General features: G+C 67.4%; 109 protein-coding genes, 4 tRNA genes and 1 riboswitch (2 of these 114 cut by a window edge). Of the genes, 78 read left to right on the forward strand and 35 right to left on the reverse strand.

Features of this window, described 5'->3' with window-relative positions:
- Positions 1-371: the 5' portion of a GNAT family N-acetyltransferase gene (locus ACZ50J_RS03350; RefSeq protein ID WP_464299872.1), read on the reverse strand. The gene continues 265 nt to the left of window position 1, outside the view; the window shows 371 of its 636 coding nt (coding positions 1-371); its start codon is at positions 369-371; its stop codon lies beyond the left edge, outside the window.
- A gap of 154 nt (positions 372-525) precedes the next feature.
- Here ACZ50J_RS03350 and ACZ50J_RS03355 point away from each other — a divergent pair, with 154 nt between their 5' ends.
- The 4 genes from ACZ50J_RS03355 to ACZ50J_RS03370 all read left to right on the forward strand — a co-directional run bounded on the left by ACZ50J_RS03355 (position 526) and on the right by ACZ50J_RS03370 (position 4,818).
- Positions 526-2,256 (forward strand): HNH endonuclease signature motif containing protein, encoded by a 1,731-nt coding sequence (locus ACZ50J_RS03355; protein WP_464299873.1) that lies wholly within the window; start codon positions 526-528, stop codon positions 2,254-2,256.
- Between the two features lie 107 nt (positions 2,257-2,363).
- Positions 2,364-2,819 carry a carboxymuconolactone decarboxylase family protein gene (locus ACZ50J_RS03360; protein WP_464299874.1) on the forward strand — a complete coding sequence of 152 codons (456 nt, stop codon included), beginning with the start codon at positions 2,364-2,366 and terminating at the stop codon, positions 2,817-2,819.
- A 64-nt stretch (positions 2,820-2,883) separates the two neighbouring features.
- Positions 2,884-3,960, forward strand: coding sequence for a DNA polymerase IV (locus ACZ50J_RS03365; RefSeq protein ID WP_464299875.1), 1,077 nt, complete (start codon positions 2,884-2,886; stop codon positions 3,958-3,960).
- Positions 3,961-4,020: 60 nt separating this feature from the next.
- Positions 4,021-4,818 carry an isocitrate lyase/PEP mutase family protein gene (locus tag ACZ50J_RS03370; RefSeq protein ID WP_464299876.1) on the forward strand — a complete coding sequence of 266 codons (798 nt, stop codon included), beginning with the start codon at positions 4,021-4,023 and terminating at the stop codon, positions 4,816-4,818.
- 46 nt (positions 4,819-4,864) lie between these two features.
- On the opposite strand, the gene ACZ50J_RS03375 is transcribed toward ACZ50J_RS03370, so the two are convergent.
- Genes ACZ50J_RS03375 through ACZ50J_RS03385 form a run of 3 tightly spaced genes read right to left on the reverse strand, consistent with a single transcriptional unit; the run spans position 4,865 to position 7,532 of the window.
- Positions 4,865-5,527, reverse strand: a complete 663-nt coding sequence (locus ACZ50J_RS03375) for a methionine ABC transporter permease (protein WP_464299877.1) — start codon at positions 5,525-5,527, stop codon at positions 4,865-4,867.
- A complete protein-coding gene (locus ACZ50J_RS03380; protein ID WP_464299878.1) occupies positions 5,524-6,564 on the reverse strand; it encodes a methionine ABC transporter ATP-binding protein in 1,041 nt (346 codons plus the stop codon). The genes ACZ50J_RS03375 and ACZ50J_RS03380 overlap by 4 nt, the downstream gene beginning before the upstream one ends.
- Complete coding sequence (locus tag ACZ50J_RS03385) at positions 6,561-7,532, reverse strand: MetQ/NlpA family ABC transporter substrate-binding protein (RefSeq protein ID WP_464299879.1); 972 nt, start codon at positions 7,530-7,532, stop codon at positions 6,561-6,563. The genes ACZ50J_RS03380 and ACZ50J_RS03385 overlap by 4 nt, the downstream gene beginning before the upstream one ends.
- A gap of 99 nt (positions 7,533-7,631) precedes the next feature.
- Positions 7,632-7,761: riboswitch (SAM riboswitch) on the reverse strand.
- Between the two features lie 128 nt (positions 7,762-7,889).
- Between ACZ50J_RS03385 and ACZ50J_RS03390 the strand changes: the two genes are divergently transcribed.
- From ACZ50J_RS03390 to ACZ50J_RS03460, 15 genes are read left to right on the forward strand one after another with little or no spacing between them, the layout of a single operon-like run.
- Positions 7,890-8,306, forward strand: a complete 417-nt coding sequence (locus ACZ50J_RS03390; protein ID WP_464299880.1) for an NUDIX hydrolase — start codon at positions 7,890-7,892, stop codon at positions 8,304-8,306.
- A gap of 60 nt (positions 8,307-8,366) precedes the next feature.
- Positions 8,367-8,831 (forward strand): NADH-quinone oxidoreductase subunit A, encoded by a 465-nt coding sequence (locus ACZ50J_RS03395; protein ID WP_464299881.1) that lies wholly within the window; start codon positions 8,367-8,369, stop codon positions 8,829-8,831.
- A 7-nt stretch (positions 8,832-8,838) separates the two neighbouring features.
- A complete protein-coding gene (locus ACZ50J_RS03400; RefSeq protein ID WP_464301303.1) occupies positions 8,839-9,411 on the forward strand; it encodes an NADH-quinone oxidoreductase subunit B in 573 nt (190 codons plus the stop codon).
- Entirely contained in the window at positions 9,408-9,947 is a 540-nt protein-coding gene (locus ACZ50J_RS03405; RefSeq protein ID WP_464299882.1) for an NADH-quinone oxidoreductase subunit C, read from the forward strand. The genes ACZ50J_RS03400 and ACZ50J_RS03405 overlap by 4 nt, the downstream gene beginning before the upstream one ends.
- The gene (nuoH, locus tag ACZ50J_RS03410) at positions 9,948-10,913 is read left to right on the forward strand and encodes an NADH-quinone oxidoreductase subunit NuoH (RefSeq protein WP_464299883.1); all 966 of its coding nucleotides are present in this window, start codon (positions 9,948-9,950) and stop codon (positions 10,911-10,913) included.
- A gap of 29 nt (positions 10,914-10,942) precedes the next feature.
- On the forward strand, positions 10,943-11,461 hold the full coding sequence (locus ACZ50J_RS03415; protein ID WP_464301304.1) for a 4Fe-4S binding protein: 519 nt from the start codon (positions 10,943-10,945) through the stop codon (positions 11,459-11,461).
- On the forward strand, positions 11,458-12,009 hold the full coding sequence (locus ACZ50J_RS03420; protein ID WP_464299884.1) for an NADH-quinone oxidoreductase subunit J family protein: 552 nt from the start codon (positions 11,458-11,460) through the stop codon (positions 12,007-12,009). The genes ACZ50J_RS03415 and ACZ50J_RS03420 overlap by 4 nt, the downstream gene beginning before the upstream one ends.
- Positions 12,006-12,311 carry an NADH-quinone oxidoreductase subunit NuoK gene (gene nuoK / locus ACZ50J_RS03425; RefSeq protein ID WP_464299885.1) on the forward strand — a complete coding sequence of 102 codons (306 nt, stop codon included), beginning with the start codon at positions 12,006-12,008 and terminating at the stop codon, positions 12,309-12,311. Before ACZ50J_RS03420 ends, nuoK begins: the two co-directional genes overlap by 4 nt.
- Positions 12,308-14,353 carry an NADH-quinone oxidoreductase subunit 5 family protein gene (locus tag ACZ50J_RS03430; protein ID WP_464299886.1) on the forward strand — a complete coding sequence of 682 codons (2,046 nt, stop codon included), beginning with the start codon at positions 12,308-12,310 and terminating at the stop codon, positions 14,351-14,353. The genes nuoK and ACZ50J_RS03430 overlap by 4 nt, the downstream gene beginning before the upstream one ends.
- Positions 14,347-15,849, forward strand: a complete 1,503-nt coding sequence (locus ACZ50J_RS03435; RefSeq protein ID WP_464299887.1) for a complex I subunit 4 family protein — start codon at positions 14,347-14,349, stop codon at positions 15,847-15,849. Before ACZ50J_RS03430 ends, ACZ50J_RS03435 begins: the two co-directional genes overlap by 7 nt.
- Positions 15,846-17,294: an NADH-quinone oxidoreductase subunit N gene (locus tag ACZ50J_RS03440; RefSeq protein WP_464299888.1), complete on the forward strand. Its 1,449-nt coding sequence runs from the start codon at positions 15,846-15,848 to the stop codon at positions 17,292-17,294. The genes ACZ50J_RS03435 and ACZ50J_RS03440 overlap by 4 nt, the downstream gene beginning before the upstream one ends.
- A 39-nt stretch (positions 17,295-17,333) precedes the next feature.
- Positions 17,334-18,215 carry a zinc metalloprotease HtpX gene (gene htpX, locus ACZ50J_RS03445; RefSeq protein ID WP_464299889.1) on the forward strand — a complete coding sequence of 294 codons (882 nt, stop codon included), beginning with the start codon at positions 17,334-17,336 and terminating at the stop codon, positions 18,213-18,215.
- An 18-nt stretch (positions 18,216-18,233) separates the two neighbouring features.
- Positions 18,234-20,771 carry an aminopeptidase N gene (pepN, locus tag ACZ50J_RS03450; protein ID WP_464299890.1) on the forward strand — a complete coding sequence of 846 codons (2,538 nt, stop codon included), beginning with the start codon at positions 18,234-18,236 and terminating at the stop codon, positions 20,769-20,771.
- A 5-nt stretch (positions 20,772-20,776) separates the two neighbouring features.
- Complete coding sequence (pepN, locus tag ACZ50J_RS03455) at positions 20,777-23,269, forward strand: aminopeptidase N (RefSeq protein ID WP_464301305.1); 2,493 nt, start codon at positions 20,777-20,779, stop codon at positions 23,267-23,269.
- A gap of 2 nt (positions 23,270-23,271) precedes the next feature.
- Entirely contained in the window at positions 23,272-24,075 is an 804-nt protein-coding gene (locus ACZ50J_RS03460; protein ID WP_464299891.1) for a serine hydrolase, read from the forward strand.
- Here ACZ50J_RS03460 and ACZ50J_RS03465 read toward each other — a convergent pair.
- The 5 genes from ACZ50J_RS03465 to ACZ50J_RS03485 all read right to left on the reverse strand — a co-directional run bounded on the left by ACZ50J_RS03465 (position 24,072) and on the right by ACZ50J_RS03485 (position 29,919).
- On the reverse strand, positions 24,072-26,948 hold the full coding sequence (locus ACZ50J_RS03465; RefSeq protein WP_464299892.1) for a helix-turn-helix transcriptional regulator: 2,877 nt from the start codon (positions 26,946-26,948) through the stop codon (positions 24,072-24,074). The genes ACZ50J_RS03460 and ACZ50J_RS03465 overlap by 4 nt on opposite strands.
- A 59-nt stretch (positions 26,949-27,007) precedes the next feature.
- Positions 27,008-27,211: a hypothetical protein gene (locus tag ACZ50J_RS03470; RefSeq protein ID WP_464299893.1), complete on the reverse strand. Its 204-nt coding sequence runs from the start codon at positions 27,209-27,211 to the stop codon at positions 27,008-27,010.
- A 128-nt stretch (positions 27,212-27,339) separates the two neighbouring features.
- Positions 27,340-28,095: a 3-oxoacyl-ACP reductase FabG gene (gene fabG, locus ACZ50J_RS03475; protein ID WP_464299894.1), complete on the reverse strand. Its 756-nt coding sequence runs from the start codon at positions 28,093-28,095 to the stop codon at positions 27,340-27,342.
- Positions 28,096-28,120: 25 nt separating this feature from the next.
- Positions 28,121-29,119 (reverse strand): NADPH:quinone oxidoreductase family protein, encoded by a 999-nt coding sequence (locus tag ACZ50J_RS03480; protein ID WP_464299895.1) that lies wholly within the window; start codon positions 29,117-29,119, stop codon positions 28,121-28,123.
- Positions 29,116-29,919 carry an SDR family oxidoreductase gene (locus tag ACZ50J_RS03485; RefSeq protein ID WP_464299896.1) on the reverse strand — a complete coding sequence of 268 codons (804 nt, stop codon included), beginning with the start codon at positions 29,917-29,919 and terminating at the stop codon, positions 29,116-29,118. The genes ACZ50J_RS03480 and ACZ50J_RS03485 overlap by 4 nt, the downstream gene beginning before the upstream one ends.
- A gap of 227 nt (positions 29,920-30,146) precedes the next feature.
- On the opposite strand from ACZ50J_RS03485, the gene ACZ50J_RS03490 reads away from it, so the two are divergent.
- Entirely contained in the window at positions 30,147-30,740 is a 594-nt protein-coding gene (locus ACZ50J_RS03490) for a TetR/AcrR family transcriptional regulator (protein WP_464299897.1), read from the forward strand.
- Between the two features lie 5 nt (positions 30,741-30,745).
- On the opposite strand, the gene ACZ50J_RS03495 is transcribed toward ACZ50J_RS03490, so the two are convergent.
- On the reverse strand, positions 30,746-31,138 hold the full coding sequence (locus ACZ50J_RS03495; RefSeq protein WP_464299898.1) for a VOC family protein: 393 nt from the start codon (positions 31,136-31,138) through the stop codon (positions 30,746-30,748).
- A 221-nt stretch (positions 31,139-31,359) separates the two neighbouring features.
- On the opposite strand from ACZ50J_RS03495, the gene ACZ50J_RS03500 reads away from it, so the two are divergent.
- Both ACZ50J_RS03500 and ACZ50J_RS03505 read left to right on the forward strand, forming a co-directional pair.
- Positions 31,360-31,821, forward strand: a complete 462-nt coding sequence (locus ACZ50J_RS03500) for an SRPBCC family protein (protein ID WP_464299899.1) — start codon at positions 31,360-31,362, stop codon at positions 31,819-31,821.
- Positions 31,822-31,850: 29 nt separating this feature from the next.
- Positions 31,851-32,636 (forward strand): SRPBCC domain-containing protein, encoded by a 786-nt coding sequence (locus tag ACZ50J_RS03505; RefSeq protein ID WP_464299900.1) that lies wholly within the window; start codon positions 31,851-31,853, stop codon positions 32,634-32,636.
- Here ACZ50J_RS03505 and ACZ50J_RS03510 read toward each other — a convergent pair.
- Positions 32,620-33,117 carry a YajQ family cyclic di-GMP-binding protein gene (locus ACZ50J_RS03510; protein WP_464299901.1) on the reverse strand — a complete coding sequence of 166 codons (498 nt, stop codon included), beginning with the start codon at positions 33,115-33,117 and terminating at the stop codon, positions 32,620-32,622. The genes ACZ50J_RS03505 and ACZ50J_RS03510 overlap by 17 nt on opposite strands.
- A 126-nt stretch (positions 33,118-33,243) precedes the next feature.
- On the opposite strand from ACZ50J_RS03510, the gene ACZ50J_RS03515 reads away from it, so the two are divergent.
- A tRNA-Tyr gene (locus tag ACZ50J_RS03515) sits at positions 33,244-33,327 on the forward strand.
- Positions 33,328-33,378: 51 nt separating this feature from the next.
- Here the strand turns inward: ACZ50J_RS03515 and ACZ50J_RS03520 are convergent.
- Positions 33,379-34,251, reverse strand: a complete 873-nt coding sequence (locus ACZ50J_RS03520) for an EamA family transporter (protein ID WP_464299902.1) — start codon at positions 34,249-34,251, stop codon at positions 33,379-33,381.
- Between the two features lie 77 nt (positions 34,252-34,328).
- Here ACZ50J_RS03520 and ACZ50J_RS03525 point away from each other — a divergent pair, with 77 nt between their 5' ends.
- From ACZ50J_RS03525 to ACZ50J_RS03560, 8 genes are all read left to right on the forward strand, one after another.
- Positions 34,329-35,759: a DHA2 family efflux MFS transporter permease subunit gene (locus tag ACZ50J_RS03525; protein ID WP_464299903.1), complete on the forward strand. Its 1,431-nt coding sequence runs from the start codon at positions 34,329-34,331 to the stop codon at positions 35,757-35,759.
- Positions 35,760-35,949: 190 nt separating this feature from the next.
- Entirely contained in the window at positions 35,950-36,153 is a 204-nt protein-coding gene (locus tag ACZ50J_RS03530) for a cold-shock protein (RefSeq protein ID WP_464299904.1), read from the forward strand.
- Positions 36,154-36,287: 134 nt separating this feature from the next.
- Positions 36,288-36,770, forward strand: a complete 483-nt coding sequence (locus ACZ50J_RS03535) for a hypothetical protein (protein WP_464299905.1) — start codon at positions 36,288-36,290, stop codon at positions 36,768-36,770.
- A 45-nt stretch (positions 36,771-36,815) separates the two neighbouring features.
- A complete protein-coding gene (locus tag ACZ50J_RS03540) occupies positions 36,816-37,316 on the forward strand; it encodes an RNA polymerase sigma factor (protein WP_464299906.1) in 501 nt (166 codons plus the stop codon).
- Complete coding sequence (locus ACZ50J_RS03545) at positions 37,313-37,927, forward strand: methylated-DNA--[protein]-cysteine S-methyltransferase (protein ID WP_464299907.1); 615 nt, start codon at positions 37,313-37,315, stop codon at positions 37,925-37,927. Before ACZ50J_RS03540 ends, ACZ50J_RS03545 begins: the two co-directional genes overlap by 4 nt.
- 2 nt (positions 37,928-37,929) lie before the next feature.
- Positions 37,930-38,640, forward strand: coding sequence for a 2OG-Fe(II) oxygenase (locus ACZ50J_RS03550; RefSeq protein WP_464299908.1), 711 nt, complete (start codon positions 37,930-37,932; stop codon positions 38,638-38,640).
- Positions 38,630-38,965, forward strand: coding sequence for an Ada metal-binding domain-containing protein (locus tag ACZ50J_RS03555; protein ID WP_464299909.1), 336 nt, complete (start codon positions 38,630-38,632; stop codon positions 38,963-38,965). The genes ACZ50J_RS03550 and ACZ50J_RS03555 overlap by 11 nt, the downstream gene beginning before the upstream one ends.
- Positions 38,966-39,025: 60 nt before the next feature.
- Positions 39,026-40,501 (forward strand): MFS transporter, encoded by a 1,476-nt coding sequence (locus ACZ50J_RS03560; RefSeq protein WP_464299910.1) that lies wholly within the window; start codon positions 39,026-39,028, stop codon positions 40,499-40,501.
- A gap of 13 nt (positions 40,502-40,514) precedes the next feature.
- Here the strand turns inward: ACZ50J_RS03560 and ACZ50J_RS03565 are convergent, their stop codons facing one another.
- Positions 40,515-41,264, reverse strand: a complete 750-nt coding sequence (locus ACZ50J_RS03565; protein WP_464299911.1) for a class I SAM-dependent methyltransferase — start codon at positions 41,262-41,264, stop codon at positions 40,515-40,517.
- Positions 41,265-41,439: 175 nt separating this feature from the next.
- On the opposite strand from ACZ50J_RS03565, the gene ACZ50J_RS03570 reads away from it, so the two are divergent.
- From ACZ50J_RS03570 to ACZ50J_RS03590, 5 genes are all read left to right on the forward strand, one after another.
- A complete protein-coding gene (locus tag ACZ50J_RS03570) occupies positions 41,440-42,453 on the forward strand; it encodes a LacI family DNA-binding transcriptional regulator (RefSeq protein WP_464299912.1) in 1,014 nt (337 codons plus the stop codon).
- A 161-nt stretch (positions 42,454-42,614) separates the two neighbouring features.
- Positions 42,615-44,309 (forward strand): glycoside hydrolase family 13 protein, encoded by a 1,695-nt coding sequence (locus ACZ50J_RS03575; protein ID WP_464301306.1) that lies wholly within the window; start codon positions 42,615-42,617, stop codon positions 44,307-44,309.
- 2 nt (positions 44,310-44,311) lie between these two features.
- Entirely contained in the window at positions 44,312-45,730 is a 1,419-nt protein-coding gene (locus ACZ50J_RS03580) for an ABC transporter substrate-binding protein (RefSeq protein WP_464299913.1), read from the forward strand.
- A 116-nt stretch (positions 45,731-45,846) separates the two neighbouring features.
- Complete coding sequence (locus ACZ50J_RS03585; protein ID WP_464301307.1) at positions 45,847-46,722, forward strand: carbohydrate ABC transporter permease; 876 nt, start codon at positions 45,847-45,849, stop codon at positions 46,720-46,722.
- Entirely contained in the window at positions 46,719-47,600 is an 882-nt protein-coding gene (locus ACZ50J_RS03590; protein WP_464299914.1) for a carbohydrate ABC transporter permease, read from the forward strand. Before ACZ50J_RS03585 ends, ACZ50J_RS03590 begins: the two co-directional genes overlap by 4 nt.
- A 6-nt stretch (positions 47,601-47,606) precedes the next feature.
- Here ACZ50J_RS03590 and ACZ50J_RS03595 read toward each other — a convergent pair whose 3' ends face one another.
- Together ACZ50J_RS03595 and ACZ50J_RS03600 are read right to left on the reverse strand one after the other, a co-directional pair.
- A complete protein-coding gene (locus ACZ50J_RS03595; protein ID WP_464299915.1) occupies positions 47,607-49,508 on the reverse strand; it encodes an acyl-CoA dehydrogenase family protein in 1,902 nt (633 codons plus the stop codon).
- A gap of 4 nt (positions 49,509-49,512) precedes the next feature.
- Positions 49,513-50,214: a TetR/AcrR family transcriptional regulator gene (locus ACZ50J_RS03600; protein WP_464299916.1), complete on the reverse strand. Its 702-nt coding sequence runs from the start codon at positions 50,212-50,214 to the stop codon at positions 49,513-49,515.
- Positions 50,215-50,297: 83 nt separating this feature from the next.
- Here ACZ50J_RS03600 and ACZ50J_RS03605 point away from each other — a divergent pair, with 83 nt between their 5' ends.
- The 9 genes from ACZ50J_RS03605 to ACZ50J_RS03645 all read left to right on the forward strand — a co-directional run bounded on the left by ACZ50J_RS03605 (position 50,298) and on the right by ACZ50J_RS03645 (position 56,470).
- Complete coding sequence (locus tag ACZ50J_RS03605; protein WP_464299917.1) at positions 50,298-51,575, forward strand: acetyl-CoA C-acetyltransferase; 1,278 nt, start codon at positions 50,298-50,300, stop codon at positions 51,573-51,575.
- Between the two features lie 70 nt (positions 51,576-51,645).
- Positions 51,646-53,013 carry a 3-oxoacyl-ACP reductase gene (locus tag ACZ50J_RS03610; RefSeq protein ID WP_464299918.1) on the forward strand — a complete coding sequence of 456 codons (1,368 nt, stop codon included), beginning with the start codon at positions 51,646-51,648 and terminating at the stop codon, positions 53,011-53,013.
- A 7-nt stretch (positions 53,014-53,020) separates the two neighbouring features.
- Positions 53,021-53,881 carry a MaoC family dehydratase gene (locus tag ACZ50J_RS03615; RefSeq protein WP_464299919.1) on the forward strand — a complete coding sequence of 287 codons (861 nt, stop codon included), beginning with the start codon at positions 53,021-53,023 and terminating at the stop codon, positions 53,879-53,881.
- 75 nt (positions 53,882-53,956) lie between these two features.
- Positions 53,957-54,029, forward strand: a tRNA-Thr gene (locus ACZ50J_RS03620).
- A gap of 28 nt (positions 54,030-54,057) precedes the next feature.
- Positions 54,058-54,131, forward strand: a tRNA-Met gene (locus ACZ50J_RS03625).
- 53 nt (positions 54,132-54,184) lie between these two features.
- On the forward strand, positions 54,185-54,355 hold the full coding sequence (gene rpmG, locus ACZ50J_RS03630; RefSeq protein WP_325550922.1) for a 50S ribosomal protein L33: 171 nt from the start codon (positions 54,185-54,187) through the stop codon (positions 54,353-54,355).
- 86 nt (positions 54,356-54,441) lie between these two features.
- Complete coding sequence (locus tag ACZ50J_RS03635; protein WP_464299920.1) at positions 54,442-54,894, forward strand: FAS1-like dehydratase domain-containing protein; 453 nt, start codon at positions 54,442-54,444, stop codon at positions 54,892-54,894.
- 74 nt (positions 54,895-54,968) lie between these two features.
- Positions 54,969-55,382: a MaoC family dehydratase gene (locus ACZ50J_RS03640; RefSeq protein ID WP_464299921.1), complete on the forward strand. Its 414-nt coding sequence runs from the start codon at positions 54,969-54,971 to the stop codon at positions 55,380-55,382.
- Entirely contained in the window at positions 55,382-56,470 is a 1,089-nt protein-coding gene (locus tag ACZ50J_RS03645; protein ID WP_464299922.1) for a UDP-N-acetylmuramate dehydrogenase, read from the forward strand. Before ACZ50J_RS03640 ends, ACZ50J_RS03645 begins: the two co-directional genes overlap by 1 nt.
- Here the strand turns inward: ACZ50J_RS03645 and ACZ50J_RS03650 are convergent.
- Positions 56,436-57,038 carry a MarR family winged helix-turn-helix transcriptional regulator gene (locus tag ACZ50J_RS03650; protein ID WP_464299923.1) on the reverse strand — a complete coding sequence of 201 codons (603 nt, stop codon included), beginning with the start codon at positions 57,036-57,038 and terminating at the stop codon, positions 56,436-56,438. The genes ACZ50J_RS03645 and ACZ50J_RS03650 overlap by 35 nt on opposite strands.
- 63 nt (positions 57,039-57,101) lie before the next feature.
- Here ACZ50J_RS03650 and ACZ50J_RS03655 point away from each other — a divergent pair, with 63 nt between their 5' ends.
- The 3 genes from ACZ50J_RS03655 to ACZ50J_RS03665 all read left to right on the forward strand — a co-directional run bounded on the left by ACZ50J_RS03655 (position 57,102) and on the right by ACZ50J_RS03665 (position 59,297).
- On the forward strand, positions 57,102-58,388 hold the full coding sequence (locus ACZ50J_RS03655) for an MFS transporter (RefSeq protein WP_464299924.1): 1,287 nt from the start codon (positions 57,102-57,104) through the stop codon (positions 58,386-58,388).
- 68 nt (positions 58,389-58,456) lie between these two features.
- Complete coding sequence (locus ACZ50J_RS03660) at positions 58,457-58,828, forward strand: hypothetical protein (RefSeq protein ID WP_464299925.1); 372 nt, start codon at positions 58,457-58,459, stop codon at positions 58,826-58,828.
- A 37-nt stretch (positions 58,829-58,865) separates the two neighbouring features.
- On the forward strand, positions 58,866-59,297 hold the full coding sequence (locus tag ACZ50J_RS03665; protein WP_464299926.1) for an NUDIX domain-containing protein: 432 nt from the start codon (positions 58,866-58,868) through the stop codon (positions 59,295-59,297).
- 248 nt (positions 59,298-59,545) lie between these two features.
- On the opposite strand, the gene ACZ50J_RS03670 is transcribed toward ACZ50J_RS03665, so the two are convergent.
- The 3 genes from ACZ50J_RS03670 to ACZ50J_RS03680 form a co-directional block, all read right to left on the reverse strand.
- On the reverse strand, positions 59,546-59,794 hold the full coding sequence (locus tag ACZ50J_RS03670) for a hypothetical protein (RefSeq protein WP_464299927.1): 249 nt from the start codon (positions 59,792-59,794) through the stop codon (positions 59,546-59,548).
- Between the two features lie 758 nt (positions 59,795-60,552).
- Positions 60,553-61,065 carry a hypothetical protein gene (locus ACZ50J_RS03675; protein ID WP_464299928.1) on the reverse strand — a complete coding sequence of 171 codons (513 nt, stop codon included), beginning with the start codon at positions 61,063-61,065 and terminating at the stop codon, positions 60,553-60,555.
- A 261-nt stretch (positions 61,066-61,326) separates the two neighbouring features.
- Positions 61,327-61,680 (reverse strand): hypothetical protein, encoded by a 354-nt coding sequence (locus ACZ50J_RS03680; protein ID WP_464299929.1) that lies wholly within the window; start codon positions 61,678-61,680, stop codon positions 61,327-61,329.
- A gap of 225 nt (positions 61,681-61,905) precedes the next feature.
- Between ACZ50J_RS03680 and ACZ50J_RS03685 the strand changes: the two genes are divergently transcribed.
- Entirely contained in the window at positions 61,906-62,157 is a 252-nt protein-coding gene (locus ACZ50J_RS03685; RefSeq protein ID WP_464299930.1) for a hypothetical protein, read from the forward strand.
- A 303-nt stretch (positions 62,158-62,460) separates the two neighbouring features.
- On the opposite strand, the gene ACZ50J_RS03690 is transcribed toward ACZ50J_RS03685, so the two are convergent.
- Both ACZ50J_RS03690 and ACZ50J_RS03695 read right to left on the reverse strand, forming a co-directional pair.
- Positions 62,461-62,838, reverse strand: coding sequence for a carboxymuconolactone decarboxylase family protein (locus ACZ50J_RS03690; RefSeq protein ID WP_464299931.1), 378 nt, complete (start codon positions 62,836-62,838; stop codon positions 62,461-62,463).
- A gap of 31 nt (positions 62,839-62,869) precedes the next feature.
- Entirely contained in the window at positions 62,870-65,038 is a 2,169-nt protein-coding gene (locus ACZ50J_RS03695) for an MMPL family transporter (RefSeq protein WP_464299932.1), read from the reverse strand.
- Positions 65,039-65,130: 92 nt separating this feature from the next.
- Here ACZ50J_RS03695 and ACZ50J_RS03700 point away from each other — a divergent pair, with 92 nt between their 5' ends.
- Complete coding sequence (locus ACZ50J_RS03700) at positions 65,131-65,547, forward strand: DUF302 domain-containing protein (RefSeq protein ID WP_464299933.1); 417 nt, start codon at positions 65,131-65,133, stop codon at positions 65,545-65,547.
- Positions 65,531-65,791 (forward strand): metal-sensitive transcriptional regulator, encoded by a 261-nt coding sequence (locus ACZ50J_RS03705; RefSeq protein WP_464299934.1) that lies wholly within the window; start codon positions 65,531-65,533, stop codon positions 65,789-65,791. The genes ACZ50J_RS03700 and ACZ50J_RS03705 overlap by 17 nt, the downstream gene beginning before the upstream one ends.
- Before the next feature lie 196 nt (positions 65,792-65,987).
- On the opposite strand, the gene ACZ50J_RS03710 is transcribed toward ACZ50J_RS03705, so the two are convergent.
- The gene (locus ACZ50J_RS03710; RefSeq protein WP_464299935.1) at positions 65,988-67,097 is read right to left on the reverse strand and encodes an adenosine deaminase; all 1,110 of its coding nucleotides are present in this window, start codon (positions 67,095-67,097) and stop codon (positions 65,988-65,990) included.
- 25 nt (positions 67,098-67,122) lie between these two features.
- Entirely contained in the window at positions 67,123-68,901 is a 1,779-nt protein-coding gene (locus tag ACZ50J_RS03715) for an RICIN domain-containing protein (RefSeq protein WP_464299936.1), read from the reverse strand.
- Between the two features lie 172 nt (positions 68,902-69,073).
- Here ACZ50J_RS03715 and ACZ50J_RS03720 point away from each other — a divergent pair, with 172 nt between their 5' ends.
- From ACZ50J_RS03720 to rplA, 6 genes are all read left to right on the forward strand, one after another.
- Entirely contained in the window at positions 69,074-69,919 is an 846-nt protein-coding gene (locus ACZ50J_RS03720; protein WP_464299937.1) for a hypothetical protein, read from the forward strand.
- Between the two features lie 155 nt (positions 69,920-70,074).
- Positions 70,075-70,147 (forward strand) — tRNA-Trp (locus ACZ50J_RS03725).
- A gap of 39 nt (positions 70,148-70,186) precedes the next feature.
- Entirely contained in the window at positions 70,187-70,432 is a 246-nt protein-coding gene (gene secE, locus ACZ50J_RS03730; protein WP_464299938.1) for a preprotein translocase subunit SecE, read from the forward strand.
- 340 nt (positions 70,433-70,772) lie between these two features.
- The gene (gene nusG, locus ACZ50J_RS03735) at positions 70,773-71,705 is read left to right on the forward strand and encodes a transcription termination/antitermination protein NusG (RefSeq protein ID WP_464301308.1); all 933 of its coding nucleotides are present in this window, start codon (positions 70,773-70,775) and stop codon (positions 71,703-71,705) included.
- 92 nt (positions 71,706-71,797) lie between these two features.
- A complete protein-coding gene (gene rplK, locus ACZ50J_RS03740) occupies positions 71,798-72,226 on the forward strand; it encodes a 50S ribosomal protein L11 (protein ID WP_464299939.1) in 429 nt (142 codons plus the stop codon).
- A gap of 84 nt (positions 72,227-72,310) precedes the next feature.
- Positions 72,311-73,027 (forward strand): 50S ribosomal protein L1, encoded by a 717-nt coding sequence (rplA, locus tag ACZ50J_RS03745; RefSeq protein WP_464299940.1) that lies wholly within the window; start codon positions 72,311-72,313, stop codon positions 73,025-73,027.
- A 77-nt stretch (positions 73,028-73,104) separates the two neighbouring features.
- Here rplA and ACZ50J_RS03750 read toward each other — a convergent pair whose 3' ends face one another.
- The 6 genes from ACZ50J_RS03750 to ACZ50J_RS03775 all read right to left on the reverse strand — a co-directional run bounded on the left by ACZ50J_RS03750 (position 73,105) and on the right by ACZ50J_RS03775 (position 79,858).
- The gene (locus ACZ50J_RS03750) at positions 73,105-74,289 is read right to left on the reverse strand and encodes a GNAT family N-acetyltransferase (RefSeq protein WP_464299941.1); all 1,185 of its coding nucleotides are present in this window, start codon (positions 74,287-74,289) and stop codon (positions 73,105-73,107) included.
- Positions 74,290-74,389: 100 nt separating this feature from the next.
- On the reverse strand, positions 74,390-75,205 hold the full coding sequence (locus ACZ50J_RS03755) for an ATP-binding cassette domain-containing protein (RefSeq protein WP_464299942.1): 816 nt from the start codon (positions 75,203-75,205) through the stop codon (positions 74,390-74,392).
- The gene (locus tag ACZ50J_RS03760) at positions 75,198-76,262 is read right to left on the reverse strand and encodes an ABC transporter ATP-binding protein (RefSeq protein ID WP_464299943.1); all 1,065 of its coding nucleotides are present in this window, start codon (positions 76,260-76,262) and stop codon (positions 75,198-75,200) included. The genes ACZ50J_RS03755 and ACZ50J_RS03760 overlap by 8 nt, the downstream gene beginning before the upstream one ends.
- Positions 76,255-77,241 (reverse strand): ABC transporter permease, encoded by a 987-nt coding sequence (locus tag ACZ50J_RS03765; RefSeq protein WP_464299944.1) that lies wholly within the window; start codon positions 77,239-77,241, stop codon positions 76,255-76,257. The genes ACZ50J_RS03760 and ACZ50J_RS03765 overlap by 8 nt, the downstream gene beginning before the upstream one ends.
- Positions 77,238-78,170, reverse strand: a complete 933-nt coding sequence (locus tag ACZ50J_RS03770; protein ID WP_464299945.1) for an ABC transporter permease — start codon at positions 78,168-78,170, stop codon at positions 77,238-77,240. Before ACZ50J_RS03770 ends, ACZ50J_RS03765 begins: the two co-directional genes overlap by 4 nt.
- Positions 78,167-79,858, reverse strand: a complete 1,692-nt coding sequence (locus ACZ50J_RS03775) for an ABC transporter substrate-binding protein (RefSeq protein ID WP_464299946.1) — start codon at positions 79,856-79,858, stop codon at positions 78,167-78,169. The genes ACZ50J_RS03770 and ACZ50J_RS03775 overlap by 4 nt, the downstream gene beginning before the upstream one ends.
- Positions 79,859-80,009: 151 nt before the next feature.
- Here ACZ50J_RS03775 and ACZ50J_RS03780 point away from each other — a divergent pair, with 151 nt between their 5' ends.
- From ACZ50J_RS03780 to ACZ50J_RS03805, 6 genes are all read left to right on the forward strand, one after another.
- Positions 80,010-80,819 carry a metallophosphoesterase gene (locus ACZ50J_RS03780; protein WP_464299947.1) on the forward strand — a complete coding sequence of 270 codons (810 nt, stop codon included), beginning with the start codon at positions 80,010-80,012 and terminating at the stop codon, positions 80,817-80,819.
- A 300-nt stretch (positions 80,820-81,119) separates the two neighbouring features.
- A complete protein-coding gene (gene rplJ, locus ACZ50J_RS03785) occupies positions 81,120-81,743 on the forward strand; it encodes a 50S ribosomal protein L10 (RefSeq protein ID WP_464299948.1) in 624 nt (207 codons plus the stop codon).
- Positions 81,744-81,838: 95 nt separating this feature from the next.
- The gene (rplL, locus tag ACZ50J_RS03790; protein ID WP_464299949.1) at positions 81,839-82,225 is read left to right on the forward strand and encodes a 50S ribosomal protein L7/L12; all 387 of its coding nucleotides are present in this window, start codon (positions 81,839-81,841) and stop codon (positions 82,223-82,225) included.
- Between the two features lie 89 nt (positions 82,226-82,314).
- The gene (locus tag ACZ50J_RS03795) at positions 82,315-82,440 is read left to right on the forward strand and encodes a hypothetical protein (protein ID WP_464299950.1); all 126 of its coding nucleotides are present in this window, start codon (positions 82,315-82,317) and stop codon (positions 82,438-82,440) included.
- 79 nt (positions 82,441-82,519) lie between these two features.
- Positions 82,520-83,557 carry a glycosyltransferase gene (locus tag ACZ50J_RS03800; protein WP_464299951.1) on the forward strand — a complete coding sequence of 346 codons (1,038 nt, stop codon included), beginning with the start codon at positions 82,520-82,522 and terminating at the stop codon, positions 83,555-83,557.
- On the forward strand, positions 83,554-85,746 hold the full coding sequence (locus ACZ50J_RS03805) for a DUF6020 family protein (protein ID WP_464299952.1): 2,193 nt from the start codon (positions 83,554-83,556) through the stop codon (positions 85,744-85,746). The genes ACZ50J_RS03800 and ACZ50J_RS03805 overlap by 4 nt, the downstream gene beginning before the upstream one ends.
- Here the strand turns inward: ACZ50J_RS03805 and ACZ50J_RS03810 are convergent.
- A complete protein-coding gene (locus tag ACZ50J_RS03810) occupies positions 85,733-86,158 on the reverse strand; it encodes a cupin domain-containing protein (RefSeq protein WP_464299953.1) in 426 nt (141 codons plus the stop codon). The two genes, ACZ50J_RS03805 and ACZ50J_RS03810, sit on opposite strands and share 14 nt — an antisense overlap.
- 221 nt (positions 86,159-86,379) lie before the next feature.
- On the opposite strand from ACZ50J_RS03810, the gene ACZ50J_RS03815 reads away from it, so the two are divergent.
- The 7 genes from ACZ50J_RS03815 to ACZ50J_RS03845 all read left to right on the forward strand — a co-directional run bounded on the left by ACZ50J_RS03815 (position 86,380) and on the right by ACZ50J_RS03845 (position 99,186).
- Complete coding sequence (locus ACZ50J_RS03815; RefSeq protein ID WP_464299954.1) at positions 86,380-87,561, forward strand: acyl-CoA dehydrogenase family protein; 1,182 nt, start codon at positions 86,380-86,382, stop codon at positions 87,559-87,561.
- A gap of 6 nt (positions 87,562-87,567) precedes the next feature.
- A complete protein-coding gene (locus ACZ50J_RS03820; RefSeq protein ID WP_464299955.1) occupies positions 87,568-88,662 on the forward strand; it encodes an acyl-CoA dehydrogenase family protein in 1,095 nt (364 codons plus the stop codon).
- Between the two features lie 198 nt (positions 88,663-88,860).
- Entirely contained in the window at positions 88,861-89,574 is a 714-nt protein-coding gene (locus ACZ50J_RS03825; RefSeq protein ID WP_464299956.1) for a S1 family peptidase, read from the forward strand.
- Between the two features lie 217 nt (positions 89,575-89,791).
- Entirely contained in the window at positions 89,792-90,349 is a 558-nt protein-coding gene (locus tag ACZ50J_RS03830; protein ID WP_464299957.1) for an anthrone oxygenase family protein, read from the forward strand.
- Positions 90,350-90,398: 49 nt separating this feature from the next.
- Positions 90,399-91,331: an AraC family transcriptional regulator gene (locus tag ACZ50J_RS03835; protein WP_464299958.1), complete on the forward strand. Its 933-nt coding sequence runs from the start codon at positions 90,399-90,401 to the stop codon at positions 91,329-91,331.
- Positions 91,332-91,692: 361 nt separating this feature from the next.
- Positions 91,693-95,178, forward strand: a complete 3,486-nt coding sequence (gene rpoB / locus ACZ50J_RS03840; RefSeq protein ID WP_464299959.1) for a DNA-directed RNA polymerase subunit beta — start codon at positions 91,693-91,695, stop codon at positions 95,176-95,178.
- Positions 95,179-95,286: 108 nt separating this feature from the next.
- The gene (locus ACZ50J_RS03845) at positions 95,287-99,186 is read left to right on the forward strand and encodes a DNA-directed RNA polymerase subunit beta' (RefSeq protein ID WP_464299960.1); all 3,900 of its coding nucleotides are present in this window, start codon (positions 95,287-95,289) and stop codon (positions 99,184-99,186) included.
- 159 nt (positions 99,187-99,345) lie between these two features.
- Here ACZ50J_RS03845 and ACZ50J_RS03850 read toward each other — a convergent pair whose 3' ends face one another.
- Positions 99,346-100,338: a glycosyltransferase family 2 protein gene (locus tag ACZ50J_RS03850; protein ID WP_464299961.1), complete on the reverse strand. Its 993-nt coding sequence runs from the start codon at positions 100,336-100,338 to the stop codon at positions 99,346-99,348.
- A 413-nt stretch (positions 100,339-100,751) separates the two neighbouring features.
- Between ACZ50J_RS03850 and rpsL the strand changes: the two genes are divergently transcribed.
- The 4 genes from rpsL (at position 100,752) to tuf (ending at position 105,142) form a co-directional block, all read left to right on the forward strand.
- On the forward strand, positions 100,752-101,126 hold the full coding sequence (gene rpsL, locus ACZ50J_RS03855) for a 30S ribosomal protein S12 (protein WP_325550883.1): 375 nt from the start codon (positions 100,752-100,754) through the stop codon (positions 101,124-101,126).
- On the forward strand, positions 101,126-101,596 hold the full coding sequence (gene rpsG, locus ACZ50J_RS03860) for a 30S ribosomal protein S7 (RefSeq protein WP_325550882.1): 471 nt from the start codon (positions 101,126-101,128) through the stop codon (positions 101,594-101,596). Before rpsL ends, rpsG begins: the two co-directional genes overlap by 1 nt.
- Positions 101,597-101,695: 99 nt before the next feature.
- Entirely contained in the window at positions 101,696-103,810 is a 2,115-nt protein-coding gene (fusA, locus tag ACZ50J_RS03865; RefSeq protein WP_464299962.1) for an elongation factor G, read from the forward strand.
- A 138-nt stretch (positions 103,811-103,948) separates the two neighbouring features.
- Positions 103,949-105,142 carry an elongation factor Tu gene (tuf, locus tag ACZ50J_RS03870; RefSeq protein ID WP_464299963.1) on the forward strand — a complete coding sequence of 398 codons (1,194 nt, stop codon included), beginning with the start codon at positions 103,949-103,951 and terminating at the stop codon, positions 105,140-105,142.
- Between the two features lie 151 nt (positions 105,143-105,293).
- Here tuf and ACZ50J_RS03875 read toward each other — a convergent pair whose 3' ends face one another.
- Positions 105,294-106,580 (reverse strand): peptidoglycan-binding domain-containing protein, encoded by a 1,287-nt coding sequence (locus ACZ50J_RS03875; protein ID WP_464299964.1) that lies wholly within the window; start codon positions 106,578-106,580, stop codon positions 105,294-105,296.
- A 162-nt stretch (positions 106,581-106,742) separates the two neighbouring features.
- Positions 106,743-107,519, reverse strand: a complete 777-nt coding sequence (locus ACZ50J_RS03880; RefSeq protein ID WP_464299965.1) for a C39 family peptidase — start codon at positions 107,517-107,519, stop codon at positions 106,743-106,745.
- Positions 107,520-107,660: 141 nt separating this feature from the next.
- Between ACZ50J_RS03880 and ACZ50J_RS03885 the strand changes: the two genes are divergently transcribed.
- From ACZ50J_RS03885 to ACZ50J_RS03895, 3 genes are all read left to right on the forward strand, one after another.
- Positions 107,661-108,305: a helix-turn-helix domain-containing protein gene (locus ACZ50J_RS03885; protein WP_464299966.1), complete on the forward strand. Its 645-nt coding sequence runs from the start codon at positions 107,661-107,663 to the stop codon at positions 108,303-108,305.
- On the forward strand, positions 108,302-109,534 hold the full coding sequence (locus tag ACZ50J_RS03890; RefSeq protein WP_464299967.1) for an MFS transporter: 1,233 nt from the start codon (positions 108,302-108,304) through the stop codon (positions 109,532-109,534). Before ACZ50J_RS03885 ends, ACZ50J_RS03890 begins: the two co-directional genes overlap by 4 nt.
- A 64-nt stretch (positions 109,535-109,598) precedes the next feature.
- Complete coding sequence (locus tag ACZ50J_RS03895; RefSeq protein WP_464299968.1) at positions 109,599-110,603, forward strand: methyltransferase domain-containing protein; 1,005 nt, start codon at positions 109,599-109,601, stop codon at positions 110,601-110,603.
- Positions 110,604-110,628: 25 nt separating this feature from the next.
- Here ACZ50J_RS03895 and ACZ50J_RS03900 read toward each other — a convergent pair whose 3' ends face one another.
- Both ACZ50J_RS03900 and ACZ50J_RS03905 read right to left on the reverse strand, forming a co-directional pair.
- A complete protein-coding gene (locus ACZ50J_RS03900; protein ID WP_464299969.1) occupies positions 110,629-111,417 on the reverse strand; it encodes a DUF2785 domain-containing protein in 789 nt (262 codons plus the stop codon).
- A 39-nt stretch (positions 111,418-111,456) separates the two neighbouring features.
- On the reverse strand, positions 111,457-112,188 hold the full coding sequence (locus ACZ50J_RS03905) for a class I SAM-dependent methyltransferase (RefSeq protein WP_464299970.1): 732 nt from the start codon (positions 112,186-112,188) through the stop codon (positions 111,457-111,459).
- Positions 112,189-112,403: 215 nt separating this feature from the next.
- On the opposite strand from ACZ50J_RS03905, the gene ACZ50J_RS03910 reads away from it, so the two are divergent.
- Positions 112,404-112,638: the start of a glycosyltransferase family 2 protein gene (locus ACZ50J_RS03910; protein WP_464299971.1), read on the forward strand. The gene runs 743 nt beyond the window's last position; the window shows 235 of its 978 coding nt (coding positions 1-235); the start codon lies at positions 112,404-112,406; its stop codon lies beyond the right edge, outside the window.

Consider the following 112,638-nt stretch of genomic DNA (forward strand, 5'->3'; position numbering starts at 1 on the left):
GCTTGGATGCCGAATCCCTTGCCGCGAAAGGGTTTTGCGATCCAGGACGCACTGTCGACGGTGCGCTGCTGGGTGAACCGCGTGCCCTCCAAGGTCTGTATGCCGAGCGGTTCGCCGCCTCGCCATACGCCGAAGTCGAGCACCCAGTCGTCGATCGACCAGAGTCCGCGGTGTCGCCAGATGCTCTGCACCAGCCGGCGCTCGCGGTCGACCGCGAGCGGCATCCCGGGCAGTGGCGGGTATGCCGGGTCCAGGTCGAAATCATCCGGAAAGATCGCCACGAGGTCGCCGATGTCCGCATCACGCACCGGGCGCAGCGTGAGGTTCGAGTCGGAGACGGCGAAGTCGTCGAACGGCCACGAGGAACGCATTGCAGCACTCTTTCAGAGGGAGTGCCGTCGGTCATCCCGTATATGTTTGTGGCAGTGCTGCATGAGATGACCTATTGCTCAAAACTGTTGTCACATCTGAAGATTGCCGCATTTATCTCTTGTTTGAGAATTCGAACATGCGTATGATCAGGGTATGTCCAAGCAGTCGTCGCTGATCCCCGGTGAGAGCATCGCACGGGCATCCGTCGACGCACTGTTGGCGACCGCGCAGACACTCCTGCGAGAGGCCGCGGACCGGGTGCGTGAAGGGACGGTTGAGGTCTCGCGCGACGAGCTGATCGACCAGGTCGTGGCCTGTCAGCGAGTCCAGAACACCGCGTGGGCGGCGCAGTCCGTGCGCCTCGCGCAGGTTGCCGCGATCGAGGAGGTCGTGTCGCCCGGTGCGACGCCACGAGAGGTCCGGCATGCGATCGGCACGTATGCCGACGAATGGTTGCCCCAGGAGATCGGCGCGCGGCTGGGGTGGTCCGACCGGCAGACCACCAACCGCCTCGGCGATGCCGTCGACGCGATTCGTTGCACGCCAACGCTGTTCGAGCTGACTGCCGCCGGCACGCTCGACCCTCGCAAACTCGATGTCGTCGCTGAGACCCTGCGGGAGGCGTCGCCCAGGGTTGCCCGAAGGGTCGAGTCCGAGCTGCTCGCCGCGATCGACGATGCAACGGCGCCGCAGAGCGACGACTCGCCACCCGCGGACGATGCCGGCGAGCCTGTGCCGCTGACGTCGACCAAGCTGGTGCGGCGCACCCGGCGACTGCTCGCCGAGCTGTCGCCCGCCGACGCCGCCGCTTCGGCCCGAAAGCAACGCGCCGAGGCCATCTGCGTCCAGGCATTCCCGCATCACCAACCCGGGCTGAGCACCGTGCAAGCGATCCTGCCCACCGAGGACGCCATGCGGGTGCTGGCTGCCGTCAACGAGTTGGCCAGGCAACTCCACCAGGACACGATCACCGGCAAGAGCCTCGACGAGTGCCGGGTCGACGCCTTCCTCGACCTGCTGCTTGGGAACGTTTCGATCAGCACCACGTGCGTGGTCCAGGTTCCCGTTCGGTCGGTGGACGAGCATGTCGAGGCGGCCAGGGCGACCGGACTCCGGTCTGATGAAAGGGACGAGTCAACGTCGTCCCTCGTCGAGGCGCACGTGGAGGAGTTGTTGCGCTGCAGCGCACGCGACAGCCTCGATGAGCTGATCCGGCTCGACACACCGACCACGTCGCTCCTGGAGCGCAGGCCGTGCACGGTGGAAGCACTTCTCGACCCGAACTCCGGCGGCCGCATCGTGCCACGGGTCCGAGTCGTCCTCGGTGCCGAGAACACCGATCAGCTGCACGCGCGGCCCGACAGGGACCGACCACCGGAACGCCCACCCGGAAATCACCCGACAGACGATCACCCGGCCCAACGAACGCGCGCATCAACACACTCTCCGCATACCGCCCCGCGTTTCCGCATCGGCGACGTCCTCGTCGAGGGCCTCGGCATCATACCCGCGGCGGTGTTGACCGAGCTGTGCCAGAGGCTGGGCACCAGACTGACCCGCGCACTGGTCGACGCGAGAACCGGTGCGACAGTGGAGACTTCGGACGTCACCTACCGTCCCGGCGCCCGGCTCCGACGATTCGTCGTCACCCGTGATCAGCACTGCCGATTCCCCGGCTGCATCCGACCGGCACGGCTCGACGACGTCGACCACGTCGTGCGCTGGCCCGACGGGACGACGACCGCCGCCAACCTGCAATGTCTCTGCCGGCACCACCACCGCGCGAAGCACGAAGGCGGCTGGGCCGTGTCGATGACGGCTCAGGGCGTCTGCACCTGGACCAGCCCGTCCGGCCGGCGCTACATCACGCGTCCCGCTGATTGAGCCTGCCGATCAACAGCTCGCGCATTGATTCTCGCCTGCATGTCACATTCCGTCGGCGCCGTACGTCTCGTGTGGTGAACCAACCACCCTCTGCACAAGGAGCACCCATGGAACCGCGTATGACGAACCCCGCCGGCCTGCTCGACCCGTCCGCGACGAAGGGCATCCTCGCCCTCGCCGCGGCGGTGCGTGGCCAGGGCGTGCCCGATTCGACTCTCGAGCTGGTGCACCTGCGGGTCAGCCAGATCAACGGCTGCTCGTGGTGTTTGCAATACGGCCTGGAGAACGCCAAGAAGGCGGGGGAGAGCGACGAGCGACTCATCTCGATCGCCGGCTGGCGCGACGCGCCCTACTTCACCGACGACGAACGCGCGGCGCTCCTGCTCGCCGAGCACATGACCCGGATCGCCGACAGCCTCGACCCGGTTCCGGACGCCGTGTGGGACGAGGTCGCCGACCGGTATGACGAGAAGGCACTTGCCGCGCTGGTCGCCTGGGTCGCCACGACCAATCTCTTCAACCGCATCAACGTCACCACCCGCCAGGTCGCCGGCACACGCTGATCGCCCGGAGGGCCGCCCACGGTCACCGCACCATGGCAGGCTTGCGCCGAGCGAGGTGAGCGGTATGACGTCCTGGGTCCTGCACGTCGACATGGATCAGTTCCTTGCTGCCGTCGAGATCCAGCGTCATCCCGAACTCGCCGGCAAGCCGGTCGTGGTCGGCGGGCGCGGCGACCCCACCGAGCGGGCCGTCGTCTCGACCGCGTCCTACGAGGCGCGCGAGTTCGGCATCCGTTCGGGTATGGCGCTCAAGATCGCGGTGAAACGATGCCCGGACGCCGTCTTCCTACCGGTGGACTTCCCTGTCTACGAAGCTGTTTCGGCTCGAGTGATGCAAGCGCTCCGAGACTTCCCGGGCACCGTCGTCGAAGTGCTCGGTTGGGACGAGGCCTTCGTCGGCGTCGACACCGACGATCCCATCGCCACCGCGCACGCAGTCCGCGCTGCTGTCCTCGACGCGACCGGACTGCACTGCAGCGTCGGTGTCGGCGACACGAAGGTACGCGCGAAGGTCGCCACCGACCTCGGCAAGCCGCGGGGCGTCTTCCAACTGACCCGCGACAACTGGCTGGACGTGATGGGTGACCGACCCGTCCAGGCTCTCTGGGGCATCGGAAGTCAGACCTCGAAACGACTGGGAACACACGGGATCCGGAATGTGCGCGATCTGGCAGCCGCCGCCGACGAGACCCTCGCCGCCGAGTTCGGTCCCAACACCGGTCCGCACATCGGTCGCCTCGGACGCGGAGCCGGCAGCGCGGTCGTCGACGACACGCCGTGGGTCGCGCGGGCCCACGGGCACGAGACCACCTACCAGCAGGACCTCACGACACCGGACGAGATCCGTTCCGCCCTGGGCGAACTCGCCACACTGGTCGAGCAGGACATGCGCCAGGAGGAGCGCCCGTGCCAGCGGGTGCATCTGAAGATCAGGTTCGCGCCGTTCTTCACCTTCACCCGGGTCCGCAAGCTGCCGGAGCCGACATACGACCCGGCGGTGATCGCGGACACGGCGTTCGCGCTCTACACCAAACTCGCCGACGAACGACCGGTCCGACTCCTCGGCATACGCGGCGAGATGGTCCCTCCCGAGGGTGGGTATGACGCACCGCGCACCCACGGGCGTCGCGGCAATCCGTGACCACCGTCCACGTCGGAAACTCGCCAGTCTTCGTGACGGAACATGTCTAGCGTGGAGCCCATGACACAGACCGAACGCGCCGCCACCTTCCACGCACTGCACGACGACCTCGTCGTGCTCCCGAACTGCTGGGACGCGGCGTCGGCCGCTGTCATCGAGCACGCGGGGGCGAAGGCGCTGGCGACGTCGAGTGCCGCGGTCGCCTGGTCGCTCGGCACGCAGGACGGGAACATGCTCGACCGCGAGCTCATGCTGGACCACTTGCGCCGGATCTGCGCGGTCGCGACCGTCCCCGTCTCGTGCGACATCGAAGGCGGATTCGGTGACAGCACAGCGGATCTCGCCGAGACCACCCGCCTGGTGATCGAGGCCGGCGCCGTTGGCGTGAACATCGAGGACGCGCTCGCCGGCGCACTGCGTCCGGTGGACGAGGCCGCCGATCGCGTCCGGGTCGTGCGCGAGGCGGCCGACGCCGCCGGAGTGGAACTGTTCGTCAACGGCCGGACCGACAGCTACCTCCTGGGCTCGGCCGACTTCGACGACACGGTGGCGCGAGCCGCGGCATACCTCGAGGCGGGCGCCAATGGCATCTTCGTGCCCGGTGTGACCGACGTCGATGTCGTGCAACGGCTGACCGCCGCGATCGATGCACCCGTCAACATCCTCACGGGTCCCGGTGCCCCGGCCGTTGCGGACCTGAAGAAGGCCGGGGCGCGCCGGGTGTCCGCAGGATCCTCCCTCGCCGGAGCGATCTTCGGCCACATCGAGCGAGCCGCGCGCGAACTCCTCGACGCGGGCACGTATGACGAACTGGCCGCCCCGAAGACCTGGGGCGAGATGAACGCGCTGTTCACGTAGCCGGTCTCGATACGCGCCTCGTCCCTCGGCGCTACTCGACCCGCAATTAACGGCGAAGTGCCTTCCGGGCCAACGCATTGCCGCCGAACTGCGCCAGCTGGACCAGGACGACGATCACGGCCACTGCGATCCAGGTCACGCCCCAGTCGAAGCGGTGGTAGCCGTAGGTGATCGCGAAGTCCCCGAGCCCACCACCGCCGACCGCGCCGGCGATCGCCGTCATGTCCACCACCGCGACGAAGATGAACGTGTAGCCGAGGATCAACGGGCCGAGTGCCTCGGGCACCAGCACCGAGCGGACGATCTGCCACGGTCCGGCACCCATCGCCTCGGCGGCCTCGATGACACCGGGATCGACTGACACCAAGGACTGTTCGACGATCCGGGACACGCCGAAGGTCGCAGCGATCACCAGCGGGAAGAGCACGGCCCGGGTGCCGATGGTCGAACCCATCGCGTGCAGGGTCAGTGGCGCGATCGCGGTGACGAAGATGATGAACGGGATGGGCCGGACGATGTTGACCAGCACGTTCAGGACGGTGTTGATCGCGCGGTTCTCGATCAGGCCGCCACCGCGGGTGGTGAAGAGCGCGACGCCGAGAAGCAGCCCCAGGACGCCGCCGATGAGGATCGTCACGACCGCCATCAGCAGGGTCTGCCAGATCGCCGTCTGGAAGGTCGGCCACAGCGTTGACCAATCAGTCGTCATCGCAGCGCTCCTTCCACCGTGCCGGCTGTGTGCAAGGCGTCGACGGTCGCGCGCACCCCGGCCTCCGGTCCGCGCAGGGCGAGCGTGAAGGAGCCCAGCGACTCGTGCTTGAGGTCGGTGATGCCGCCGTGGACGATCTCGAAGTCGACGTCGTGCTCCCGCGCAGCGCCACTCAGGATCGAGCCGAAGGCACGCTCGTCGGTCACGGCGACCGTGACGAGCGTGTCGTCATACTTCTGCCGAAGTTGTTGCAAACGCTGCGAATCCGGACGGTTTCCGACGGTCGCGGCGACGAACCGTCGCGTCGTCTCCGCCTGCGGTGCCCCGAGTATGTCGCGCACCGCCCCCACCTCGACGACGCGCCCCGAGTTCAGCACGGCCACCCGGTCGGCGATCGCGCGCACGACGTCCATCTCGTGCGTGATGACCACGATGGTGATCCCGAGCTCTTCATTGACCCGTCGCAGCAAGGCGAGGACGTCGCGCGTCGTCTCCGGGTCCAGAGCCGACGTCGACTCGTCGGCGAGCAGCAGGTCCGGGTCGGATGCCAGCGCCCGGGCGATCCCGACCCGCTGCTTCTGCCCACCGGACAGCTCCTCGGGGTGGGCCCATGCCTTGTCGAGCAGACCGACGAACGACAGCAGCTCGGCGACCCGATCCTCCTGCTCGGCCCGACCCAGGCCGGCGAGCTGCAGCGGGTATGCGACGTTGCCGAACACGGTGCGTGATCGCATCAGATTGAACTGCTGGAAGACCATCCCGGTGCGACGACGTATGGCGCGCAACGGTTTTCCCTGCAGGCGCGTGATGTCGACCCCGTCGACGACGACCGAGCCGGAACTGGCCTGTTCGAGTCCGTTGAGGAGCCGGACCAACGTGCTCTTGCCCGCACCCGAGTAGCCGATGACCGCGAAGATCTCGCCGCGGTGGATCTCGAGATCCACGCCGTCCAGTGCCCGGTGTGCCTCGTCGCCCTTCCCGAATACCTTCGACACCGCGTCGAGTCGAACCACCGGATCCGGTGGAGTCGTTGTCATTTCGAGCTCACCGTCTTCTCGTAGCCGGTCAGCAGGCGCCGCAGCTCGGCGGCCGGCCGGGTGACCGGGACACTGGTGTTCTTGGACTCGGCGACGACGAGCCGCTGCACGCGTGGGTCGTGGTAGAGCTTCACGATCTCGGCATACGTCGGGTTGTCCTTGTCCGCCGCCCGGGAGACGATCACGTTGATGTAGGGCTGCGCGGTGGCCGACTTCGGGTTGTCGGAATAGAGCGCCTTGCTCGGGTCGAGGTGGCCGTCGAGCGCGAAGTTGTTGTTGACGACGGCTCCGTCGACCGAGGACAGCGAGGTCACCGTCTGGGAGGCGTCGACCGGGGTGACCTTCACCTTGGAGGCGGCCTTGTCGATGTCGGCCGGTGTGGACACGATGCTCCCGCCGCCCTTGAGCTTCACCAGACCGGCCTTCTGCAGCACGAGCAGGGCCCGCGCCTGGTTGGTGGCGTCGTTCGGGATCGCGATGCTCGCGCCCTTCGGGATCTGTGCCAGCGAGGTGTGCTTCTTCGAATAGAGGCCCAGCGGCACGACATACGTGGATCCGATGGGCGTCAGGTCCTCGTGTGCCTGCTTGTTGTATCCGGCCAGGAAGACGAGGTGCTGGAACAGGTTGAGGTCCAGTTGTCCTTGTGCGACAGCGGGATTCGCCTGGGTGTAGTCGGAGAAGTTGACCGTCCGGAGGTCGATGCCGTGCTGCCGCGCGAGCTTCTTCAGCACCGGCCAGTAGTCCTGGTCGGCGTCGGTCACGCCGATCTTCACCGTGGTCAGCCGCGTGCCGGACGACCCGCTCGCGGTGGCGCGTCCGGTGGCGAATCCGCCGCCGGCGCCGATCACCAGGGCAATGGCGGCCGCACTGAGCCAGGTGCGTCGCGGGTGGCCCGGTCGCGGCGGCAGTTTCGGCCGGTCCGGCAGCGGCGGGACGCTCGACGGGTCGGTGGGTGTGTTGGCTGACATGCTGTCCTCGGGGTCGCGGGTATGTCGCTGGTATGACGGGGCGCCCGGCCGTGCTCGAACTCGCCCGCACGCGATCGGCATACGGACGGGACAGGGGAACTGCCGTGCTTGCCGCACCGCGCGATCGATGGATCACGCACTGCGGCCTAGTCATTCACCTGGGGCACCCCGCCACGTGCGTGAGGGTTGCCGCCCAGCAAGCCAGGGCTTGTCGCTGGGTCTCGTGACTGCGTCAAACATAAGCAAGCGTTACCGAATAAGTCAAAAGCAGTAGCGTTGCTACCTGGTTGTGATGTGCCTCACAGGCGCGTCGCGGCGCCTCGGCGGGTCGGGCTGGCGCCTCGTTACGCTCGAGGCATGCCAGCCCCGGAGATCGTCGTCAGCGCCGTGGTGTTTCGGGACCCGGGCGGCAAGGTGCTCACCGTCCGCAAGGCCGGCACCGCGAAGTTCATGTTCCCCGGCGGCAAGCTCGAGCCGGGGGAGAGTGCCATCGACGCGGCGGTGCGCGAGGTCGGCGAAGAACTCGACATACGCGTGCGCGCGGCCGACCTGCGCCCGGTGGGGACGTTCACCTCGGCTGCCGCCAACGAGCCCGGGCACTCGGTGACGGCCACGGTCTTCGAGCACCCGTACGTCCCGGTCGATGCGCCGGCAGCCGAGATCGCCGAGCTGCGCTGGGACGACCTGTCCGCCGATGCGCCCGACGATCTGGCGCCGCTCCTCGCGGACCGGGTTTTCCCGGAGTTGCGGGAGACCGGCGGATCCGACGCCTGAACCGTCCCAAACCGGGAGCGCCTCACCCACAAGACAGCACCCGCTGGTTAGGCTGCCCGGGTGTCCTCGGGAGTGACCGGTTACTTGGTGCTGCTCGGCGTCGGTGTCGCCGGAGCGGTGCTTTTCGTTGCCGCGATGCTCTCCAGGCGCCTACTCGCGCCGCGTGCGCCGAGCCTGGCGAAGCTCACGACCTACGAATCGGGCGTCGATCCGGCGACCGGCGGATGGGCGCAGACCCACTTCCGCTACATCACCTATGCGCTGCTGTATGTCGTCTTCGCGGTCGACGCCGTCTACCTCTTCCCGTGGGCGCTGGTGCTGCGTGACCACGACCTCGGCGTCGCCAGCCTGGTGGAGATGGCGATCTTCATTGCCGTCGTCCTGGTCGGCCTGCTGCATGCCGCCCGCCGAGGTCTGCTGACCTGGACCTCACCCCACGAAGTTCTCCCCCGCTCCGCTCCTCCGATACTTCGCGGGGACCCCGAGTCCGAAACCAGTGATGCCAGGGGACAACGTGACCACTGACCTGCCCATGCCCCGGGTCGGCGTCGGCCAGGCCGCTGCGCCCAAGCCGATGCGACTCGTCCTCAACTGGGGCCGGCGCTATTCCCTGTGGGTCTTCAACTTCGGGTTGGCCTGCTGTGCTATCGAATTCATCGCCGCATCGATGGCACGCCACGACTTCATCCGACTCGGCGTCATCCCCTTCGCGCCCGGCCCTCGTCAGGCCGACCTGATGGTCGTGTCCGGCACGGTCACCGACAAGATGGCGCCCGCGGTCCGCCGGCTCTACGACCAGATGCCCGAACCCAAGTACGTCATCAGCTTCGGCGCCTGCAGCAACTCCGGCGGTCCCTACTGGGACTCCTACTGCGTCACCAAGGGTGTCGACCAGCTGATCCCCGTCGACGTCTACGTGCCGGGTTGCCCGCCGCGTCCCGAGGCGTTGTTGCACGGCATACAGGTGCTGCAGCAGCAGATCGCCGACGAGAAGCTGCAGACCAAGGGACTGCGCGCCAAGCTCGGCGGGTATGCCGGGCGCAAGGCCTCCGCCGCCGAGGTGAGCCGGCCGCTGGTCGCACCTCCGACGGGGGAGCAGCAGTGACCGACACGACCTACGAAATCCCCTCCGTCACCTGCGAACCCGACGCATGGACCGCCACGTTGGAGCGGGTCCGCGGCGAAGGATTCGACTTCTTCGATTTCCTGACCGCCGTCGACCAGACCGACGCCGAGGAGGCACCCGGTTTCGATGTCGTCGTGCACCTCTACGACATCACCCCCGGCGCGTTGCGCGAGACCCTCGTGCAGACCCGGCTCGCCGACGGCGGGTCACTGCCCAGCTGCACGCCGTTGTGGGCAGGCGCCGCCTGGCACGAGCGCGAGACCCACGAGATGTTCGGGATCGGCTTCGACGGCTACACCGACGCGAGCCACGGCAAGCTACGAAAACTGTTGCTGCCGGACGGTTTCGACGGTCACCCCCTGCGCAAGTCGTTCGTGCTGGTCTCCCGTGCGAGCAAGCCATGGCCCGGCGCCAAGGAGCCCGGCGGTGGCGGCACGGACGGCAAGCCGGCGCGTGCGCCGCGCCGTCGCATGCAGCCGCCCGGCGTTCCCGACGAGTCCTGGGGACCCAGGTAAATGGGGTCCGACATTCTTGAAATCGTCCTGCGCTCGGTGTGCATCCTGGCGGCGTTCCTCGTGCTGCCGCTGCTGGTCGGGCAGACCGAGCACAAGGTCATGGCGCACATGCAGGGTCGGCTCGGACCCATGGAGGCCGGCGGATTCCACGGCTGGGCGCAGCTGATCGCCGACGGCGTGAAGTTCGCCCAGAAGGAGGACATCGTCCCGCTGGCCGCGGACAAGAGCGTCTTCCGGATGGCGCCGGCCCTCGGCATCGTCTCCTACCTGCTCGCGCTCGCGGTGATCCCCTTCGGACCGGACTTCTTCGGTGCGGATGTGCCGGGCGGCCTGGTCTGGGTGCTCGCGGTCAGCGGCATCGGCACGGTCGGCACGCTGATGGCCGGTTGGTCCAGCGGCAACAAGTACTCCCTGCTCGGTGGCATGCGCACCGCGGCGCAGCTGGTGTCCTACGAACTGCCACTGATTCTGGTGAGCGCGTCCTTCGCCATCGCCGCCGGCTCGCTGTCGCTGGTCGGGATCGCGCACGCCTGGAACCCGTGGTGGCTCATCTGGCAGTTGCCGGGTGCGCTGGTCTTCCTCGTTGCGGCCACCGCCGAGCTGCAGCGGCCGCCGTTCGACATGCCGGTCGCCGACTCCGAGCTGGTCATGGGGCCATACACCGAATACACCGGCCTGCGTTTCGCGCTCTTCCTGCTCGCCGAATACGCCGGCATCGTCGTCATGTCGTTCCTGCTGGCGACGCTCTGGCTGGGCGGCTGGACCGGACCCTTCGACCACGCCCTCGGCTGGCTGTGGATGCTCATCAAGGGCGGCATCTTCGCGTTCCTGATCATCTGGATCCGCGTCGCCTGGCCACGGCTGCGCGAGGACCAACTGCAGCGGGTCGCCTGGCTAGGTCTCGTCCCGATCGCGTTGCTGCAGCTCGCAATAACGGCAGTCGGAGTGGTGGTGACCTCGCAGTGAGCAAATTCCTGAGCGGCCTGGCGAAGGGTATGGCGACCACCGGTCGCACGATGACCAAGCACGCGCACACGCAGCAGTATCCGCATGTGCACCCGGACCTGCCGGAGCGCAGCCGCGGTGTCATCGCGTTGCTGGAGGAGAACTGCACCTCCTGCATGCTCTGCGCCCGCGAGTGCCCCGACTGGTGCATCTACATCGACTCGCACAAGGAGACGACGCCGCCGGAGACCGAGGGCGGTCGCGCCCGGCAGCACAACGTCCTCGACCGTTTCGCGATCGACTTCAGCCTGTGCATGTACTGCGGGATCTGCATCGACGTCTGCCCGTTCGACGCGCTCTTCTGGAGCCCGGAGTTCGAGTACGCCGAGGGCGACATACGAAACCTGTTGCACGAGAAGGAAAAGCTCGGCGAATGGATGCCGAGCGTCCCGCCGCCGGCGCACATTGACGAGGCAGAGAACCCTGAACGTGGATCCGGGGTCCCCGCGAAGTATCGGGGGAGCGCAGCGGAGGAGAACTTCGTGGGGCGGGGTGAGGTGCCTCGATGACGACCTATGACGTGCTGTTCACCATCGCCGGGGCGATCAGCGTCGCCTCCGGCCTGCTCGCGGTGAGCACCAAGCACCTCGTGCATGCCGCGCTCTGGTTGATCGTCAGCCTGGCCGCGCTGTCGGGCTGTTACCTGGTGCTCGGCGCCGAATTCGTAGCGTTGGTGCAGCTTCTCGTCTATGTCGGCGCTGTCGTCATACTCGTGCTCTTCGCCCTCATGCTGACCCGTGCGCCGATCGGGCGCAGTCACGAGCACGACACCCCGCTGATGCAACGCGCGGCGGCGCTCGTCGTCGGTGCCGCCACGGCGGCCCTGCTGGCGACCGTCCTGATCAGCGCCTTCGGCAACGACAGGACGCGCATCGACGGCGGGACCACGCACGCGTTGTCGGCCCGACTCTTCAGCAGCTGGGTGTGGCCCTTCGAGTTGCTGTCCGTGTTGCTGCTGGTGGCGCTCATCGCCGCGCTCGCGCTCGCCCGGCTCCCGATCGGGCGCGACCACGGTCACGACACCGCCCACGACGTCGTGAAGGGAGCCGCGAAGTGATCCACGCCGCGTTGCCGATGATCGTCGTCGGGTTGCTCTTCGGCATCGGCCTGTATGGCGTACTCGCCCGCCGCAACGCGGTCCTCGTGCTGATCGGTGTCGAGCTGATGCTCGCCGCGGCCGGCCTGCTCTTCGTCAGTGTGGGGTCGCTGACGTCCGACGCGATGCGCGCCGGTCAGGTGATGACGATCTTCGTCATCACCATCGCCGCCGCCGAGATCGCCGTCGCGCTCGGCGTGATCCTGGCGGTCTTCCGCGCCCGGGGGAACGTGGACATGGCGCAGCCGGGGGAGTCCGAATGATGCTTGCCGACGGCCGATTCGACTCCACCACGCTCGCGGTCGACTTCCCGATCCAACCCAGCCACCTGGCCATCCTGCTGCAGGTCGCGATCCCGGTGCTGGTCATCCTGTGCACCCGGCGCAGCTCGCACGCGTTCGCGATCGCCGGCGCCTTCAGCTTCCTCGGCCTCGTCTCGGCAATCGCACTGCTCGTGCAGCAGACCCGCGGCGGAGCGGTCACCGGCCCGGAGAGCATCGGCAGCCTGCCGCTCGGACCCGGCTTCGATGTGCCGTTGCACCTGCAGGTCGACCGGTTGTCGGTGCTCGTCGCGGTCGCGGTCGGCCTGGTGTCCTGGGTCGTCCAGCTCTTCACCCGCTGGTACCTCTACAGCGATCCCCGATACCGCCAGTTCGCTTCTGCGGTGGGCCTGTTCACCGCAGCCATGCAGCTGGTCGTGTTGTCCGGTGACGTGCTGTTGATCCTCGTCGGCTGGGAGCTGATGGGCTGGTGCTCCTACTTGCTCATCGGTCACGAGTCCGAGCGGGAGAAGGCGCGCCGGGCGTCATACAAGGCATTCATGGTGACGCGCATCGCCGACGCACCGCTGGTGATCGGTCTGGCGATCCTGTCGCTCGGCGCACACAGCACGGGCATCGACGACATCGTCCGGCACTGGTCGGCAGCAGCCGACACCAACGGCGGCGCGCTGACGGCCGCGCTGCTCTGTCTGATCTGCGCGGTGGCCGGCAAGTCGGCCCAGGTGCCGTTCCAGGACTGGCTGCCGGATGCGATGGAGGGCCCCACTCCGGCGTCGGCGCTCATCCACGCGGCGACGATGGTCGCCGCCGGAACGGTCGTGCTCGGCAAGCTGATCACCCTGTTGGAACTCTCCGACACCGCGCGCGTGGTCCTCGCGCTCGTCGCGTCCGTCTCGATGGTCGGTGCCGGCATCCTCGCCTTCTGCCAGCACGACCTCAAACGGCTGCTCGCCTGGTCGACCGTCTCCCAGGTCGGCCTGATGCTGCTCGGACTCGCCGTCGTCGCCACGGACGGCACCGCCGACCTCGGGATCGCCCACCTGCTCTCGCACGCCATGTTCAAGGCGTTGCTGTTCCTCATGATCGGCTGGCTGTCGGTGCTGGTCAGCGGTACGACGGTCGAGCGCCTCTCCGGTGCGTTGAGCAAGTACCCCGAGGCCCGCCGGATGGTCGGCATCGGCCTCCTCGCCCTGGCCGCGGTGCCACCGTTCGCGGGCTTCGCGTCCAAGGACCTGATCATCGACGAGGCCGCCCGGCGGGGCATCGACGGAGACCTCACCGCGCGCATCGCGTTCGCCGCGCTGGTCTGCATCGTGCTGCTCACCGCGGCATACACGATGCGCATGTGGCTCATCCTGATCCACCGCACCGGCAGCCAGCGGGTGCAGGTGCGCGAATGGGTCGAGGACAGCTACGACGTGCAGGACGTCGGCATCGTCGAGATGCTCACCGACCTGCCGCAGGTCGACCAGCACGGGCGACCGGCCGAGCACCAGGTGCTGATCGAACAGCCGCTGGAGGAAGACGAGCCGCCGCTGTCCGAGCAGCAGCCCGGCGGTGGAGCGCGCTTCGGCCTGCAGCTTCTCGCGTTCCTCTCCGTCGTCGGCGGCCTGCTGGTCTTCTCCCCGATGCTCGACGTGGACTGGAAGCATCCCAATGTCTGGCTGATCGGCGCGTCGCTGCTGCTGATGGTCGCTTCGGCGCTGCTGGTCCGCATGATGTCGATCGGCACCGTCTACGGCGACGCCGCGGCACGGATCCCGACCTTCGTGCGCGCGCCCGCGTCCCGCGGGTTCGACGTCGACGGGCTGTATGTCGCGTTGACCCGCCCGGTCCTGCGGCTGGCGCACCTGGTCGCCCGCACGGACGGCCGGCTGGACGCCGGCGTGCAGCGGCTGCCCGCACTGTCCGCCCGCCTGATCCAGCGCATCGACCGCGTGCACACGCACCGGCCGACGAGCGGCCTGGTCGCGGTGTCCGTCGGGCTCGTCGTGGTCGGTCTGATGGGGGTCATCCTGTGGTAGCAACGCTCTTCGTCGCTCCGCTGGCTCCCGTCGTCGCGGGGCTCGCACTCGTGGTCGGTGACCGCAGCTTCCGGTCGGTGAGCCGGCACACGGCATACATCGTGTCGCTGGTCGCGACGCTCGCCTCGCTCGTCGCCACCATCCTCATCGCGAAACAGCGCCCGGTGCTCGACCGGCAATGGGTGCCGGAGATCGGGATGCGCCTGCATCTCGCGGTCGACGGCATCAGCGTGCCGCTGCTGCTGATGACCGCTGCCGTCGGCGTGCTCGTGGTGCTGCACGCCCGCCACGAGCAGCCCGCGGGAGGCACGCCCGCAACGTTCTACGGCTGCCTGCTGCTGGTCATCGGTGGCGGCATCGCGACCTTCCTGGTCCAGGACGCGATCAGCTTCTTCCTCGCCTTCGAGGTCGTCCTGGTGCCGATGTGGGTGCTCATCGGCCGCTTCGGCGATCGCCGGGACGCTCGCGAACGCGCCCGCGCCGCAAACACTTTCGTGCTCTACACGGTGCTGGGTTCGACCCTGATGCTCGTCGGGATCCTCACGATGTCGTTCGCCGCCGGCACCACCGACCTGGCCGGCATCGCCGCCAACCAGATGTCGCCGGGCAAGCAGACCGCGGTCGCGCTCATCCTGCTGATCGGCCTCGGCATCAAGGTGCCGATGTGGCCGCTGCACTCCTGGCTGCCCCGGGCACACACCGTCGCGCCGACCGCCGGCTCGATGCTGCTCGCCGCGGTGCTGCTCAAGATGGGCACGTATGGCGTCGTGCGGCTCGTCGTCGCACCGCTGCCGCAAGGTGTGGAGAAGCTCGCGCCATACATCGGGACGTGTGCGGTCATCGGCATCGTCTGGGGTGGGCTGGTCTGCCTCGTCGAGCGCAACCTCAAGCGGCTGGTCGCCTGGTCGTCGGTCGCGCACATGGGATTCGTGCTGCTCGGTCTGATGAGTGGCACCACGATCGGAGTGCAGGCCGCACTCTTCGCGAACATCGCCCACGGTGCGATCTCCGCCCTGCTCTTCGCCGTCGTCGGTGGGCTCAAACACCGGTGGGGCGGCGACGACCTGGAAGTCGCGCGCCGGTCGCTGCGTGACGTGTCGCCACGGCTGAGCCTCGCGCTCGTCATCGGGTTCGCCGCATCGATGGGGTTGCCCGGTCTGGCCGGCTTCTGGGGCGAGGTGCTGGCGATCTTCGGAGCCTGGACCCCCGGCGGGGACCGGCCGCTCGGCTGGTTCCGCGTGCTGGCGGCGTTCGCATCGATCGGCGCGGTGCTCGCCGCGGCCTATGCATTGCGGGTGCTGCGGGTCGTCTGGCAGGGCTCGGCACAGGGCGGTCTGCCGCCCGAACCCGACCCGGCGACGGATGCGCGCGGCAACGAATTGCTGGTCACCGGTGTGCTCGGCGGCGCCGTGGTCGTGCTCGGCGTCATACCGCTGATCCTGCTGAACACCACGTCCGGGGCGGTCGATCAACTGATGGCGGTGATCGGCCGATGAAGCTGACCTACGACTGGTGGCTGCTCGCTCCCGTGCTGGTCCCTGCCGTCGGCGCGATCCTGCTGCTGGTGCTGGACGCCGTCGCACCGCGCCTCGGCCGAGTGCACTGGGCGATCGCGGCCGTGCTGCTGCTCGCGGGTGCCGCGGCGGCAGTGCCGGGTGCGTTGCCGTCCGCCGACGATCCGCGACGCACGCTCTGCCTGCCGCACGGCACCTGCCTGTATGTCGTCGACCACGTCGGTGTCGGCCTGCAGCTGACCGCACTGGTCAGTGCAGCCGTGGTCGCCCTGCTGGCCTTCCCGATCCGGGTGCCCGCCGAGCGCGCCGCCGTGCAAGCGACCCTCGTGCTGGCCGCGACCGCCGGTGCCACCGGAGTCGTCGCGGCACGCGACCTCGGGTCGTGGCTCGTCATGCTCGAGTTGGCCACGCTGCCGGCCATCGCACTCGTCGCGCTGCGCGCCCGCCGGGCCGCGGTCGACGGTGCGCTCGCATTGCTGACGACATCGCTGGTGAGCTTCGCGATCACCGTCATGGGCGCGGCGCTGTGGTTCGCCGCGACCGGGTCCGCGCTGTTCTCCGGCGACGCGGTGCTGCAGGCGTCCCAGGACCCCGACTCGCGCCGGATCCTCGTGCTGGCAGTGGTCTTCATCGTCGCGGGCCTCGCGTTCAAGCTGTCCCTGGTGCCGTTCCACGCCTGGACGCCGGAGGCATTCGGCGGCGCATCGGTGCCGATCGGCGCCTTCCTCGCGGTGACCTCCAAGGTTGCCGCGCTCGCGGCTCTGCTGGTCATCTTCCGCGGTGTGACCGTCCTCGGGACCTCGGCACTGGCCGCGGTCGGTGTGCTGTCCGCACTGTCCATGACCCTCGGCAACCTGATGGCGCTGCGGGAGAAGAGCACGCTGCGGTTCCTCGCCTGGTCCACGGTCTCGCAGGCCGGTTGGGTGGTCCTGCCACTCGCCACCGTGTCCTCACGCGCGGTGCGCTCCGCCGCGGCATACCTGATCGTCTACGCGGTGGCGACGCTGGTCGCCTTCGTCGTGGTCACCGCACTCGCCCATGCGGACGGCCGCGAGGACGCGAGGCGCCTGTCGTCATACGGGGGACTGCTGCAGCGCCGCCCGCTGCTCGCGGTCACGCTCGCTCTCGCCCTGCTGACCCTGATGGGCCTGCCGCCGGCCGTGATCGGGCTCGTCGCCAAGGTCGCCGCGATCGGCCCGGTCGCCGGTGGTCGGCTGTGGGTGCTGGCGATCATCGCCGCCGTCAACGCCATGCTCGGCGTCGCGGTCTACCTGCGCTGGCTGCGGATCCTCTTCGGCAAGCGCAAGGACCCGGAGAACCCCGAGGCACTGCATCCCGTGCACAACGTCCTGGTGATCGTCGGCGCGCTCGCCCTCGTGGTGACCAGCATCGCGCCGCACTCCCTGCTGCAGCTGGTGGGCCGGTAGTCCCGGAACAAACCGATCGGTCATGCACGTTTCCCCGGTATGCACCGTCACTTCAACGGCCTGAAGACAGCCGCGCTCTTCGGCGGCATCTGGGTCGTGCTGCTCGCCATCGGCGGGCTCGTCGCCGGCGGCCGTTACATCTGGATCTTCGCGTTGATCGGTGTGGCGACCACCGCCTACAGCTACTGGAACTCCGACAAGCTGGCCATCAAGGCGATGCGTGCCTACCCGGTCAGCGAGATCGAAGCCCCGGCCATGTACCGCATCGTCCGCGAGCTGTCGACCAAGGCCGGCAAGCCGATGCCGAAGCTCTACATCTCACCGACCGACGCCCCCAACGCATTCGCGACCGGCCGTAACCCCTCACATGCTGCCGTCTGCTGCACCCAGGGCATCCTCGACCTGCTCGACGAGCGCGAGCTGCGCGGTGTGCTCGGCCACGAGCTGATGCACGTCTACAACCGCGACATCCTCACCTCCTCCATCGCCGCCGCACTCGCGGGCATCATCACCTCCATCGCCCAGATGATGATGTGGTTCGGCATGTTCGGCGGAGGCGGCAGCAACGACGACGACCGCCCGAACCCGCTCGCGATGCTGGCCATGGCGTTCCTGGCACCCATCGCCGCGAGCATGATCCAGCTGGCGATCAGCCGGACCCGCGAGTACGACGCCGACGAGGACGGCTCACAGCTCACCGGCGACCCGCTGGCGCTGGCCTCGGCGCTGCGCAAGCTCGAGGTCGGCACCGCCCAGCGGCCCCTCGCACCCGAGCCCAAGGTCGTCAACGCGAGCCACATGATGATCGCCAATCCCTTCCGGGCACAGGACGTTTCGCGGCTGATGTCGACACACCCGCCCACCGAGCAACGCATCAAGCGGCTGGAGGATCAGGCGTACGGCCGACAGATCCGCGGGTGACGTGAAAGGCTCGATCTCATGGGTTCCTTGCTGCGCACCGAGGCACAGGCACGTGCCGCTCTCATCGACGTCACCTCCTACGACCTCACCCTCGACCTGGACCGGGGTGAGGAGGAGTTCGGCTCCGAGACCACGATCCGCTTCACCTGCTCCGAGCCGGGTGCGTCGACCTTCCTGGACCTGGACGCCGCCTCGGTCGCGTCGATCACGCTGAACGACAAGGAGATCGACCCGGCGTCGATCACGGACTCGCGCGTGACGCTGGCGGAGCTGGCTGCCGACAACACCGTCCACGTGGTGGCGACCATGCGCTACCGGCACGACGGGGAAGGCCTGCACCGCGCCGTCGACCCCGCCGACGGGCAGCACTACGTCTACGGCATGTCGTTCCTCGACGCCGGGCCGTCGATCTTCGCGTGCTTCGACCAGCCCGACCTGAAGGCTCCGTACGACGTGCGGGTGCGCGCACCGCAGGACTGGCTCGTCGCCGGCAACGGTGCGGCCGAGCAGACCACACCGGGCGAATGGACCCTGGCGACGACACCGCCGCTGTCGACCTACTTCGTGACGGTCTGCGCCGGCCCGTATGCCGTCGAGACCGACGAGCACGACGGCATCCCGCTCGGCATCTATGTGCGTGCCTCGCTCGCGGCGCAGCTCGCCGAGCAGCGGGACGACATCTTCGAGGTGACCAAACAGTCCTTCGACTACTACCACCGGCTCTTCGGAATCCGTTACCCCTGGGGCAAATACGACCAGTTCTTCGTTCCCGAGTTCAACGCCGGCGCGATGGAGAACCCGGGCTGCATCACCCTGCGCGACCAGTTCATCTTCCGCGGAGCGCACACACGCTCCCAATTGCTCACCCGGGCCAACACGATCAGCCACGAGATGGCGCACCAATGGTTCGGTGATCTGGTCACCATGCGGTGGTGGGACGACCTGTGGCTCAACGAGTCGTTCGCCGAATACATGGCGCACCGCACGCTGGTCGAGGGCACGAGGTATGACGAAGCGTGGGTCGACTTCGGCATCGCCCGCAAGACTTGGGGGTATGGCGTCGACCGCAGTCCGGCGACCCACCCGGTGGCCGGTGCGGACGCACCCGACGCCGGGTCGGCGCTGACCAACTTCGACGGGATCTCCTATGCCAAGGGCGCTTCCGCTCTGCGTCAGCTGTCGGCATACGTCGGAGACGACGCCTTCATCGCCGGCGTGCGAAAGCATCTGACGGACAACAGTTTCGGCAACGCCACGATGAACGACTTCCTCGCCGCGGTCGAGCACGAGAGTGGCAAATCGCTGGACGCCTGGACCAAGGCATGGCTGCTCAGTTCGGGTGTGGACGAGATCCGGCTGGACGTTCAGGAGCAGGACGGCGTCATCGAACGCGCCGACCTCGTTGTCACGCCACCGGAGGGCCGCAGCGGTGGCCGGCCGCACGTTCTCGAGATCGGCGCCTTGACCGACGGCCGAGAGGTGCAGCGCATCCGCGTGCAGACCGACGCAGCGACCACCGAGCTGGCGGAGCTGGCCGGGACGACGCGTGCCAACCTGTTGCTGCCGAACGTCTCCGACCTCACCTGGGCGACCACCATCCTCGACACGGCCTCACTCGAAGCTGTCGACACCGAGCTCGCTGCCGGGCAGGACCCGCTGGTCCGGCTCTCGCTGTGGGCAGCATTGCTCGGCGGCGCGGACATCGGACAGATCGATCCGCGCATCGTCGTGCGGACGTTCGCCGCGACCTGGCCGACCGAGACGGTGGCCCCGCTGGGCGACAATCTCGCGCGACTGATCGACACGTTCTATCCGTATCGCTTGGTGCCGCAGGCAGATTCGGCTGCCGCCAAGGCAGCGCTCGCCCGGGCCGGCACACGTCGACTCGAGCTGGTGGACCCGGCGTCCCCCGCGGCCCTGACCGGCGCCCGCCTCGTGGCGGCCACGAGCAATGACGCGGCCCTGTTGTCGGCATGGGCGGCGGACCACGACCGACCCGCGGCCGCGGCCGGGGACCAGGACTTCGGCTGGATCTGCGTCGCCCGCCTGGCCGAGCTGGGTCAGATCGACCACGCCGGCATCGAGCAGGCAGCGGGCAAGGACGACAGCCTCAATGGCCGACTCGCCGCTCTCCGGTCGCGCGCCGCGCTGCCGACCGAGGACGCCAAGGTCTGGGCGTGGGACCAGCTGTATGGCGAGGGCAACCACTTGTCCAACTACGAAGGCATGGCGATCGCGGCAGGTGTCTTCGCCGGTTACGGCGAGAACGACGCGACCGCGCTGCTGCGCCCCTACGCAGACCGCTTTTTCACCGAATTGCATTCTGTGCCGAAGAAGTTCGGCGACATGTCCGCGGAGCAGTTCGTGTCGGCCGCCTACCCTCATCCCGTGGTGGAGCAGGACATCGCGGATGCCGCCCGCGCCGCGATCGGCGACAGCGCCAACACCGCCGGAGTCCGGCGCGCACTGGTCGACGAGTTGGACCGCACCGATCGCGCGTTGGTCGCCCACGAGCGGTTCTCGCACATCCCGCAAGACCAGACCGTGGAGGGTTGATCACTGTGCCGTCGCTGTTGCGCACCGAGGCCGAGGAACGTGCAGCGCTCGTCGACGTCCGGTCCTACGACGTCTCGCTGGACTTCACGAAGGGTGATGAGTTCTTCGGCTCGGCGACCACCATCCGGTTCGGCTGCGCCACCGACCACGCGTCGACGTTCGTGGAGTTCAGCCCGCACGAGGTGCACGCAATCACGTTGAACGGCACTGCGATCGACGTCTCGGAGGCAAGAGACGGTCGGTTGTGGCTGGACGATCTGGCGACGGACAACGAGTTGACCGTCGACGCGACGATGGCCTACGTGCGGGACGGTGAAGGCATGCATCGCGCCGTCGACCCGCAGGACGGCAATGCCTATCTCTACGGCAGTCCCGCCTCGTCGACGGCCGGCAAGATCTACGCATGCTTCGAGCAGCCGGACCTGAAGGCGCCATACAGTGTGCGGGCGAAGGCCCCGCAGGGCTGGACGGTCATCGCCAATGGTGCGGCCAGTGACGGAACGGACGACACCGCGACTGACGGGTGGCACACGTTCGAGACCACCCGCCCGATCGCGACCTACTTCTTCACTGTCTGTGCCGGACCCTTCGCATCCCGGCGGTCCGAGCACGACGGGATTCCGCTCGGCATCCACGTCCGCGAGACCCTCGCGACCCAGCTTGCGGAGCAGGCCGACGAGATCTTCACCGTGACCCGGCAGGGCTTCGACTACTACCACCGCGTCTACGGCATCAGGTATCCCTGGGGGAAGTACGACCAGGTCTTCGTGCCCGAATTCAACATGGGCGCAATGGAAAACCCCGGGTGCGTGACTCTGCGCGACGAGTTCGTCTTCCAGGGCCGGGCCTCGCGCGCCGAGCATCTGTTGCGAGCCGTGGTGGTCATCCACGAGATGGCGCACATGTGGTTCGGCGATCTGGTGACGATGAAGTGGTGGGACGACCTCTGGCTCAACGAGTCGTTCGCGGAGTTCCTCGCGCAGCGGGGGACCGCCGAGGCGACCGAGTTCACCGAGGCGTGGATCGACTTCTCCGCCACTCGCAAGAACTGGGGGTATGCCGCCGACCGCGCACCGTCCACCCACCCGATCGCCGGGACGCCGGCACCCGACGCGAACGCCGCGCTGGAGAACCTCGACGGCATCACCTACCCGAAGGGTGCGTCCGCGCTGCGTCAGCTCGCGGCATACCTGGGGGAGGAGATGTTCCTCGCCGGAGTGCGGAAATACCTGCAAACACACGAGTTCGGCAACGCCAGTCTGCAGGACTTCCTCCACGCGATGAGCGAGGAGAGCGGCCGCGACCTGGAGGCATGGGCCGAGGCGTGGCTGCTGACCCCCGGCACCGACGTGCTCGAGGTGTCCACCGAGGACGACATGGTGGTGATCAACCGGTCGACGCCGGAGCAGTTCCCGGCACAGCGCCCGCACGTGACCGAGATCGCTGCCTATCGGCGGGGGGTTCAGGTCGCCACAGCCGACGTGCGCATCGATGCCGACCGCACCGAAGTCGTCGGTCGGAAGCTCGCGGAGCCGTCAAATCTCTTGATTCCCAACGCAACCGACCGCACGTGGGCGATCGTTGCCCTGGACGACGCGACCCAGGCGAAGCTGCCGGACGAGCTGCCATTGATCGACGACGCGGCCGCACGCGGGGTGGTCTGGTCGTCACTGCTCAACGGCCTCGCGCTCGGGACGGTCGACCCCGCTGTGGTGCTCGACTCCTTCGTCGCGGCCTGGCCGGTCGAGGACGTCGACCCGTTGCTCGAGGCGGTCGCGAACACGGTCACCAGCCTGCTCCCGGGCAAGTTCCTGGCTGTCACCCGGACCCCCGCGGCACTGGATCGCCTTGCGGCCACGGGCTATCGAGTGTTCGAAGCAACCGGTGCCAGCGACTCGCGCCGGCTGACGGCTGCTCGTCTGGTGACGGCGACCTCCGCACACACTGACCTGCTGCGGGAGTGGCTCGCCGGTAAGGGTCTGCCACCGTTCCTCGCCAGTGACGACCAGTTCCGCTGGTCGGTCATCGGGCGGCTGGCGGCGCTCGGTGACATGGACACGGTGGAGATCGACGAATGGCGGAGCAAGGACCCCTCGGTCAGCGGAGTGGTGCGCTCGCTGTCGGCACGCACCCGTATTCCGACCATCGAGGCGAAGGACTGGGCGTGGTCGCAGCTGACCGCTCCGGACGGTGCCAGCAGTCACGAGCTCAGCGCGGTGGCGGTGTCCTTCTTCGGTGCGACGGACCAGGAGATCACCCGGCCGTTCGTCGCCCGGTTTTTCGACGAACTTCCCACTCTGTCAAGCAAGCTCGGTGACATGGTGTTGCATCTACTTGCAGCGGACGGCTATCCGGCGACCGTCGTGGAGCAGCGCACCGTGGACCTGGCCGAGCAGGCGCTGGGACGAGACCTGCCGGCAGGTGTGCGGCGGTCGTTCGTCGATGGCACCAGCAGACTGCGGGAGCAATTGCGCTCCCAGGAGAGGTTCGGAGCATAGGTATGGCGATTCAGTGGAGTGTCCTTGCGACCCGGCTCGACGACCCGGACGCAGCACCGTGGCTCGAGCAGTCCTCCGACTTGGTGCTCAAGACCGCATCGGTCGGCAAGCTGCTGGTGCTCGGCGAGGTCGCGCGACGGCTCGACAACGGCGAGTTGGCCGCGGACCACCGGGTCAGCAGGACCGGTTCGCGCTTCGTCCGCGACTCCGGTCTCTGGCACGTCCTCGACCAGGAAGAGCTGACGGTCGTGGACGTCTGCCGTCTCGTCGGTGCGGTCAGCGACAACCTGGCGACCAACGTCCTGATCGATCTGGTCGGGCTGGATGCCGTTGCGGCATACGGGGATTCGCTCGGTGCCAAGCCGATGGAAATGCTCGACTACGTCAGCGGGGAAGCACGTGACCTGTCGATCCCCGGGACCCCGCCGACGTTGTCGCGCGCCAGTGCGGCATCCCTCGTGCACTACCTCCGCAGCCTGTATGACGGCACCGTCTCGCCGCGGGTGGCGGAATGGATGTCGCTCAGCACCGACCTGTCGATGGTTGCTTCCGCATTCGGCGCGGATCCGTTGGCGCACAACGCGATCGGGGAGTCGGAGGAGGCGCGGCTGATCAACAAGACCGGCACCGACGACGGCATTCGCGCGGACGTCGGACTGGTGCGGGACGGTGACCGCGCGGTCGGTTACGCGGTGATCGCCAACTGGCCGACCGACGAGTCGGCCCCCGGGCTCGCGTCGGTCATGGCGCGGATGCGTCGGATCGGCGACGACATCCGCGATCGCCTCGCGCAGGAGAGCAGCTAGTCCAGGAGCGCACGCTGGCGGGCCACGTCGACGGCCTCGGTGCGTGTGGCGGCACCGAGCTTGCCGAGGATGTTCGAGACGTGGACGCTGGCCGTCTTGGTGCTGATGAACAGCCGGGAGGCGACCTGGCCGTTCGTCATACCCTCCGCGACCAGGCGCAGCACATCCAGCTCTCGCGGTGTCAGGGCGCCGTCCCGTGACTTCTCCCCACGCGGCTGGCCGCGCAGTTGGGCGATCAGTTGTGTCGCACCGATCCGCCGCGCTGTCGCGAGCACGTGTTCGGAGAGTTCACGCGCCTCGCTCGACGCGCCTGTCGACTGCAGTGCCCGCGACAGCAGGAGCTGTGCGACGGCCTGCTCATAGACGAACCCGGCGTTGTCGAACTGCTTGACGGATTCACGGTATTCGTCCAACGCCAGCTCGTCGTCACCGGACAGTCGGGCGAGCTCGGCACGTGCTCGGGCGAACCACGCGCGGGACTCCTCACCGAGCGACTCGCGCCACCCGCGGACCGACAGGATCTCGTCGAGCGTCGCGGACAGCTCCTCGATCCGCGGCGACCACTCGGCGGTCGCTCGCGGCTTCCCTGCGACGGCATCGGCGATGTGGGTCAGCAGCAGCGCGGTCATCCGGATCTCGGCGTCGAAGATCGACAACCGCCATACGCGACGGACCGTCCCGACCGCGTCGTCGTAGATCTCGACCGCTCCGGCCAGATCACCGGACGAACCGAGCACGTCGATCATCGCCGGGGCGCCGTTGGCCAGGATGAACATGTCCTGCGACCAGTGCGGACGCAGCTCCTCGTGCGCGGCACGTGCCTGGTCGAACCGACCGCGTGCGACGTCGACCGTCATCCGCACCGCAGCCGCGGACGCGGTGGTCAACGGCGGCAGGTCGTCCGTCGCGGCGAGCAGTTCGTCGACGCGTTCCCAGTCGGCCTGCTTGGCGGCCAGGGTCGCCGCGAAGATCAGCGCGTCCATGCCGTACATCTCGGTCCGGGCGTGCGCCTCTGCGGCGCGACGGATCGCCTGGTCGTAGATGGCGGCTGCCTTGGCGTGCTGATCGGCCCGCGCGTGCAGCCCGGCGAGTTGGTGCAGGGCACGCAGCTCGGCCCGGATGTCGCCGTCGGCGGCAGCCTGCCGGCGCACGTGTTCCAGCGTCGACAGCGCCGAGGTCATGTCGCCGGCGAGTCCGTCGAGCTTGGCCTGGGTGGTCATCGCATCGCTGATGATCATCGGCTCGTCGACGGCTCGCCCGATCGCCAGCGCCTCCACGGCGGCAACGGCCGACTCGTCGTGGCGTTCGTAGGACAGCAGGTAGCGCGCCTTGAGGGCGAGCAGCTGCCCGAGCAGGGCGTTCTCGTCCAGCTCACGCGCCCAGCCGATCGCCGTGTCGAGCAGTTCGTCCGCCTGATCGGGCAGGCCCTCGATGCCGAGTTTGGTGCTCATGGTCGGCAGGTCGGTGAGCAGCAGCGCGGACAGGTAGAGGCGCACCAAACGCGCCCGATCCACCAGCGACCCCTTGTGGGACAGCAGCGCGTCCCGGATGAGTTCGGCCGCCCGGTGCGGGTCCCCGGCGGCGAGCAGTGCACGAGCCGCGCGCTGTGGCAGGTCGGTCGGGACATCGGTGAGGTTCGGGTGCCCGGCGGCCAGCGAGATGGCCTCCTCGAAGTGCCGCGCCGCGTTGGACGGCGCGGCGCCCTCGAGCGCTTCGTCGCCCGCCCGGACCCGCGCGTGCAGCGCGGTCTCGAAACGGCCGGCCTGTTCGGCGTGCTTGGCGATCAGCGCCGCGGTCTCGGGCTCGTCCCGCGCCAGGAGTATGTCGGTGAGCGTCTCGTGCAGCCGGACGCGTTCGCCGGGCAGCAGGTCGTCATACACGGCTTCGGAGAGCAGCGCATGCCGGAAGGAGTAGGACCCGTCACGAGTGGTGACGAGCAGATGCGCGTCGATCGCGGAGCGCAGGGCGGTGTGCAACCGATCCGGCGGCAGGCCGACCAGGCCCTGCAACGTCGTGTCGGACGCGCTGGACCCGGCGACCGAGACCGCGCGCAGCACACGACGGGCGTCGTCCTCGAGCGAGTCGGCGCGCACGAGCAGCAGGTCCGCGAGGTCACTGGGCAGGGAAGGTCCGCTCATGTCGCGCGGTTGCATGGACGCAGCGACGAGTTCCTCTGTGAAGAAAGGGTTTCCGCCGGATCGACGGATGATGTCGCCGGCAGCGGGGTCGGCGAGTCCGGGGCGCAGGTGGTCGACGAGCGCTCGTGCGGGGTCGGCCGCGAGGGGTTCGAGCAGCACACGGCGGACGGCCGGCAGACGGGACCACTCGGCGAGTGCGGGGCGTAGCGGATGCCTGCGGTGCAGGTCATCGGTCCGGTAGGTGGCGACGACGTGGACCCCCGGTCGCACGTCACGCGTGAATTGATAGGTCAGCAGCTCCCGGGTTGCCCGGTCGGCCCAGTGCACGTCCTCCAGGACCACGAGAGCGGGTGCCAGCCCGCTGAGTTCGTCCAGCATGGTCGCGACGGTCTCGAAATATTCGACCGGTCGCACACCGTCCTTGGCGACGAGACATTCGGTGGAGACGACACCGTCCGCGGCGGGGACCTCACGCAGCGAGCGGGCGATGTCGGTGATCGGCAGGTATGGCGCGGCGCTGTCGCCGAGGTCGAGGCAGCGCCCGATGAGGACGACACCGTCGGCCTGCCGGCAGGCCGACGCGAACTCCGCCACGAGGCGGGTCTTCCCGATGCCGGCGTCTCCGCCCAGCAGGGTGATCGACGACTTCGCCGGATCGCGTAGCAATCGGGCGAAGTCGTCGATCTCCTGGGCTCGACCGAAGATCGGTCCGTCGGGTGCGGAGTCGAAGGTCACCCCGCCATTGTTCCCTGTCCCGGGCTCCAGCGGATCGGCCAATGCCGACCCGCCCGGGTTCAGCGCCATCCGAGGCGGCCCGGGGTGACCAGGTTCGGGTTCGGCCGTGGCGTGGGCTGCTTCTCCGCCGGGCGCCGGCGACGTCCGAAGATGCGGCGGACGCTCAGCTCCCAGCCGTGTGAGACCGCGAAGTCGTGCGCGATCTGTTGCTGCCGGTAGGCGATCTCCGCGTCGACGATGGGGGAGGTGGAGTAGGAGTTCATCAGCGTGCCTTTCGATGTCGTGTGCTTGTGACATCGAGAGTCGTCGCCTGAGGTAGTCCACCGCGTCGGGCGGATGCCCTATTTCCTCCGCTGAGGTACTACCTCAGACGGGACCCGGCACCGCCGGATCAGTCGTAGGGACCGCCTGCGACATACAGGACCTGACCGCTGACGAAGCCGGCGTCCTCGCTGCAGAAGAAGGCCGCTGCATTGGCGATGTCGGCCGGCCGGCCGACGCGCTGGACCGGGATGTCCTTGGCCGCGAGCTGCTGGAACTCGTCGAAGTCGATGCCGACGCGGTCCGCGGTCGCCTTGGTCATGTCGGTGACGATGAAGCCGGGTGCGATCGCGTTCGCGGTGACACCGAACTTGCCCAGCTCGACGGCCAGCGTCTTGGTGAAGCCCTGCAGGCCGGCCTTCGCGGCGGAGTAGTTGACCTGCCCGCGGTTGCCCTGTGCGGAGGTGCTCGACAGGTTCACGATGCGGCCGAACTTCGCCTCGGTCATGTACTTCTGGGCGGCGCGGGTCATCAGGAAGCTGCCGCGCAGGTGCACGTTCATCACCGTGTCCCAGTCGTCCGCGGACATCTTGAAGATCAGGTTGTCGCGCAGCACGCCGGCGTTGTTGACCAGCACGGTCGGTGCGCCGAGTTCGGTGGCGACCTTCTCGACGGCTGCCGCCACGGACTCCTCGTCGCTGACGTCACAGCCCACGGCCAGCGCTGTGCCGCCCGCCGCCGTGATCTCGTCGACAACGGCCTGACAGGCGCCCTCGTCGAGGTCCAGCACGCCCACGGCGAGACCGTCGGCGGCGAGGCGCTGAGCGATCGCTGCGCCGATGCCACGCGCCGATCCGGTGACGATGGCAGTTCGTTTGTCCGTCATTTCTCTCCTGAGTGTTTCGTTGGATTCATGCAGTTGGTCGAGTGCCGGGATGCCAGACCAGTCGGCCGACGGTCCTGCCCTCCGCGAGTTCGGTCAGGCCCGCCGGCAACTCGTCCCGGTCGAGGCGGCGACTGATCAACGGCTTGATGTCGCCGTCGGCGGCCATCCGCGCGAGCTCGGCATACCCCTGGGCGATGACCGATGGACGCATCGTTTGGTAGTAACCCCAGTGCAATCCGAGGATGGAGTAGTTCTTCAGCAGCAGGTGGTTGAGGGACGGTGCCTGGATGCGACCGCCCGAGAAGCCGACGACGACGATCCGTCCTTCGAAGGCCACGCACTTGGTCAGTAGATCGTAGGCATCCCCGCCGACCGGATCGAAGATGACGTCGGCGCCGTGCCCGTCGGTGGCCGCCTTCACCTGCGCGACGACGTCCTCGGTGAGACGATCGATCACCACGTCGGCGCCCAAACCCGTTGCCGCTCGGGCCTTCTCGGGTCCACCGACGATGGCGATCACCCGGTTGCCGTTGCGCTTGGCCAGTTGTACGGCGGCAGATCCGACACCACCGGCAGCCGCCTGGACGAGCACGGTGTCGTCCGCGGTCAGCCGGGCGCGGTGGAAGAGCGCCGCCCACGCGGTCTGGTAGGCGATGGTCAGGACGGCCGCCTCGTCGTCGTCCAGCGAGTCCGGGGCCAGCACGCTCTCCGCCGGCATGAGGGCGGCCTCGGCGAAACCACCGTGCGGCAGTGCCGCCATACCGATGACCCGGTCGCCGATCGTGCGGTCGGTCACCCCGTTGCCGAGTGCGGTGATCTCGCCGCAGAGCTCCGCACCCGGGGTGAAGGGCAGCTCCGGGCGGACCTGATAGAGGCCCTGGCACATCAACACGTCGGGAAAGTTCAGCGCGGCACTGAGCACCCGAACCTGCACCTGGCCGGGGCCCGGCTCGGGCGCCGACGTCTCGATCAGCTCCAGCGCATCCGCCGGCTTCGCCAGCTGCTGCACCTGCCATGCCTTCATCGCGTGTCTCCTGCCTCGTCGACCCTGGTCTGTAGCCGCTGCATGCCCTTCAACCATCTGTCGGTGTCGGCGCCGCGCAGCGCGAAGTAGTCCTTGACCTCCGGGTGCGGAAGCACCAGGAACTCACCGGTCGCAACGGTTTTCACCAGCGTGTCGGCGACGTCCGCCGGCTCGAGGGCACCGTCGTGGCCGATGGTGTCGGCGACCGGATCGTTGCCGGGGCCGGGGTACATGTCGGTGCGGACACCCTGCGGGCAGATCGCGTGGACGTCGATGCCGCGGTGCCCGTAGGTCACGGCCAGCCACTCGGCGAACGACTCGGCGCCGTGCTTGGTGACGGCGTATGACGGCTGGCCCAACACGGTCAGCAGGCCGGCCGCCGACGCGGTGACGACGAACCGGCCGGATCCGCGTTCCAGCCACTCGGGGAGCAGCAGTCGCGCGGCGCGGACGTGCGCCATGACGTTCACCGACCAGGAGACCTCCCAGTCGGTGTCGGGGCTCTCCAGGCCGGCCCCGCGGGCGACCCCGGCGTTGCCGATCCAGACATCGATGCCGTCGAGCGCTTCGCGTGCTCCATCGACGATGTGCCGGACGCCCTCCTCGGTGGATATGTCGGCCGAAAACGATTGTGCACCAATGCGATCCGCCGTCACCTGAAGCTCGCCCTTGAGCAGATCGGTGACCAGCACCCGCGCGCCGAGGGACGCGAGTCGCTCGGCGATCGCCGCACCGATCCCGCGCGCGGCGCCGGTGACCACCACTCGTTGGTCCTGCCAGCTCGTGAGTGGTCTGGGCACTACGGCTCCTTCGGATCGATCAGTGGGCGAGCGTGCCGGACGCACGCTACTAAGCGCTTGCTTAGCGTCGCACGCTGCGGCATGCTCGTCAACGAGGCTCGATCTCCGAAGGCGTCGCGACTCGCAAGCTCCCTGCGACGCGATCGGATCTCGACGCCTGGTGTGTTCTGACTGAACTTCTATGCGTCGGCGACCGTTCGACGTGATTCGAACGTGAGGGTTTCCCGATGGCCGAACCGGCGGACGCGTCCCCATCTGCCGCGCAGCGCAGGCTGCTCGATGCCGCACGGGATGCCTTCGGGGCCAAGGGTTTTCACGGCACCACCACGCGAGACATCGCTGCCGCCGCCGGCATGTCGCCGGCTGCCGTCTACGTGCACCACCGCACCAAGGAATCGTTGCTCTTCGCCATCTCGTCGGCCGGGCACCAGGCCATCCTGCGAGCTCTGGAGGAAGCCGCGCGCACGGCGGACGACCCGAGCGGTCGGCTCGCCGCGATGGTGCGCCGGTTGGTGCTCGGCCACGTCGTCGACCACACCATGGCGCGGGTGGTCAACTACGAACTGGATGCGCTCGCCCCCGAGCATCGCGCGCTCATCGATGCGCTCCGTCACGACATACAGCAGTTGATCCGGACGGCGCTGGTCGAGGGATCCGCCACCGGCGAGTTCGACTGCCCCGACATCGGTATGACGACGAACGCGATCATGGGCATGTCGATCGACGTCGCCCGTTGGTATGACGAGCGGGATGCCTGGCTGCCGGAACGCGTCGCCGACCATGCCGCAGCGATGGCGCTGCGGATGGCCGGCGCGTCCTGATCCCGCTACCCGGCTGCCGCTCGTTCCGCGTCACTGCCTTCGACGCAGAACTCATTGCCCTCGGGGTCGGCGAGCACGACGAATCCCGTCCCGTCGGGACGGCGATGATCCGCGTACCGGGTCGCACCGAGTCCGAGGAGGCGCTCGACCTCCTCGTCGCGGGTGCGATCCGTCGGTGACACATCGAGGTGGACACGGTTCTTGACGACCTTCTGGTCGTCAACGGGTAGGAACAGCAACGAGATTCCGGCCGGCCCGAGCAGTCGGGATTCGGGATCGCCGGGGTTGTTGGGATCGTCCGGATCGTCGTCGAAACCGTCCAACACCTCACGCCAGAACTGCATCAGTGCGTAATGGTCATGGCTGTCGACGGTGATCGTTCGCAAGCGTGCGCTCATCTGCGCCACTCCTTCTGAAGGAAATTCGAAGGCAGCGGCCGCGACTCAGACGTGGATCAGGTATGCCGAGGCGCGCTGCCGATGATCGTTGTGTTCATGGCGTGCACCTCCTTCTTCCACTCGGTCGTCGCCACCGAGTCTCATCTGCTGTGAGTGGTGGCGCAACCGAATTCGCACGATCGACCATTGACATATTCGTTTAGACGAATATATTGGCTGGCATGACAACAACCATTGAACGCACCGTCCCCGCAACACCCGAGCAGGTCTGGAACCTCTGGGTCACCCCCGATGGCATCTCACAGTGGTGGGCGCCCGAAGGTTTCCGCACCGACGTCACCCGCCTCGACCTGAAGCCGGACGGCGAGCTCGTCTACACCATGACCGCCGTCGGCCCCGAGCAGGTCGCATTCATGGAGCAGAACGGCATGCCACTGGTCACCGAGTCGCGAAAGCGGTTCATCGAGATCGCCGAACCGACCAGGCTGAGCTATCAGTCGCTGGTGGACTTCGTGCCCGACCACGCGCCATACGAGCAATTGACCGAGATCGAGCTCGAGCCGACTGCCGGCGGCACCCGCGTCATCATGCGGGTGGAGCCGATGCATGATGAGGTCTGGACCGAACGGCTGGTGGCAGGCCGGTCCAACGAACTCGACAACCTCGCACGGCTGCTGGCCTGACCCTGTCCGCTGCGGTAGTGAAGGGCACCATGAGCCTCGACATCCAACAGGCATTGGGAGCGATCGGCGAACCCACCCGCTTCCGGATCGTCGAGTTACTGGGTCAGCGACCGATGACCGTGGGCGAAGTCGCGGAGGCACTGGGCGCCCTGCAGCCACAGACCACCAAGCACCTCCAGGCGCTCGCGGCGGTAGGTGTGATCGAGGTGCACAAGCTCGGACGCCGTCGGGTCGCCCGACTCAATCGCGGCACCTTCGGTGAATTGGCCGAGTATCTGGGCCGATTCGGCACGAGCGACGGCGACGATGCGGCGCTGGAATCCTACGAACACGCGATCGCCGTAGCGGGACCGGACGGTGCCGGGGCGCCGCGTAGCGTGCGCTTCGAACGCAGCCTGCCGTCGTCGCCGGACGAGGTCTGGCAGGCGTGGATCGATCCCGAACGTGCGGTCACCTGGTGGGCGCCGCGGCATTTCTCGGTCGAGACGTTCGAGATCGCGCCGAAGGTCGGCGCGCCGATCCGACTCGTGCTGCGCGAAGGGGCGTCCGACACCTACGCATCGTCCGGGCAGGTGACGGAAGTCGACCCCGATCGGAGGCTCGTATTCAGCCTGGCGCCGCTCGATGCAGATGGTCAGGCATTGTTCACGGCCGTCCACACCGTCACGATCGAAGGTGCCGGGCCCACCATCCTGCGGCTGACGATCGACGTGTCCGAAGTGCGCCCCGAAGCAGCGTCGGCCGTAGCCGGGCTGGAGATCGGCTGGGGTCAGTTGCTCGACGCGCTAGGTGTCACGCTCAGCGATAGTTCGTGAACTGCAGCGCCACGTCCAGATCGGCGCCCTTGAGCAACCGCTGGACCTCCTGCAGGTCGTCGCGGGACTTGCTGGTCACGCGCAGCTCGTCGCCCTCGATGCGCGACTTGACCGACTTGGGGCCCTCGTCGCGGATGATCTTGGAGATCTTCTTGGCGTTCTCCTGGCTGATGCCGTCCTGCAGTGTCGCCTCGAGCCGGTAGTCCTTGCCGGACAGCTGCGGTTCGCCGTCGTGCGACAGCTCGAGCGACTTGAGCGAGACGCCGCGCTTGACCAGCTTGGTCTGGAAGACGTCCAGCACCGCGAGCGTGCGCTCCTCGGAGTTGGCCTTCATCAGGATCTTCTCGCCGGACCATTCCAAGGAAGCACCGACGTTGCGGAAGTCGTACCGCGTGGAGATCTCCTTGGCCGCCTGGTTCAGTGCGTTGCTGACCTCCTGCTTGTCGGTCTTGCTGACGATGTCGAACGACGAGTCGGCCATGATGCTGCTCCTTCGAGAGGGGTCCGATGCTGGCACCCGAGTATGCCGCGAGGTCATGCGTATGTCGGGCGGGGGACGCCGATTCGCTCAGGTCGCCCGATGCTTGTTATCCTCGTCCACGCACCAGCCAGGTTGCCCGAGCGGCCAATGGGAGCGGACTGTAAATCCGTCGCGAAAGCTACCTAGGTTCGAATCCTAGACCTGGCACCAGTGCACGAAGGCCCCGGCGGATGCCGGGGCCTTCGTCGTGGGATGGCTGCGTCATACCGCGATGAGGGCGATGCCCATCAGCACCACGATCGCGCCGGCGAGCTTCCGGGCGGGAGCCGGCTCATCGAAGAGCTTCCACGCGAGCAGCGACCCGACCACGATGCTCGACTCTCGTGCCGGTGCGACCAGCGCGACCGGCGTCGTCGTCATCGCCTGCAGGACCAGGATGTAGGCGAGCGGGGAAAGCACTGCGACACAGATGATCTCGCGCCAATGGTCGCGGGGAACGCGTGTCAGTTCCGTGCGCCTGCCCCGGAGTCCGGGGAGCATGAGCAGACTCTGCCACGCGGTACTGAAAGCGAAGTACGGGATCGGCAGCAATGCGAGCTGTGACATCGCGTGGTCGTCCCAGAGCGTGTACGACGCGATGGCCAGCCCGGTGAACCCTCCCCACAGCAATCCGGTGCCTGCCGACGCCGGGCGGCCCGCCATACCGTCGGACGACCGGGCCGAGGCGACGACGGCTACACCGAGGACGATCACGAATCCGCCGACGACCGCGATCTTTCCGGGGCGTTCGGCCAGCACCAGGATCGCGAAGAGCATGGTGAGCAATGGACCCGTCCCGCGGGCGACCGGGTAGACGACGCTGAGATCGCCCTTGCGGTAACCGGTCTGCAGGGTGAGGCCGTAGGCGATGTGCAGGGCCCCGGACAGCGCGCTGGCGCCGAGCAGGGTCCAGGTGACACCGGCGTCGCCGCGCAGCAACACGACCAGGCCGATCGGCAGCCAGACGACGGCGGACAGCAACGCATACGAGAAGACGAAGACGAAGCCGCCGTGGGCAAGGCGTTTCGCGGCGATGTTCCAGATCGCGTGCAGCACCGCGGCGGTGAGGACGAGGGCCAACGCGGTCACGGACATCCCGACGACGCTATCGAAGGATCGCGCCGAGCCCGGGAACGGGGAATGATGCAGCACGTGGCGGCCTTGAGGTGCAGGTGACCGACGAAGCGGACCCGACCCGACTGCTCGCGCCGAGCGAGCCGGCCGGTCGCCGCCTGTTGGTCACGACGGTGCTCGGGTCCGGCCTCGGCTTCCTGGACGGCACCATCGCGAACGTCGCACTGCCGCACATCGGCGACGATCTCGACGCGGACCTGGCCGGCCTGCAATGGGTGGTCAACGGCTACACGCTTGCCCTGGCCTCGCTCATCCTGGTCGGCGGGTCGCTGGGCGACCGCCTGGGTCGCAAGCGGGTCTACGGTTGGGGCGTCGCCGGTTTCGCGGTGGCGTCCGCCCTCGTCGCGCTGAGCCCGACGATCGAGCTGCTGGTCTTCGCCCGCATCCTGCAGGGTGTCGCGGCGGCCTTGCTCACGCCCGGGTCGTTGGCGATGCTGCAGTCGTCGTTCCGCACGGAGGACCGGATGCGTGCGGTCGGCGCATGGACCGGGACGTTGGGCATCGCCACGGCCGGCGGGCCCGTGGTCGGCGGCTGGCTGGTCGGCATCGACTGGCGGATCGCCTTCTGGATCAACCCGCCGATCGCGGCGATCGTGCTCTGGTTGCTGCGGACGGCGCCCGAGTCCCGGGATCCGCAGGCATCACACCGGATCGACTGGGCGGCGGTGCTGCTCGCCCCGGTCGCTCTGGCGGGCATCACCTGGGCGCTGACCGCCTGGCCGGACTCGGGCGCGTCACCGACGACGCTGGGTGCGCTCGCGATCGGGCTCCTTGCCGGTATGGCGTTCGTCCTCGTCGAGCTGCGCACCACCCACCCGATGGTCCCGCCGCGCCTGTTCGGTTCGCGCGATTTCTCGGTGATCAACGCCGTCACCCTCTTCGTCTATGCGGCACTGAGCGGCGTCATGCTGTTCCTGGCGATCTTCCTGCAGATCAGTGCCGGCTGGACCCCGCTGGAGGCGGGTGCAGCAACCGTCCCGGTGTCCGTGCTGATGTTCTTCCTGGCATCTCGATTCGGCGCTCTCGCAACGAAACTCGGACCTCGTCCGCTGCTCGTGGGTGGCTCGGCCGTGCTCGCGGTCGCCTTCGGCTGGCTCGCCCTGGCGCCGGACGATCCGTCATACCTCGGGCAGATCCTGCCGGGTGTCGTCGTGATGGGCTTCGGCCTGTCGATCCTCGTCGCACCGCTGACCGGTGCCGTGCTGGCGGCTGTCCCGGATGCCCAGTCCGGACTCGCCAGCGGCATCAACAACGCGGTCTCCCGCACTGCGGGACTGATCGCCGTCGCGGTGCTGCCGTTGCTCACCGGACTGTCGGGCACGGCATACCGCGATGCCGTCGCCGTCGGTCACTCCTACCGAGCGGCGATGTGGTGGTGCGCCGCGCTCGTCCTCGCCGGAGGGGTGCTCGCCGCCGTCGGACTGGCCGGGAAGGCCCGGAGTTCCGTTTCCGTGCCCGGTGGTGGGTAGACTGTCCAGCGGTCAGCAGTTGTTTGCAGTTGTTCCTTCACGTCTTGAGCGCGCTGGATCCACGCAGCGCTCGACGAAAAGTATTGATGACTCCATGTTGGACATGCCTGTCGGACATATTTGACGTCAATTTTGGCCCCGGGTCCGCGCAAGGTGCACGGCCCGGAAGTTATCGAAGGGAATCGCCAACATGGCAACTGGAACCGTCAAGTGGTTCAACGCGGAAAAGGGCTTCGGCTTCATCGCTCCCGAGGACGGCAGCCCCGACGTCTTCGTCCACTTCTCCGCGATCGCCGGCACCGGCTACAAGTCGCTCGAGGAGAACCAGCGTGTGGAGTTCGACTCCGCGCAGGGTCAGAAGGGCCCGCAGGCCGAGAACGTTCGCGCGCTCTGATTCACTTCTGAATCGCCTGAAGGCGGGCGTCGCCGGGATTTCCCGGTGGCGCCCGCCTTTCGTTGCCCTTTTCGGGTGCTCGACGCTCGAGCAATCGGCCCTCGAAACGATCCGGCGATCGTCATACTCAGCAGATGCGGTGGTACTGGGGGACGTTGCTGGCGATCGCACTCATCGTGGCTGTGCCGTTGGGCGGGCTCTGGCTGTGGGGGCGGCCGCGTGCCCACGTGGCGATGCCGACGGCTGCGACCTCACCCGCGGATGTGGTCCGGACCTACGCGCGGGCGATGAACGAACGCGACTTCGACGCCTGCAGGCGGATGGGAGTCGGAAACGCGGGCAACGCCGACGCCAACTGGACGACCCTGCAGGGTCCGCGGATCGACGACCTGCGGATCGACGGCGTTGGCAAGGTCACCACTGGTCGCCTGGCGACGAAGGACCCGTGGTCCGATCCGGGGATGCGCCCCTGGGAGCAGACCGTGAGCGTCGAAACGTCCGAGACGACGAAGAACTTCGACGGCCAGCCGGAGCCCGAGGGGCACGTGTACTCGTTCGAGCTCGTCCGGCACAGCAGCTCGCAGCCCTGGCGGATCTACTCGTATGGCGAGGGCTGACCGAGACCTCACGTTTGCGCAGTCCACGGCGACTACCTGGTGATGATGAAGCAACCGTTCGAGAAGGCGATCGACGCACACGGCCCGACCGTGCTGCGGGTATGTCGCGCAGTCCTCGGTATGACGCCGGACGCCGACGACGCCTGGTCCGAGACGTTCCTGGCGGCGTTGCGTGCCTGGCCGGACCTGCCCGACGACACCAATGTCGAGGCGTGGCTGGTCCGGGTCGCGCACCGTAAGGCGATCGACGTGACCCGGGCACGCAAGAGGCAACCGGTGCCGGTCGACGACCTACCGACGTCGGCACCCAGCACCGACGGGATCCCGCACGACGCGGATCCGGAGCTGTGGTCCACCGTCGCGTCACTACCCGACCGGCAGCGTCTCGCCGTGGCCTACCACTACGTCGGAGGCCTGCCGCACAAGGAAACCGCCGAGCTCATCGGCGGCACCGCCGACGCGGTCCGCAGAGCCGCGGCCGACGGCATCAAGACACTGCGAAAGATTTACGCATCGGGCGCATCTCAGGAAGGAACACCACGATGAACACCAAGAACACGCGCGCCCTCGACCTGACTGCCGCCCTCCCGGTGCGCGGCGAGGAACTGGACGCACTTCGCGACCGCCTGGCCCGAGCTGCCGACCGGGACGGGCTGCTCGATGTCGCCTACCGCACCGTCGACACACCGCTGGGCACCCTGCTGCTCGCCGCCACCGAACGCGGGCTGGTCCGTGTGGCCTACGAGCGGGAGGAGTTCGAGCGGGTGCTCGAGACGATCGCGCAACGAGTGAGCCCGCGGATCGTGCGGACCCCCGCACGGTTGGACGAGGTGGCCCGCGAACTCGACGAATACTTCACCGGCCACCGGACGTCCTTCGACCTGACACTGGACCACTCGCTCTCCTCGGGCTTCCGCGCCGAGGTGCAGCGCAGCCTGCCGTCCATCGCCTACGGGCACACCGCGTCATACGGCGACATCGCGCGGCTGGTCGGTCGGCCACGGGCGGTGCGGGCCGTCGGCACGGCCTGCGCGACGAACCCGCTGCCGATCGTCGTGCCGTGCCACCGCGTCGTACGCAGCGACGGCTCCTACGGCGGGTATGTCGGGGGAGCCGACGCCAAGACGACGCTACTCACGATGGAAAGCGCGGCCTGACGATGAGCAGGTGGTGGGACCGGGTCGATTCCGGCGACTGGAACGCGATCACCGACGAGGTCAATGAGTACGGCGGAGCGCAGTTGCCACAGCTCCTCGACGCAGCGGAAGCGGTGCGCATTCGTGAGCTCTACGACCAGGACGAGCTGTTCCGCAGCACGGTCAACATGGGACGACACCGGTTCGGCGAAGGCGAATACCGTTACTTCGCAACGCCATACCCAGAGCCGATCGAACAACTGAAGCAGGCACTCTACCCGCGACTGTTGCCGATCGCGCGGGACTGGTGGACCAAACTCGGGCGCGATCCGATCTGGCCGGACACTCTCGACGAGTGGCTCGCGATGTGCCACGAAGCTGGTCAAACCAAGTCGACCGCCATCCTGCTGAAGTATGGCGCGAAGGACTGGAACGCCCTGCATCGCGACCTGTACGGCGAGCTGGTGTTCCCGTTGCAGGTGGTCATCAATCTCAACGAGCCGGGCGTCGACCACACCGGCGGCGAGTTCCTGCTCCTGGAGCAGCGTCCACGAGCGCAGTCCCGCGGCACCGCCACTCTCCTGCCGGAGGGGCACGGGTACGTGTTCACCACCCGCGACCGGCCGGTGGAGTCCAAGCGTGGCTGGTCGGCGGCGCCGGTCCGACACGGAGTCTCGGCGATCCGCTCCGGCGAACGTCATACCTTGGCGCTGGTGTTCCACGATGCGGCCTGACGCGGCCGGCGAAGGCGAAAACGTATCCGGTGCAAAGCGATTCACGCTGCTCGGTGCCGACGGCGTGCCGTATCGCTCGGACACTCCGGGCGTGCTCGGCGGCAACAGACTGGGCCGCATCTACGGTCGGCTGGACTGCCCGTCGGCGTTACGGGCCGTCACAGCGGGCCACTACGTGGAGCACCGGGTGTTCTTCGCCGACGAGTCCACCGCGATCGCCGCAGGATTCCGGCCGTGCGGAAACTGCCTTCGCGAGAAGTACCGGGCGTGGAAAGACGCTGAAACCGGTCCGGTGCTGCGTGAAGGCGAGGGGAAACCGCGCTGAAACTCGGCGTTCCTAGGTTGCTGTGCAGACCGATTCCACTGCGCTGCTCAGGAGGCCGCCATGACGAACGCCACACTCGCTCCCGCTCCACCACCCACGAAAACCACCACGCCGCGCACATATTCGTCGATCCGTGCCGCTTGGATCCCACTTGCCGCGCTCTGCTTGGCGTTCTTCGTCGAGATGGTCGACAACACGCTGCTGTCGATCGCGCTGCCGACGATCGGCCGGGACCTCGGCAGCGGCACCACCGCTCTGCAGTGGGTCACCGGCGCCTACTCGCTGACCTTCGGCGGCCTGCTGTTGACCGCCGGCTCGGTGGCCGACCGCTTCGGCCGCCGCCGCGTCCTGCTCATCGGGCTCGGCCTCTTCGGGCTCATCAGTCTCGGCGTCGTCTTCGTCAACTCGACCGGCGAACTCATTGCACTGCGCGCCGCACTGGGCATCGCAGCGGCCGCCATGGCGCCGATCACCAATTCCCTGGTCTTCCGGCTCTTCGACGACAAGGCGCTGCGGATGCGTGCGATGACCGTGATGATCATCGTCGGTATGTCGGGCTTCATCCTCGGCCCACTCCTCGGCGGCACGGCGCTCGCGCACATCCGTTGGGAATGGCTGCTCGTCGTCAACGCCCCGATCGCGCTCATTGCCGCCATCGGCGTATGGCGCGGCGTCGCACCCGACCAGCGCGACGGCCTGACCGACGACAAGCTGGACCTGCCCGGCGCGGCCCTGAGCATCACAATGATCGGCCTCGCCTGCTACTCGCTGACCAGCGGCGTGCAGAACGGCTGGCTCTCGTTCCTCACCCTCGCCTCGATCGCCGGTGCGATCGTCGCAGGCATCGCCTGGGTATGGCGCGAGCGCACCAGCAAGGCACCGATGCTCGACCTTTCCGTTCTGTCCAACGGAACCGTCCGCGGCGCGATCCTCGCGCAGATCGGCACCGCGATCGCCATGGCGGCCGTGATGTTCGGCCTGATCCTGCACTTCCAGTACGCCTACGGCTGGAGTCCGGTGCGGGCAGGCCTCGCGAACCTGCCGATGATCGCGACGATGCTGCTGGCGACCCCGTTGTCGGAATGGCTCGCCAAGCGCTTCGGTCACCGCATCGCCTGCCTGGTCGGCGCGGCGTGCCTGACCCTGTCGCTGGTCGGTATGGCGTGGGGCGTCGACCATGGCTACCTCGCCATCGCGATCTCCATGGTCGTCATGACGATCGGCCTGCGGACGGTCATGACCATCTGCGCCGTCGCACTCGTCGATGCCATGCCGGAGAACCGAACCTCGATCGGCACTGCGCTGAACGACACCGCGCAGGAGGTCGGCACCAGCGTCGGCACCGCCGTGGTCGGCACGCTCATCGCCGCTCTCGTCACGGCACAGCTGCCGGCGGGCACGTGGAGCCACGGTCTCGTCCAGTCCTTCTTCCACGGCGAGCGCATCACCTACGCCGTGCTCGCCGGCCTGGTCGGGTGCATCGCGACGTGGGGCGCCCTCACCCTCACCAACTCACACTCGGTCGAGGAGAACTGAGTGGGAGCGTGCGTCAGCGCGTGGCGATGAGCAGTCGTGCGCCGAGCTCGGCGGCGTCGAGGGCGAGGAACTCCTGGTTGCGTTCGGCCCACAGCCCGGACTCGATGTCGGCGCGCAGTTGGTCGACGGCTCGCCGCTCGGCGGTCGGCCCGACGGCGTGCCAGATGGAGGTGCCGCGTCGAACGGCATCGTCGAGATACGCGTTCGGCCGACGCCAGTACGCCTCGAAGAACCCGTCGCTGCAGTCCCACGGGATCGGGACAGGCTCCAGCCGGCCGTCGATGGCTGCCGCCAGGTCGGGAACCGACGCCAGGATCCGACTGGCTCGCAGCGTGGCGAACTCGGGCAAGTAGTCGCGGAACAGCCAGAAGTCGTACGCCTCGCCCGTGTCGAAGAGGAGGACGACGACCCGACGGGCGACGCGTTGCATCTCGCGCAATCCCGCCAGCGGATCCTCCCAGTGGTGCACCGTGAACACGGCCATTGCCGCATCGAAGCTGTCGTCGTCGAACGGCAGATGTTCCGCGAACCCGGCCAGACAGGGGGCGGCACCCGCGGGTCGTTGGGACCGCATCAGCGACGAGGGTTCGACCGCGACGACGTGGCGGTCGGGAGGCTCGTAGGACCCGGTCCCCGCCCCGACGTTCAGCACCGTCCGGGCATCGCCCAGCGCCGACCAGATCCGTTCGGCGAGGCGTAGGTCCGTCTGTCGGGTCACCGGATAGGTGCCTCCGATCGAGTCGTACAACGCTGCTTCAGCCATGCCGTACCTCCAAGGAGATGTATCGGATCGATATATCAGAACGTAGCGCATTGGACGTCCTCACTGGTGCCAACTCGGACTCGGTCGAGGAGAACCGGGCCGATGCACGGCGCGGTGATCCGGCTGCGCAAGGGCTTTCGCCGGCTTGCAAGGTAATTGCGTATGCTTGCGTGCCGTGAGCACAAAACTTTCCGACGTGGCACGAAAGGTCGGCGTCAGCGAAGCGACGGTTTCCCGGGTGCTGAACAACAAGCCGGGGGCGTCCGAGGCGACGCGCCAGGCCGTACTCACCGCCCTGGACGTGCTCGGCTACGAGCGCCCCACGAAACTGCGCGGTGAGCGTGGCCGCCTGGTCGGCCTGGTCCTGCCAGAGTTGGTCAATCCGATCTTTCCCGCGTTCGCGGAGGTGATCGGCGGCGCACTCGCCCAGCAGGGTTTCACCCCGGTCTTGTGCACGCGATCCGCCGGTGGCATCTCCGAGGCCGAGTATGTCGACCTGCTCCTGCGTCAGCACGTCTCCGGCGTGATCTTCGCCGGTGGCTTCTTCAGCGAGCGGCAGGCCGATCACTCGCACTACCGGATCCTGAAGGACGTCGGAGTGCCGGTCGTGCTGATCAACGCGTCCGTGGAGAAGCTCGGCTTCCCGCAGGTCTCCTGTGACGAGGAAGTCGCCATGGAACAGGCCTACCGGCACATCATTTCGTTGGGACACAACAAGATCGGCTTTCTGCTGGGACCCGCCGACCACGTCCCGTCGGAGCGAAAGCTGGCCGCTGTGCGGGCCCTGGCCGAGCGTGACAACCGCTCGGTCGACGACGAGCTCGTCACGCATAGTCAGTACTCCCTGGAGGCCGGGCAGGCCGCCACCCGCCGACTGCTCGATGCGGGGGCCACTGCCGTCATTTGCGCCAGCGACCCACTCGCACTCGGTGCGATCCGCGCTGCGCGGCGCGCCGGTCTCAGGGTGCCCGAGGATGTCTCCGTGATCGGCTACGACGATTCGGTGTTGATGAACTCCACGGATCCGGCGCTGACCACCATCCGGCAGCCGATCGAACTCATGGGCCGGGCCGCGGTCGAGCTGCTCGCCCGGCAGATCGCCGGTCTGGCGGTCGACACCACCGAACTCCTCTTCGAGTCGGAACTGGTCGTGCGTGCCTCGACCAACGCCGTACGCGGAGGCTGCTGATCGGTGCGTGCCACGACGCAAGATCGATAACCACTTTCTGTCAACTTATTGCGTGATTGACGTCACGTAGTTACTCTCGTTCTCAATCTCGACCCGGTCCACCGGGTCGCGCGCGAGAGAGTGGGGCGCCCGCCGTGGGTCCAGACCGCACCGCCGACCGGATGTCCGGGTCCTCGTGGTGGCAGCACGCCGTCATCTACGAGATCCATCCACGCAGCTTCGCCGACGGTGACGGCGACGGGATCGGCGACATCGAGGGAGCACGGTCTCGACTGCCCTACCTGCGTGATCTCGGCGTCGACGCCGTCTGGTTCACGCCGTGGTACGTCTCGCCCCTCGCCGACGCCGGCTACGACGTCGCCGACTACCGGCGGATCGACCCGGTCTTCGGATCGCTCGTCGACGCGGAGGCGTTCATCCGCGAGGCGCGTGATTACGGCATACGCACGATCGTCGACATCGTTCCCAATCACGTCAGCAGCGACCACTCGTGGTTCCGCGCGGCGCTCGCGGCGGGTCCGGGCTCCGCGGAGCGGGACCGCTTCTGGTTCCGCGACGGTCGAGGTCCCGACGGTGCACAGATCCCCACCCACTGGGTGTCGGACTTCCAGGGCTCGACGTGGACCCGGACCACGGAGCCGGACGGCTCGCCGGGGGAGTGGTACCTGCATCTCTTCACACCGGAGCAACCGGACCTGAACTGGTCGCACCCCGACGTGCGGGCCGAGTTCGAGGACATTCTGCGGTTCTGGTTCGACCGTGGAGTGGCGGGCATCCGCGTCGATTCTGCCGCGCTGCTCGTGAAGGATCCGGAACTGCCCGAGGTGCCCCCAGACCCGCGCCCCGGACAGCATCCGTTCGTGGATCGCGACGAGGTGCACGACATCTACCGTTCGTGGCGCCGGGTCGCCGATACGTATGACGAACCCGGGGTTTTGGTGGGCGAGGTCTGGCTCCCCGACACCGAACGTTTCGCGGACTATCTGCGTCCGGACGAGATGCACATGGCCTTCAACTTCGATTTCATGACCCAGCCCTGGGACGCCGCCCGGATGCGGGAGTCAATCGACCGTACGCTCGCAGCGCACCAGTCGGTCGGGGCGCCGACCACCTGGGTGCTGTCGAACCACGACGTGACGCGCCCGGTCACCCGATACGGCCGGAGCGAGTCCGGATTCGCTTTCCAGGACAAGAGATTCGGCATACCGACGGACGTCACGCTCGGAACGCTGCGTGCGCGAGCCGCCTTCCTGCTCGTCGCTGCGCTGCCCGGCTGCGTCTACGTCTATCAGGGCGAGGAGCTCGGGCTCCCGGAGGACGAGGAGCTGCCGGCCGAGGCCATCGAGGACCCGATGCACTTCCGCTCCGGCGGCATCGACCCGGGCCGGGACGGATGTCGGGTGCCGCTGCCCTGGACCGCGGATCCCGCCGACTCACACGGCTTCTCGACCGGTATGGACGGAGGGCGAGCACGGCCGTCGTGGCTGCCTCAGCCCGAGTGGTGGGGGAAGTGTGCCGTCGACACCGAGCTGACCGACGGCACCTCGACGCTCAATCTCTACCGCGAGGTCATCGCTGCCAGACGTGACGAGACAGACCTCGTCGATGCGCCGGTCGATTGGCTGGACCTCGGCGACGACGTGCTCGCTTTCGATCGCGGCGCCCTCACCTGCATCGTGAACCTCGGGACCCGGCCGATCTTCCTGCCCCACGGGCACGACGTCGTGCTGGCCAGTGCCGAGCTGTATGGCGACCGCCTCCCCGGGAACACCGCTGTCTGGCTGCGACGCAGCTCGACCGCGCGCCACGACGATTCGATTAACCAGCAGGCCGGTCCGGCCACAGCCAAGGAGTGACGATGACAGCACGACGAAGTCTGACCGTGAGTGCGTGTGCGGGCGCGCTCGTCCTCGGGACCACGCTGGCCGCGTGCTCCTCATCCGGTGGCGGCGACTCAGGTTCCGGCGGGGGCGACAGCGCCTCGGCGCCGCCGCTGAAGTCGACGTCCAAGGTCACGCTGAACGTGGTGGGTCTGCTGCCGGGGTCGACCCCGGACGCCAAGAAGGCACTGGCGCAGGAGGTCTCCTCGTTCGAGAAGGCGAACCCCAATATCACCGTGAAGACACACGAATACGAGTGGAAGGCAACGACATTCGCGGCGAACCTGGCGGGCGGCACGTTGCCGACGGTGTTCGAGGTGCCGTTCACGGATGCGAAGACGCTCATTGCCAACAAGCAGATCGCGAACATGCAGCCCTACCTCGACAAGCTTTCGTACGGCAAGGAGTTCAACAAGAACCTCTTGCAGTACGGCCAGGCACCGGGCGGTGACGTTTACGCCATACCGGCGAAGAGCATCTATGCGGTCGGGCTGCACTACAACCGTCAGTTGTTCACCAAAGCAGGCCTGGACCCGAACAAGCCGCCGGCGTCTTGGGACGAGGTCCGTCAGGACGCGAAGACCATCGCCCAGAAGACCGGTCAGGCCGGCTTCGCCCAGATGGCCCAAGGGGGCACGGGCGGTTGGCAACTGACCGTCGACACCTACGCGCGCGGCGGTCGTGTCGAGTCCTCCGACGGCAAGAAGGCCACGCTCGACAACGCGGGAACCAAGGCTTCCCTACAGCTCCTGCGCGACATGCGCTGGACCGACAACTCGATGGGCGCCAATTTCAACTACAACTGGACGAGCATCAACCAGGCCTTCGCAGCCGGCAAGGTGGGGATGTACACCTCCGGTCAGGACGTCTACACGAGTCTCGTCCAGACCAACAACGTGGATCCCAAGATGTACGGGCTCACCATGATTCCGCTGACGGGCAACGGGTCGGGCGTGCTCGGTGGCGGAACGATGGCCGCGGTGTCGGCGAAGGCCAGCGACGACGAGAAGGCCGCTGCGATCAAGTGGATCGACTTCCACTACCTGCGCAAGTACACCAACCAGAAGGCGGCGGTCACGAACGCCAAGACCCAGATCGCGAGCAAGCAGCCGGTCGGTACGCCGGAGCTGCCCATCTTCAGCCGCAGCAAGTACGCGACATACGAGGGCTGGATCAAGCCGTACGTGAACGTGCCGCTGACCCAGATGACCAGCTTCACTTCCAAGATCTTCGGAGCACAACTCGTCAATGAGCCGGCAACCGCGACCCAGGACGTCTATGCGGCGCTCGACCCGGTGGTGCAGGCAGTGCTGACGAACAAGAACGCCGATATCGACTCACTGCTGAAGAGCGCGAACAGCAAGGCGCAACGGTCGATCGATTCGGCTGCCAGGTGACGGTGCGCACGACCGGAACGGATCCGCAGAGCCCGCCGCAGGCCGTGGCGCCCGATCGGCCGGGCCGGCGTTCTGCGACGCGCCCCACGGCGAGGCGCCGCACACCCGTGACGTGGGTGCGGGGCGGCGGCCTCAGCACGCTCGTCATCGCCCTGCCCATGTTGGTGGTCTTCGGGGTCTTCTCGTGGTGGCCGATCGTGCGAGCGGTGGTGATGAGCCTGCAACGGACGAATCTGTCGGCGCCGGCGACGTGGGTGGGGTTCGACAACTTCCGGTACGTCCTCACGGATCCGGACCTCCCGACGGCTGTGCTCAACACGCTCTACTTCGCTTTGTTGGCACTGATTTTCGGGTTCCCGATACCGCTGGTCGCGGCGGTGTTGATGAGTTCGGTGCGTCGGATGCGCGGACTGTTCTCGGTGTTGGCCTACCTCCCGGTCGTCGTTCCACCGGTGGTCGCGGTGCTGCTCTGGAAGTTCTTCTACGACGGGTCGAAACAGGGAGTCTTCAATGCCGTTCTCGGCTGGGTGGGTCTCGGACCGTACGCCTGGCTGTCGAGTCCGCATCTCGCCATGCCATCGCTCGTGCTCGAGGCGACCTGGGCCGCCGCAGGGTCCACGGTGATCATCTACCTGGCCGCGCTGCTCAGCGTCTCGCCCGAGTTGTATGACGCGGCGGAGGTCGACGGTGCCGGGGTGTGGCAACGCATCTGGCACGTGACGATCCCGCAGTTGCGCGGCGTGCTGGTCATCACCTTCATCCTGCAGATCATCGGCACGGTGCAGGTCTTCATCGAGCCGTTCCTGTTCACCGGAGGCGGCCCGAACAACGCCACCCTCACGGTGATGCTGATGATCTACAACTACGCGTTCGGCCGGTCGCTGGGCGGGGACTACGGGGCGGCGACCGCCCTGTCGGTGCTGCTTGCGATGTTCCTCGCGATCCTGTCCGCCCTGTATTTCCGACTCACCCGCAACTGGAGCAGATCATGAGCCTGGATCGTGGCTACCTGTCGGAACACGACCGGCGAAACCCCAGGATCGCGTTGACGACACGGTTGCTGCACGGGGGTCTGCTGGTGGTGCTCGTGGTCTTCGGTGTCGGGCCGGTGCTGCTGCTCGCGATGTATGCCGTCACCCCGACGCAGGACATCCTGCGGACTCCGCTGTCGGTCTTTCCACACGGTGTGCGCTGGGCCAACCTGAGCGAGGCGTGGAACGACGTCCACATCCGCCTCTACTTCATGAACACCGTCTGGATCGCCCTCGGCTCCTGGTTCGTGCAACTTCTCGTGGCAACGACCGGTGGCTTCGTGCTCTCCGTATTGCGGCCCGCGTGGGGTGGCGTCGTCAACGCGCTCGTCGTCGCGACCCTGTTCGTGCCGAGTGTCGTGCTGCTGGTGCCGCTCTATCTGACCGTGCTCGATCCTCCCGGGCTGCACACCTCGTTGATCAACACGTTCTGGGCGGTGTGGCTGCCTGCCGGCGCGAGCGCCTTCAACGTGGTGATCATGCGTCGGTTCTTCGACAACCTGCCGGAGGAGGTCCTGGAGGCCGCGCGCATTGACGGCGCGGGTCCGTTCCGCCTGCTCTGGTCGGTTGTGCTGCCGATGTCCCGGCCCATTCTCGGCGTGGTGTCGGTCTTTGCCTTCATCGCGTCCTGGAAGGATTTCCTCTGGCCGATGCTCGTGCTCGAGAACCCTTCTGCCCAGCCACTTTCGGTCCGATTGCCCGCGATCGAGTCCCAGACCGACTTTGGCGTCTTCCTTGCGGCACTGGCGATCGCGACCGTGATCCCGGTCGTGGTGTTCCTGCTCTTCCAGCGACTGTTCCTGTCCGGCGCAGGCCTCGGTGGTGCCGTGAAAGGCTGAGCCGGTTCAGCTCACGATCGGCGCGGTGATCAGCTCGTCGGGCACGCCCAACGCCTCGACGAGCGTCGACACCTGGGCGCGCAGTTCGCCGCACAGGTCGTTGATCGACGAGGTGACCGTGCGGCTGCGGGCCGTGGTGATGCGGCCGTGCTCGATGAACCAGGCCTTGTCCTCCTCGATCGAGGACAGGGCGTAGAGGATCAGCACGCGTTCCAGCAGGTTCTTCGCCGCGCCGTCCGCCATCGAATCCAGTGCTTCGACCGCAGCTTCGAGCACGCACCGGTCGATGTGGGCGCGCGCGGCGAAGAGCACATGGTCCTGAGCATTGTTGAACAGCTCGAAAGCGTTGTCCTTGGTGGCCTTTCGCAGCCGGTTGCCGAGGGTCTCGAGCACGTGGTCCGCCCGCTGCTCGAACATCGACGCGGCCCACGCCAGACTGTCGGTCGCCGACTCGTCGTCGCGACCGGTCGCCGCGTCGATCAACCGCTGTATGCCGGCCCGCCGGGTCGTGCGTTCGACGATCCGCTCACCGACCTGGCCGGCCAGCTTCCCGATCGTGCCGGGTATGTCGAGGTCGCCCCACATCGCCTTGTAGTCGGTGAGCAGCCCCTTGGCCGCCAACTGCAGCAGGACGGTGTTGTCGCCCTCGAACGTGGTGAACACGTCCACGTCCGCACGCATCTGGGTCAGCTGGTTCTCCGCGATGTAGCCGGCGCCACCGCACGCCTCGCGACAGGCCTGGATCGTGTCGAGCGCGTGCCAGGTGGTGACCGCCTTCAGTCCGGCGACCCGCGACTCGAGTTCTCGCTGGCCTTCTTGATCCGTTTCGGCGCCGTCGCCCTGCAACTCCTGCAGGCGTTCGGTGACGGCGTTCTGCGCGAAGCTCAATGCGATCGACTTCGCCAGACGGGGGAGCAGTTTCCGTTGGTGCGCAAGGTAATCGAGCACCACGATCTCGTCCTGCTCCTCGGCCGCGGCGAACTGTCGCCGGGTCGACCCGTAACGCAACGCGATGGCGAGCGCCTTCTTGGCGGCAGCGCCCGAGCCGCCACCGACGCAGACCCGACCGCGCACCAGCGTGCCGAGCATGGTGAAGAAGCGGCGGTTGGCGTTGTCGATCTCGGAGACGTAGTGCCCGTGCTCATCGATGTCGCCGAAAGCGTTGAGCAAGTTGTCCTTAGGCACCCGGACACCCTTGAAGGCGAAGGTCCCGTTGTCGACGCCGGGCAGGCCGCCCTTGGGCCCGTTGTCACCGATCGTCACGCCCGGCAACGGATTGCCGGACTCGTCGCGCACCGGCACGAGGACGGCGTGCACGCCGTGGTTGCCCTCGCCGGTGACCAGTTGGGCGAAGACGACGGCCATGCGGGCATCGCGCGCGGCGTTGCCGATGTAGGTCTTGACTCCGCCCTCGGTCGGTGTGTCGACGACAATTTCTTGCGTTGAATCGTCATACGTTGCAGTGGTTTCCAGTGCTTGAACGTTGCTGCCGTGGCCCACCTCGGTCATCGCGAACGACCCCAGCAGCCGGCCGGTCATGATGTCCTCGAGGTATGCCGCGTGGTGCCGACGGGTGCCCAGTCGTGCGACGGCGCCGCCGAAGAGTCCGAACTGCACACCGGTCTTGACCAGCAGTGAGAGGTCGCCGAGCGCCTGCATCTCGAAGAGCACGCACGATGCGGCGTAGTCCAGGTCGCCACCGAACTCGGTGGGGAATCCCACACGCCCATAACCCATTTCGGCGATCTTCAGCAGGGACGACGTGGTGCGCTCGCGGTGCTCCTCGATGGAGAGTCCGGCCGGTGTGAGCATCAGCTCGGCCGGAAGTTCGGTCCGTGCCCTCTGTCGTAGCTCGATCCAGCGGCCGTCGAGCGTTTCCCGAAGCTGCTGCGCGATGTGGTCGGTCATGGTTCTACCTCCTGGATTCCAGTCCGAGTACGCCGGACAGGCCGTGGGTTGCGAACTCGGCGAGGTGGCGGACCACCTCGGGGCGTGGGGAACGGTCGGGGTCGGCCAACCAGCGGTCGGCGGACTCCCGGACGAAACCGATCAGGCCGTGTGCCCAGATGCGGGACGCGCTGGTCGGTTGTCCGGCGTCACGCAGCGCCTCGGCGAAGATCGGCTGCAGGACGTCGGCGATGGTGTCGCTGATCCCGATGACAGGGTCGTCCTCGGGTGAGACGTTCAGTGTCGGGCGGCGGACGACGAATCGGTAGACCTCCGGATCGCGTTCCACCTGCACGAAATAGCTGTCGATGACGGCTTCGATCACCGCACGCGCGTCACCGGCGAGGGGAGCGTGGCCGGCGACGTCACCCGCGTGCGTCAGCACATCCTGCAGGTCGCGGAGGACATTGCTGTCGACGCTCGCGCACACCGCGAGGTAGAGGCCGAGTCGGTCGCCGAAGTGCCGGTAGATGACCGTCTTGCTGGTCCCGGCCTCGGCGGCGATCTCGTCCATCCCGACGGTGGCGCCGTGGTTGCGGATCGCACGCAGCGCGGCGTCGGTCAGCTCGCGTCGGCGCTGTTCGCGATGCTCGGTCCAGCGCGCGTCGCGGCCATCCCTGCGGCCATCCCGTTGGCCATCGACTCGGGCGTCCTGCGGAGGCGTCATACCAGGGAGAGTATCCGAAACGCGCTGTACCTGCTACTCTCGGTATCGGTAATTTCCTTCGGCGAATCTTCGGAGAATCGTTCATGAGCATCCGCGACGTTTATGTCCTCGGCGGCAACCGCATCCCGTTCGTGCGGTCCGGCGGCAAGTACCTCAAGGCCTCCAATCAGGACATGCTGACGGCGGCCATCGACGGCCTCGTCTCGCGCTACGGCCTGGCCGGTGAGCGGCTCGGCGAGGTGGCTGCCGGCGCAGTGCTGAAGCACTCGCGCGACTTCAACCTCACCCGCGAGTCGGTGCTCGGCTCGCACCTGTCACCCACGACCCCGGCGTATGACGTGCAGCAGGCGTGCGGCACCGGACTCGAAGCGACCATCCTGACCGCGAACAAGATCGCGCTCGGCCAGATCGACTCCGCCATCGCCGGCGGCTCCGACACGACCTCGGATGCGCCTCTGGCTGTGAACGATTCGCTGCGTCGGACGCTGATGAAGGTCAACTACGCCAAGACGCCGCAGCAGCGCATCTCCGCACTGACCAAGATCCGCCCGGGGCAGTTGGCGCCCGACCAGCCGACCAACGGCGAGCCGCGCACCGGCCTGTCGATGGGTGAGCACCAGGCGATCACCGCCAAGGAGTGGGGCATCACCCGCGAGGCGCAGGACGAGCTCACCGCACGCAGCCACCAGAACCTGGCCGCCGCCTACGACCGCGGGTTCTTCGACGACCTGCTGACGCCGTACCTCGGGGTGAGCAAGGACAACAACCTGCGCCCGGACAGCACGCCGGAGAAGCTCGCGAAGCTGAAGCCGGTCTTCGGCAAGGGCGAGGGCGCCACGATGACCGCCGGCAACTCGACCCCGCTGACCGATGGTGCATCCGCCGTGCTGCTCGGCTCCCGCGAGTGGGCCGACGAGCACCGCATCACGCCGCTGGCCCGGTTCGTCGACGGTGAGACCGCCGGCGTCGACTACGTGACCGGCAACGAGGGCCTGCTGATGGCGCCGCCCTACGCGATCGCCCGGTTGCTGCAGCGCAACAACCTGACCCTGCAGGACTTCGACTTCTACGAGATCCACGAGGCGTTCGCCTCGACGGTGCTGTGCCACCTGGCCGCCATGGAGAGCGCGGAGTTCTGCAAGGAGAAGCTCGGTCTGGACGCACCGCTCGGTGCCATCGACCGGGACAAGCTCAACGTCAACGGCTCCTCGCTCGCAGCGGGGCACCCCTTCGCCGCAACCGGCGGCCGGATCGTCGCGTCCGCCGCAAAGATGTTGCACGAGAAGGGTTCCGGCCGTGCACTCATTTCCATCTGCGCCGCCGGTGGACTCGGCGTCGTGGCGATCCTGGAGGCTTGCTGATGAGCTTCGACCGAGCCGAGGAAACGAGCTTGCGAGGCCCGCAGGCAAGGAAAGAGGAGCGACAGAAAGCATGACCGACACCTACTCGAACCTCGTCAACACCAACCCGGTCGGCAAGAAGATCGCCGGGCAGCTGGGCCTGCCGCGGCCGGCACAACTGCGCCGCTGGGCAGAGGGCCAGGAGCTGCTGGCCGGCCCCGCGGCCGTCGGCGGCATCGGTGCCGCACCGGTGGCCACTGCAGCCTCCGGCATCATCAAGGCGTCCGGTGCGGACGTCGTGGCGGCGACGCCCGAGGCGTCATACGACAGCAAGCTCGGCGCGATCGTCTTCGACGCCAGCGCTGCTCGCACCCTCGACCAGCTCGACGAGCTGCGCACCACCGTCGCCCCGGCGATCAAGAAGCTCGGGTCGTCCGCACGCCTCGTCGTGATCGGCACCCCGCCGGCCGAGCTCGAGGACGCCGAGGCCGCCGCCACCCAGCAGGCACTGGAAGGCATCACCCGGTCCATCGGCAAGGAGATGTTGCGCGGCAGCACCGCCAACCTGCTGTGGGTCGACCAGGACGCGCAGCACGACCCGTCCGTGCTCGCCGCACCGCTGCGGTTCTTCCTGTCCTCCCGTTCGGCATACGTCTCGGGTCAGCCGGTGCGTGTGCGCGCCGCCGACGTCCCGGACGCGACCGACTGGCGTCACCCGCTCGCCGGGCGCATCGCCGTCATCACCGGCGCCGCTCGCGGCATCGGTGCGGAGATCGCCAAGGTCTTCGCCCGGGCCGGCGCGACGCTGATCCTGGTCGACATCCCGGCCGCCGGCGACTCGCTGAGCAAGGTCGCCAACAAGCTGGGCGCGACCGCGCTGCAACTCGACGTCACCGCCGAGGATGCGGGCGCTCGCATCGCCGAGGCCGTCGCGCGCAAGGGCGACAAGCTGCACGTCATGGTGCACAACGCCGGCATCACCCGCGACAAGCTCTTCGTCAACACCGACGAAAGCCGTTGGGGCAGCGTGCTCGACGTCAACCTGCGCTCGCAGTTCCGTATCAACAAGACGCTGCTCGACCCATCGGTCAAGGGTGGCTTGGCCGAGGGTGGCCGGATCATCGGCGTCGCCTCGATCAGCGGCATCGGCGGCAACCGTGGCCAGTCCAACTACGCGGCGTCCAAGGCGGGCGTCATCGGCATGGTGCGTCAGCTGTCGCAGAACCTCGCGGACCGGGAGATCACCGTCAACGCGGTCGCACCCGGCTTCATCGAGACCGAGATGACCGCGAAGATCCCGTTCGCCACCCGCGAGGTGGGCCGCCGGCTCAACTCGCTGCTGCAGGGCGGCAGCCCGACCGACGTCGGCGAGGCGATCGCCTTCTTCGCCGAGCCCGGTGCGGCCGGCGTGACCGGTCAGGTTCTGCGCGTCTGTGGCCAGAGCCAGCTCGGGGCGTGACTTCGGTATGACGAAAGTCATTGATCTGAAGTCCGCGCCGAGCCTGCCGAAGATCTTCGCCCGCGCCGTCGCGACCTCCCGGGGTCGCGACGGCAAGGGCGGGCTGCCCGACATCCAGGTGGTCCGTCACGGTGTGCAGATCGACCCTGCGGCGCTCGCGGACTACGACCACGTGTGTGGTTTCGCACTGCGTGACCAGGTGCCGGCGACCTATCTGCACAACCTCGTATTTCCTTTGCAGGTAACGCTTTTCGCCGACAAGAGTTACCCCTATCCGCTGATGGGCAGCGTGCACCTGGACAACACCCTCACGGTGCACCGTCCGGTCCTGCTGGGCGAGCCGCTCGACCTGTCGACCTGGGCGACCAACGCCCGGCCGCACAAGAGCGGCGTGCAGGTCGACGTCGTGTCGCAGGCGCACGTCGGCGACGAGTTGGTCTGGGAGGGGCTTGCGACATACCTCTATCGCGGGCAGAAGATCGACGGAGACGTGCCGGAGCGCCCGGAGGAGTCAGTGGCTCCGGACGGTTCGGGGATGATCTGGCGCCTGTCGGGCAGCCTCGGACGCCGCTTCGCGGCGGTCAGCGGCGACGTCAACCCGATCCACATGAACTCCGTCACCGCCAAGGCGATGGGTTTCCCGAGCACGATCGTGCACGGGATGTGGAGCCAGGCCGCGATGCTGGCGGCGATCGAGAACCGGTTGCCCGATGCGTATGTCGCCTCGATGTCCTTCCGCAAGCCGGTGTTGATCCCCGGGACGACCCGTCTCGTGGCGCACAAAACCGCAGAATCCTGGGATCTGGCGCTGCGCAACAACCGCACGGGGACCGTGCTGGTCCGCGGGCGGATCGCGCCGATTTCGTGATCGAAGAGGTCCTACGGTAGCCTTTTCGCTGCGCTGCCCGAGCAGAGCGACGACTCGTCGTGTTCGGACAGGCAGGCCCCTATAGCTCAGTCGGTAGAGCGTCTCCATGGTAAGGAGAAGGTCAACGGTTCGATTCCGTTTGGGGGCTCTGAGATGGACGACCATCCATCCGCCGAGGCGGGGTAGCTCAGCTGGTTAGAGCGCACGACTCATAATCGTGAGGTCGCGGGATCGAGCCCCGCCCCCGCTACAACGACAGACATATTCGCAGCAGAGACAAAGTAATTCCGAGAGCAGGTTGCCGTGGCCAGCAAGAGCGCAGACATTCGCCCCAAGATCACCTTGGCGTGCACTGAGTGCAAAGAGCGCAACTACGTGACGAAGAAGAACCGTCGCAACAACCCCGACCGCGTGGAGTTCAAGAAGTACTGCCCGCGCGACAAGAAGCACACCGTGCACCGCGAGACTCGTTGATAGCGAGCTAAAGAGTCACGAAGCGCCCCGGGCCGGCAACGGTCCCGGGGCGCTTTCGCGTGTTCGTCGACCAGTAGTCTGACGCCATGGCTGTGAACCCTGAGGTGGCCGGGCGGAGCTATCCGCCGTCTGCGCCGTATGTCGTGTCACGCGCGAAGATCGCCGAGTTCGCCCGGGCGGTCGGTGCCACCGATGAGGTGCACTTCGATCCGGAGGTGGCCCGTTCCCGCGGGTATGCCGACGTCATCGCGCCGCCGACGATGGCCGTGATGATCTCCCAGCAGGGCGACGCCAACGTGATGGCGGACCCCGAGGCAGGCATCGACTTCAGCCGCCTCGTGCACGGCGAGCAGGGTTTCGAGCACCACCGTCCGCTGGTCGCGGGCGACGAGGTGCGGGCGACGACCACGATCTCCAAGGTCCGTCAGGCAGGCGGGCACTCGATGGTGACGATGGACACCAAGATCGCGACGTCGGACGGCGAGGTCGTGACCAGCGCGACATCGGTCGTGGTGATTCGGGGAGATGAGAGCGAATGAGCGCCGACCGAGTCGAGGACACGAGCGAGGGACGAGCGAGGCCCGCAGGCGAGGGAAGAGGCGCGACAGAACGCATGAGCGAGCAGGTCACCGCGGGGACCGAGATCCCCGGCCGCACGATCCACGTCGACCGCGCCACGCTGATCCGGTATGCCGGGGCGAGTGGCGACTTCAACACCATCCACTGGGACGAGCAGTTCGCCAAGTCCGTCGGACTGCCCGACGTGATCGCGCACGGCATGTGGACCATGGGTGCGGCGATCCAGCCCGTCGTCGACTGGCTCGGTGACGCAGGCCGCGTCACGTCATACAGCGTGCGGTTCAGTGCGCCGGTGCCGGTCCCGCACGACGACGGCGCCGACATCGAGGTCGGCGCGACGGTCAAGGCCGTCGAGGACGACGAGGCCACGATCGACATCACTGCCACGTCCGGTGAGCAGAAGGTCCTGGTGCGCGCGCGGGCGACCGTGCGGCTGAAGTCCGCCTGATGCGGGAGGCGAACGGCGTCGAGCTCGCCCCGCTCACCACGATGCGGGTCGGCGGCCCGGCTGCTCGCCTGGTCGTGGCCGAGACACCCGACGAGATCGTCGATGTCGTGCGCGAGGTCGACGACGCGGACGAACCACTGCTGGTGCTGTCCGGCGGGTCCAACATGGTGATCGCCGACGACGGCTTCCCGGGCACGGTGCTGCGCATCGCCAACTCAGGGATTGAGGTCGAGTCCGACGACGATTGCGGGGGAGTGCACGTCCGCGTCGCGGCCGGGGAGGAGTGGGACGACTTCGTCGCGCGCTGCTGCGACGAGGGCTGGTCCGGGGTGGAGGCGCTGTCCGGCATACCGGGGCTCGCCGGTGCGACGCCCGTCCAGAACGTCGGCGCCTACGGCCAGGAGGTCGCGCAGACGATCGCATCGGTGCGGACCTGGGACCGGCAGGACCAGCAGGTGCGGACCTTCGCCAACGCGGACTGCGAGTTCGCCTACCGGCATTCGCTGTTCAAAGGCTCGCCATACCGCGGTGGCGGGCGGTATGTCGTGCTCGACGTGCTCTTCGCGTTGCGGCCGACCGAGCTGTCACAGCCCGTTGGCTACGAGGCGCTCGCCAAGGGTCTCGGTGTCGAGATCGGCGCGCGTGTCCCGCTGGCCGACGCGCGTGCGGCGGTGCTGGAGCAGCGGCGCCGGCGCGGCATGGTGCTCGAGGCCGAGGACCACGACACCTGGTCGTGCGGGTCGTTCTTCACCAACCCGATCATCAGCGCATCGGCATACGCCGAGCTGGCCGCGGTGGCGGCCGAACGCTTCGGAGCGGACGCACCGGCGCCGCCGCAGTGGCCGACGGACGGCACCGGCGTCAAGACCAGTGCTGCGTGGCTGATTCAGCACGCGGGCTTCGACAAGGGGCACGGCATGCCCGGGCCGGCGGCGCTGTCGACCAAGCACCCGCTCGCGATCACCAACCGAGGTGACGCGAAGGCCGCCGACGTGGCCGAGCTGGCCCGTGAGGTGCGCGACGGCGTGCGCGACGCGTTCGGCGTGACGCTCGTCAACGAGCCGATCTTCGTCGGGCACGAGCTGTAGTCGCGCCACCGTCGGCCGGTGCGGACGCGTCGGTGCCGTCACCGGCTTCGTCGTCGAGCGAAGTCAACAACTTGCCGAGCAGGGTTGCGAGTTGGTCGAATTCGTCCCTGGTGATGCCACTGGTCAGCCGTCGGGCGTTCGCGAGGTGCTCGGGTGCGCACGCCTCGAACCGCTGACGGCCGGCGTCGGTCAGCCCGACCAGTTGGCCTCTGCCGTCGGCCGGGTCGGGAACGCGCTCGACGAGCCCGTCGCGCACGAGGCGGTCGACACGGACACTGATCGTGCCCGGTGTGAGATTCAGCTCCGTGCCGAGCCGGCGCTGCGACAAGGGCTCCCCGCCCGTCCGCACGATCGTCGCCAGGACCGCGAAATCCGCACCGCTGAGCCCGTGCTCGGCGAAGACGGCGTCCAGCCGGCCGCCGAGGGCCTGGCGCAGTCGGGATAGTCGAGCGGTGATCGCGATGGGAGCGACATCCAGGTCCGGGCGCTCGGTGCGCCACCCCTGCAGCACCCGGGCGATGGGATCCGAACCGTCCTCCGCCGAGTGATATTCGCTGGGCACTCCCATCGCGGAAGCGTATCGTCGCGTACATAAAGTTTGAATCCAAACTAGTTTCCTTCGGGGGTTCGCATGAACATCGGCACCAACGAGCGGTCGATAGCAGGCGAGCGATCCGGTGGGCGAGCAGGATCGGGTTGGTTCTGGCTGACCGCCTGCCTGCTCGCGCTGCTGATGTTCGCCGCGAGCGCCCCGTCGCCGCTCTATCCGACATACGCAGCGCAGTGGCACCTGTCCGCCCTCACCGTGACGGCGGTCTTCGGGGTGTACGCCGTGACACTGTTGGTCGCGCTGCTCGTGCTCGGGTCGCTGTCCGATCACGTCGGGCGACGGCCGGTGATCATCGGCGCGCTGGTCGCCGAGGCCGTCGCCATGGCGGTCTTCCTCGGGGCGCACGGGCTCACCGCGTTGTATGTCGCCCGCGGGGTCCAGGGCCTGGCGACCGGCGCGGCGACGAGCGCCCTGAGCGCAGCCCTGCTGGAGCTGCAGCCGTCCGGGCGGGCGGCGCTGGCATCGCTGGTCAACAGTTGTGCCCCGTCGTCCGGCCTGGCGCTCGGGGCGATGGTGACCAGCGTCCTCGTGCAGTACGGGCCGGCCCCGACCCGGCTCATCTACTGGATCCTGCTGGTGGCGACCGTGATCGGGCTCGCGGCGGTGGCCCGCATGCCGGAGCCGGGCGGCCGGTCACCCGGAACGATCGCGTCCCTGCGGCCGACCGTCAGTGTCCCGGTCGACTCCCGTCCCGCTTTCCTGGCCGCGCTGCCGTGCCTGATCGCGACCTGGTCGCTCGGCGGCCTCTACCTCTCGCTCGGTCCGGCGCTCGCAGCGCAGCTGGCCGGATCGTCGAACCACGTCTGGGGCGGCCTGTTGATCTTCCTGCTGATGGCGACGGGTGCGGCTGCTCCTGTCGCCGGGCGTCGCCTTGCCGCTGGAACCGCAATGACCGCAGGCTGTCTGGCGCTCATCGGCGGACTGGTCGTGACCGCGGTGGCCATCCAGCAACTCACCGTCTGGGTGCTGATGACGGGCTCGGCCATCGCGGGCATCGGGTTCGGGCTGTCGTTCATGGGCGCGTTCCGGACCGTGACCGCGTCGGCTGCGCCTGCCGAGCGCGCGGCGCTGATCGCGAGTGTCTACACCGCGTCCTACCTCGCGTTCTCCGTCCCGGCGGTCATCGCCGGAGTGATCACGACGCACATCGGTCTGCGGTCGACGAGTCTCGGGTACGCCTGTGCGGTCGCGTTGCTGGCCGGTGTCGCCGTGGCCGGCTCGGCCGTCGTCCATCGAGGTCGCCGGTCCCAGCAGGCGACCGATGTGCCGCCCTGCCCGTGCAGTGTCCCGGCGCCGCAGACGAAGTAGCCGGGTCTGGACCCCTCGTCTCGGGCCTCCTGCGGTGCGATCATGGAAGTGGCACTTGGGAGGTCGCGATGTGGCGACTGGTCGAATACATCGGCGCCTGTGTGGCTCCGGCGGCGATCCTGCTCGGCGCGGACAAGGCAGTGCGTGCCTGGAGTGGTCCACGCCGGAGCGCAAGGGCCGAACCTGCCCCTGCACCCCGCGACATCGCGCGGCTCTCGTCGGACCTGACCCGGCTGTATGCCGAGCTCGACGTGCTGCGTGACTCGAAGGCGGCGGCCCGGGTGCACCGGTTGCGCGCCACCACGCTCGCGTATGACGACGTGCTCGAATCCTGTTGCACCGCACTGCAGGTCGGTGACGGGCTGCCGCCGAGGGAGTGGTCGTCGGTCGAGCGGCTCGAGGTCGAGGCCGTCCTCGAGGAGGCCGGGCTGCGCTGGTGAACCGCCGTGCGGCCTCGCACGTGGCAGGATCGCGCGCATGCACTTCACCGAGTACGACACGCGCCTGGCGGCATACGCCGTCATCGTGCGCGACGGGCGGATCCTGCTCAGCTGGTTCAACGGGACGAACCCCGGTTGGACGCTGCCGGGCGGCGGTGTGGAGTACGACGAGTCGATCGAGGAGGCCGTCGTGCGTGAACTGTTCGAGGAGACCGGTTACCACGTCGAGGTCGGGGCACCGCTCACAACGGACTCCTTCACCGTTGCCGACGACGGCCGCGGACGGCCGTTCAAATCGGTCCGGATCCTCTTCGACGCGACGATCACCGGTGGCGAGTTGGGCACCACCGAGGTCGACGGCACGACCGACTTCGCGCGGTGGGTGCCGCTCGCCGAGATCGACGAGTCAGGTGCTCGTGTCAGGCTCGTCGACGTTGCCCTTGATCTGCTCGCCGAAATGAAGCGCTAAACGACTCACGACTCGCGAATGACGAACAACGACAGCGACATTCAGCGTGGTGAGGTTCGAGTCCGCGGTTCAGCCTAGGCCCGTATGCATCCAGGTCCTTCTGCCCGCGACCGTTCGGTTCTTGTTGCAACCACAGGTCGACGATCAACTGCTCTGTTCCCGAGAAGTCGTGAATGTGCCATCCCACCTGCGGATGAGCACTCATGAGCGTCGGCACCTGCTGCGCCAGATCTTCACGGTCCACGGCGTCAGTCAACGACATGGCGCGGAGCTGGTAAAGCATCTTCGAGAGCGCGGAGCGCATCCATCGGGAACTCGTGTTCGATCCATTGCTCCCGGTAGCCGTCCTCACCCCACTCGTCGAGCACGGATCGGGCTGCCACCGCGATCGCGCGCTGGAACGCAACCAGTGAACAGGTTGCGGCCAGCAGGAGTTTGCCCAGATCATCGGGCTCTGACCCCCAGAGGTCGTCGAACCAGAGGATCCGGATCGCCAATTGGTCGCCGGACCTGACCAGCCCCAGCGGAACTCACCAGGCTCCTCATCCCACGACACGCGGATCGTCGATTCGGCACGGGGGAGCAGGGTTGTAGCAGCGACGAGATCCCCGAGAGCGTCACTGAGGTACGAGGTGGTCAGCTGGGTCGAATCGGGATCGATCGTGAGAAGCGAATTGCTCCACCCGGCGCCAGTCAGCCGGTAGATGAACCGCACCTCGGGCGTCCCGGGCATTGTCATCCCAGTCGGGACAGTTGAGAGTCGGAGAGCTGGGACGGCGCCGATGCCCGCGGCGCAGGCATCATCACTTTCCACACGGGCGCAGCCTCGCATATTCCGGTGAGCTTCGGTCGGTCCGCAGCTTCCAGAGGGCGGTATTGGGCGTCGTTCCCAATTCGACTATCCGTATGACGCAGATGTGTATGCCGAGGGCAGGATCGTCGAGGTCGCTCATGTGATGTCCGCGATCCCGGGCGAGGGGCATCAGTAGGCAGGCAGCTACCGAACCGAAGCGCCGCGGGTACGGCCTCAGCGACCTCAACGTTGGCTACGCGGGCGGGGAATTGGTTATCCGCCGGCCCGACGGAAAGACAGTGACCTACTGGATGAGCGTGACGCACACCACTGGAACGCTGCTCGGCCGGGGCGACGGCTGGTTCGTCGCGCTCGCTCCCGCTCCCAGCTGAGGCCGCTCACGATCGAATTGCGCCCACCCGTATGACGATGGTCCAGCGAAACATCCTCGTTGACTGCGCCCTAGCAGGACTGCAGAGCGGTGTCGACCGGTCCTGGCCCGTGTGCGCTGATGGTGACGTGCTTCTCGCCGTCGTCGACCGTGAAGGCAAGTTCGTTGTTGGAGACCCAACGGACCGACGTGATCTCGTCGAAGTCTCCGTTGACACATCCCAGAGCCCAATAGCGCGCGGTGAGACCGTTGGTCTCCTCGAGCCGCAGGTCCCATATCGGATCGATGAACGCTGACGATGAATCGACGACCAGAACGTGCCGGCCATCCGGCGATCGGTAGGACCGGTCCGGCTCCTCCCAACCGGAACCCCATGCGCGCCACGACATGATCAGTACCACCAGCATCACGGCTCCGACAGCTGCGGCCGCCAACGCCGCACGCTTCCGGGCTCGGGCGAGGAGCACAGTAACGGTCAGGGAGATGGCGAAGATCAGCCCGTACAAGATTGGGTGCGCAATCGGCCGAACAACGACCAGTCCGGAATCGCCACCGAAGGCGAGCGAGACGCAGTCATGACGCATGCGACGCCCGCCACTGTCGCAACGATCACGATCGGCCACCGATGCGCGCTGGCACGCCCATCGCCTGGCTCGATCACTGTCATTCGCGAATCGTCCCACGGGGCCGGCACATGGCCCCGCTCATTATTGATCATGGTCAAACGCCACTCTCGTGTCCTGGAACGAGAGGCCATCAGCCAGACGTCACGGCGGCGGTGGCCAGGTAGATGTCGAGTTCGGAACAACTATCGAGCGGGGTGGAGTGCTCGCTCGGCTTGAGTGTCACACCGTGTGTCGGGGAAGCACGACCTTGCCGGCGCTGTCGGTGATGTACACCGTTGCGGATACTGCACGTGTGGCGCTAATTTCCGCACCGGAAACGTGGGCGACGCCGGGGGACTTCACCGGGCCGCTCCGGCACCCGCCATGGATACAGACGTGCGCCGTGAGCCAGCCCAGCGCGGCGGGATGGTCGGCAATCAGAATCGTGACCTCGCCGGTGGTGGCCCACTCTGGCGCGCAGGCCGTCTCGGGCGATGAACCGCATCCAGCAGTCAACACGATCGCTGCGACTGCCGCGCATGATGCCGCGCCCGGCTGCCCGTACTGCCGGGCCAGCGCAGTGAATCTACTCATCCCGGATCCCCAAAAAGTGCCGAGGACCTGGCGTTTTTCCGCCGATCCATGCCGCAAGTCTCCTACTAACGGCGCGGACCAACACCGTTTCGGCTGATCTGATCCCCGATCGTCGTGTACGGATCCTGCGGAGCGTGACCCCACACTGATCGCGGACTTGTGAGCGCGGTTGAGTGAGTTCGCGCTGGTCTGGTGGCGCGGTCCGATTGGGGCGAGGATCCGGGCATGGCATTTACCTACGCAGATCGGGCGGTCGCTCGGCACTTTGAGTCGGACGACGCTGAGGAATTGACGAACCAGCTGAACGAGTACTTCCACGACCTTGCTGATCGGGACGCAGCAGCCCAGGTGACTGTGCTTGCCGGACCACAGATCTGGTGCACGCCGCAAGGGCGTGTGCACGCAATGCTGATCGTGAAGAGCGAAACGGAGCAGAACCCCTACGAAGGACTTGGCCTAGCCATTCATCCGCAGTAGTACGACGCCGCCTCCGACGGCACCAGGGCTGGACTCCGTATGCCGATGGTCCATCGAGGCATATGCCGTGGTCCAGCCCCGTGGGTTCATTGAGGGGTTGAGCCGTGAGGGCGCGGGGCTGCTTACCGCCGGAGCCGTCGAAAACGGGTTCTCTTGGGCGTGGCTGATTCGGGGTGGCCGGGGCACCAGTCGGTTGCCCGGACGCGGGCTCGGACAGCTTCGATGTGGGCGCCACATCCGGTCCAGGTGGTCTTGCCGCAGTGTTTGCAACGTGTCGGTCGGCACATGGTGGTTTCCTTGGTGTCAGGCGGGGGTTTGTCCGGTGTCGGCGGCGTCGGCGAATTCGCAGAAAGTTGCGTATGCTCGCGCGCCGTGCACGGTGGCCGGGCCGCCGTGCATCAGGAAGGTGACACCGATCGCTTCGGCTGCTTCTTGTCGTGTCGCGCCGGCACGCGCGGCTGACTGCCCGTGAGAGGCGACGCATCCGTCGCATCCTTCGATGACGTCGATGGCCAAAGCGATGAGTTCTTTGGCCTTTGTGTCCAGTGCGCCCTCGGCGAAGGCTGCCTTCGAGAGTTGCGCGAATCCTTGGTAGGTGTCCGGGATGGCGCGGCGCAGGTCTCGATTGAGCGGGGCGAGGTCGTGCAGGACTGTGGCGCCGTGCGGAGTGTGATCGGTCATGGTGGTGATGCTCCGTGGTGGTGGTGTTTGGTCAATGGGAGAAGTGGATGGTCGGCAGGATTCGGCGTAACCAGGTCGGGCACGCCCATGCCGCGTGTCCGGTCAGGCGCAGCAGTATCGGCAGCAGGATGAGGCGTACCAGGAAGGCGTCGAGAAGGACGGCGACGCCGAGGATGACGCCCATCTCCTTCGGTGGTAGTGGTCCGGAGAGCGAGAAGGTGAAGAAGACCGCGACCATGACGGCGCCGGCGGCGAAGATCACCCGTCCGGAGTGCGCCACTGCGCCGACCATCGCTTCCTGCGGGTCGCCGGATTTCTCCCAGTGCTCTTTGGCCGAAGCGAGCAAGAAGACGGTGTAGTCCATCGCGATCGCGAAGATCATCGCGAAGAAGAACACCGGAGCCCAGGCATCAAGGAAGCCTTGCGGTTCGAAGCTGAACAGGCCGTGCAGGTGCCCGTCTTGGAAGATCAGGCGGGCGACACCGAACGCGGCAGCGGTCGACAGCAGACTCGCGAGCGTGCCCAGTAGTGCGATCAGTGGTGCTTGTAGTGCGATCAGGAGTAGGACGAATCCGAGTGCGAGCACGATGCCGATGGCCCAGGGTGTGGAGTGGTCGAGTTGACTCTTGAGGTCGAGGTTTTCGACGGCGGCGCCACCGATCACCGCCCCGTGGGGGAGGGTGGCGCGCAGCCGGTTGACGGTGGCTTGTAAGTCCGGGTCGGATGGGTCTGTTCTCGGCATTGCCTGGATCAGGGTGTACGGCGCGCCGTCAGTGGCCGGTTGGGCTGGAAGGACTGCTGCTATCCCACTGTCTTTCGCCGCGGTCGCTCCAGCGGTCTTTGCTTCCTGAGCGGGCGCGACGATCTGGAGCATCCCGGGGGCACCGGGTCCGAATGCTGTTTGTACGCGGTCGTATCCGACGCGGGCGGCTGCGTTGTCGGGTAGGACCTTGATGGAGGGCATCGCGGTGCGTAGGCCAATGATCGGTGCGGCTAGCGCCAGCAACACCACCAGCGCGGCCAGCCCGTACGCGATGGGGTGGCGCCACAGCCGCCTGCCCCATTTGTCGAAGGCGGGTGAACGGTGCTCAGCCACGCGAGCCCACGGCAGTGCCAGTTTGTTGATCCGGGTATCGAGGCTGCCCAATACCAGCGGTAGCAGCGTCAAAGTGGCGGCTAAGACGAAGACGACGGCGAGCATGATCCCGCCAGCCATGGAGCGGAACGCTGGCGACGGCACGATCTCGACGGCGGACAATGACACCAGCACTGTCAGGCCCGACAGCAGGACCGCTTTGCCCGCGGTGTCCATCGTTTCGGTGATGGCGCTTTCCCGGGTGGCTCCTGGCACCGCACGGGCCGCGCGGTAGCGCACCACGATGAACAAGGCGTAGTCGATACCCAGTGCGAGGGCGAACATCATCGCGAAGTTCATCGCCCAGATCGAGACTGGCACGATCTCGTTGATCAACACCAACGAACCGGCCGAGGCGACCAGGCCCGCCAAGGTCAACAACAGCGGCAGGGCGGCCGCGACCAGTGCACCGAACGCCAGGACCAGGATCGCCAGAGTGATCGGCCAGGACAGCATCTCGGACTTCAGCATCGCGTCGAGGTTCGCGGCATTGAAGTCGGCCCACAGCTGCGACGATCCGGTCGGGGTAACCTGAATGCCGTGGCCTGACAATGCGGTCAGTTGGGGTTTGAGGTCCACCGCGGCACGGACCATGTCGTTGGTGTCAGCGCCGGCACCACCGATCACGATCGCGGTGCGACCGTCTTTGCTCAGCGTGGCACCGGGCCGTGGCGCGATGACTGTGGAGATCCGGTGATCATCGCCCAGTGCCCGTTTCACCTCTGCGATGACGCGCTGCCCCTGGGATGAGGACAGGCGCCCGTCGCTGCTGTGGATGACCACCTGCAACGCGGAACTGGCGTTTCCGCCGAAGTGCTCCTGTGCGAGCTGGCGAGCAGTGACCGACTGTGAACCGCTGGCTTCCCAGCCCGCTCCGGACAAGGAGGCCTCCACCCGGGGCGCGAACACGCCCAGGCCCGCCACCACCAGGACCCACAGCGCGAGTGTGACACGGGCATGGCCGAGCACTCTGAGTCCGAGGCGTCCCAACGGCCCGGCAGTGCGGGGGTCGATGGGCTTGGCCATGTCGCGTGATGCGCCGGTTGTCGATCGGGTGGATGCCATGATTTCCTCTCTAACCCCCCCCGGGGATATGATAGCGACTGTACATAACCCCCAGGGGGGTTGTGCAAGTCGGCCAAGATGGAGGGACGGGCATGAAGGACTTCACGATGCGAGTGACCGTCGAGCAGGGCTACGACGAAACCGTGGCCAGGGTGCGCGAGCTACTCGCCGATGCCGGGTTCGGTGTCCTGACCGAGATCGACATCGCGGCCACGCTCAACACGAAGCTCGGCGTGCATGTCACGCCGCGCATCATCCTGGGTGCGTGCCGCCCAGAGCTTGCTCACCAAGCGCTCGGCGCCGACCCTCGGGTCGCCACGCTGCTGCCATGCAACGTTGTGATCGGCACCGACGGCGTCGGCAGTGTGGTCGAAGTTCTCGACCCTGCGGTGATGACCGACTTCAGCCCCGTGCTTGACGATGTCGCGGCCGAGGCACGAGCGCGGCTGTCAGCGATGATGGAGGCACTGACCAACGACCAGAAGGACCGTGATGCAACTCGAGCCTGACGAGATCACCGCGATCATCACCCGCCTCAAACGCGCCAACGGCCACCTCGCGTCCGTGATCCGCATGCTTGAGGACGGGGCAGAATGCGAAGACGCGCTCACCCAACTGGCAGCCGTGAACAAGGCCATCAACCGGGGCGGGTACGCCCTCGTCGCAACTGGGCTCGAACACTGCATCGCCGAAGAAGGTCGCGAAAGCGTAGACACCAAGAAACTGGAGAAACTGTTCCTCGCCCTCGCCTGAAGACGCGACCACGCAAACCCTCATCGAGGACCCTCGACAGAGGTTCCTTCAGCAGTGATCGCGCAGGTCAACGGGTGACTTCGCTGCTGCGTGGCACCGGTCAACCCCGTAAGAGTCGTCCGGGCTCCTCACTGGGACAGGGGCGTCATACGGGACACATGCTCGACATGGCTCCGTCGGAGCCCAAGCGCGATCTTCATCGCGCTTCGGGTTCGGTGTGCACCGCACCACGACACTGATCGCCGGGCGTCGACGCCAGCCAGGCGTCGATGTCGGCGTATGCCGCCTTCCGCACGTCTGCCGGAGCGAGCGACGCATCGATCGACGACCGTGCCAGCGACGCGAGCTCGCGGTCAGTGAAGTCATGGTCCTCGCGCGCCGAACGGTATTGAGCCGCAAGGCGATTGCCGAACAGCAGCGGGTCATCGGCACCCAGCGCGATCGTCGCGCCGGCATCCATCAGCGTGCGCAGCGGCACGTCGGCCGGTGTCGCGTAGACGCCGAGGGCGACGTTCGACCCAGGGCAGACCTCGAGCGCGACACCGGAATCCACGACGCGGTTCAGCACCGAGCGCGACTCGACCGAACGCACGCCGTGACCCAGCCGGTTCGGCTGCAACGACCCGAGCGTCTCGTTGACCGCGTCCGGGCCGAGCAGTTCACCCGAATGAGGCATCGCTGCCAGCCCGGCCTTGCGGGCGATCGTGAAGGCATGAGCGAAATCCGTTGTCACGCCTCGGCGCTCGTCGTTCGAGAGACCGAAGCCGACCACATCGCCGGGCTGGTCGCCGGCATACCGCGCAGCCAGTCGGGCGAGCGCCCGCGCGTCCATCGGGTGCTTCAACCGGGACGCGGCCACGATCACTCCGACACCGATCGGCAGATCGGCGCTCGCGGCCCGTGCCTCGTCGAGCACGATCTCCAGCGCCGGCGTGATCCCGCCCAGCCTTGCGGCGTATGACGTGGGGTCGACCTGGATCTCCAGCCATCGCGAACCCTCGGCGACGTCGTCCTCGGCGGCCTCGCGGACCAGGCGGCGCAGGTCGGACTCGTCCTTGACGCACGCACGCGCCGCGTCATACAGCCGTTGGAACCGGAACCAGCCGCGCTCGTCCCGAGCCGACAGTTTCGGCGGCCACTGCTCCAGCAACGCCTCGGGCAGCCGCACCCCGTGCTTGTCGGCCAGCTCGCGCAACGACGCGATGCGCAGAGACCCGGTGAAGTGCAGGTGCAGATGCGCCTTGGGAAGCGCAACGACCGGTCGCTGCGTGCGCAGCGACCGGTCGTCGTCGGGCAGCTCGGGCATGGCCCCGAACCTAACGGATGTGCCGTCAGCTCAGCGGGACGAAGTGCAGCTCCTGCGTTGCCGGCTTGCGGGCGAACGATGCCGCGGTCTTCTTCCCGGTCCAGTTGCGGTAGGGCTCGGTGCGCGCCAGGCTGCCCTTGCCGCCACCGAGGTCGAGCACCAGTCCGCTGTAGCGGTTGACCAACCGGAAGGCGTTGCCGCCCTTGTCCTTCGTGGTCTGCACGAACCACTGCTGACCGGCGGACGGGCCTGCCTTCGGCACCGCCGCGAGATTCGTCGCCGCGCCCCACGCACGACCGGCCGTGCCCGCGTCGCTGACGCCGAGCGCGAGTCCGGAGATCGAGTTGACCACGGTGTAGGAGCCGTCGGAGTTGGAGCGGAACTTCCACTTCGCGAAGGCCGAGGTGCGACTGGTCATGGCGGTCCGGTTGCTGTGCGCCGAAGCCTGCCCGAGGACCGCGCCCGAACCCGAGGCGATCAGGTAGTTCCGGCCCGTCTGGACCGGTGCCTTCGCCGGCTTGTCGCTGTCGACGGTGATCGTCGCGAAGTCACCGTCGGAGCCGTTGGCGCAGGCGATGGAGCAGTAGCTGTCGAAGGTCTTGCCGACGGTCGTGCCCTGCGTCTTGCTCACCGGGTCGATGAACCAGCGGTACCAACTGCTGTTGGTGTATGCCGAGCCGGTGTCGCCGACCAGCGTCCACTTCGGGTGCGCCAGGTCGTCCGTGGCGTAGATGCGCTGCGGGCTGTTGTCCGTCATACGCTCCGGGGTGCCGATGTACTTGCCGAGGTAGGCGTCATACGCGATGTTCAGGATGAACAGGTCGGAGTTCGGCGGCAGCGTGCCGGCGGCCTGCTGTTGTTTCCAGGTGCCGGTGTTGGTCGGGTCGTACTCCTTGTCCGGTGCGACGTAGCCGGTCGGGGAACTCTCGGTCGAGACGACGCCGCTCTCCTTGCCGCCGACGCCGGGCTGGTGCCAGGCGCCGTCGTAGTACTTCTGCCAGGTGCCCGTTGCCATCTTGCCGCTGATCGGGGCGCGTGCGACGTGCTCGGTGAAGCCACCCCAGCTGCCGCCCTTGTCGACGATCCGTGAGCCGTAATAGACGTAGAAGTAGCCCGATTTCATGTCGACGAACAGCCGCGGGTCGCCGTCGCCGTAGTAGTAGGTCTGCTCCGGGAACGCCTTGGTGTCACCGCGTTTCGTGCTGAACGGCGAGGTGATCGCGTGGCCCTTGATCTGCCAGGTCTTGCCGTGGTCGGTCGAGACGGCGTAGTCGATCGCGTCCATGTGCAGACCGTCGCCGAACGGCTGCGGCGTGAATTCGTTGTGCACCAAGCCGATCCAGTTGCCGGTGTCCGGATCGACCCAGGTGCCGACCAGGTCGCAGTAGTTGGACAGCGCGTATCCCGAACCGGCGGGCGCCTTGGTGGCCTCGCGTCCGGTCGGGCCGTTGACGCAGCGCCATACCGTGTCGTTGTTCTTGTCCTGCGGGTTCTTCGGGTCCGCGGCGGTCGACAGGGCCTCATCCTTGGTCGCGGTGTCCATGTCCGTGCCGGTGTAGAACTCCCACTCGTGCGGGTCGCTCGCGCCATACAGGGAGGCGGACTGCTGGAAATGGAAGGTGCCGTCGGCGTCGATGAACGGCGCCGCCGGGGTGTCGGTGGGGAACTTGTAGGTGCCGATCGTGCCGACACCCACGGTGTATGACGGCGCCGTCGGCGTCGCGTGCGCACCCGGCGCGGCGGCGACCGTGGCGAGCGCGATGGCAGCCACTCCGGCGGTGCGGAAGGTGGTGTTCCGGTGCATGTGGTGGGCCTCTTCTCGGGAGGGGATGCAGCAGGGGACTGCAGCCGGGCATCTCCGAGGCTAGCCAGATTGTGACGTTAAGTGAGCGTTAGAAGCCAAAAAATTCACCAAACATCATGAACGACTCTGTGCGACTCTGTGCGATCGGGACGACTCGCCCTAGGGTGCAGGGATGGATTCGACCGGGGTGTTGTGGATCGGTGGCGGCAGCGGAGCAGGCAAATCGACTCTGGCGAGGCGGCTCGCGTACCGCCACGATCTGCGGCTGCATCCCGTCGATGCCTATACGTTCGCGCACCTCGAGCGGACCGACCCGCAGCGGCATCCGGTGATGGCGCGCACGCACGCCCGGGATTACCGGCAATCGCACGTGGATCCGAGCGCCGAGCAGCAGGCGGCCAACTTCGTCGACTACGCGGCCGAGCGTTTCGGGATGATCGTCGAGGACATCGAAGCGCGCGGCAGCGGTCCGCTGGTCATCGTCGAAGGCCCGCAGTTGCTCCCGCATCTCGTGCAGCCGGTGATGGCCGACTCCGAGCACGGGGTCTGGTTGCTGCCCACGACCGACTTCACCGCTCGCAGCCTCGGCATCCGCAACAGTCCGACCCCGCTGGCGCAGGAGAGCGACAAGGATCGCGCCCGTCGGCTTCGGCTGGAGCGGGACGCGCTGCTGACCGAGTGGATCCGGCGGGACGCCGCCGAGCGCGACCTGACCGTCGTCGAGATGAACGGCGGTCAGGGCGAGGACGAGAGCGAGCAGGAGCTCGCGGAATTGTTCGCCGCCGTGCTGGAAGCCGGCCCGCGGGCCCGGGACGGCGCGGAGCGTCACGCCATACGACAGGAGGAGAACGCCGTGGCGAACCGTCAGATCGCGGCGTTCCGCGCATCGCTCGGCGACGATGCTCCTCCGGAGGGTGAATTCCCCTTTGCCTGCGAGTGCACCGACCTGGGCTGCGACGCCCAGGTCGAACTCACGCCGTCGGCCTACCGGGCGGCGGGCGGCGCCGTCGCGCACTGACCGAGATCCGGAGAAGATCGGCGGGAGGGAACCTCGATCGGTCGGCCTCCGTTTTGTGAGGAGCGGGGCGCACCCCGTATGCTTGACCCACCGATCAATCTCAAGCTGATGTGGCATGCCCGAAAGATGGCGTGCGGCGCGGCTTGAACGCTCGGAGGGCACTAGCTCAATTGGCAGAGCACCGGTCTCCAAAACCGGGGGTTGGGGGTTCAAGTCCCTCGTGCCCTGCACGACAGAACCAGCAGTAACGACGAGTCAGGAGACACCGTGAGCACGAGCACCGCCTCGACCCGCGGCTCCGCCGACGAGAAGCCCAAGGGCGGATTCTTCGGCCAGATCGTGCTGTTCATCCGACAGGTCGTCGATGAACTGCGCAAGGTGGTGCGGCCGACTCGTGACGAGCTGACCAGCTACACCATCGCGCTGATCGTCTTCCTGGTGATCCTGATGGCGTACGTCGTCGGTCTGGACCAGCTGCTGGTGCACCTCATCGACTGGATCTTCGCCGGTTAGGTATGACGCCGCGGCGTCATCGACACGGCATCCGGTACGACATCGGAACACGAAGGAAAGCAGGGCAATGACTGGCGAGCTGGACCCGCAGGACACTGCGGCGGTGGACGCAACCCGCGCCGAGGATGAGGCGTGGAGCTCCGACCTGCGCGCTGAGGACTCCCAGGACGCCGAAGCACTGGACATCGAGCGCGAGACGGACGGCGAAGCCCCGGCCGACGACGTGCGCGAGACGATCGAGGACGACCTCGATGTCGCCGACGGTGACAGTGACACCGATCAGGCACTGGCCACTGCCGACGAGGGCGCCGACCCCGACGACCCGGCGGAGTTGGACGCGATCCACCGCACCGAGTCCGACGTCGAGGACGACGGCGACGACTACGACGCCGATGCCGACGAGATCGCCGACGACCCCGAGATCGACGCGGAGATCGCCGAGGCCGATGGCGACGCCGCAGCCGAGGCGGACGCCGAGCGCGACGAGGAGATCGTCGACGGCGCCGAGGGCGACGAAGAGGCCGAGGCCGAGGTTGCCGGCGAGGCCGCCGACCTCGGTGAGGACGTCGCAGCCGACGACTCCACGCCGGAAGGCGACGAGGATTCCGAAGAGGAGTCCGAGGAGGAAGCTCCCGAGCTCAGCGCCGAGGAGCAGCGTGCAGCGTTCATCGCGGACCTGAAGATGCAGTTCGGCGAGTGGTATGTCGTGCACTCCTACGCCGGCTACGAGAAGCGCGTGAAGGCCAACCTCGAGACCCGTATGACGAGCCTCAACATGGAGGACTTCATCTTCCAGGTCGAGGTTCCGATGGAGGAGTTCACCGAGATCAAGAACTCCCAGCGCAAGACGGGCACCCGCGTGCGGATGCCCGGATACGTGCTGGTGCGCATGGACCTGACCGACGAGAGCTGGGGCGCGGTGCGTCATACCCCCGGTGTGACCGGGTTCGTGGGCAACGCCCACCAGCCCTCGCCGCTGTCGATCGACGAGGTCGTCACGATGCTCAACCCGGTCTTCGAGGACCCGGCGGGCGAGACCACGACCGGCGCGGCCGTGTCGTCGGGCGCCAGCAAGCCGAGCAAGGCCGCCGGCACGGCGGACGTCGACTTCGAGGTCGGCGAGTCCGTCACCGTCATGGAGGGTCCGTTCGAGACGCTGCCCGCCTCGATCTCCGAGATCAACATCGACACCCAGAAGCTCAAGGTGCTCGTGTCCATCTTCGGCCGGGAGACTCCGGTCGAGCTGTCGTTCAACCAGGTCGCCAAGATCTAGTTCGTATGACGGCACCCCTGGCAGGGAACTACCTGCCAGGCCATGCAACCGGGTCATCGCCCACGGCGTAGGCCCACGAAAAGGAACACAGCATGCCCCCGAAGAAGAAGGTCTCCGGCTTCATCAAGCTGCAGATCCAGGCCGGTCAGGCCACTCCCGCACCGCCCGTCGGCCCGGCTCTGGGTCAGCACGGCGTCAACATCATGGAGTTCGTCAAGGCGTACAACGACGCCACGGCGGACAAGCGCGGCAACGTCATCCCGGTGGAGATCACGGTCTACGAGGACCGCTCCTTCACCTTCATCACCAAGACCCCGCCGGCCGCCGAGCTGATCAAGAAGGCAGCAGGCGTCGCCAAGGGTTCCGGCGAGCCGCACAAGAACAAGGTCGGCAAGCTGACCAAGGACCAGGTCCGCGAGATCGCCCAGGAGAAGATGGCCGACCTCAACGCCAACGACCTGGACCAGGCGTCGCGCATCATCGCCGGCACCGCCCGTTCGATGGGCATCGAGACCGAGTAACACACGTCGGTCGAGAGACCGACACCCACCGTGGTTGGGCCTGCTTCGGCCCGCACAACCACAACTTTCGAAAGAGAGCACGATATGAAGCACAGCAAGAGCTACCGCGCAGCAGCGGAGCAGATCGACAAGGACACGCTCTACGCACCGCTCGAGGCCGTTCGACTGGCCAAGTCCGGCGCGAAGACGAAGTACGACTCGACCGTCGAGGTGGCCTTCCGCCTCGGTGTCGACCCGCGCAAGGCCGACCAGATGGTGCGCGGCACCGTCAACCTGCCGAACGGCACCGGTAAGACCGCCCGCGTGCTGGTCTTCGCCAACGGTGAGAAGGCCGCTGCGGCCGAGGCCGCCGGTGCGGACTTCGTCGGTTCGGACGAGCTGCTGGCCAAGGTCGCCGGCGGCTGGACCGACTTCGACGCGGTTGTCGCCACCCCGGACCTCATGGGCAAGGTCGGTCGTCTCGGTAAGGTCCTCGGTCCCCGCGGCCTGATGCCGAACCCGAAGACCGGCACCGTGACGATGGACGTCGCCAAGGCTGTCTCGGACATCAAGGGCGGCAAGATCGAGTTCCGTGTCGACAAGCACTCCAACCTGCACTTCATCATCGGCAAGGTCTCCTTCGACGAGAAGGCCCTGGTCGAGAACTACGGTGCAGCGCTGGACGAGATCCTGCGTCTGAAGCCGTCGGCTGCCAAGGGTCGTTACATCTCGAAGGCGACGATGTCGACCACGATGGGCCCGGGCATCCCGCTCGACGCCTCCATCACGCGCAACCTGCTGGGCGAGGACGCCGACGCCTGATCGTCGTCACCTCGTACGTCGAAGCGGCCGCTGCCCCACACGGGGCGGCGGCCGCTTCGTTTTGCCCGGGCGGCTGATCAGAAGTAGTCGCGGATCTGGGTGGGCACGTTGAACAACGCGTCCCACACCGGGTCCTGATCGGTCGGGCCGCCCAGCAGCCCGCCGGCGCGTAGGTCGGCGCAGCGTTGGGCCCCGCCATACAGGGCGGCGAGGCCGCGTGCGTGGAAGGTCGGTCCGGCCTCGGAAGCCGAGCGATCGCAACGCAGTTCGCTGTCCGACGCCTCCAGGACGTACGACCCGTCGACACCCTCGGCGAAGCCGCCGGTGACGGTGAAGGGCAACTGGGCGGTCAGCCCGGGCACGCCGGGCCGGGCGCCGAGCGCCGCGGGTACGTCGAGCAGCGCCAGCATGTAGCGGTGCTCCGTGGTCGGCGGCGTCGGCTCACTCGGCAGCACGCCGAGGGCAATGTCGCCGGCGGGCAGCTCGACCTCCACCCTGCCACTGACCGACCCGAAGCTGCCGAGCAGGCGCCACAGCGCACGCGCTGCGTCGGCCGACAAGGCGATGAGGTCCTCCACGTCGATGACCGATGACGCGGGGTCGTACCCCGACCCGCGGGTCCAGCGAACACAGCCGACGACCCGGTCGGCTGGGTCGACCGCGAGGGTGACGGTGGCTTCACCCGTGAAGTAGTCGTCGGACCAGATCGGCAGCGCCGGGCCGGTCCGCGTCAACGGGCCGAACTTTTCCGCCGCCCATGCGGCATACAGCTCGCGTAGCGCAGCTAGATCGGCCACCGTGGCTCTGCGCAGTGAAATGCCTTGCGGTTCCTTGACGTTCGCGAGTGCGGACACCGACAGCTCGCGTGCCTCAAGCGACCCCACGACCTCGTACCCGAAGCGGCGGTAGATGCCGGCCGCGGTCGGGTAGAGCGTGCTGATCGGCTGCCCCAACTGTCGTGCGCGATCGAAGCCGGCCGCGAAGAGCGGCGTCAGCAGACCGCGTCCGCGTGCCTCCGCCTGCACCGCGACGCTCGCGATGCCGACGGTCGGCAGCGTGCGCCCGCCGGGTAGATGGGTCAGGTAGTCGTGTGCCCGGATCTTGGCCACCAGGTGGTCTTCGTCGAACGCGCCGAGGACGGTGCTGCCGACCGGTGGCAGGGCGCTCGGCTGCCGGTCCGGCGAGTAGCCGAACGCCTCCGCACCGAGTCGATGATTGGCGTCGCGGTCGGCGTCGGTCAGTTCCCGGATCAGCGGCTGCACGGGACGAGCCTAGGACGAATGACGGCTTCTTCGGCGAGTGACGGTCGGATCCGACCGTCACTCGCCGAAGAAGCCGTCATTCGGCAATGGGGGTGTGGCGTCAGGGGGAGGTCGGCAGCGGACGGGTTCTGCGGTGCGGGTCGGGGATCGGCACGGCCGCGAGCAGTGAACGCGTGTAGTCGTCCTGGGGATCCTCGTAGACCTGCTCCACCGGCCCCGACTCGACCAGCCGGCCGTGCTGCATGACCGCGACCCGGTCGGCGATGCCGCGTACGACGGTCAGGTCGTGCGAGACGACGAGGAGAGCAAGGCCGCGCTCGTCGCGCAGATCGCCGAGCAGGTTGAGGATCTGCGCCCGGATCGACACGTCGAGGGCGGAGACCGGCTCGTCGGCGATGATCATCCGCGGCTGTGTCGCCAGCGCGCGGGCGATGCCGATGCGTTGGCGCTGGCCGCCGGAGAACTGGTGCGGATACCGGTTCAGATGTTCAGCATCCAGCCCGACCGAGGTGATCAGATCGGTCAGCACCTTCTCGTCCCGCGGCAGTCCGTGGTTGCGCAACGGCCCGCTGATGATCCGGCCGACCGTCTGGCGCGGGTTGAGCGAGGTGTAGGGGTCCTGGAACACCACGCTCAGCTCACGCCGCAGGGTGCGCAGGCCACGGCCGCGGACCCGGGTCACGTCCGCACCGTCGAAGACGACGTTGCCGGACGTGACGTCGGTCAGCCGCAGCGCGATCCGGGACAGCGTTGTCTTGCCCGAGCCGGATTCGCCGACGAGAGCGACGGTTTCACCGGGTGCGACGTCGAGTGACACGTCCTGCACGGCGTGGGTGACGTTCGAGGACCCGAACGGCGTCGAGCGTCCGCTGAACGTCTTGGTGATGTGCTGCAGGCGCAACAGTGGTTCAGGCATCGGGCAGCTCCCGGTCCGCGGTGTAGTGGCAGGCCGCCCGATGCGCCGGGGACCCGACGCGTGGCTCGAGAACCGGACGGGTCGTGCGGCATACGTCGCCCATCTGCTCGGCGAACTCGCATCGAGGATGGAACGGGCACCCGGACGGCACGTTCGTCCCCGACGCCGGAACGCCCGGTATGGCGGCCAGCCTGCCGGGGGAGTCCAGGTTCGGGGTGGCCCGCAGCAGCGCCCGGGTGTACGGATGCGACGGATGGTCGAAAACGTCCAGCACGCTGCCGGTTTCGACGATCCGACCGGCATACATCACCGCGATCTGATCAGCTGTCTCCGCGACGACACCCAGGTCGTGCGTGATCAGGATCAGCGCCATACCGAGGTCGTCGGTGAGGCCGGTCAGCAGGTCGAGCACCTGGCGTTGCACGGTCACGTCGAGCGCGGTCGTGGGCTCGTCGGCGATGAGGATGGTCGGGTCGTTGACGATCGCCATCGCGATCATGGCCCGCTGGCGCATGCCGCCGCTGAACTCGTGCGGGTAGTCGTCGACGCGGCGATCCGGCTCGCGGATGCCCACCCGGTCGAGCACTTCGACGGCGCGTGCGCGGGCGGTCCGCTTGTCGACGTCGTGGTGCAGCCGGTAGGCGTCGATGATTTGCCGGCCGATCGTGCGATAGGGGTTCAGTGCGGCCAGCGCGTCCTGGAAGACCATCGCAATGCTGTTGCCTCGCAACGGAACCCGTTGTTTCTCCGGTATGGCGTTGAGGTCGGTCCCGTTGACCAGGACGCTCCCCTCGACCGTGGCCGAGTCGGGCAGCAGGCCGATGGACGCGAGCGCGGTGGCCGACTTCCCGGAACCGGACTCACCGACGATGGCGAGCACCTCGCCGGCACGTGCATCCAGCGTGATGCCATTGACCGCGGGGACGGGCCCCGAGGTGCCGCGGAAGGTGACCTTCAGGTCACGCAGGCTCAGCACGCCATGCTGGTCGAGTAGCGGCGAGGTACGAGCCGCGTATCGAGACCCGCTGCCTTTGTCGTTCTTCTCCAGATCAGCCACGGCGCACCCTCGGATCGATCGAGCCCTGGACGATGTCGACGATCAGGTTGCCGATGATGATCAGGGCGGCCCCGAAAAGCGCTGTGCCCACGACGATCCCGAGGTCGTGCGACGAGACGCCGCCGATCAGCAGGTCGCCGATGCCGTGCATGCTGAAGACCCGCTCGGTGAAGATGGAGCCGCTGAGCAGCATGGCCAGGTCGAGGCCGAAGAGCGTCGTGATCGGCACCCAGACGCCCCGTCGCGCCGTGCGACGTACGGTCCGTTTCGGGGCACCGGTCGCCCGCTGGGCGAGCAGGTGGTCGGAGCCGAGTTCGTCGAGCATCTGGTTGCGCGCGAAGCGGGCGTAGCCCGCCGCGTTGATCAGCCCGATGACGCACCACGGCAGAACCAGGTGCCAGGCCCAGTCCACCGGGCTCTCGGTGAGCGGCACGTAGCCGGACACCGGAACCATGTTCAGCTGGAAGCCGAAGAGCAGGATCGCCAACAGTCCCAACAGATATGCCGGGGTGGCGACCAGGAACAGCGACCCGCCCCGGACCAGCGCGTCCGGCCAGCGGCCGCGGAAGATGGCGGCGAGCGGACCGAGCGTCATACCGACGAGCAGCGAGACCGCCGCACCGCCGAGCGCGATCGACGCGGTCACCGGCAGGCGGGACCAGATCAGGCTGGTGACCGACTGGCGCTGGTCGAAGGAGAAGCCGAAACACGGTGCGGAGCAATGCGCGGCCTCCGCGCCGGTGCCGTAGGTCCGGCCGACGAACAGGCCCTTGAGGAAGTCCAGCCACTGCACGAAGGCGTTCTTGTCGGTCCCCATGAAGTGCTTGACCTGGGTGAGTCGCTCCGGCTGGCAAGGCTTTCCGCACATGACGCGTGCCGGGTCCGACGGTCCGCTGTAGAAGAGGATGAAGACGCAGAACGAGATCGCGAGCAGCACCAGCACGGACACCAGCAGGCGGCGGGCGATGTAGGAGGTCATCGGGCGTTCTCCTCGGTGCGGACGTCGAACGAGTCCCGCAGCGCGTCACCGAGGAGCGTGGCGCCCAGCACGATGAGCAGCAACACGATCGACGGGAAGATCAGGTAACCGGCGTCGGCGCCGGTGTAGGTCCAGGTGATCGACGAGCCGATGAGGACACCGAGGTCCGGGGTGTCGGCTCCGATCCCGACCCCCAGGAAGCTCAGTCCCGCGGAGATCGCGACCGTCGCAGGAAAGCTCAGCGCGACGACCACGGCGAGCGTGCCGATGAGGTTCGGGAGCAGCTCACCCATGAAGACGCGGCGCAACGGAGTCCCGGAAGCCTTTGCGGCGTCGATGAATTCGCGAGCAGCCAGCTGTTTGGTCTGCGTGTGGATCAACCGCGCGGTGCCGACCCAGCCGAACGCGGCCAGCACTGCTGCCAGCACGACGGGCTTGGGTATGTCGGCCGGCACGATCAGTTGCAGAGCGATCAGGAAGAGCAGTGTCGGGAAGCCGAACATGAAGTCGACGAACCGGCCCAGCACGGCTTCGAACCAGCCACCGAGATAGCCCATCGCCATACCGACGGCGGCGCCGATGATGACCGAGACGATCGTCGCGGCAAGCGCGATGAGGATCGTCGTGCGCAACCCGTAGACGACGAGTGCGAACAGGTCCCGACCGGTGCCCGGCTCGACGCCGAACCAGTGGCTGCCGCTCACCCCGCCGAAGCTGCCGTAGGGGTTGCCGCCGTTGTTGCCGTCGACCAGATCACCGTCGAACGAGCTCGGGTTCTGCCCCTCCAACGCCGTCAGGAGTGGTGCACAGAACCCGGCGAGAATCACCACCAGCAGGGTGATCGCCCCGACCCGTCCGGCGGTGGAACCTGTGGTCCGCCGGAGGGCCAGGGCGATCGGGGAGCGGCTGCGCGCGACCGCAGTCGTCACTTCTTCAAGCCCTGGACCAGGTAGTTGGGGTAGGTCGGGAAGGTCGGGATGTACGTCCCGGTGACGTTGCTGCCGTTCAGGTAGGCCTGGTGCGAGTAGTACAGCGGCACCGCCGGAGCCTGCTGCATGATCTGCTTGTCGATCTTCGCCCACGCCGCGTCGGCCTGGCCCTTGTTGGTCAGCGTCGTCGCATTGTTGATCGCCGAGTCGACCGCAGGGTCCTTGAACTTCGACTGGTTGTAGTTGCCGCCGCCGACCTGGTCGGAGGCGAAGATCGGCTGCAGCTGCGCGTAGGCGCCGGGGTAGTCGGCCTGCCAGCCCGAGATCGTCAGGTCGAAATTGTTGCTCTGCGTGGTGGTCGCCGACCAGGCGTCACTGTCCTGCCCGATGAGCTTGACGTTGATGCCGATCTTCTTGAGGTCGGCCTTGATCGACGCGGCCTGCTTGTCCTCGTTCGGAGCCGTCGTGTCGTAGACGAGGGTCAGCGTCGGCACCTTGGTGTTGCCGAGCTCCTTCTTGGCCTTGGCGATGTCGCCGGTCGCCGGTGCCGGGTAGAGGTCGTACTTCTGGTAGCCCTGCACGCCCGGCGGGATCAGCGTCGTCGCGATCTTCCCGGCATACGTCGGGCCGCCGGCGATGGTCTGCAGCGACTTCTTGTCGATGGCGTACTCGAGCGCCTTGCGGACGTTCAGGCTCTTGAGGCCCGGGCGGCTGGTGTTGAGCGCGAGGTACTTGGCGGCGCCCGATGGGGAGACCGTGGTGCGGGCCTTCACCGTGGCGTCGGAGTTGATCTTCGGCACGATCGCCGCGGTGACCGGGACGCCGGCGCCGTTCTTGTCGTTGCCCTGGTCGTCGACCATCCGCTGCGCCAGCGTGTCGGGGTCCAGCCCCATCTCGTACACGACAGTGTCCGGTGCGGCCGGGCGGACCGGGTCGTTCTTCTTCTTCCAGTTGGGGTTGCGCTTCAGGGTCACCTTCGAGCCGACCGTGTATGACGCGACCTCGTAGGGGCCGGACGACGGCGGCGTGTGGTCGTACTTCGGGATGCCCATGCCGGCCTTGACCGGAACCGGGGCGAACGCCGGCATCGACGCGATCCAGCCCCAGTCGGCGAACGGGCGGACCAGGTGGAAGACGATGGTCGACTTGTCCGGCGTCTCGATCGACGCGAGCTGCTTGCCCTTGGCGGGGCCCTGGTATTTCTCACCGCCGACGAGCAGCGCTTTGTGGTAGCTCAGGCCGCCCTGCAGCTGCGGGTCGAAGCTGCGCTCGATGCCGAACTTGATGTCCTGCGCGGTGATGGTGCTGCCGTCGGCATACTCCTGACCGGGCTTCAGCTTGAACGTCCACGTCTTGCCGCCGTCGGACGCGGTGCCGGTGTTGGTCGCCAGGTCCGGCACCAGCTGGGTGTCACCCGTCGGGGACGTCTGCCACGCCGTGAGGCTGCGCACGATGAGGTGGATGGCGCTCGTGCCGAGGTTCTGGCTGGTCGCCGGGTCGAAGTGGATCTCCTTGTTGGCGGAGTACTGGTAGAGCGTGCCGCCCTTCTTGGCAGCGGCCCGCACGCCGTTGCTGCCGCCGGACGAGGCCGACGAGGAGTTGCCGTGGGAATTGGCGTTGCAGGAGGCCAGGACCAGGCTTCCGGCAACTGCGGTGACGGCGATGAGTGATGCGCGACGACGGGACATGTCGACCTTTCAAAGAACCAGGGGAGTTATCGACATACTAAGTGAGTGTTATGAATCACACTCACTTCGGGCTGCGCGCCGCGGCAGCTCACGCGTGCGCGGCGCGCGTGAACTCTCCTGAGACTAGTGCGGGTTCACGTTTACTGGGCGTATGACGTCCGACCGTCTGCGCCGGGCGTCGTGGCACGATCGATGGGTGCTCACGATCGCCCACCTCAGCGACAGCCACGTCGGCGCACACCCGGCCGCGGCTGATCGGACCCGCGCGGTCCTCGCGTATGTCGACGCGCTCGATCCGCAACCGGAGGTCGTCCTGCTGACCGGTGACCTCGCCGATCACGGGACGGTGGCCGAGTATCGAGAGCTTCGAGCACTGATCGGGGCGCGCACGGCTCGCTCGCCGCTGCTGCTCTGCCCGGGAAACCACGACGTCCGGGCGGCATACGCGACGGTGCTGCGCGATCTGCCGGCCGGGCGGCCCGATGACCCGATCAACGAGGCGCACCGGATCGGCGGAGTGAAGTTCTGCATGCTCGACTCACTGGTCACGGCGCCGCCCGGAGAGCGGATCGATCACGGGATGTTGGGGAGCGTCTCGCTGGAATGGCTTGATCGCGAACTTGCCTCCGGTGAGCCGACATTCGTCTGTCTGCACCACCCGCCCGTGGACGTGCACATCGACGTGATGGATCCGATAGGACTGCGCGACGCAGATCGATTGGAAGCGGTGCTGCGACGGCATGACAACGTGGTCGCGACGTTCGCCGGCCACGCGCACAGCGCTTGCGCGATGACGTTCGCCGATCGGCCGCTGCTGTTGCCGGGCGGCCTCGTGTCCACGGTGACGCTGGACGCCGAGCCGCTGCCGGAGTTCAGCAGCGACCTGCCACCGATGTTCGCGGTGCACTTCGTCGGCGACGACGGCCAGGTCGTCACGCACTGGCGTGCGCTGCCCGGCTGAGCGTTGCATGCGACGAGTTGTCGCTGGGTGATCCGCCGATTTGCTCGCCGGTCGCCTGGAACCGTACTCTTGAACCACCGAAGACCGCCGGTTGTCCATGTGCCCTGCACATGGCCGAAGGTTCCGCACACGAGCGGGCGACCAGCGCAGGTGAACCAGGCAGCACGATCGCGACATACATCTTCGTATGACGACTGATCTTCTGTGAGCCCCGGGCATCTGCGCCGGGGCTCATTTTCGTATGTCGGACTCTCCGCGGTGGACCATCGGGATGAACATCCACCAACCAAGGAGGTCCGCATGGCCAAGTCCGACAAGTCGGCAGCCATCGCCGAGCTCACGGACAAGTTCCGTGACTCGGGTGCGGCCGTGCTGACGGAGTACCGCGGCTTGTCCGTGGCTCAGCTCACCGAGCTGCGCAACTCCATCCGTGAGCACGCGACCTACACCGTGGTGAAGAACACGCTGACCAAGCGCGCCGCCGAGGCGGCCGGTGTGACGGCATTCGACGACGACCTGCAGGGTCCGTCGGCGATCGCCTTCGTCACCGGCGACCCGGTGCAGGTTGCCAAGGGTCTGAGTGACTTCGCCAAGGCGAACCCTCTGCTGGTGATCAAGGGCGGCGTGCTGGACGGCAAGGCCCTGTCATCGGAAGAGATCACCAAGCTCGCGAGCCTCGAGTCTCGCGAGACCCTGCTCGCCAAGCTGGCCGGCGCCATGAACGCGTCGCTCAGCCAGGCGGTCTACCTCTTCGCCGCGCCGCTGTCGCAGACCGCTCGGGTCGTCGACGCGCTGCGGGCCAAGGTCGAGACCGAGGGCCCGGTTGCCACCGACGCTCCCGCCGAGACCCCGGCCGCCGAAGAGACTGCCGAGGCTCCGGCCGAGGCTGCCACCGACGTCGCCGAGGGTGGCGACGAGAGCTGATCGCCGTACGGCGCATCACGCTCGAATCTTTTTAGAAGACAACGCCACTCACGGCATACGACCCAGGTCGTAGAAACAACGAAAGGTTGCCAACCATGGCAAAGCTCAGCACCGCAGAGCTCCTTGACCAGTTCAAGGAGATGACCCTGATCGAGCTCAGCGAGTTCGTCAAGGAGTTCGAGGACACCTTCAACGTCACCGCTGCCGCTCCGGTCGCAGTTGCCGCCGCTGGTGGCGCCGCTGCTGCTGGTGGCGACGCCGCCGACGAGAAGACCGAGTTCGACGTCATCCTCACCGCTGCCGGCGACAAGAAGATCCAGGTCATCAAGGAGGTCCGCGCGCTGACCTCCCTCGGCCTGAAGGAAGCCAAGGACCTCGTGGACGGCGCTCCGAAGCCCGTCCTGGAGAACGTCGACAAGGCTGCCGCCGACAAGGCCAAGGAGCAGCTCGAGGGCGCCGGTGCGTCCGTCGAGGTCAAGTGAGCTGACGCTTCACTGAACTCCTGAAGGAGCCCCGATCCATTGCGGATCGGGGCTCTTTCGCGTTCAGCGTCCGTCACACCCGGGTGCCGGTGACGACCACGCCGGGCGTGGTGCCGTCCGCTCGGCAGGTGCGCATCGACGGTGTCGCTGATGTGCGGGGCGCCATACCGAAGTGGTTCGGGCAGTCGCTCGTGGCGCAGGCACTTCAGGCGTAGCCGGACGTTCGCCGAGTGGTCCCGCGACGTTTGCCCGAGGATCACCGTTCGTGTCGCGCAGAGGTGTGAGCATGCAGCGATGCAGGACCACAACCAGGGGGATGGTCCGGTCGATGCAGAACCATCGATCGTCGCAATCGTTCCGTGTTTCAACGAAGAGGCGGCCGTGGGGACGGTTGTCACCGACCTGCGTCGAGCTGTTCCCGGCATCGACGTCTACGTCTACGACAACAACTCCTCGGACCGCACCGCGGAGGTCGCTCGCGCGGCGGGGGCGATCGTCCGCACCGAACGTCGCCGGGGCAAGGGCAACGTCGTACGCCGAGCGTTCTCCGATCTGGACGCCGACATCTATCTGCTGATCGACGGCGACGACACGTATGACGCCTCGGCCGCCCCGGAGATGATCGAGTTGCTGCGCTCCGGGCCGCTCGACCACGTGCTCGGAACTCGCGTCGACTCCGCCGAATCGAGCGCCTACCGGCCCGGTCACGAGCTCGGCAACAGGATGTTCAACCGTCTCGTCACCCGGCTGTTCGGTGAGCCGATCACCGACATGCTCTCCGGCTACCGGGTCTTCTCCCGCCGGTTCGTCAAGTCGTTCCCCGCGCTGTCGCGGGAGTTCGAGATCGAGACGGAGTTGACGGTCCACTCGATGAATCTGCGCGTGCCGCAGGCCGAGTTGCCGGTCGGATTCAAGGACCGGCCCGCCGGTAGCGAGAGCAAGTTGCGCACCTACCACGACGGGTTGCGGATCCTGAAGCTGATCGGGCGCCTCGTGCAGCACGAGCGACCGCTGCTGCTCTACGGCTGGCTGGCTGCATTCCTCGCGGCGATCGGTGTGGTGCTGGGCGTCCCGGTCATCGTGCACTTCGCGCACACCGGTCTGGTCCCGCGCTTCCCGACGGCCTTCCTCGCGGCCTCGCTGATGATCCTCGCCACGCTGAGTCTGGTGGTCGGCCTCATCCTGAACGGATTGCTCTACGCCCGTAAGGAGTCGGCCCGGCTGGCGTATCTGCGGCTGAGTCCGCCGGTCTGCGTCGCTGCGCCCGCCATACCGGATGGTGAGCCGGTGCCCGCCGCACGACCGCTCGACGCGATGGCGGATCGAGCGTGAGCGGCCCGCTCGACGCCGACCTGCCACGACCCGGACTGCTGACCCGCGAACGTGCCCAGTTCCTGCGGTATGCCGGAGTCGGGGCCTGCACCACCCTGCTGGACCTGACCCTCTTCACGATCTTCGCGGTCCCGGTCGGGATGCCCGCGCTGCTGGCCAATGTGTGCTCGACCTGCATCACGGTGTGTTTCAGCTACCTGGCCAACCGGATCCTGGTTTTCCGGTCGGACGCGGCGGCGACACGGACCTTCGTGCAATTCGTCGCGGTGACGCTCTTCTCCGGTCTGCTGGTGCAGTCGGTGATCATCTGGACGGTGCTGCGGGTCGGTCACGCAGCGGCACCTGATCTGCGCCACGGTGTACTCGCGCCGACGGCGAAGGTCGCGGCGATGGGGGTCGGCATGGTCTCGAACTACCTCGGCTACCGATGGCTCTTCGGGCGGGACGAGGGCTCGGGGGAACGCCGGGCCACGATCGCCGGCGTGTTGCGTCGGGAGGCGCCGCCCGCCGCGGTCGCGCTGCTGCTCGCAACGTTCCTCGTCACCGGTGCGTCCTTCGACGCCACGAACAGCGGCCGCTGGTTCACCGCGGACGCGGGTGCCGCGATCGGCTCGGTGCTCGCGGGGCTGCTGATCGCGGTCGGCATCTTCGTGGTGCTGCGGTTCGGCTACCGGGCGATCGACACGGCGCGCGCCGCCGCCGTGAACGCATCGGCGGGCGGCGTCATACCGATGCGTCGCGCGTTGCGCGCCTGGTTCTGGAAGACGTATGCCGTGATCGTGCTCGCCTGGGGTGGTTGGTTCGCGCTCCACTACCCGGGGCAGGTCGACTCCGACACGGTCACCCAACTGTTCGAGTGGCTCGGGGTCACGGCGCGCACCGACCACCATCCATGGTTCGACACCGTGGTGTTCGGCGGATTCTGGAGCCTCGGGCATGGGCTCGGGAGCTACAACCTCGGCCTGTTCCTCTACAACGCGGTGCAGTTGCTGGTCACGGCGGCTGCGATGAGCGCGGGCCTCGTCTACCTGGGCCGGTGCGGCCTGTCTCGGAGGGCCCGCATCGTCCTGACCGGCGTTGTCGCGCTCGTCCCGATCTTCCCGAGCGCCGCCACGTCGATGAGCAAGGACTCGTTCGCGGTCATCTTCTTCATTCTCTTCCTGCTGGTGTTCATCGAGTTGGTGCGCACTCGTGTCCTGCTGCTGCGTCGCGGCTGGTTGCTCGCCGGGTTCGTGGCCGACAGCGTCGTTCTCATCCTGGCGAAGCGCACCAACATCTACCTGGTCGTGCTCGCGCTGGTGGTGCTGCTGGTCCTGGCTGCGCGTGGAGCGCGAGTCCGATTGATCGGTGCCGGGTTGGCGACGTTGTTCCTCACCAACGTGCTCTGGTCGATGGTGCTGTTGCCGGCGTGGGGGATCGGCCACGCCACCTCACAGGACATGTTCACCATCCCCGTCCAGCAGACCGCGCGCACCGTCGTGGAGCACGGATCAGCGTTACCGCCAGCCGAGCGGGCGTCGATCGACCGGATGTTGCGCTACCGGGGTTTGGCCGCGGCATACGACCCGCGTCGGTCGGACCCCGTCAAGGGCCGCATCCCGGAGCCGCTGCCGGGCGCGACCGTGCGCTCCTACGGGAGGACCTGGTTCGCGGAAGGGATGCGTTACCCCGCCACCTATCTCGCTGCGACCTACAACAACACCTACGACTACTTCTATCCCGGTCCGCCGCTGCCGTCCGGAGGCTCGATCAACACCCGGAAGTATCTCGACTTCTGGCAGTCCCGCGCCGAGCCCGGGACCTCGCGCGCGAGGATCACCTCCGTGGCGGACGAGATCCACTCGAGCGCGAAGCTCACGGGTGTGCGGGCCGGCATCGATCGGTTCGCCGGCACGGGCGGGACCATGAACGAGCTTCCCGGCGTGGGGCTGCTCACGTCCAAGGCGTTGTACTGCTCGTGGATCCCGCTTATGGCTCTCGGCTATGCGGTAGGTCGGCGGCGCTGGTTCCTCGTCGTCGCAGCCGTCCCGATCTGGGTGAACCTGTTGTTCCTGGTCGCCGGCCCGATCGCGCTGGGTCGCTACATCTATCCGATGCTCTACGGAAGCGTCATCCTCGCGGGCCTGCTGCTGTGCCCGGTGCGGGTGTCGGCGCGCACGCCCGAGGCGTCGACGGCTACTCCAGGCTGAAGTCGGCGAAGTCGAATCCGGGGGAGACGATGCACGCGACCAGCGTCGCGCGCTCCGGATCGGCCGGTACGGCTGCCTGCCACTCGTCCGGTTCCACGAGATGCTGGCCGCCGGGGCCGAGGGTGACACTGCCGGTCTCGGCCGGGGAGTCCCCGGTGCCGCCCAGCGTCAGCGTGACGGGTCCACCGCCCTGCCAGATCCACAGCTCCGGCGACCGCACCCGATGCCACGCCGAGGCCTGGCCCGGCTGCAGCAGGAACAACACCGAGGTGGCCAATGCCCTTGTGCCGTATGCCGTTTCGACGGTCTGCGGATGCCGCCACGTCTCGCGGAACCACCCGCCTTCCGGGTGCGGTTGCAGTCCCAGTTCGGCCGGGTCGGCGGGAATCGGGTCTGATGCGTAGGTGCTCACGAAGTCTCCGAATACGGTTGGCGGCCAAGGCATTTCGTGGCGATGTTACTGCTGTGCAGAGGTGCGGGGGCGTGCCGAGGTCTCCCCAGGGTCGGGATGGGTCCGGCCAGGCCCGGTTGGGTACGGCCCGGTCAGGCTCGGTCAAGAGATCGCTAAGCAAGCGCTTAGCGACTGGGTTACTGTGAGGTAGCACACTGCCGATCAGGAAGGGTCGCTTCGCCATGCACCTCAAACTGTCCGACGAGGACGCTGCCTTCCAGCAGCGGATGCGTGACTTCTTCACGACGAAGATCCCGGCGGATCTTCGGCAGCGCTGGGCTGCCGGAGGCGAGCCGAGCGCAGACGACATGCGCCAGGCGCAGCGGCTGCTGAACGAGGGAGGGCTGGCCGTTCCGCACTGGCCGGTCGAGTGGGGTGGCCAGGACTGGACCCAGTTGCAGCGCCACCTCTACCTGCAGGAGATGCAGGCGGCGAGCGTCCCGCCGCCGTTGGCGTTCAACGCCAACATGGTCGGCCCGGTCATCGCGACCTTCGGCTCCCAGGGGCAGAAGGAACGCTTCTTGCCCGCGACCGCCAATCTCGACATCTGGTGGTGTCAGGGGTTCTCCGAGCCGAACGCCGGATCCGACCTCGCGAGTCTGCGCACCCAGGCGGTGCTGGACGGCGACGAGTGGGTCGTCAACGGACAGAAGACCTGGACCACGCTCGGCCAGCACGCCGACTGGATCTTCGCCCTGGTGCGGACCGAGCCCGACGCGCCCAAGAAGCAGATGGGCATCTCCTTCCTGCTCATCGACATGAAGACGCCGGGCATCACCGTCCGGCCGATCCAGCTGATCGACGGCGGACATGAGGTCAACGAGGTCTTCTTCGAGGACGTGCGGGTGCCGGCCGACCAGTTGGTCGGTGAGCGCGGCAAGGGCTGGACGATCGCGAAGTTCCTGCTCGGCAACGAACGAGTCGGCGTCGCGCCGGTGGCCAGCATCAAGCGCACCCTCGCCGCCGCGAAGGAACGCGCGGCCGCCATCACCTCCGGCGATGGCACGCTGCTGCAGGACCCGCTGATCGCAGCCCGCTTCGCCGAGCTCGAGACCGATGTGGCCGCTCTCGAGCTCACCGTGCTGCGCGTCGCCGCGAACTCGCACGGTGACAAGCCGGAGCCGGCGTCCTCGATCCTGAAACTGCGCGGCTCCCAACTGCAGCAGGATGTACTCGAGTTCACCGCCGACATCGCCGGGCCGGCGTCCCTGCAGTGGGCGCAACCGGAGGACACCGACCTCGAGGCGTGGACGGCGCTCGCTACGCCGACCTATCTCAACTTCCGCAAGGCATCGATCTATGGCGGGTCCAACGAGGTGCAGCGCAGCATCATCGCCTCGGGCATCCTCGGACTGAAGGGCTGAGCAGACATGGATTTCACGTTCGACGACGAACAGAGGGCGCTGCAGGACGCGGTGCGCGAGCTGGCCAGCCGGAATGCACCGGCCGAGGCCCATGGCGACGTACCCGTCGGCCCGGCGTCGCATGACCCGAAGGTCTGGACGGCGCTTGCAGAGATGGGCCTGCTCGCCCTTCCGTTCGGCGAGGACGTCGGTGGGGCCGGCGCGTCCACTGTCGAAGTCGCAATCGCCGCAACGGAACTCGGCAAGGCACGCGTGGTGACGGCATACGCCGAAGCACTCACCGCAGCCGGACTGATCGCGTTCGGCGGCACCGACGAGCAGCGCGCGAAGCTGCTGCCCGACCTGCTCGACGGCAGCTCGTTGATCGTGCCGGCGTTCGCCGAGCCCGGCCGGGCCTGGTCCCTCGAGGCGTATGACGTCACGGCCTCCGGTGAGGGCGACGATGTGACGCTCACCGGCACCAAGGAACCCATCCCGTATGCCGAAGCGGCCGACAAGTTCGTCGTGACGGCGCGCGTGGGTGACCGCACTGGTCTCTTCCTGGTCGAGGGGGCGACGGTCTCCGGCATGCGCGTGCGCCTCGACAACACGCCTGCGGTGCCGCTCGGCACGCTCGACGACGCGGCGCGCGCCATCCAGGCCGGCGTGAACCTCGGCATCCTCGCGGTCACCGCCGAAGCGCTTGGTGCGATGGACGCGGCGTTGCCGATGACCGTCGAATACCTCAAGACCCGAAAGCAGTTCGGCGTCCCGCTCGCTGCGTTCCAGACGCTGACGCAACGGGCGGCCGACATGTACGTCTCCCTCGAGCTGGCCCGCAGCACGGTCCTGCACACTGGTATGGCGCTCGCCGCCGACCCGTATGACGCAGCCGCCACGTCCCGCGCGAAGGTCGTCACGGGCAAGGCGGGTCGGCACGTCGGCCAGGAGGCGATCCAACTGCACGGCGGCATCGGGATGACCGCCGAGTATGCCGTCGGGCACCACACGGCCCGGATCACCGCCATCGAGCACACCTTCGGTGACACCCGGTGGCACCTCGGCGCGCTCGCGGGCGCGGTCGCCGATCACGCCGAGGTCGAGCTCCTGCAAGGGAGCTGACGCGGGACCACGCACGCCGGAAGGGCGCTTGACCAAGAGGGTGTAAACACTTGGTCAAGCGCCCTTCCGGCTTTGGCAAGGGTTGCCCGGAGGCTCTTGTGCGCGAACTGTGAACCGACGAAAGTTGCGGAGCCGCAAGCGAATTCACGTTTCGCGCGGCATGCCCCGTTTGTTTCGAACTCCAGAAGAGAGCAACACATGCGCAGCCTCCACCGTTTGGCTCTGGCCACTGCCGCCACCGCGGTTCTCGTCGGAGCCGGCACCGGCTCGGCCATGGCCGACACCGTCAGCCCGCACATCATCGGCGGCACCAGCGGTTCCTCGCCATACATCGTCCAGCTCGTTTTCGGGCAGAGCGGCGGCACCTACGGCTGCACCGGTGAGGCGATCTCCTCCCAGTGGATCCTGACCGCGCAGCACTGCATCGACGGCACGCAGTGGATGGACGTCTACTTCAGCAACTCGGTGACCAGCCCGGGCACCCCGGTCGCGGCCGACCAGGTGGCCGGCTCGTCCAACGGTGACGTGGCCCTGGTGCACCTGTCGTCCGCCAAGGCGCTCAGCAGCTACGCGCCGCTGGCCTCCTCCTACACCCCGGCCGGTGGCACCGGCACGATCTGGGGCTACGGCCTGACCGCGGGTGGCGCGCAGCCGACGCACCTGAACAAGGCCACCGTCAACATCGTCGGTTCCAGCACCGACGCGTATGGCGGCAGCGCCATCCACGTCAAGGGTTCCGACGGTGCGTCCAACCACGGCGACTCCGGCGGTCCGCTCTTCGTCGGCGGCAAGGTCGTCGGTGTCTGCTCGACGGGCGACGTCGCCGACCCGGGCAGCGACATCCACGCCGGCTCCAACTACGCGAACCTGACCGCCAGCCGCTCCTGGATCAAGTCGGTGACCGGCGTCTGATCCCACCTGGGGACCACAGCCCCCGCACGCAGACGACGAGCGCTGCCGCACCCGCTTTCTCCCCGGGTCCGGCGGCGCTCGCCGTATGTCCGCTCCTTCCGGGGCGGGACGGACGCGTATGCGCGCGAGCGTCTGGCCGATGGTCGCGGACCGGCGACGGCGATGAACTGAGGATGCACGGTCCGCATCCGACGGGCCTTTCATCAGGGAGAGTCCCATGACATCTCGAATCGCTGTCGTTGCAGGCGTTCTCGGTGCCGTCACCTCGGCGGTCACCGCAGGCGTGTACATCGATTTCTCGGCGCGCATCATGCCCTCGCTCGGTCGTATGACGAACGCCGCCGGCATCGCGCGGATGCAGCACCTCAACCGGTCCATCGAGCAGGGGCCGTTCATGCTCTGCTTCTGCGGCGCCGGTCTCGCCGGCGGGTATCTCGTCTACCGGCTGCTGCGCGCCGATCGGGCGATGGCCGACGTGCTGCTGGCCGCCGGGGGAGCGGCATACCTCGCCGGACTGCTGCTGACGATGGTCTACAACGTGCCGATGAACAACCGGCTCGCTGCCGTCGACCCGCACGCGGCCGCGTCGGTCGACCTGTGGCGTGACTACCTGCACAACTGGACGCCGGCCAACACCGTGCGCGCAGTGTTCTCGGTGGCGGCCGTCGGACTGCTCGTCGCCGGACTGATCACCGGAGCGCGCGGCCGGACGAGCACGCCGGCCGGAACGTCGTCGCCGTATGCCGAGCAGTTGTCGGTCAGTGCTCATCGCTGACCTCGCGGTGCTGACCCGGTGTCATGGGCAGTCGCTACGCTCGTCGGTCATGGCGGAGCTGGCGGGGACGCCCGATGTGCTCGACGGGCCGCGCGCCCGCGGCGCGTTCCTGCTGCGCGTGCTGATGGAGCCACCGTGGGCGCTGGAGATCACCGAGGACGCGCCGCTGACGATGGTGGCGGTGCTCAGCGGTGACTCGTGGTTGCGCCATACGGAGCAACCGCCGAGGCAGCTGGTGGAGGGTGACGTCCTGCTCGTACGGGGCGCGGCGCGTTACCTGCTCAGCGACGAGCCGACGACCGCACCGGACATCCGCATCGGGCCCGGGCAGACCTGCTCCGGCACCGACGGGCGCGACCTCTCCGAGGAGCTCGCCACCGGCGTGCGGGCATGGGGCAACGACCCGACCGGTCGCGACACGATGCTCGTCGCGAGCTACCCGGCCGAGGCGCAGTTGGGCACCGCACTCGCGGCGGCGCTGCCGGAGATCGCGCTGGTGCGCGGTGCCGACAGCCCGTTGCTGCCGGTCCTGGTCGCCGAGGCGGCGCGTGATGCGCTCGGGCAGGAGGCCGTGCTCGACCGCATCCTCGACGTCGTGCTGATCTCGGTGGTCCGTGACTGGGCGGCCGCCAACCCCTCCGGCGTCGCGGGCCTGCGCGTGGTCACGGATCCTGCGGTCGCCGAGGCGGTCCGGCTGATCCGGTCGGATCCGGCACGGGCCTGGACCGTGGACGCCCTGGCGAAGGACGCCGATGTGTCCCGCTCGGCGCTGGCGCGCCGGTTCCAGACGGTGGTCGGGATGCCGCCGATCGCCTACCTCGCGCAATGGCGGCTGTCCCTGGCGGCGGACCTGCTGCGCGACACCGACCGCACGTTGACCTCGGTGTCGCGGGAGGTCGGCTACGGCAGTGCGTTCAGCCTGAGCACCGCGTTCAAGAAGGCGTATGGCGTCAGCCCCGCGGCATACCGGTCGGGCGAGTGACCTCGGTGGAGGCGGGGGAGGTGCGACACGCCAGACAGTCCCGGATCCCTTGACCGGCAGCCGTCCGAGGGTGCACCCTCTTGTGCATCGGATGTCGGGCTGGGGGGCTGTGAGGTTCGAGCGCTACCGCGTGTGGACACGCGGGCCTTTTTCATGTAGTGTGTTGCTTTGCGCTGCCCGTATCCAGCCAACCCACCTTTGACCGTGCTCTGTCCGCGCGCCCGATTTCGCATCGGAAGCGTTGAAATCCCCAGGGCCATGCCGCCGTGCTTCACGGCCGGTGTCCGGTCGTCGGTGGCGCCGCAGGAGCGGAAGCGCGCTTCGAACCGCCCGCTTTGAAAGCCTTTGGAAGGATCCATCCTTGGCTGCCTCGCGCACTGCGACACAATCCCTTTCCACGGCAAAGACGGCGTCCGGCCGTCTGTCGTTCGCGAAGATTCGCGAGCCCCTGGAAGTTCCCGACCTGTTGGCCCTGCAGACCGACAGCTTCGACTGGCTGCTCGGCAACGAGCGTTGGCAGGCCCGCGTGGCCGAGGCCAAGGCCGCCGGGAACACCCACGTCCCCGACCGCTCCGGTCTGGAGGACATCTTCGAGGAGATCTCTCCGATCGAGGACTTCTCCGGTTCGATGAGCCTGTCCTTCCGCGACCACCGGTTCGAGGAAGTCAAGTACTCCATCGAGGAGTGCAAAGAGCGCGACATGACGTATGCCGCGCCGCTGTTCGTCACCGCCGAGTTCATGAACTCCACCACCGGTGAGATCAAGAGCCAGACGGTCTTCATGGGCGACTTCCCGCTGATGACCGACCGCGGCACGTTCATCATCAACGGCACCGAGCGTGTCGTCGTCTCGCAGCTGGTCCGCAGCCCGGGCGTCTACTTCGAGCGCTCGCTCGACAAGACCTCGGACAAGGACATCTTCACCTCGAAGATCATCCCGAGCCGTGGTGCCTGGCTGGAGTTCGAGATCGACAAGCGCGACCAGGTCGGCGTGCGTGTCGACCGCAAGCGCAAGCAGTCGGTCACCGTGCTGCTGAAGGCGCTGGGCTGGACCGAGGCGCAGATCCTCGAGGAGTTCGGCGAGTACGAGTCCATCCGCGCGACGCTGGAGAAGGACCACACCGCCGGCCAGGACGAGGCGCTGCTGGACATCTACCGCAAGCTGCGTCCGGGCGAGCCGCCGACCCGCGAGGCCGCCCAGAACCTGCTGGACAACCTCTACTTCAACGGCAAGCGCTACGACCTGGCCAAGGTCGGTCGCTACAAGATCGACAAGAAGCTCGGTCTCGAGGCCTCGATCAACGACAGCACGCTGTCGGTCGACGACATCGTCGCCACGATCAAGTACCTCGTCGCCCTGCACGCCGGTCAGGAGACCATCAAGGGTCACCGTGACGGCCAGGACGTCGAGCTGCGCGTCGAGGTCGACGACATCGACCACTTCGGCAACCGTCGCATCCGCAACGTCGGCGAGCTCATCCAGAACCAGGTCCGCACGGGCCTGTCCCGGATGGAGCGCGTGGTGCGCGAGCGGATGACCACCCAGGACGTCGAGGCGATCACGCCGCAGACCCTGATCAACATCCGGCCGGTCGTCGCCTCCATCAAGGAGTTCTTCGGCACCAGCCAGCTGTCGCAGTTCATGGACCAGAACAACCCGCTGTCCGGGCTGACGCACAAGCGCCGCCTGAACGCGCTCGGCCCGGGTGGTCTCTCCCGCGACCGCGCCGGCATGGAGGTCCGTGACGTCCACCCGAGCCACTACGGCCGCATGTGCCCGATCGAGACCCCCGAGGGTCCGAACATCGGTCTGATCGGTTCGCTGGCGTCGTTCGGCCGGATCAACACCTTCGGCTTCATCGAGACGCCCTACCGCAAGGTCAAGGGCGGCAAGGTCACCGACGAGATCCACTACCTGTCCGCCGACGAGGAGGACAACTTCGTCATCGCGCAGGCCAACGCCCCGCTGACCGACGACAACCGGTTCGCCGAGGACCAGGTGCTGGTCCGTACCCGTGGTGGCGAGGCGAGCGACGTCCCGGCCGACGAGGTCGACTACATGGACGTGTCCGCACGTCAGATGGTCTCCGCGGCGACCGCTCTCATCCCGTTCCTGGAGCACGACGACACGTCGCGTGCGCTCATGGGCGCCAACATGCAGCGTCAGGCCGTGCCGTTGGTGCGCGCCGAGGCGCCGCTGGTCGGCACCGGCATGGAGCACCGTGCGGCGCTCGATTCCGGTGACGTCGTCCGCGCCGAGAAGGCCGGCGTCGTGACCGAGGTCTCCGCCGAGCTGGTCACCGTCCTGAACGACGACGGCACCCAGACCACCTACCGGATCAGCAAGTTCGTCCGCTCCAACGCGGGCAACTGCTACAACCACCGCGTGGTCGTCGAGAACGGCGCCCGCGTGGAGGCCGGTGCGGTCATCGCCGACGGTCCCGCGACCGACGGTGGCGAGATGGCGCTCGGCAAGAACCTCCTCGTGGCGTTCATGTCGTGGGAGGGTCACAACTTCGAGGACGCCATCATCCTGTCCCAGCGTCTGGTGCAGGACGACACGCTCAGCTCGATCCACATCGAAGAGCACGAGATCGACGCCCGTGACACCAAGCTGGGTCCGGAGGAGATCACTCGCGACATCCCGAACGTCAGCGAGGACGTGCTGGCCGACCTGGACGAGCGCGGCATCATCCGCATCGGCGCCGAGGTCCGCGACGGCGACCTGCTGGTCGGCAAGGTCACCCCGAAGGGTGAGACCGAGCTGACCCCCGAGGAGCGCCTGCTCCGCGCGATCTTCGGTGAGAAGGCGCGCGAGGTGCGCGACACCTCGATGAAGGTCCCGCACGGCGAGACCGGCACGGTCATCGGCGTCAAGGTCTTCGACCGCGAGGAGGGCGACGAGCTGCCCCCGGGCGTCAACCAGTTGGTGCGCGTCTACGTCGCCAACAAGCGCAAGATCACCAACGGTGACAAGCTCGCCGGTCGGCACGGCAACAAGGGCGTCATCTCCAAGATCCTGCCGGTCGAGGACATGCCGTTCCTGGAGGACGGCACCCCGGTCGACGTCGTGCTCAACCCGCACGGTGTGCCGCGTCGTATGAACCTCGGTCAGATCCTGGAGTTGCACCTCGGCTGGTCCGCCTCGCGCGGCTGGAAGATCGAGGGCGACCCCGAGTTCGCCAAGCAGATCGCACCGGACGCCCAGGAGGCGCCGCCGAACTCCCGCGTCGCCTCGCCGGTCTTCGACGGTGCGTCCGAGGACGTCGTCACCGGTCTGCTGGACGCGACGTTGCCGACGCGCGATGGCGTGCGACTGGTCGACCACACCGGTAAGACCCAGCTCTTCGACGGCCGCTCCGGCGAGCCGTTCCCGGAGCCGGTGTCCGTGGGCTACATGTACATCCTGAAGCTCCACCACCTGGTCGACGACAAGATCCACGCACGTTCCACGGGTCCCTACTCGATGATCACCCAGCAGCCGCTCGGCGGTAAGGCCCAGTTCGGTGGCCAGCGCTTCGGTGAGATGGAGGTCTGGGCACTCGAGGCGTATGGCGCCGCCTACGCCCTGCAGGAACTGCTGACCATCAAGTCGGACGACGTGACCGGCCGCGTGAAGGTCTACGAGGCCATCGTCAAGGGCGAGAACATCCCCGAGCCCGGCATTCCGGAGTCGTTCAAGGTCCTGATCAAGGAAATGCAGTCGCTGTGCCTCAACGTCGAGGTGCTCTCCAGCGACGGCAGCCTGATCGACCTGCGCGACTCCGACCAAGAGGTCTTCCGCGCTGCGGAGGAGCTCGGCATCGACCTGAGCCGGCGTGAGCCCAGCTCGGTCGAGGAAGTCTGAAACAGACAACCGGCGAGGTATGCCGGGCCTGGCCCGGCATACCTCACCAAACCCCTTAGAACACCAGCTATTTCAGACTTTCGCTAGACACGAGAAGGAAGGCACAACGTGCTGGACGTCAACTTCTTCGACGAACTCCGCATCGGCCTCGCCACTGCTGAATCCATTCGCCAGTGGAGCCACGGTGAGGTGAAGAAGCCCGAAACCATCAACTACCGCACCCTGAAGCCGGAGAAGGACGGACTCTTCTGCGAGAAGATCTTCGGTCCGACCCGCGACTGGGAGTGCTACTGCGGCAAGTACAAGCGGGTCCGCTTCAAGGGCATCATCTGTGAGCGCTGCGGCGTCGAGGTGACCCGTTCGGCGGTCCGCCGTGAGCGCATGGGCCACATCGAGCTGGCCGCTCCGGTGACGCACATCTGGTACTTCAAGGGTGTTCCGAGCCGTCTCGGATACCTGCTGGACCTCGCCCCGAAGGACCTGGAGAAGGTCATCTACTTCGCGGCATACATGATCACGTCCGTCGACGTCGACCAGCGTCACAAGGACATGCCCTCGCTCGAGGCGCAGATCGAGGTCGAGAAGAAGGAACTCGAGAACGCTCGCGACAACGCCGTCAACACGCGCGCCGCGAAGCTCGAGGCCGACCTGGCTGAGCTGGAGAAGGAAGGCGCGAAGGCGGACGCCCGTCGCAAGGTCCGCGAGTCGGCCGAGCGCGAGATGAACCAGATCCGCAAGCGCTCCGACCAGCAGATCGAGCGCCTGGAGCAGGTCTGGGACCGCTTCAAGAACCTCAAGGTCCAGGACCTCGAGGGCGACGAGGTCCTCTACCGCGAGATGCGGGACCGCTTCGGTCTCTACTTCGAGGGCGGCATGGGCGCCGAGGCGCTGCAGAAGCGTTTGCAGACCTTCGACCTCGACGCCGAGGCCGAGTCGCTGCGCGAGATCATCGCGACCGGCAAGGGCCAGCGCAAGACGCGTGCCCTGAAGCGGCTGCGCGTGGTCACCGCGTTCCTGCAGACCAAGAACCACCCCACGGGCATGGTCCTGGACTGCGTTCCGGTCATCCCGCCGGACCTGCGTCCGATGGTGCAGCTGGACGGTGGCCGCTTCGCGACCTCCGACCTGAACGACCTCTACCGCCGGGTCATCAACCGCAACAACCGGTTGAAGCGACTGCTCGACCTGGGCGCGCCGGAGATCATCGTCAACAACGAGAAGCGCATGCTGCAGGAAGCTGTCGACTCGCTGTTCGACAACGGTCGTCGCGGCCGTCCGGTCACCGGACCGGGCAACCGTCCGCTGAAGTCGCTGTCCGACATGCTCAAGGGCAAGCAGGGCCGCTTCCGGCAGAACCTGCTCGGTAAGCGCGTCGACTACTCGGGCCGTTCGGTCATCGTCGTCGGTCCGCAGCTGAAGCTGCACCAGTGTGGTCTGCCCAAGCAGATGGCCCTGGAGCTCTTCAAGCCGTTCGTGATGAAGCGCCTGGTCGACCTCGACCTGGCCCAGAACATCAAGTCGGCCAAGCGGATGGTCGAGCGTCAGCGCGCCGAGGTGTGGGACGTCCTCGAAGAGGTCATCACCGAGCACCCGGTGCTGCTGAACCGCGCACCCACGCTGCACCGTCTGGGCATCCAGGCCTTCGAGCCGCAGCTGGTCGAAGGCAAGGCCATCCAGATCCACCCGCTGGTCTGCACCGCGTTCAACGCCGACTTCGATGGTGACCAGATGGCGGTCCACGTGCCGCTGTCCGCCGAGGCCCAGGCCGAGGCACGCATCCTGATGCTGTCGAGCAACAACGTGCTGAAGCCCGCCGACGGTCGCCCGGTCACCATGCCCAGCCAGGACATGATCACCGGCCTGTACTTCCTGTCCGCCCAGGACGGGGAGGCCAAGCTGGAGGACGGCGAGCACCTGCGTGCGTTCTCGTCCGCAGCCGAGGCCCGTATGGCGTTCGACCGTGGCGAGATCAAGCTGGGTGCGCTCGCTCGCATCCGCCTGTTCGACCAGGTCCCGCCGGCCGGTTTCGAGCTGCCCGAGGGCGCCGAGACCGACGAGTTGGGCCGGCTGAAGTCCTTCGAGCTGGAGACCACCCTCGGCCGCGTCCTGTTCAACGAGACGCTGCCGGAGGACTACCCCTTCCTCAACCAGGACATCGACAAGAAGGCGCTGTCCGGCGTCGTCAACGACCTGGCCGAGCGTTACCCCAAGGTGCAGGTTGCCGCGTCCCTGGACGCACTCAAGGCCGCCGGTTTCCACTGGGCGACCCGTTCGGGCTGCACCGTCGCGATCAGCGACGTGCAGACGTCGTCGAACAAGTGGGGCATCCTGGTCGGCTACGAGGAGAAGGCCGCCAAGATCCAGACGCAGTTCGACCGTGGTCTGATCACCGACGACGAGCGCCGTCAGGAGCTCGTGGAGATCTGGACGCAGGCGACCAACGAGGTCGCCACGGACATGCAGCACAACTTCGACCGCAAGAACCCGATCTTCCGCATGGTGTCCTCGGGCGCCGGCGGTAACTGGTTCCAGGTCCGGCAGATCGCCGGTGCACGTGGTCTGATGGCCAACCCGAAGGGCGAGATCATCCCGCGCCCGATCAAGGCCAACTTCCGCGAGGGCCTGTCCGTGCTGGAGTTCTTCATCTCCACCCACGGTGCCCGTAAGGGTCTGGCCGACACCGCGCTGCGTACCGCCGACTCGGGTTACCTGACCCGACGCCTGGTGGACGTGTCGCAGGACGTCATCATCCGTGAGGACGACTGTGGCACCGACCGCGGCCTGACGCTGCCGATCGGTCAGCGGGGCGCCGACGGTGGTGCGCTCGTCGAGCACGAGAACGTCGAGACCTCGGTCTACGCCCGCACGCTGGCGACCGATGTCGAGATGGACGGTTCGGTGCTGGCACCGGCCGGTTCGGACCTCGGCGACGTCAACCTCGACAAGCTGCTCGCAGCGGGTGTCGAGGAGGTCAAGGTCCGCTCGGTGCTCACCTGTGAGTCCCGCGTCGGCACCTGCGCCAAGTGCTACGGCCGTTCGCTGGCGACCGGCAAGCTGGTCGACATCGGTGAGGCCGTCGGCATCATCGCCGCCCAGTCGATCGGTGAGCCCGGCACGCAGCTGACGATGCGTACCTTCCACACCGGTGGCGCCGCGGGTGACGACATCACCCAGGGTCTGCCGCGTGTCGTCGAGCTCTTCGAGGCTCGTACCCCGAAGGGTGTCGCGCCGATCGCCGAGGCGACCGGACGCATCCAGATCGAGGAGACCGACAAGGTTCGCCGCATCCTGCTGACCCCGGACGACGGCTCGGAGGAGCACGCCTACCCGATCAGCAAGCGCGGCCGCCTGTTGGTGCAGGACGGCGACCACGTCGAGGTCGGCACGCTGCTGATGCAGGGTGCGATCGACCCGAAGCAGGTGCTCCGCATCCAGGGTGCCCGCGACGTGCAGAAGCACCTGGTGGACGAGGTTCAGAACGTCTACCGCCAGCAGGGTGTGTCGATCCACGACAAGCACATCGAGGTCATCGTGCGGCAGATGCTGCGCCGCGTGACGATCATCGAGGCCGGCGACACCGACCTGCTGCCCGGCGAGCTCGCCGAGCGGACCCGCTTCGAGGACGCGTCCCGTCGCGCCCTCGCCGAGGGTGGCCGCCCGGCTTCGGGTCGTCCCGAGCTGATGGGTATCACGAAGGCGTCGCTCGCGACCGACTCGTGGCTGTCGGCGGCGAGCTTCCAGGAGACGACGCGAGTCCTCACCGAGGCGGCCATGCACGCCAAGAGCGACCCGCTGCTCGGCCTCAAGGAGAACGTCATCCTCGGTAAGTTGATCCCGGCCGGCACCGGTCTGCCGCGGTACAACAACGTGAAGGTCGAGCCGACGGAGGAAGCCAAGGCTGCGCTCTACGCGCTGCCGGACTACCAGCCGTACGACTACCCGGTCTTCGGCCCGGGTTCGGGTGAGGCCGTCCGCCTGGACGACGCCTCCCTCGGGTTCGACAGCTGACTCTGGCTTCGGCTCCTCGCAAAACGGCGGTGGCCCGCAACGAACGAGTTCGTTGCGGGCCACCGCCGTTTTGGTCGTCGCCTCCGCGGCCGTCGGCGTTGTGTTTCGGTCGCCTTCGATTGGGCAGTTGCGGTTCGATCTCCCAATCCGTGTATGCGGTCAGTCGATCGGTTCGTCGGTGTCACCGGTGTGCAGCGGGCCGGTGTGCTCGGAGTCGTAGGCGACGTAGTAACTGGGTCGCTGCTGCAGGGCGCTGTAGGTGCGCCCGACATACTCACCGAGTATGCCGAGACAGAGCAGTTGCAGGCCGGCGAAGACCGTCAGGATCACGACCGTCGAGGCCCAGCCCGACGTGGTGCCGCCGGACAGTTTGCTCCAGACCACGTAGACCAGCACGAGCGCCGCGACCACGAACCCCAACAGGCTGAACCAGGTGGCGAACCGCAAAGGCGCCTGCGAATAGCCGGTCACCGAGTCGAGGGTGAGTCGAATCATCTTGGACAGCGGGTACTTCGACTCGCCGGCGGCCCGGGCGTCCCGGCGGTACTCGACTGTCGTCGACGGGAAACCGAGCGTCGGCACGACCAGCCGGAGCACCCGATTGTGCTCCGGGAGTGCCGTGATCGCGTCGACCGTGGATCGCGACATCATCCGGAAGTCACCGGCGTCCTGTGAGAGGTCGAGTTTGGCCAGCCGCCGCATCATCCGGTAGAAGGCGCCGGCGGTGTGCCGCTTGAACGCCGAGTCGGCGGTGCGGTCGGTCCGCACGCCGTAGACGACGTCGACCTTCTCGGCGACAGCGGCGGCATACATGCGGGCGATCGTCTCGGGCGGATCCTGCAGGTCGGCGTCGATGGTGACGACCCAGTCACCGAGCGAACGTTGCAATCCGGCGGAGATCGCCGCCTGGTGCCCGGAGTTCGCCCGCAGCCGGACCACCCGCAACGCCGGCCAGTCACGCAGGGTGCGCTGCAGCAGCACCGAGGTGTTGTCCGACGAGCCGTCGTCGACCGCGACGACCTCGTAACTGACCGGAAGATCCTCCAGCACCGGCCGCAGTCGCTCGACGAACAACGGCAGCACGGCTTCCTCGTTGTACATCGGCACGACGACGGAGAGCACGGGGTGGGTGGACGGTGGTGTTCCCGGCACGGGCGAGTCAACTTCCAGGTCGAACGGCGAACGGTGGCACCCGCAAATCTGCCAGATGACAGGTGACGGCGTCGCTGCCAGGGCACCGACCGCACCGATTTTGCCGACCTCTGGCGGACCGGTAGGATCGTTATTCGTGCGTGGGCTCTGCCCTGCCCGCTGATCCACCGCCCTGCTCACAGGGTATGCCGGACAGTGTGGCACCAGACCACCACACGCTCTCGCCGGGCAGCTCATCGGGCGTGTCGGCCGGTCGGAAACGACGGGTCGGGTCGCTTGCGGGAAGTGCGGGGGAGGGCGCCGGTCCGACACTCCCGAACGCGTGGGTCGCAGGACCGGGAAACCCAAGGAGTTGGCCCAGGGTGAGAACCCGCGCCAACAGACAAGATTCGATCAGTTACGGAGACAGTAGGTTGCCTACAATCAACCAGCTCGTCCGCAAGGGTCGGCAGGACAAGATCGCCAAGGTCAAGACGCCGGCCCTCAAGGGCAGCCCCCAGCGACGCGGTGTGTGCACCCGCGTCTACACCACGACCCCGAAGAAGCCGAACTCGGCGCTTCGCAAGGTCGCGCGTGTCCGCCTCACCTCGGGCATCGAGGTCACCGCATACATCCCGGGCGTCGGCCACAACCTGCAGGAGCACTCCATCGTGCTCGTGCGCGGTGGTCGTGTGAAGGACCTTCCGGGTGTGCGCTACAAGATCATCCGCGGCTCGCTCGACACCCAGGGTGTCAAGGGTCGTCAGCAGTCACGTTCCCGGTACGGCGCGAAGAAGGAGAAGAAGTAATGCCTCGCAAGGGCCCCTCCCCGAAGCGTCCCCTGGTCGTCGACCCGGTCTACGGTTCGCCGCTGGTCACCCAGCTGGTCAACAAGATCCTGCTCGACGGCAAGAAGTCCATCGCCGAGCGCATCGTCTACGGCGCCCTCGAGGGCTGCCGCGAGAAGACCGGCACCGACCCGGTCGTCACGCTGAAGCGCGCGCTGGACAACATCAAGCCGAGCCTCGAGGTCAAGAGCCGCCGCGTCGGTGGTGCGACCTACCAGGTTCCGATCGAGGTCAAGCCGGGTCGCGCGACCACGCTCTCGCTGCGTTGGCTCGTGGGCTACGCCCGCCAGCGTCGTGAGAAGACGATGACCGAGCGCCTGATGAACGAGATCCTCGACGCGAGCAACGGCCTGGGCGCCGCTGTGAAGCGTCGCGAGGACACCCACAAGATGGCCGAGTCCAACCGGGCCTTCGCGCACTACCGCTGGTGATGCGTTCCGTCGCCCGGTGTTCCGCACCGGGCGACGGACCCGGACGGTGACCGCCGTCCTACGAGTTGATCAACCGCAGAACTCACGAAAGAAGACAACGTGGCACTCGACGTGCTGACCGACCTGAAAAAGGTTCGCAACATCGGCATCATGGCGCACATCGATGCCGGTAAGACCACGACGACCGAGCGCATCCTGTTCTACACCGGTGTGAACCACAAGATCGGTGAGACGCACGACGGTGCCTCGACGACCGACTGGATGGAGCAGGAGAAGGAGCGGGGGATCACCATCACCTCCGCGGCCGTCACCTCCTTCTGGGACGGTACCCAGATCAACATCATCGACACCCCGGGTCACGTCGACTTCACGGTGGAGGTCGAGCGTTCGCTGCGCGTTCTCGACGGTGCCGTCGCCGTCTTCGACGGCAAGGAAGGCGTCGAGCCGCAGTCCGAGACCGTGTGGCGTCAGGCCGACAAGTACGACGTCCCCCGCATCGCGTTCGTCAACAAGATGGACAAGATGGGCGCGGACTTCTACTTCACCGTGCAGACCGTCAAGGACCGCCTCGGCGCGGAGCCGCTGGTGCTGCAGCTGCCGATCGGCGCCGAGGCCGACTTCGTCGGCGTCGTCGACCTGGTCGAGATGCGTGCGCTGGTGTGGCCGGGTGACGCCAAGGGTGACGTCACCATGGGCGCCAAGTACGAGACCCGCGAGATCCCGGACGACCTCAAGGAGAAGGCCGAGGAGTACCGCAACCACCTGGTCGAGCGCGTCGCCGAGTCCGACGACGACCTGATGGAGAAGTACCTCGGCGGCGAGGAGCTCACCATCGACGAGCTCAAGGCCGGCATCCGCAAGCTCACGGTCAACTCCGAGCTCTACCCGATCCTGTGTGGCTCGGCGTTCAAGAACCGCGGTGTGCAGCCGATGCTGGACGCGGTCGTCGACTACCTGCCGTCGCCGCTGGACGTCCCGCCGATGATCGGTCACAAGCCGGGTCACGAGGACGAGGAAGTCACTCGCGCGCCGAGCAAGGACGAGCCGTTCTCCGCCCTGGCGTTCAAGGTCGCCGCGCACCCGTTCTTCGGGACGCTGACCTTCATCCGCGTCTACTCCGGTCGCATCGCCGCCGGCAGCCCCGTCGCGAACTCCACCAAGGGTCGCAAGGAGCGCGTCGGCAAGCTCTTCCAGATGCACGCCAACAAGGAGAACCCGGTCGAGGAAGCCGTCGCCGGGCACATCTACGCGGCGATCGGTCTGAAGGACACGACCACGGGTGACACGCTGTGCGACCCGAACGAGCAGATCGTGCTGGAGTCGATGAGCTTCCCGGAGCCCGTCATCCACGTCGCCATCGAGCCGAAGACCAAGAGCGACCAGGAGAAGCTGGGCACCGCGATCCAGAAGCTGGCGCAGGAGGACCCGACCTTCACCGTCCGCCTGGACGAGGAGACCGGCCAGACCGTCATCGGCGGTATGGGTGAGCTCCACCTCGACATCATCGTCGACCGCATGAAGCGGGAGTTCAAGGTCGAGGCCAACGTCGGTGCACCGCAGGTGGCCTACCGCGAGACGATCCGTCGTGCGGTCGAGAAGTACGACTACACCCACAAGAAGCAGACCGGTGGTTCCGGTCAGTTCGCGAAGGTGCAGGTCACGATCGAGCCGCTGAACACCGAGGACGGCGAACTCTACGAGTTCGAGAACAAGGTCACCGGTGGTCGCGTGCCGCGCGAGTACATCCCCTCGGTGGACCAGGGCATCCAGGAGGCCATGCAGCTCGGCATCCTGGCCGGCTACCCGCTGGTGGGTGTCAAGGCGACGCTGCTCGACGGCGCGTACCACGACGTCGACTCCTCGGAGATGGCGTTCAAGATCGCCGGTTCGATGGCGCTGAAGGAGATGGCTCGCAAGGCCGACCCGGCGCTGCTCGAGCCGATGATGGCCGTCGAGGTGCGCACGCCGGAGGACTACATGGGCGATGTGATCGGCGACCTGAACTCCCGTCGCGGTCAGATCCAGGCCATGGAGGACATCAGCGGCGCGAAGGTCGTCAAGGCCGTCGTTCCGTTGTCCGAGATGTTCGGGTATGTCGGTGACCTGCGGTCCAAGACCCAGGGTCGTGCCAACTACACGATGCAGTTCGACTCGTACGCCGAGGTTCCCCGGAACGTCGCGGACGAGATCATCAAGAAGATCCGGGGCGAGTGATGCCGGGCGCCGCGGCATACCGAATTGATCGTGGTATGCCGCAGCGCCTATCGTCAGCCCGGCTGTCAATAAAGAAACACAACACATCCGAAGGCGCCGCCCCGGCGTCAGCAACTGTCCTTGAAGGAGGACCCCACAGTGGCTAAGGCCAAGTTCGAGCGGACCAAGCCGCACGTCAACATCGGAACGATCGGTCACGTCGACCACGGCAAGACCACGTTGACGGCTGCGATCACCAAGGTGCTGGCGGACAAGTTCCCCGACCTCAACAAGGCGTCGGCGTTCGCGGACATCGACAACGCTCCCGAGGAGCGCCAGCGCGGTATCACCATCAACGTCTCGCACCAGGAGTACGAGACCGAGAAGCGTCACTACGCGCACGTTGACGCCCCGGGTCACGCTGACTACGTCAAGAACATGATCACCGGTGCGGCGCAGATGGACGGCGCCATCCTGGTCGTCGCGGCGACCGATGGTCCGATGCCGCAGACCCGTGAGCACGTGCTGCTCGCGCGTCAGGTTGGCGTTCCCTACATCCTGGTGGCGCTGAACAAGGCCGACATGGTCGACGACGAGGAGATCCTCGAGCTCGTCGAGATGGAGGTCCGCGAGCTGCTGTCGAGCCAGGACTTCGACGGCGACAACGCCCCGGTCGTGAAGGTCTCGGCGCTCAAGGCGCTCGAGGGCGACCCGGAGTGGACCAAGTCGGTCGAGGAGCTCATGGACGCGGTCGACGAGTCCATCCCGGACCCGGTCCGCGACATCGAGAAGCCCTTCCTGATGCCGATCGAGGACGTCTTCACGATCACCGGTCGTGGCACCGTCGTCACCGGTCGTATCGAGCGTGGCGTTCTGAACGTCAACGAAGAGGTCGAGATCGTCGGTATCAAGGAGGCTTCGCAGAAGACCACCGTTACCGGCATCGAGATGTTCCGCAAGCTGCTCGACGAGGGTCGCGCCGGTGAGAACGTCGGCCTGTTGCTCCGTGGCACCAAGCGCGAGGACGTCGAGCGCGGTCAGGTTGTCGTGAAGCCGGGTTCGATCACCCCGCACACCGAGTTTGAGGGTCAGGTCTACATCCTGGGCAAGGACGAGGGTGGCCGTCACACGCCGTTCTACGACAACTACCGTCCGCAGTTCTACTTCCGGACCACGGACGTCACCGGTGTCGTGACGCTGCCGGAGGGCACCGAGATGGTCATGCCCGGTGACAACACCGAGATGTCCGTCCAGCTGATCCAGCCGATCGCCATGGAGGAGGGCCTGCGCTTCGCCATCCGCGAGGGCGGCCGCACCGTCGGCGCCGGCCGAGTCACCAAGATCAACAAGTGATCTTGTAGCAACTCCGCCGAAAGGCCCCGGACCTCATCGAGGTCCGGGGCCTTTCGCATGTCCGGTGGCGGCGGCACCAGCCAAGACACGTCCTGGCTGCAAGAGGCTCGGGAAGGGTCCAGGTGGAGCCGCCTGCCGCGGGTGCCGCGGCCTACTGGTGCGCGGCAGCCTGCAGGCGGGACCAGGTGAGTTTGCCGACGATTCCGTCGGTGACCAGGTGCTGCTTGCGTTGGAACGCCTTGATGGCTGCGGACGTCGCCGGGCCGTTTGCGCCGTCAACGCCCAGGTGCGCACCGAGCAGGTTCAGCAGCTGCTGCGCGTACTTCACGTCCGCCCCGTGCATCCCGGCATGCAGCACCCGCAGGTGCGCCGGGCGCGGGATCGGCTTCGAGGTGGGCGCGGGCTTGGGGGCGGGCTTGGGCACTGGTTTCGGGATCGGCTTGGAGCCGGACTTCGGCGCACTCTGACCGGTCGCGGCCTGCAGGCGGGACCAGGTGAGTTTGCCGACGATTCCATCGGCGACCAGGTGCTGCTTGCGTTGGAACGCCTTGATGGCTGCGGACGTCGCCGGGCCGTCTGCGCCGTCAACGCCCAGGTGCGCACCGAGCAGGTTCAGCAGCTGCTGCGCGTACTTCACATCCGCCCCGTGCATCCCGGGATACAGCACCCGCAGTTGCGCCGGGCGGGGGATCTGCTTCGGTGGCGGCGTCGGGGTCGGTTTCGGGGTCGGCTTCGGGGTCGGTTTCGGCTTGCTGACCGGCAGCGGCCAGAGGGCGTTGAGCAGTCCGTCTGCGGACGACTGGGCCAGCGCGTACTCACCGCGGTATGCCGCAGCCGGTCGCTGCACATCGGCGGCAACCTGCCCGGCGGGTGCGGTCAGCCACGAGTTGCGCGGGTAGAACTGCTGCATGACGGTCAGGAACTTGGCGGTCGCCGACGCGGGGTTGATGCGCTGGGCGTAGGTGCCCCAGGAGTTGCGCTGCTGGAAGAGGCCGACGCTGTCAAGGTCCCCGCCGGTGTAGTTGCGCAGCGTGGTCTCGACGATGGTGGTCATCAACGCGATCTCGGCGGCCTTGCGGTCCAAGCCGCTCGCCCGTGACGCGGCGACGACGCGGCGGGCGCACGCGACCTGCTCGGCGGACAGCATGCGTCCCATCCGGGAGTAGGTCATCGCACTGGCGAGCTTTCCCGCCATCGCGGCATCGCTGCTGGTCGGACCGCAGGAGACCCAGGTCAGTGCCGCGGTGCCCGGGCGCCGGCTGGAGGGCAGTGCCCAGACCGGGTTACCGGCCGGTCCGGGGACGGCCGGCCCGGCATACCTGCCGGTCGGGGGTGTGCTGTCGGTGTCGGCATACGCCGGTGCAGCGGCGAGTGTGCCGGCAGCGACTGCGGTGATCGTGATGGTGACGGTGGCGGTGAGGAGCCGAGAGGTACCCATGGAACGTCCTTGTGTTCGGGGATGACAGAGGCTGCGTGACGCGACATGCTCACCTCGGCCGCGGACGCGTCCGGAGGGTGCGCGAAAGATATTGTGACAGATGTGGCGGATGGGCGTGTCGTGATCACATATTCACGCCGAAATGCGGTATAGGACGATGGGTCACTTCGGGGCGGGGTTCTCGGTGATCACCGCGGCCGGGTTGTGTTTGAACACCAACTCGCCCTGCTCGAAGGTCTTCAGCTGCGTGGCGGTGAAGCGATGGATCACCACCGAGGCCGGGTCGCTGTGCAGCGAGGCCGGGTCGATCACCAGGTAGCGATCGGTGGACTTCTCGTAGCCGGCGACGACGATGAAGTGACTGATCGGGTCGGTGTAGCCCGGCTTGATGTCGTGCCGGTAGTTGGTCGGCAGCTTCTGCATGTCGCCATTGACGATGGCCACTCGGCCGGCTCGCGCGGCCGCGGCGACCTGAGTGGGCACCGTGCTCGGGTCGCTCACGACCGTCGTACCGATGTCGTAGGACGAGAAGCCCTGGACCAGGTCGCTGGGACTGGTGCCGTAGGCGTCCTCGGAGGTGGGGATCCCCATGGTGTGGTAGCGCATGTACTGCGTCGCCGCCGAGTCGTTCATCCCGGCCCAGCTCACCGGAGTCCTGCCCATCGCGTAGATGGCGGCGATCGCGGCGACCGGGCCGCAGTTGTTCCATTGCGCGTTGCCGGTGCCGGCCTGCAGCAACGGGAAGAGCCGCGGATAGCTCGCTGCGTCGCTCGCCGAGCGTGCGCGGTGGATGGCACCGGACTTGTTGGCCCAGGCGGTGGTCTGCACATACCGGGTGGTGATCGGATCCTTGCCGGCCGCGTGCGCGACGGGGACGGTCGCGCACAGGGCGCAGAGGCTGACGGTGGCCGCGATCAGGCGGCGTCGGACCATTTTCATGGGAGGACTCCTGACAATGACGGGGTCTCCGAGCGTACGGCCGACCCGGGGGTCGCTGGCAAGGTCGGTGGCGTGCCGGAGCCTTCCGGGAGTTATACAAGAGCCCTTGTGTATGCCGTGGGCGCGCCGCATTCTGGACGCATGCCACGCAGGATCGCCGCCGAGCGGCATACCGACTCCGCGCCCCCGGATGCGCTCCCGGAGCTGCCCGAGGGTGCAGCACTGATCGACGCACTCCTCGCGATGCACCACCCGGTGCGCCGACGGATCTTCGAGATCCTCACCAACGACGGGCCCGCGACGGTCGGCCAACTGGCGACCCGGCTCGGGGTCGCGGTGGGCTCGGTGAGCCATCACCTCAAGCCGATGCACAAGGTCGGATTCATCATGCCGGCGCCGGAACTGGCGCGGGACACCCGCGAGTCGTGGTGGCGCGGCAACAAGCGTCGGCTGTCGTGGAGCAACGAGGACTACGCGGACGGCAGCTTCGCCCGGCAGGTCGCGGACGCCGCCGAGCGGGCGAACCTGGAGTACCTGAACGCGGCGACGGTGCAGTGGATGCGCACCCGCGACGAGCTGCCTCCGGAATGGCGGGAGGGGCTGGCCAGCGACACCTTCGTGCCCGCGACCGTGGAGCAACTGGAGGACCTCAAGCGGCGCGTCAACGCACTGTCCGACGAATGGTCGCGGGAGGTGCGCGCCGACGCCGAGGCGCGCCCCGACGCCGAGCGCCGGCCGGTACGCCTCATCGCGCGAGTCTTCCCGAGTGAGCCGGGTGCGGTATGACGACGCCTGCGCTCGACCAGCCCGTCCTCATTGCGACGACACCGCCCCCGATCCGACGCGACCGGATGGTGCAGGTCTACCTGCTGGCCGTCATCGTGTCCGCTGCCGGAGACACGGTCTTCGCGATCGGTCTCGCCTGGACCGCGGTGCATCTGTTCTCGCCGGGCCTGGCCGGTTTCGTGCTCGGGGTGGAGATGCTTCCGCAGGCCGTCTGCACGTTGTTCGGCGGCGTGATCGCGGACCGGTACGACACCCGTCGCGTGATGATGTGGGGGGAGTTGTCGCGCGTCATCGTGCTCGGAGTGGCGGCGGTGTGCTGGCTGGCCGGATTGCACGCGGGCGCAGTACTTTTCGCGGTCGCCATCTGTTTCGGCACCGTCAGCGGCCTGAGCACTCCAGCGGCCAGGACACTCGTCCGGCAGTTGGTCGACGCCGACGATCTGGTCACCGTCAGCGGATGGACGCAGACCGGCACCCGACTCGCTCGACTGCTCGGCGCCCCGCTGGGCGCGGTGATCATCCACTGGGGATTCGGCTTCTCGATGATCGCCGACGGGCTCACCTTCCTCGGCGTGCTCATCGTGCTGCGGCTCGTCGTGCACACGCGCTACCGGCTGCCCCGGGCGCCTCAGGAATCCGTCGCACAGTCCTTGCGCTCCGGGTGGGACTACATCCGCGCATCCGAGGTCGCCCGGATCTTCCTGATCGGGTTGGCCGCGCTGAACGTCTTCGTCACCCCCGTCATGTCGGTGGGTGTGGCAATCCGCGTGTCCCAATCCCATTGGGGATCGGGGTGGTTGGGGGCCTCGGAGGCGATGTTCGCCATCGGCGCGATCGTGGGGTCCGTCGCCGGCACCCGCTGGCAGGGTGATTACCTACCGCGACGGTCCTTCCAGGTTCTGGTGCTCCAGGGGTTCGGGCTGGCGGCGGTCGGGTTGCCCACCCGGATCGGCCTCGTGCTCGGTATGGCGCTCATCGGGATCACGGCCGGACTCGCGTCGGTCTGGCTGAGCGGGTCCTTCCAGAAAATCATCGCGCCGAGTCACCTGGGGCGCGTGTCCTCGGTCAGCAATCTCGGCGACCTGGTCCTGACGCCTGCGACCACGCCGATCTTCGGGTTGTTGGTCGGTGCCTCGTCAGTCGTGATCACCACGTGCTGCTTCGGGGTGGCGATGGGTGTCCTCTGCGCGGTGTTCGCGGTCAACGGCCGGATCAGGAACCTGAGATGACAGGTCACGGACATGCGTCTGACAGGCGCCTGTGATATGGGTCACATTGTGTTAGCGTGCGCCGATGGGGAGAGATCGGCACGGGCTCGTGGCAGCCGGGACGAGGAAGCGCATCGGACGCATCGCGGCGGGGCTGGCCAGCCCGTCCAGTAGGTCGCACTACGTGGCGGCGGCGCGTCGCAGACTCGGCGCGATCATCGACCCGAGTGCGGCGCCGGAGCGCTGCCTGGCCTGTGGCGCGGGGCGTCCGAGACATCGGAATATCACCTACGCCAAGGACGGCACCGTCTTCGAGGTGCGCATCTGCCGGGTCTGCGGGCACGTCGGCAATCCCGACAATGTGCACGACTACCGCAACTTCAAGCAGCTGGACAAGTTGCCGATGCGGGCCCGGGTGGGGACCGCGGATCGCAAGGGACGCGAGTTCCACATGGCCCGGATGGCCACCGAGATCATGGGCAGGTCGGATCTCGACGTGCTCGTCTACGGCGCCGGCCGCAGCTTCGACAACCGGCACATCGGCGCACTGCCCGGGGTCCGGGATGTGGCCGTCGCCGACGTCATGAAGTTGCGCGACGACGCCGAGTTCATCGACATCAACAAGCCGGCCAGCAAACAGTTCCCGCTGGTGATCGCGTGCGAGGTGGTGGAGCACTTCCTGAATCCCGCCGTCGAGTTCCCGGCGCTCTTCGCCCACGTGGCCAAGGGTGGTCTGCTCGTATGCTCCACGAATGTCTATGACGGCAGTGACATGGGGAAGCACAAATACATCTTCACCCCGGGCCACACGTCCTATTACACGCCGGAGGCGTTGATCCACCTGGCCCGCTCCAACGGCTATCACCTCGACTTCCGTGCACCGTTGGTGGCGACCGGCTACGGCGGCCCTCGAAAGCGCTACCTGTTCTTCAGCAAGGACGCATCGCAGCTCACCAACGTGTCCGCCTACTTCGGCAGGCATCTCTTCGCGCCGTCCGAACGACCCTGGGCCAACAAGGAACTCGCCGAACTGCAGAAGCAGGCCGAGCAGTCGGACGTGCAGGCGGAGCCACCGGCTGCTTCTGCTTGAGCGGGTGCACGGCGCACCGCCGGTGTCAGGCGTGACCGGCTGCTGCCCTGTCCGCGGTCTCGGCGGTGAAGAGCCAGGGCGTCGTCAACGCCAAGGTGGCCGCGATCTCGTGCTGCAGCTGTTCGCTGCGTGAAACCGATGCAGGCTCACCGGTTTCCGGGTGCACGAGATGGTTGCCGAGGGCGACATACAGGCTGCGGAGGGTGTGCATCGAGTTGGTGGCGGCGGCCGGGACGGGGCCCGGCGTCCCGGACTCGAACATCGCCCTGAGGGGCGCCAGCAGCGCGGCGAGATCGGAGGTGTCATCCCCGAGCAGCACGGCGCAGATCGCCGCGGCGACCCGGTCGTCCTCCTGGTCACGCCAGACGAATTCTGTTGGGGCGGTGAGCCGTTCGGCGATGGCGCCGAGCAAGGCCGTCGCCGGCGCGAGTCCGACGGCACCCAGGCTCCCGACGGCATCCGCGCCGTGCGCGACCGCGTGGATCCAGCCGACCGGTTCGGCGTAGCCACGCAGATCCGTCTCCGCCGGCCACCAGGAGAGCAGGGCGTCCGTCCAGGGCGCGGGCCACTCGCCGTCCGGCGCCGACCACGTCGAAGCCAGGACCGCGAGGATCAGCGGGGCGAACGACCGCCCTTGTGGCTCGGGGTGCCCGAGTCGTTCGACCATGCGCTCGCCCAGCCAGCGACGCTGCTCCACGGTCAGGGTGTGCCCGGTCGCGGCCTCGACAAGTCCGCCGTACGCACGCTCGTCACGGATCGCCGGGTCGGCGGATGCGAGGTCGGCGACGAGTTGCTCCAGTGCGATGTGCTCCATGGCAGCAGCATGCCCCACGGCACGTCGCTGCGGGTGCGGTCACGCCTCGCGCAGGCGTACCCCGAGGTTCATGTGCCCGATGGTCACCGCGTCGAAATCGAGATCGGGCCGGGACTGCAGGAACTCGGTGAAGGCGCGGTGCTCGTGCTGCCGCCAGCCGTGGTAGCCGAAGTATTCGTCGAAGACGATGACGGTGCCCGGCACGAAGCGATCACCGAGGCCGTCGAAGACCGTCTTGGTCGAGCTGTAGAGGTCGGCATCGAGATGCACGAAGCGGAACGGCTGCGAGGTGGTGCGTGCGAACGCGGGCACGGTCTCGTCGAACCAGCCGACGTGGAACTCGGTGTTGCTCACCGAGAGCTCCGGTGGCTTGCCGCCGATGTCGAACGCGCCGGCGTCCTCGCGGCTGCCGGTCCACGCCTCGGGCAGTCCTTCGAAGGAGTCGAAGCCGTGCACCGTCTCGTCCGGGAAGGCGGTCGCGATCAGGGTCAGTCCGCGGCCGGTGTGCACGCCGAACTCGGCGATCAGACCGGGCCACTCCGGGGTGTGTGGTACGGCGTGCTGCAGCGCGTTGGGATTGTGCTGGTGCACCTGCGCCGCCGCGAATCGCGCGTCCGAGCGGATGTGCTCGACCGAGTCCTGGACGGCGGCGGCTCGCAGACCGAGTGCCGTCGACGGGATCTCGCGGGTGGTGCGCACCTGTTTGAGGATCTGTTGCAGCAGCTCCTCGGTGCCAGGTCCGGTGCCGGACGACTCGACCAACTTCTTCACCTCTCGACAACGCACCGCAGGGTTGCAGTCGAGCCATCATGCGCGCCGAAGAGCGACCCGGACATGGACGTCAGGTGGACGGCAGGTGACCAGTGGTCGTCCGCTTCGCAGGCGGTCGGTTTGCGTGTGTTTGCAGGCGAATCGGTGAGGTAGCCTCCCCGGAGATTCGATGCCACGTGGCCGCCATACGATGTGAAAGCTGAGCACTTCCGGACGTGACTTCCCCCGTATCCGAACCAGACCTGACCGCGATCATCCCGATGTGCAACGCCGCGGCGACCGTCGGCAAGGTGGTCGACTCGTTCCTGCAGGTGCCCGGCAAACGGGTCGAGGTCATCGTCATCGACGACGGTTCGACCGACGACTCGGTCGAGGTCGTCCGCGGGCTGGCCCGAGAAGAGGTCCGGCTCATCACCCTGGGCAGCAATCACGGTGCCGGCTACGCACGCA

The sequence above is a fragment of the Flexivirga sp. G2 genome, assembly GCF_055397625.1.

Excerpts from the sequence above, each read along its gene's own strand:
- ACZ50J_RS03355 (WP_464299873.1), top strand. The coding sequence starts at position 526 with ATGTCCAAGCAGTCGTCGCTGATCCCCGGTGAGAGCATCGCACGGGCA.
- ACZ50J_RS03360 (WP_464299874.1), top strand. The coding sequence starts at position 2,364 with ATGGAACCGCGTATGACGAACCCCGCCGGCCTGCTCGACCCGTCCGCG.
- ACZ50J_RS03365 (WP_464299875.1), top strand. The coding sequence starts at position 2,884 with ATGACGTCCTGGGTCCTGCACGTCGACATGGATCAGTTCCTTGCTGCC.
- ACZ50J_RS03370 (WP_464299876.1), top strand. The coding sequence starts at position 4,021 with ATGACACAGACCGAACGCGCCGCCACCTTCCACGCACTGCACGACGAC.
- ACZ50J_RS03375 (WP_464299877.1), bottom strand. The coding sequence starts at position 5,527 with ATGACGACTGATTGGTCAACGCTGTGGCCGACCTTCCAGACGGCGATC.
- ACZ50J_RS03380 (WP_464299878.1), bottom strand. The coding sequence starts at position 6,564 with ATGACAACGACTCCACCGGATCCGGTGGTTCGACTCGACGCGGTGTCG.
- ACZ50J_RS03385 (WP_464299879.1), bottom strand. The coding sequence starts at position 7,532 with ATGTCAGCCAACACACCCACCGACCCGTCGAGCGTCCCGCCGCTGCCG.
- ACZ50J_RS03390 (WP_464299880.1), top strand. The coding sequence starts at position 7,890 with ATGCCAGCCCCGGAGATCGTCGTCAGCGCCGTGGTGTTTCGGGACCCG.
- ACZ50J_RS03400 (WP_464301303.1), top strand. The coding sequence starts at position 8,839 with ATGCCCCGGGTCGGCGTCGGCCAGGCCGCTGCGCCCAAGCCGATGCGA.
- nuoH (WP_464299883.1), top strand. The coding sequence starts at position 9,948 with ATGGGGTCCGACATTCTTGAAATCGTCCTGCGCTCGGTGTGCATCCTG.
- ACZ50J_RS03415 (WP_464301304.1), top strand. The coding sequence starts at position 10,943 with ATGGCGACCACCGGTCGCACGATGACCAAGCACGCGCACACGCAGCAG.
- ACZ50J_RS03420 (WP_464299884.1), top strand. The coding sequence starts at position 11,458 with ATGACGACCTATGACGTGCTGTTCACCATCGCCGGGGCGATCAGCGTC.
- ACZ50J_RS03430 (WP_464299886.1), top strand. The coding sequence starts at position 12,308 with ATGATGCTTGCCGACGGCCGATTCGACTCCACCACGCTCGCGGTCGAC.
- ACZ50J_RS03440 (WP_464299888.1), top strand. The coding sequence starts at position 15,846 with ATGAAGCTGACCTACGACTGGTGGCTGCTCGCTCCCGTGCTGGTCCCT.
- htpX (WP_464299889.1), top strand. The coding sequence starts at position 17,334 with ATGCACCGTCACTTCAACGGCCTGAAGACAGCCGCGCTCTTCGGCGGC.
- pepN (WP_464299890.1), top strand. The coding sequence starts at position 18,234 with ATGGGTTCCTTGCTGCGCACCGAGGCACAGGCACGTGCCGCTCTCATC.
- ACZ50J_RS03460 (WP_464299891.1), top strand. The coding sequence starts at position 23,272 with ATGGCGATTCAGTGGAGTGTCCTTGCGACCCGGCTCGACGACCCGGAC.
- ACZ50J_RS03470 (WP_464299893.1), bottom strand. The coding sequence starts at position 27,211 with ATGAACTCCTACTCCACCTCCCCCATCGTCGACGCGGAGATCGCCTAC.
- fabG (WP_464299894.1), bottom strand. The coding sequence starts at position 28,095 with ATGACGGACAAACGAACTGCCATCGTCACCGGATCGGCGCGTGGCATC.
- ACZ50J_RS03480 (WP_464299895.1), bottom strand. The coding sequence starts at position 29,119 with ATGAAGGCATGGCAGGTGCAGCAGCTGGCGAAGCCGGCGGATGCGCTG.
- ACZ50J_RS03490 (WP_464299897.1), top strand. The coding sequence starts at position 30,147 with ATGGCCGAACCGGCGGACGCGTCCCCATCTGCCGCGCAGCGCAGGCTG.
- ACZ50J_RS03495 (WP_464299898.1), bottom strand. The coding sequence starts at position 31,138 with ATGAGCGCACGCTTGCGAACGATCACCGTCGACAGCCATGACCATTAC.
- ACZ50J_RS03500 (WP_464299899.1), top strand. The coding sequence starts at position 31,360 with ATGACAACAACCATTGAACGCACCGTCCCCGCAACACCCGAGCAGGTC.
- ACZ50J_RS03505 (WP_464299900.1), top strand. The coding sequence starts at position 31,851 with ATGAGCCTCGACATCCAACAGGCATTGGGAGCGATCGGCGAACCCACC.
- ACZ50J_RS03510 (WP_464299901.1), bottom strand. The coding sequence starts at position 33,117 with ATGGCCGACTCGTCGTTCGACATCGTCAGCAAGACCGACAAGCAGGAG.
- ACZ50J_RS03520 (WP_464299902.1), bottom strand. The coding sequence starts at position 34,251 with ATGTCCGTGACCGCGTTGGCCCTCGTCCTCACCGCCGCGGTGCTGCAC.
- ACZ50J_RS03530 (WP_464299904.1), top strand. The coding sequence starts at position 35,950 with ATGGCAACTGGAACCGTCAAGTGGTTCAACGCGGAAAAGGGCTTCGGC.
- ACZ50J_RS03535 (WP_464299905.1), top strand. The coding sequence starts at position 36,288 with ATGCGGTGGTACTGGGGGACGTTGCTGGCGATCGCACTCATCGTGGCT.
- ACZ50J_RS03540 (WP_464299906.1), top strand. The coding sequence starts at position 36,816 with ATGAAGCAACCGTTCGAGAAGGCGATCGACGCACACGGCCCGACCGTG.
- ACZ50J_RS03545 (WP_464299907.1), top strand. The coding sequence starts at position 37,313 with ATGAACACCAAGAACACGCGCGCCCTCGACCTGACTGCCGCCCTCCCG.
- ACZ50J_RS03550 (WP_464299908.1), top strand. The coding sequence starts at position 37,930 with ATGAGCAGGTGGTGGGACCGGGTCGATTCCGGCGACTGGAACGCGATC.
- ACZ50J_RS03555 (WP_464299909.1), top strand. The coding sequence starts at position 38,630 with ATGCGGCCTGACGCGGCCGGCGAAGGCGAAAACGTATCCGGTGCAAAG.
- ACZ50J_RS03560 (WP_464299910.1), top strand. The coding sequence starts at position 39,026 with ATGACGAACGCCACACTCGCTCCCGCTCCACCACCCACGAAAACCACC.
- ACZ50J_RS03565 (WP_464299911.1), bottom strand. The coding sequence starts at position 41,264 with ATGGCTGAAGCAGCGTTGTACGACTCGATCGGAGGCACCTATCCGGTG.
- ACZ50J_RS03575 (WP_464301306.1), top strand. The coding sequence starts at position 42,615 with ATGTCCGGGTCCTCGTGGTGGCAGCACGCCGTCATCTACGAGATCCAT.
- ACZ50J_RS03580 (WP_464299913.1), top strand. The coding sequence starts at position 44,312 with ATGACAGCACGACGAAGTCTGACCGTGAGTGCGTGTGCGGGCGCGCTC.
- ACZ50J_RS03590 (WP_464299914.1), top strand. The coding sequence starts at position 46,719 with ATGAGCCTGGATCGTGGCTACCTGTCGGAACACGACCGGCGAAACCCC.
- ACZ50J_RS03595 (WP_464299915.1), bottom strand. The coding sequence starts at position 49,508 with ATGACCGACCACATCGCGCAGCAGCTTCGGGAAACGCTCGACGGCCGC.
- ACZ50J_RS03600 (WP_464299916.1), bottom strand. The coding sequence starts at position 50,214 with ATGACGCCTCCGCAGGACGCCCGAGTCGATGGCCAACGGGATGGCCGC.
- ACZ50J_RS03605 (WP_464299917.1), top strand. The coding sequence starts at position 50,298 with ATGAGCATCCGCGACGTTTATGTCCTCGGCGGCAACCGCATCCCGTTC.
- ACZ50J_RS03610 (WP_464299918.1), top strand. The coding sequence starts at position 51,646 with ATGACCGACACCTACTCGAACCTCGTCAACACCAACCCGGTCGGCAAG.
- ACZ50J_RS03615 (WP_464299919.1), top strand. The coding sequence starts at position 53,021 with ATGACGAAAGTCATTGATCTGAAGTCCGCGCCGAGCCTGCCGAAGATC.
- ACZ50J_RS03635 (WP_464299920.1), top strand. The coding sequence starts at position 54,442 with ATGGCTGTGAACCCTGAGGTGGCCGGGCGGAGCTATCCGCCGTCTGCG.
- ACZ50J_RS03640 (WP_464299921.1), top strand. The coding sequence starts at position 54,969 with ATGAGCGAGCAGGTCACCGCGGGGACCGAGATCCCCGGCCGCACGATC.
- ACZ50J_RS03645 (WP_464299922.1), top strand. The coding sequence starts at position 55,382 with ATGCGGGAGGCGAACGGCGTCGAGCTCGCCCCGCTCACCACGATGCGG.
- ACZ50J_RS03650 (WP_464299923.1), bottom strand. The coding sequence starts at position 57,038 with ATGGGAGTGCCCAGCGAATATCACTCGGCGGAGGACGGTTCGGATCCC.
- ACZ50J_RS03655 (WP_464299924.1), top strand. The coding sequence starts at position 57,102 with ATGAACATCGGCACCAACGAGCGGTCGATAGCAGGCGAGCGATCCGGT.
- ACZ50J_RS03660 (WP_464299925.1), top strand. The coding sequence starts at position 58,457 with ATGTGGCGACTGGTCGAATACATCGGCGCCTGTGTGGCTCCGGCGGCG.
- ACZ50J_RS03665 (WP_464299926.1), top strand. The coding sequence starts at position 58,866 with ATGCACTTCACCGAGTACGACACGCGCCTGGCGGCATACGCCGTCATC.
- ACZ50J_RS03675 (WP_464299928.1), bottom strand. The coding sequence starts at position 61,065 with ATGCGTCATGACTGCGTCTCGCTCGCCTTCGGTGGCGATTCCGGACTG.
- ACZ50J_RS03680 (WP_464299929.1), bottom strand. The coding sequence starts at position 61,680 with ATGAGTAGATTCACTGCGCTGGCCCGGCAGTACGGGCAGCCGGGCGCG.
- ACZ50J_RS03685 (WP_464299930.1), top strand. The coding sequence starts at position 61,906 with ATGGCATTTACCTACGCAGATCGGGCGGTCGCTCGGCACTTTGAGTCG.
- ACZ50J_RS03690 (WP_464299931.1), bottom strand. The coding sequence starts at position 62,838 with ATGACCGATCACACTCCGCACGGCGCCACAGTCCTGCACGACCTCGCC.
- ACZ50J_RS03695 (WP_464299932.1), bottom strand. The coding sequence starts at position 65,038 with ATGGCATCCACCCGATCGACAACCGGCGCATCACGCGACATGGCCAAG.
- ACZ50J_RS03700 (WP_464299933.1), top strand. The coding sequence starts at position 65,131 with ATGAAGGACTTCACGATGCGAGTGACCGTCGAGCAGGGCTACGACGAA.
- ACZ50J_RS03705 (WP_464299934.1), top strand. The coding sequence starts at position 65,531 with ATGCAACTCGAGCCTGACGAGATCACCGCGATCATCACCCGCCTCAAA.
- ACZ50J_RS03710 (WP_464299935.1), bottom strand. The coding sequence starts at position 67,097 with ATGCCCGAGCTGCCCGACGACGACCGGTCGCTGCGCACGCAGCGACCG.
- ACZ50J_RS03715 (WP_464299936.1), bottom strand. The coding sequence starts at position 68,901 with ATGCACCGGAACACCACCTTCCGCACCGCCGGAGTGGCTGCCATCGCG.
- ACZ50J_RS03720 (WP_464299937.1), top strand. The coding sequence starts at position 69,074 with ATGGATTCGACCGGGGTGTTGTGGATCGGTGGCGGCAGCGGAGCAGGC.
- rplK (WP_464299939.1), top strand. The coding sequence starts at position 71,798 with ATGCCCCCGAAGAAGAAGGTCTCCGGCTTCATCAAGCTGCAGATCCAG.
- rplA (WP_464299940.1), top strand. The coding sequence starts at position 72,311 with ATGAAGCACAGCAAGAGCTACCGCGCAGCAGCGGAGCAGATCGACAAG.
- ACZ50J_RS03755 (WP_464299942.1), bottom strand. The coding sequence starts at position 75,205 with ATGCCTGAACCACTGTTGCGCCTGCAGCACATCACCAAGACGTTCAGC.
- ACZ50J_RS03765 (WP_464299944.1), bottom strand. The coding sequence starts at position 77,241 with ATGACCTCCTACATCGCCCGCCGCCTGCTGGTGTCCGTGCTGGTGCTG.
- ACZ50J_RS03775 (WP_464299946.1), bottom strand. The coding sequence starts at position 79,858 with ATGTCCCGTCGTCGCGCATCACTCATCGCCGTCACCGCAGTTGCCGGA.
- ACZ50J_RS03780 (WP_464299947.1), top strand. The coding sequence starts at position 80,010 with ATGACGTCCGACCGTCTGCGCCGGGCGTCGTGGCACGATCGATGGGTG.
- rplJ (WP_464299948.1), top strand. The coding sequence starts at position 81,120 with ATGGCCAAGTCCGACAAGTCGGCAGCCATCGCCGAGCTCACGGACAAG.
- rplL (WP_464299949.1), top strand. The coding sequence starts at position 81,839 with ATGGCAAAGCTCAGCACCGCAGAGCTCCTTGACCAGTTCAAGGAGATG.
- ACZ50J_RS03800 (WP_464299951.1), top strand. The coding sequence starts at position 82,520 with ATGCAGGACCACAACCAGGGGGATGGTCCGGTCGATGCAGAACCATCG.
- ACZ50J_RS03815 (WP_464299954.1), top strand. The coding sequence starts at position 86,380 with ATGCACCTCAAACTGTCCGACGAGGACGCTGCCTTCCAGCAGCGGATG.
- ACZ50J_RS03820 (WP_464299955.1), top strand. The coding sequence starts at position 87,568 with ATGGATTTCACGTTCGACGACGAACAGAGGGCGCTGCAGGACGCGGTG.
- ACZ50J_RS03825 (WP_464299956.1), top strand. The coding sequence starts at position 88,861 with ATGCGCAGCCTCCACCGTTTGGCTCTGGCCACTGCCGCCACCGCGGTT.
- ACZ50J_RS03830 (WP_464299957.1), top strand. The coding sequence starts at position 89,792 with ATGACATCTCGAATCGCTGTCGTTGCAGGCGTTCTCGGTGCCGTCACC.
- ACZ50J_RS03835 (WP_464299958.1), top strand. The coding sequence starts at position 90,399 with ATGGCGGAGCTGGCGGGGACGCCCGATGTGCTCGACGGGCCGCGCGCC.
- rpsG (WP_325550882.1), top strand. The coding sequence starts at position 101,126 with ATGCCTCGCAAGGGCCCCTCCCCGAAGCGTCCCCTGGTCGTCGACCCG.
- ACZ50J_RS03875 (WP_464299964.1), bottom strand. The coding sequence starts at position 106,580 with ATGGGTACCTCTCGGCTCCTCACCGCCACCGTCACCATCACGATCACC.
- ACZ50J_RS03880 (WP_464299965.1), bottom strand. The coding sequence starts at position 107,519 with ATGAAAATGGTCCGACGCCGCCTGATCGCGGCCACCGTCAGCCTCTGC.
- ACZ50J_RS03885 (WP_464299966.1), top strand. The coding sequence starts at position 107,661 with ATGCCACGCAGGATCGCCGCCGAGCGGCATACCGACTCCGCGCCCCCG.
- ACZ50J_RS03890 (WP_464299967.1), top strand. The coding sequence starts at position 108,302 with ATGACGACGCCTGCGCTCGACCAGCCCGTCCTCATTGCGACGACACCG.
- ACZ50J_RS03895 (WP_464299968.1), top strand. The coding sequence starts at position 109,599 with ATGGGGAGAGATCGGCACGGGCTCGTGGCAGCCGGGACGAGGAAGCGC.
- ACZ50J_RS03900 (WP_464299969.1), bottom strand. The coding sequence starts at position 111,417 with ATGGAGCACATCGCACTGGAGCAACTCGTCGCCGACCTCGCATCCGCC.